The following is a 115,343-nucleotide window of genomic DNA, read 5'->3' as shown; positions in this document are numbered from 1 at the left end:
TCGAACAGCGCGCCGACCTCCAGTACCTGAGCCAGGATGTCACCGAACTGCTCAGCGAATCCAACGAAGGCTTGCAGCGGGTCAAGAACATCGTGCAATCACTCAAGGATTTCTCGCGCACCGGCGAGAGCAACTGGCAGATGGCCGACCTGCATCGTGGCCTGGAGAGCACACTCAACATCGCCAACAACGAGTTGAAGTACAAGGTGACCGTGGTCAAGCAATACGGCGAGCTGCCCATGGTCAGGTGCCTGGCCTCGGAACTGAACCAGGTCTTCATGAACCTGCTGGTCAACGCGGCCCAGGCCATCAGCGACAAGGGCGTGGTCACCCTGCGCACCGAGCGCTGCGGCGATCGCGTGGCCATCAGCATCAGCGATACCGGCCATGGCATCGCGCCGGAACACATCAACCGCATCTTCGAACCCTTCTTCACCACCAAGCCGGTCGGCAGCGGGACCGGCCTGGGCCTGTCGCTGTCCTACGGCATCATCAGGAAGCATGGCGGCGACATCCGCGTCAGCAGCGCGCCGGGCAGAGGTACCACCTTCCGGATCGAGATTCCCATTGATCCCGCCAGCGTCATGGATAAGGCAGGAATAACAGGAGCAACAGCAAAAAGAGGAGAAGCATCATGAGCGCCATCCACAGCCAGGAATTCCAGACCGTGCAGCAAGCGGATCCCTTCGCCCTGCCACCGCCCTGCATCCTGCTGGTGGATGACGAGCAAAGCATCCTGTCGGCCTTGAAGCGCAGCTTCCGGCCGCAGGGCTACCAGTTGCTCACCGCCACCAGCGCCGAGGCCGCGCTGGAAATGATGGCCGCGGCCGAGGTCGACCTGGTCATCTCCGACATGCGCATGCCCGGCATGAGCGGTGCCCAGTTCCTGGCACAGGTGCGCCGCCAATGGCCGGCCACCACGCGCATCCTGCTGACCGGCTATTCCGAGATCGGCAGCACCATTTCAGCCATCAACGATGGTGGCATCCACCATTACCTGTCCAAGCCCTGGGACGATCGCGAACTGCTGATGATCGTGGCGCATGCGCTGCAAGAACAGCAATTGCGCAAGCAGAAGATGACGCTGGAACGCAAGGTCCACGAGCAGAACCTGCAACTGGCCGACTTCAACCGCCAACTGGAGCGGCAGGTCCAGGCACGCACCGAGGAACTGCGGCAGACCGTGATGTTTCTGGAAAGCGCGCAGGAGGAGGAGCACAAGTCCTTCCTGTCCATGTTGCATGTCTTCTCCGACATCAGCGAACTGCGCGCCGGCCTGGCCAGCGGCCAGTCAGCCAGGGTCGCGCGTTGGTGCGAGCAGCTTGCGCTGCGCATGGGCATGACCACGCACCACGCCCGCGACACCATGATGGCCGGCATGCTGCATGGCATCGGCAAGCTGGGGCTGTCCGAGGAACTGGTACGCAAGCCGATCGAGAAGATGAGCAGCGAGGAATTGCAACGCTTCCTGTGGCATCCGGTGAAAGGGCAAATGCTATTGACGCCCATTCCCAGCCTGACCGAGACCGGCGAGATCATCCGTCATCAACACGAGCGCCATGACGGACGTGGCGTACCGGAAAGCCTCTCGGGGGATGCCATCCCCCTGGGCTCGCGCATCCTGGCCGTGGTACGCGACTTCGAGGGGCTGTGCAATGGGGGCATTACCAGCCACAACGTGACGCCGGAGAAGGCCCTGTCCATCCTGCGTACGCATGCCGGTCATCGCTATGACCCGCTGGTAGTGGAGACCTTCGTCGCCATGATCGAGGAACAACGGCTCATGCTGGAACAGCAGACCCGACTGCTGGCACCACAGGAACTGCGGGTCGGCATGCGGCTGGCAGAGGACCTGCGCACCCGCTCCGGCGTGTTGCTGCTGAACAAGGAACATGTACTCGACGAGGCCATCCTGGCCAGGCTGCGGCGCTTCCAGGAGATCGACGAGATGCCGCTGAAAGCGAGGATCCTCTTGCACTGAGCCGCACATCCAGACCACACAGACTGATCCTGCCCGGCCCGCATGGCCGGACCGGGAATTTCCTGATTGTCCGCCGGTCCGGTTGCTGGTGGAATCGGCCATACCGGGCGCACTGCGCCGGCTCGCGTGGGGGTTCGCGAGCTTGTTCTATTGATGACAATGAGTGCCAACAAGAAAGACCTGTCGACGATGACCAGAGTCACCCGCAATACCTGGCTGTTCCTGCTGATTGCCCTGGGCCTGCTGCTGGCCGGGGTGGCCGGCCTGTCCCATCTGAATCATCAGGAGGTACGCAGCAACCTGGCCATGGATAGCCGCTGGATCAGGGACGACATCGAGTCGCTGCTGCGCCGCTATGAACACGGCCTGCGCGGCACGCGTGGCGCCATCCTTGCGATCGGCCCGGACGAACTGAATCGCGAGCGGCTGCTGCGCTACATGGACAGCCGCGACCTGGCCCAGGAATTCCCGTGGGCCGGTGGCTTTGGCTTCATCCGGTATGTGCCGCTGGAGCAGCGCAGGGACTACGAAAAGAAGGTCGCTGAGCACCATCAGCTGTTTTCCTCCATCACCCAGTTGAGCAACACCACCGGCGAGCTCTACGTCATCGAACAGATCGAACCGATCGGCCCCAATCGCGAGGCCCTGGGCCTGGACATCGCCTCCTCTCAGGAGCGTCGCTCGGCAGCCGACCACGCCATGCTGACCGGCCGCGCCGAACTGACCACGCCGATCCAGCTGGTACAACAGCAGGATTCCGCGGCCAACGCCTACCTGTTCCTGCTGCCGATCTATGCCGGCTCGGTCACGCCGGCGACCATGGAACAGCGCCGCCAGCAGATCATCGGCTGGGCCTATGCACCACTGTCGGTGCACGACATCCTGTCCGAACTGAGCCGGCGCTGGAACATGCATTCACTGGAAATCCTGATCGAGGATGTGGCCAGCGATCAGCCGCCGGTGGAACTGTTCCGCAGCGCCGGTTTCGCCCAGCTCGATGGCGTGGTCAGCCTGGACACGGCGGTGCCGCTCTACGGCCGAGCCTGGAAACTGGTGATCCGCGCCTCGCCCGAATACAGCCAGACGCACCAGTTCATCAGCGACCGCGCCATGCTGCTCTCCTGCGGCACGCTGCTGGCCCTGATCGTGGCCATCGCCCTGGCCTACCAGGTCTTTTCCAGCCGCGAACAGAAACTGCAGGAAGCCCGCGCACTGCTGGCTGCCGTGGTCGACAGTTCGCCCGATGCCATCGTGACCACCGATGCCCGCGGCGTGATCAGTTCCTGGAACAAGGGGGCGACGAATTACCTGAACCTGCCGGAAAGCCGTGCACTGGGAAGCTGCCTGTCCGACCATGCCGCCCTGTGCGAACTGGACCAACGCGCCGGCGCGTCGGAAGCCGCTGTGGTGTCCGAGCAGGCGCAGACGGCACGGGTCATCAGCTTGCCGGGCGATCCGCTCCGCTATGCCTCGGCCGTGTTGTTTCCGCTGCGCGACCGCGCGGGACGGCCAATCGGCAAGGCCTTCATGCTGCGCGACATCACCCGCGAGAAACGCATCGAACGCCAGCTGCATCGCATCAACGAAGAACTGGAACTGACCGTCCAGCAGCGCACCCACGCACTGCACCAGGCCAAGACCATGCTGCAGACGGTGCTCAATGTCATGCCTTCGCTGGTGGGCTACTGGGACAAGCACCTGATCAACCGTTTCGCCAATGCCTCCTACGAACGGGTGTTCCATCGCTCGCCGGGCGAGATCAATGGCATGTACATGCCCGACCTGCTGGGCAACGACCTGTTCGAAAAGGCCCTGCCCCATATCGAGGCAGTGCTCGCCGGAGAAAAACAGACCTTCGAGCGTACCTTCGATGATCCCTCACTGGGGATGAAGCATGTACTGACCACCTATATCCCCGACATCTCGGATCAGGGCGAGGTGATCGGCTTCTATGTGGTGGCGCACGACGTCACCGAGATCACCCATAACCGCAACCAGCTATGGGAGGCACTGGAACAGAACCAGTCGCTGCTGGACCAGGTGCAGGAAACCAATGCCCTGCTCAACAACGTGCTGGGGTCCGCCACCGGGGTGGCGATCATCGCGACTGCGCCGGACGGCATGATCACCCTGTTCAACCGCGGTGCCGAGCAGATGCTGGGCTACCGTGCCGAAGAAGTGATCGGCCAGTTGAAGGAAGAGGCCTTCTCCGGCCAGCGTGTGGCGCCCCCCGCCTCGCCGCAGAAAGGAGAGACCGAGCAGGCCATCGCCGACCTGCCCTACCGCCGCAAGGATGGCGCAACGCTACCGGTGGCGCGCCAGCAGACCGCGATGCTGGATCATCGCCAGCGTCATCTCGGCTATCTCTACATCGCCATGGACATGCGCCTGCAACGCAAGCAGGAGGCCGAACTGGCAGCCGCCCGCGACCAGTTGATGCTGGCTGCGGAAGTGGCCAAGCTGGGGGTATGGGTGTGGGACATGCAGAGCGACACCTTCGAATTCAATCGCCGGATTGCCGAGATCTACGGCATCGGCGACGGCGTCGGCGCCCAGACCACCACCTATGAGGCCTGGCGCCGACGCGTGCACCCGGACGACGTGGCCTATGTGGAAAATGCCCTGCAGGCAGCCCTGGCCGGCAGCGGGGAATTCGAACCGGTGTTCCGGGTGGTACGCGAGGATGGCGGCATCCGCTACGTACAGGCGCGCGCCCACGTGGACCGCAATGGCATGGGCGCGGCGGTGCGGATGATCGGCATCAACCTGGACATCACGCAACGTATCGAATTCGAGAACAACCTGGTCGATGCACGCCTGAAGGCGGAGCAGGCCAACTCGGCCAAGAGCCTGTTCCTGGCCAGCGTGAGCCACGAGATCCGCACGCCCATGAACGGGGTGCTGGGGATGATCCAGCTGCTGCAGCGAACCCAGCCGCTGCCAGGTCAGCGCGACTACCTGGAGAAGGCCGAAATCTCTGCCAAGTCGCTGCTGAACCTGCTCAACGACCTGCTCGATTTTTCCAAGATGGATGTGCAGCAATTGCAGCTGGAACTGCAGGCCTTCGACCTTGATCATTTCCGCCACGACCTCGTCGCGGTACTGGCTGGCTCAGCGCCCCAGGAGGGAGTCCGCCTGAATATCGAACTCGATCCCGAATTGCCGCAACGCGTGGTGGGCGATGCCTATCGCCTGCATCAAGTGCTGGTCAATCTGGTCGGCAATGCGCTCAAGTTCACGCACCTGGGCTGCATCGACGTACGCCTGCAGAGACTGGTTCCGCAGAGCGCACAGCATGTGAGCCTGAGGGTGGAGGTCCGGGATACCGGCATCGGCATCGCCGCCGAGCGGCTGGATGACATCTTCGATGCCTTCACCCAGGCCGAGGCCTCCACCACAAGGCGCTACGGCGGCACCGGTCTCGGGCTGGCCATCAGTCGCCATCTGGTACAACTGATGGGTGGCCAGCTGCAGGTCAGCAGCGAGCCGGGACGGGGTAGCCGCTTCTGGTTTGATCTGCAATTGCCGGTGGAAGACGAGACGCCGCTGTCGGAGGCGCGCTTGCGCGATGCCGGCGCGATACCGGAAGGTCGCGACCAGGCACCTCGGCCATCGCGGGAACTGGAGGGAGTGCAGATCCTGCTGGTGGAAGACAATGCCGTCAATCGTCAGGTCGCCAGCGGCCTGCTGGCACTCTCCGGCGCGCAGGTCACCTGCGCCGACAACGGCAGCACGGGCGTGGCCCTCGCCAGCGACCCGGCGCGCCACTTCGACCTGATCCTGATGGACCTGCAGATGCCCGGCATTGACGGCATGGAAGCCACGCGACGCATCCGCCGCCAGCATGAGCTGCGCGGCCTACCCATCCTGGCCATGACCGCCAATGCATCGCCGGAAGACAAGCGGCGTTGCATCGAAGCAGGCATGGCCGGGCATATCGCCAAGCCCATTGATGTCACCACGTTGATCCCGACCCTGCTGTCACACCTGAGCCACGACCGGCCGCCGGCCGTCGCCGCAGTGACACCGGAAGCGATCGCCGAACCGCACTGCTCACGCCAGAGCGTGGACAGCTACCAGACGGTGATGCGGCGCTTCCGCCAGGCCAGTGACATCTACCGCTTCACACTGGACGCCGCCGGCCCCGAACTGGAGCGCCTCCTGGCGCACTACCAGCACGCGCTGGCAGAGGGCGCGCTGCCCGCCATCGGCGCTGCCAGCCACGCCATCAAGGGAATGAGCGCCACCATCGGGGCCTGCGGCCTGGCCACTTATTTCGGGGCGATAGAAATGCGCAGCGCGGCGGCGACGCCAGAGCAGGCCGCCGGGCTGCTGGAGCGCTGGCGCCGGGAACTCGGCGAGAGCCGGCGCGATGCCACACTGGCGCTGCAACAGCTTCTCATGCAGGCCATGCAGGGTACGCCTAGCACCGACGCGATAGCGGACTCAGCGGCCGCGCCTGCGCCACAGGCTTCTGATTTTCCTGATAGGCAGCGTCTGCGCGACTTGCTATCGTCGAGCAACCTGGAGGCGCTCGACCTGGCGGAGGCCCTCAGCAAACGGCATGGACTGACGCAACACGTTCGGTATCAGCAATTGTGGGACCTGATCGAACGACTCGACTTCCCGTCGGCGCTCATCCATCTCGACCAACATTTTGGAGAAGCGAGTTGAAACGCATCCTGGAAGAACTCTCCTCACTGCGCGGCAGTCGGCCGCGCGTGCTGCTGTGTGACGACCAGCCGATCAATATCCGTCTGGCCAATGCCCTGCTCAAGGGCGACTACGACATCTACATGGCCACCAGCGGCATGCAGGCCATCGAACAGTGCGAGAAGGTGCAGCCGGACCTGATCCTGATGGACGTCAACATGCCCGGCCTGAATGGTTACGAAACCTGCGAGCGGCTCAAGCAGAACACCGCCACGCTGGGGATTCCGGTGATCTTCCTGACCGGACTCAAGAGCGAGGAGGACGAAGCCCGTGGCTTCGATGTCGGCGGCGTCGACTTCATCAGCAAGCCGATCCACGGCACCGTACTGAAAGCACGCGTGCTGACGCACCTGACCCTGAAGCTGCAATCCGATTTCTATCGCAACATCGCCGTGACCGATTCACTCACGGGGCTGTTCAACCGCCGCAAGTTCGACAGCGAACTGGCCGAGAAATGGGAACTCTGCAAACGCTCCGGCCAGGCGATCTCTCTGCTGATGATCGACATCGATTACTTCAAGCGCTACAACGATCACTACGGCCACCAGGCCGGCGATCACTGCCTGGCCGAAGTGGCGCACGCCATCCGCAGCAACTTCCATCGTAGCTATGACTGCGTGGCGCGCTATGGCGGCGAGGAGTTCGCCTGCATCCTGCCGATGGCCGGGCTGGAACAGGCCATCAAGCTGGCCCAGGATGTCTGCATGTCGGTGGCGCGCCTGAAGCTGCCGCATGCGCGCTCCGAGCTGGGGCCGCATGTCACCCTCAGTATCGGCGTGGCGTCGATCGCTGCGCCCGAGCCCGGCAGCTCGCCGGTCGGGCTGATCACCCTGGCTGACCAGAACCTTTACCAGGCCAAGGCGCACGGTCGGGGGCGGGTTTATGCAGAGTCGGAAATCGCAGAAGGGACAAGCGCCTGAAAGTGTCAATTAGCCACGCCGGCAAGTCTCTTATATGCCACGCTATGTGGTCTCTTGTCGAAAAAAATTGAGATTCTTCTCGAAGAAATTCGAAGTATTACGCCAGAAATTTTCCATCCTATCGACTAAATTCAACGGCACGGTGAAACTGCAGTTTTTCTTCCCGCATGTCCTCGTTCAGTGGCGCAAGCGTTGCCGCGGCGAGGAAATCGGTGAAGCCCTTTATCCCGTTCGATGCGTCCATATCGGTCAAGGAAGAAAAACATGGCAAATACAAATCTTGCTCATATCGTCGGTGGTGACGATTCCCTCGGTGGCCCGCTGGGCCGCATGCTGGAGGCCGCCGGCTTCCACGTGGCACACCATCCCTCCGCAGACGAATTCCTGCAGGAGCCGACAGCACCCCCTGGCGGCACGGTGCTGGAAGTCCACATGCAGGATGTCGATGCACCGCAGTTGCGTTCGCTGCTGGGTGAACGCCAGTTGGGCATGCCCCTGATCGTGATCACCTCCCAGGCCCAGCGCGCGGCCGAAGGCAGTGAACCGCGATCCATCGCCCCCCGCGATACCAGAGGTACACCGCAGCCAGAAGACACGCGCACCCAGCCGATGCTGCACCAGCAGCTGGTGGCCGCCTTCCGCGGTGCGCTGATGCCCTTCGACGAATCCGGCCCGCAGATGCAGCAGCGGCAGGAACACCATCAGCGCCTCAAGACGCTCACGCGCCGGGAACGCGAAGTGCTGGAACGCCTGGTCAAGGGTCGACTGAACAAGCAGATCGCCGCCGATCTGGGCACCTCCGAGCGCACGGTGAAGGCCCACCGGCAACAGGTGATGCGCAAGATGCACGCCGGTTCGCTGGCCGAACTGGTGACCGCGATGACCCGCTACTGAAACCGTGCACGGCGCCTGACGAAGCGTCTGACGAAGCGGCTGACTCAGCCGGTGACGGTATCCTCGGATTCCACCCGGTTGCGTCCGCCACGCTTGGCCTGATACAGCGCCTGATCGGCGCGTGCATAGGCCTCTTCGAAATCACTGCCGGCAGCCGCCCAGGCAACGCCAAAACTGGACGTCACCGCACGAGCCGGCAGACACTGGAAACGGTCCCCCGCGATCGCCTGCCGGATTTTTCCGGCCAGTATCACCGCCTGGTCCAGCGCCATTCCGTCCAGCAGGATGGTGAATTCCTCCCCTCCAACCCGTCCGATCACACCGGTCCCCGCCAGCGTGCTACGCAGGCGGCTGACCAGTTCCCGGATCACGGCGTCACCGGTCGGATGCCCGAATTCGTCATTGATGCGCTTGAAGAAATCGATATCCAGCACCACCAGCGACATCGCCGATTTCTCCAGGATCTGATGTGCGCGCTCGAAGACCGCCCCGCGATTGAGTGCGCCGGTCAGATTGTCGTGCCGTGCCTTGTAGTCGAGCTCGTCGCTCAGATGCTTCAGGCGCGCATTGAGCTGGTTCAATTCACGCTCGGTGCGATCACTGCGCGAGATCAGCCGACGACTCTGGCGCATCAACTGACCATAATGCTGAACCAGTTCTTCCAGTGCCGCCCGATGGACTGCCGGCTCGGCGCCGGCGTCGGCCAGCACGGCATTGGCGCGACGCAGGGCCTGGGCTTCCGCTTCGAAAAGATCGACCTCGTCCATCAGCTCTGCACCGCGTGATCGTGAAAGACCAGCGCGGAAAAGTCTTCCTGCAATTCCTGGCCGAACTCGAAAATGGTGTCGTCTTCCTCATCGTGGTACCAGTTGAGGACCACCTCGGTGCCGGTCTCGGCCTTCTCGTTCAGGGCATCGAACAGAGAAAACAACATCTTGGTACTGGAACTGTTGAAGTAGGCCAGGGCCACGTTGACGGTGATGGTGCCGCCGTCCTGGTCATCGGCGAGGAAGCGACGTAGCGTGGTGATGATCTCGCCCCAGAACTGGGCGGCATTCTCGGGATAGGATTCGCCCTTCAGCGAAAGCATGCGCTGGTCGAAGCGGAAGTCCACTTCGGGAGAGCTGGCGCTGGCGGCGATGAATAAATTGTCCATGATGTCGTGTGTCCGGATACCGGCGGGCCTGGATCAGGCTCGCCTCAGATGGTGGCCCTCAGGTAGAAGGTCTGGTCGCCATTGGCCTCGGGCGCAGAGAATTCGAAGTCCAGCGGCGCGCTGGCATCGCGCGCTACCGTCAGGAAACCCAGACCCGCGCCCTTGCTGTCGGGCGGTGTTTCAGAACGCAGCGTTTCCTTGTAGGCCAGCTTGATCTCGTCGTTGGTCAGCGAGCGCAGGTGCTCCAGCTTGGTACGCAGCTTGCCGGCCATGTCGGCATCGACCGGATTGGCGCAATGCAGGAAGTAGCGGCCATCGGTCTGGGTGATGAAGACCGCACCATGGCGCATTGGCGGATCGGTGACCTTGCCTTCCTTCTCATGCAGGTCAGCCGAGTAGTGGACGATGTTCTGCGCCATCTCGATGAAGGACGAAAACAGCTTGCGGCGTGTCTGCGCCAGGGCACCGGTATGCTCGGCGCGCAATTTCACGGCCTCGGCCATGGCGGCGATGATGGTCTGGGAAAAATAGCCGACGTAGTAAAAGACGATGTCGCGTCGCGCGACATCGCTGTGGAACTCCGCCCACTCCTGCTGGATACCGTTCATGCGTGTGTTCCGTGTTGACTGTCTTGAGTGAAGGAGGCGCCCAGACGAGCGCCGAAGAAACTGATGTCGTCGCGGCGCCGTTGCGCACCCTGATAATGCGCGTGGATATCCATCACCACCCGCGCCAGTTCCAGCATCGGCAGGCTGCCGTGTTCCAGCAGCGTGCGCCGCAGGCGCTGCTTGCCGAAGGCGATGTGCTTGGGGCCACCGATCTGGTCGATCACGCCATCGGTGCAGACGAACACCATCGCCCCCGCTTCGACCCGCAGGCTATGGTTATCCCATTGCATGTCATCGGGCGTATCGACATAACCCAGGCCGACACGCTTGCCCTCCACCGTGGTCACGTCGGTACCATCGGCGGACAGGACGAACAGCGGCATCTTGGCATGGGCACTGGTCAAGGTGCGGCTGGCGCGCTCGAACCAGAAGAAGCACGCATCCATGCCGTCGTCGGACTCCGATGGTTTTCCCGAATCGCCATGCTGGCCCAGCACCCGCTTCATGCTGCGGTTGACCTCACGCATCAGGCGCGCCGGGTCGTGCGGGCCGTGCAGTTCCAGCGCCTGTTTCAACGAGGAGGAGGCGATCAGGGTCAGGAAGGCACCCGGCACGCCATGCCCGGTGCAATCGGCCACGGCGGCAAACCAGCCATCCGCATGGCTTTCGAAATGGTAGAAGTCGCCGCCGACCACATCGCGTGGTTCCCACACCAGGCAGGCGTCGTCCAGCGCGTCGGTCATGGCCGCACGCGAAGCGCTGAGCATGGCGCGCTGGATCACGCTGGCATAGTCGATGCTCTGCATCACCTGGCGGTTTTTTTCTTCCTGCATGGCCACCAGTTCGCGCATCAGCGCCAGACCGGCACCCAAGCCAGCCAGACGCCCCTGATCGACGATCAGGAAGCCATCGGCCAGGGTCTTGTCGCCCGAGGCCACGGCCAGTGCACCGAGGGTTTCGATAGGGGTGTCAGCCTCGACAATGAGGGGGTCCTTGTCCATGAACGCGATGCAGCTCTTGCGCTCGTACAGCTCGCGGTGATACGGCTTGGACATCTGGGACATGAAGATATGCCGGCTGATGAGACCGATCGGCCGCTGCTGCTCCACAACGGGCAGGCTCACCAGCTCCTTGTGCTGGCCGAAGATGTCCAGCACGGCTGCATTGTTCTCATCGAACTGGACGACCGGCACCTGTACCGCCAGCGCTCCCGCTGTCGGTTGGAACAACTTGCTCCCCATGGCCGGAGTCAGACTGAAATGGCTTTCCACCGTACACGCCCGCGTAGTGATTTCTGGATTGACCGCGGATCATATTTCATTCCTGTGACAACAATGTGACTGCGTCGCCGATGGGCGACATCTAATCGATCAAGCGAGACGCTTTGTATCACTTGAATTGCAATCTCAGATGGATAAGTGGCGAATACAGACCTTTATGGCTTGCGCTGGAGGCAGGAGGTCACTGTTTCCCAGGACGCATGCCAGTCAGCGACATCCAGGCTGCTCCAACGGATCAGCGACAGGATGCTCTGCTGAAGCTGCGGCAGTGGATCAGTCAGCACGGGTTCATGATGCGCAATGCGATTGCGAAACCGTCGCAAGATCTCCAGCTCGGCATGAATGACCTGACGAGCCTGTGCGGGTCCCGAAGGAAAGCCCGATTTGGGTAAATTGGGGAAGCATCGGTGCATTTGTCCGCGCCATAGACGTTCCTGATAACGGGCGGTGAACATGTGGCACCAGAACGCAAACTTGAGTTCGGCGATGACTTTGCCGGTGGCACCAACCCGCATCTTGTCACGAGCGCGCAGCAGCTCGGCTTGAGGTTGGAAATGAGAACCGAGAGGATTTGGCAAGCTGCGTTCGAAGTTCCGATTCCAGGGCCAGTCGCCACCATAGGTGGCCGCCAATGCACTGTCCACGGCATTTCTCACACTGACTTCGCAGACATGCAGCGAAGCGAAGAACGCGGCCGACATCAAGGCGTGCCAGCTGTATCTGTCCAGAACGTGAGCGTCGGGGGAAAATCCTGGAACTGTTTGAAAAGTCACCAGCCGTGCTGCCGACAGCGCGCTGGTGATGTTGTCGATCTGCGATAGCGTCAGGCCTTTGTTCATATTCCACTTACCTATCCTTTGGCGCGTGTGCTACCATTTTTCGGTGAGCTTGTGGACACGCGGGCGTCAGCCTCCCCCACAGGACAGATGATATGGAACACGGCCCACCTCGGTGGGCCGTTTTTCATTTCCAGCGCCAGCAATCAAATTCATTTCGCACCGGACTCCGGGTCAGATCACAAAAAACCCGTGCGTCCCATCCCGCCCCAACTGCTCCACCAGCCCGAACTCCCAATCGAGATAGGCCTGCATGGCACTGGCCGGATTGCCGGTGCCCTCGTAGGGACGGCGATAGCGGTCGATGCGGGGCGACAGCAGATGCTGCTCGCCACTCTCCAGAGGCAGGCCGGCCTGGGCCCATGCAGCATTGCCGCCCTCCAGCAGATACACCGGCTGCGACACCAGCGCCTGCAGATCGGCAACGGCAAACTGCGCCAGCAAGGCGCTGCCGCAGGTGAGCACGAAGCGTGTCGCTGACGGGAAGCGACGCGCCACGGCAGCAATCTCAGAACGCAACACGAACCATGCACCCGGAATATGCCCTGCCACGTAACGGGCGCTCAGAGCGACATCGATGACCACGGTGCCATGGACGGTACTATCGGCCTCCAACCAGCTCTTCAACTGCTGCGCACCGATACGCTGCTGCGGCGTATCAGCCAACACCGGCAGCGCGCGTGGCGCCTCGCCGCTGACAACGAAGTCAGCCGGCGTCGCGCCCTCCACCACATACACGTCCCACCCCATCTGGGCCAGCCAGGAAGCGCTCATGTCGGCACGTACGCCGTCATCGTCGGCCAGCACGATGCGCGCTCCACGAACCGGCGCGTTCATCTCGGTCTCCTGCACCAGCTGGCCACCGGGTGCCGAGAGGAAACCCGGCAGATGCCCCTCCCGGTACTGCTCGGGCGTGCGGACATCGAATCGGTAGACGGTACGCCCCGGCAACTCCAGTGTATCCAGCGCAGCGAACGCGATGCGCTTCACCCCGGCCCGGTCCGCTACGCTGCGGGCCTGGCGACGTGACTGTTGCTGCTGGCTGGTCTCCACCTGTTGCGGGAAACGACGCGCCTGCCCGTGCTCCAGCTGCTGCCCGGCCAGGGTCCAGCCGATGGTGCCGTTACGCAGCGCATGCACGCGATTGGGAATGCCCGCATTGACCAGCGACTGGGTCCCGATGATGCTGCGCGTGCGACCGGCGCAATTGACGATGACACGCGTCTTCGGGTCCGGGGCGATGGCCGGCAGGCGCAGCACCAGTTCGGCGCCGGGTACGCTGATGGAGCCGGGGATGTTCATGTTCTGGTACTCATCGAAGCGGCGGGCATCGACCACCACCACGTCCTCCCCACTGTCGAGCAGGGCCTTGACTTCCTCGGCCGACAGGGATGGCGTATGGCGCTGCGATTCCACCAGTTCGCCGAAGGCCTTGCTGGGCACGTTCACGTCCTGGAACAGCTCGCCCCCGGCCTCGCGCCATCCGCGCACGCCACCGGCCAGCACGCCCACGCAGGTGTAGCCCAGCGTGCGCAAGCGCAGCGCAGCACGCACGGCCAGGCCTTCGCCATCATCCAGCGTGACGATGCGCACATCGCGACGCGGCAAGCGGCTGTAGGCATTGAGCTCCAGATGGGAGTAAGGAAAATTGGCGGCAAACAACGGATGCGATTGCGCATGCGGTGCTTCTTCGCGCACGTCGAGCAAGGCAATCTCCTCGCGTGCCAGTAGCGCGGCACGCACCTCGGCATAGCTGATGACAGGGATGGAAGCAGCGGCGTGGTCTTGAGTCATGAGGATGCTTGTTCGATGGAGAGGTCCCAGATATTGGGCAAGGTGGAATTGGAATAGCCGGAGATGAACGGCACGCGCCGTCCATCGGGGTGATACACGGAACGCCGGACCGCACCGATGTTGGCGCCATAGACATGGATACTGATCGACGCCTGGTCGTCGAAGGCATTGCTGACCTGGTGCACGTCGTGCAATGCGTGATGATGGGGTGCCACCGCCTCGACCTGTCCCGCCTGCAGCAGCGCGCGTTCGCCCACCGGCTGCAACTGCTCACGCTGCCAGCCAAAGGACTGCGCATGTTCGGCCCCGCGCAGCACGCCGATCAGCCCCCATACGGTGTGGTCATGTATCGGCGTGCGCTGTCCGGGGCCCCAGACGAAGCTGACGACCGAGAAGCGTTGCGCCGAATCGGCATGCAAGAGGAATTGCTGGTAACGCTCGGGATGCGGCTGGGCGTAGGCATCGGGCAACCAGTCATCGTGCGCGACCAACTGCCGCAGCAAGGCGCCGCCTTCCTCCAGAAGGAGGGCTTGTCCAGGCTTGCCATCGAGCAGGCCGGCAAACCCGGTGATGAACTCGCGCAAACGCCACAGCTGCTTGCCGGATGGATGGGGTGTTGTCATGTGTCCCTCTCTGCTTTGTCTCAGTGCTCGGTCTGCGCCGGCTCAGAATCGCACTATAAATCATTTATTTCGCCATTGTCTGGCCGGCGCAGAGCACTTCAGGCGATGACGTTTTCTGCACCATGACCGTCTCTGGGGGCGTCGGCCGCCTCGGTCTGGCGATGACGCAGCTCGGCACGGATCTGCTGCGGGTTCTTCAACAGGTTGAGGATGGGGCAAGTCGCTTCCACTGCCTCGAACAACGCTTGCACATCGGCCGCCGGAGCGGGTGATTCCAGATGGACCACGTAGCCGATGTCGTGTGGCCAGATCGGAATGTCTTCATGGCCAGGACGCCCACCACGCGGATCGATACGGCCACTGACCTCGACCTCCAACGCATCGACCGGCACCTGCCGATGCGCCGCCTGGATCAGGAAGATGTGGGTCACGCAGGAACCCAGCACGCCCAATTGCAATTCCGGGGAGCTCGGTCCCAGGTTGTAGCCGGCAAAATCGGGCGGACTGTCGCTGATGACCTGGTGATCGCGGATGCGGATACGGCGCACACCGCTGCGGCCTTCGGCCGTGACGCGCGCGGCCAGTTGGGTGGGGCCGGCATTGCCGGCGTCGATCAAGGCCTCTCGGGCCAACACTGCGCTACGTTTTTCGCTCAGGTAATGGTTCAGGGATGTCATGGAGTCCTCGCGCGGCTGGGGTGGATGATGCGGAATCGGGGAGCAAGTGTCCCGCCATGGCCTGGCAGCGACAAGGAAGCAATCCGCATATCGATAAGCACTTCCTGTCGCATATCCATCATCGAACTTGTTCGTTTGCGATGACGAAAGGCTATTGCATATTGGCGCTCTGCACATGCTGGGGGGCTCTGCCTGCGCCAGTCATGCGCCATCCTTTCCACCTGCGGAGCCCACCATCATGACCCAAGACCTGCTTCTGTCCGAACAAGAACAACAACCCAGCCGCGTGCGCCGCTCCCTGCTGCGTGCCGGCGGCGCTGCTGCCCTGGCCGGCCTCGGCGGCACGCTGGCCGCCCGCCAGGCCTGGTCGGCGGGGCCGCCACAGAAGGTCACCTTCGCCTGGAGCCAGGTCGCCTTCTGCCTCTCGCCGGTGGTGGTGGCACAGGAAAAGGGCTTTTTCGAACAGAACAATCTGCAGGTCGAACTGCTCAACTGGGGTGGATCCACCGACCAGTTGCTGGAAGCCTTGGCCACCGGCAAGGCCGATGTCGGTGTCGGCCTGATCCACCGCTGGCTCAAGCCGCTCGAATCCGGTTTCGACGTCAAGGTGATCGGCTCGGCCCACGGCGGCTGCCTGCGCATGCTGGGGGTGAAGGAAGCCGGTGTGTCGGACTGGAAGCAACTCAAGGGCAAGACCATCGGGGTGTCCGACATCAACAGCCCGGCCAAGAACTTCTTTGCCATCCACCTGGCCAAGCGCGGCGTGAACGTGGAGAAGGATGTGGAATGGCGCGTCTACCCTGCCGATCTGCTGGACGTGGCGGTCAAGAAAGGCGAGATCCAGGCCATCGCCGATGGCGACCCCAATCTCTATCTGATCGAAAAGCGCAACCGCGGCGTCTTTGCGGAGATCGGCAACAATGCCACGGGCGAATACAAGGACAAGATCTGCTGCATCACCGGCGCCCGCGGCGAATTCGTGCGCAACAACCGTCCCGCCGCTGCGGCCGTGGTGCGTTCCATCATCCAGGCCTCCGAATACGTGGCCGAAAATCCCAATGAGGCCGCCAAGCTGTACGCCAAATATTCACCCAAGATTCCGGTGGAGGACCTGCGCGCCCTGCTGACCGACCTGACCTATCACAACCATCCGACCGGCTCGGTGCTGCGCTCCGAAGTGGAATATTTCGCACGCGACTTCCACACCGCCGGCGTGCTCAAGAAGAGCACCGACCCGGCGCGCTTCGCCAGTCACGTGACGGTGGATGTGCTGGCCTGAACGTCTTCCATCCATTCCAACCGGAGCATGACATGACCACCACCACCGACAGCCTGCCGCACCAGGCCGGATCTGCCTCCCAATCCGCATCGCCACCATCGTCACCCGTACGGCAATCGGCTACACCACGGGCCGCCCTGTGGCGCAGCGGCCTGCTGGCTGCCGTGACCTGGCTGGCACTGGGCGCACTGGTATTGCAATGGCCGAACAAGGAAGTGGGATTTTCCGACTGGGCCTACACCGATGAATTCGGCTACGTGGCCCTGGTGATCGCCGGCGTGCTGGCGCTGCTGACGGCGGGCGGCAGCTTTACCGCGCGTCTGGTGCATCTGCTGCGTCCCGCCGGCCAATGGCTGGTGGCCCTGCCGTTGCTGCTGCTGGTGTGGGAGATCCTCACGGCCAAGCTGGGCCTGCTGCCGACGCCCTTCTTCGCACCTCCCCAGGCACTCATCGAAGTCTATGGTGAGGATTGGCCCCGTCTGGGGCTCTCCACCGCCCATTCGCTGCGACTGCTGGCCCATGGATTCGCCAGCGGTGCACTGGTCGGTTTTCTGGTCGGGGTGTGGATAGGATGGTCGCGCATCGCCGGCTACTGGGTGCATCCGGTGCTGCGTTTCCTGGGACCGGTGCCGGCCTCGGCGCTGCTTCCGCTGGCCTTCTTCTTCGCACCGTCCAGCTATGCTGCGGCGGTGTTCCTGATCGCGCTGGCCAGCTTCTTCCCGATTGCAGTGCTGACCTGGTCGGGCGTGGCCGCCGTCAACAAGAGCTATTACGACGTGGCCCGCACGCTGGGTGCGTCGGAAAGCTTCCTGGTGCTGCGGGTGGCCATACCGGCAGCACTGCCGCAGGTCTTCGTCGGACTGTTCATGGGCCTGGGCGCGTCCTTCTCGGTGCTGGTGACCGCCGAGATGATGGGCGTGAAAGCCGGTCTGGGATGGTACCTGCAATGGGCGCAAGGCTGGGCCGCCTACAGCAACATGTATGCGGCACTGTTCGTGATGGCTGTGTTGTGCTCGGGCCTGATCACACTCCTGTTCAAGGTACGTGACCACGCCCTGTCATGGCAGAAAGGAACCGTCAAATGGTAAGCACCCCATCCACCGTGGCCACCGCCGGCACCACCGCCGCCGAGATCGAGGCCGGTGCTGCCGGCGCCCACATTGACATCACCCAGGTCAGTCACTGGTTCGAGCGCAAGGGCGGGCAAGGCCTGCTGCAGGTGCTGGACGATATCTCGCTGACCGTCGCGCCAGGAGAATTCGTGGCCCTGCTCGGTCCCAGCGGCTGCGGCAAGTCCACCCTGCTGCGCCTGGTGGCCGGGCTGGAACCAGCCACCACCGGCCACATCCTGCAGGACGGACAGCCGATCACCCGACCCGATCCCTCGCGCATCGTGGTGTTCCAGGACCCGACGCTCTACCCCTGGCGCACGGTGTGGGACAACGTCGCCCTGGGCCTGCAGGCACGCGGGCTGTTGAAACAGCAGCGTCATCGCGTGGACGATGCGTTGGCGCTGGTGGGGCTGGATGAATTCGCCGACGCCTTCCCGCATCAGCTCTCCGGCGGCATGGCCCAGCGCGTGGCCCTGGCGCGGGCGCTGGTCAATGATCCACAACTGCTGGTACTGGACGAACCGTTGGGCAAGCTAGATTCGCTCACCCGCCTGGCCATGCAGAGCGAACTGGTGGCGCTATGGCAACGTCGCCGCTTCTCGGCGCTGCTGGTCACGCATGACGTGGAAGAGGCGCTGTTCCTGGCCCAGCGCGTGATCATTTTCGGCCAGCGGCCGGCCGCCATCCATGCCGAGATCAAGGTCGATCTGCCCTATCCGCGCCATCGCGGAGATCCGCTGCTGGCACAGTTGCGACACGAGGCCTTGCGCCACCTGGGGCTGGATGACAGCTGGTAGGACACCGCGATGAGTCGCCTGCAGTTCGACTGGGACGCCTGCCTGAACCTCATGCTGCAAGCCATGCAGGTGCTGCAGCAAGGCTTGCTGCAGGTGCTCGCCTGGCTGCATCTGGTCCCGCAACTCGATGGCCAGCCCGCCTGGCCGTTTGCACTGCGTCTGTCGGGCGAGGTGATGCTGATCGACCGCAGCGTGGCGCGTGCCGTGCTGCTGGCCCTGGCCTGGCTGGGTGGCGCGCTGCTATTGCTTTGCCTGGCGCTGTTCTGGCGCCGTCGCCGCTGGCTGCTGTTGGCGCTGGCCATCGTCCTGACCTGGTTTGCGCCCTGGCCCGATACCAGCCTGGTCACCACCGCAGCCACCCCGACCAGCTTCCAGAGCGCTCCCCAGGCCTTTACGGCCACCAGCATCGTGCGCGGCGAACAGCTCTATCGCGGTCAATGCCAGGCCTGCCACGGTGCGGACGGGCGCGGCAATACCCCGCTCGCCTTGTCGCTGCCGGTGGCGCCGCCCAATCTGTCCAGCGGTCTGCTGTGGCGGCGTTTCGACGGCGATCTCTACTGGAGCCTGCGCCATGGCAAGGGGCAGATGCCGGGCTTTGCCGACCGCACCAGCGTGGAAGAACGCTGGGCACTGATCGATTACATGAAAGCCAATGCTGCCGGTGTCGCCCTACGCGACACCGGCAGTTGGCCGCGCCCGGTCGCCTTGCCCGACCTGGCAGTGGACTGCCGGCGCTCAACGGCGACCCACCTGCGCCAATGGCAAGGGCAACGCATCCGCCTGGTGGTGGGGACCGTGGGAGCGACCGATCTCCCGGGCGAGGACCCGCGCCTGCAATCGGTACTGCTGGGCGCGGCCACCGGCGGGGCTGCCGGAGCAGTCGGTGCCATCGATTGCAGCAGCATCGATACCAGCGCCCTGCGCGCCATTGCCATCCTCACCGGAATGGCCGAAGAACGCCTGCCCGGCACCGAATTGATCGCCGACCGGGATGGCTGGCTGCGTGCCCGCAGCAGTAGCGGAGCCTGGTCGCAAAGCGACATGCTGTGCCGCTCGCCCCTGGCTGGCGCAGCGACGGTGGCTGGCGCGGAGCCAGTCGATGCCGGTGGCATCGACCAGTTGATCGCCGCCATGGACGCCGAGCCGGTCCGCTTCATCAAGGGCGGCTTCGTGCATTGAGCGCCGCTTCAGCGGCTGCGGCGTCGTGATGAGGGAATGTGAACCGGCCCCAGGGCTCAGGAAAAACCCGATGGCGGCCATGTTGCCATCGGGGCATGATGAGCTTGTCCAACGACCATCGCGAGAGCCCCTCATGCACAAGACCGCCCTGATCGCCACTTCCCAACCCGAAGTCAGCCGCGCGCTGACCGAATGGCTGGCCATCAACGACATCGACATCCAGATCGCCGGCAGCGGCAATGACGCCATCGAGCACATTGCCCTGGACCGGCCCGACCTGGTGCTGGCCCAGCTGGCCATGGAAGGCATGAGTGGCCTGCGCCTGGCGCACTACCTCAAGGCACAGGACACGCTGGCCGATGTGCCGGTGATCCTGCTGTGTCGCGATGAGCGGGAGATGGACCTGGTGAAGGGGCAGTGGCCGGCCTTTCTGTGCGCAGGGCCGCTGAATCCAGCCCTCATTTCCGAACTCAAGCGCGAACTGGTCAACTAGCCACAGCGTTCCCGGCGCGGCGGCGACGACGCCACTGCGCCACGCTCCATCCACCACCAACCACGATGGCCAGCAACAGCGCCGCGCCGAGCGCACGATGCTGGCTCACCCATTGCCGTGTACTGCGCCAGGCCTGTTGATAGGGGAAGCGCGCCGCCGCGGCAAAGTTCGGCTCCACGCAGTGTTGCCCGAAGTCCGCCGAGAACGGCACGGCCGCACCCTGCCGCACGTAGCGCAGGTAAAGCTGCTCGGCACGCGGCGGGTCGTCATACACGAAATTCACACCCTGGCACAGCACCGCCGCGAAGGCTTGCGAGCGCGCCGGCAGTTCGTCGGCCGCCTTCATGGCATAACCAGCGGCGACGTCGCGGTAGTGGAAGCGCTTGTAGGGCTGGGCTTCGCTGGCGGCATAGCGCCGGCGCTCGCCCTCGGTCACCAGTGGCCCGGGCAGATCGGCCTGGGCACGCGCCTGGGGCGTCGGCGGAAGCGGTTTGTTCTCGTCGCCATACGGGGCTGCAGCACGTCCGGCACCCCATGGATAGCTGCCGCCATAGACGGCGAAGTCCGGTCCCTGTTCATATCCCATGATCTCCATGCCCTGGCGCCGCGCAATCACGGCCGCCTCGTACCAGCCCTGGGCGCGACTGTTGGCGCGCCAGGCATGCTGCCCCCGCTCAAGCGCCTGGCCATAGTCGCGTGCCTTGGCGCGTACCCGCCAGGTCACCGGCAGTTCCTTGCCATTGTCGTCGTAGCTGCTGTCGACGAAACGCTCGTCGCGTTCATCGGGGAAGTAGGCCAGTGATGCTTCCACCCTGCCCTCGCGCACCAGACGGCGCGCCAACAGTTGGCGCAGACGGTCTTCCACCGTGACCGCCGACAGGCCCACCGCCACCCAGCGCAGGGACTGCCGGCCGGGTTCCTGCTGCGCCGCTGCCTTGGCGACGGCTTCCGGTGAGGGCATGGGCGAAGCCGGGGCGTGGGCATCCACGTAGGTCTTCAATTCGTCGGTGGTCAGCACGCGTTCTGCGACGTAGGCCAGGTCGTTGTAGTAGCCGCCGTAGCCGTCGAAACCATTACCGCCGGCCTGGGCACTCTGGCGGGCGGCGCGGTGGAATTGCGCCAGCGCTTCCACGTACTGCCCGCGCGAGAGCGTCAGCACGCCCTGCTCGCCGACCAGCAGATTGGCATTGCCTGGTTCCACGCTGGCATCGTTGCGCGGGAATCCCTGCGCGGCACGGGCATAGGCTTGCGCTGCGCCGTCATGGTCGCCCTGGCGCAGCGCCAGCTTGGCGCGCACCCACCAGGACAGCGCCGACTCCTGCCGGCCGGCCAGCGAGGCTGCCAGGTCATACCGACCGGTGCGATAGGCCAGTGCGGCCACGCGATCGGCCCCGGCGATCTTTTCCAGACCACGCCGGCGCAGGGCATCAACCAGGTTCACCAGCACCGGATTGGGCTGGATGCGGCTGCCGCGGGCGGCATCGGCATAACCGGAGGAGCCGCTACCGGCTGCGCCCGGGTCGTAGTCGCCACCGGCCACCTGCGGGCCTTCGCTGACATCGCCCACGCGCGCCAGCGCATAGGCCACCAGCAGCTTCTGGGCGACCGCATCATCGATGAGGGCCATGGTGATGGCCGGGCGCGCCAGGCTCCACGCGGCCAGCGCCTGCAGCGAGGAGAGCGCGCTGTAGGAGCCGCGTGCGGCCTGCTCCGCGTACAGCCGGATGGCCTGCTTCAGGTCGGCCGGCGGGATGCTCTCGCCACAGTCGCGGCCCTCGTTGAAATCGGACCAGTTGCAGGCGCCCGTCGCGCCCACCAGCAACAGCCTTGCCTCTTCGCCATAGCTGGCCACCGCCAGCCCCAGCGGATCGGGCGCGCCCGCTACCGCCAAGGTACGGGCCTGGTCGAAACTGGCGATGGCCTGCGCCCGCTGGCCTTGCATGGCGTGCAGGCGACCCAGCATGTAGGCCGCCCACACGGCACGCTCGCTGGCCTGCGCCGGCGGCAGGGCCAGCACGGCCTGGAAGCGCTGACGTGCCGGCGCCAGTGCGTTGCGACGGAAGTCCTGGGCGCCGGCAGTGTAGAGCCGGATCGCAGGCGGCAGCGCAGCACCGGCGGCATAGGCAGCCTCACCGTCGGAAGCGGCACGCATGGCCTGCAGCGCGGCCCATTGCGCGGCATCCAGCTGGCCCTTCTCCAGCATGCGCAGCGAACGCGGATCCTCAGGACCGCCACTGGCCTGCTCATAGCCACTGCCCTCGTCGGCCTGCAGCCGGTCGGTCACAGTCACCAGATGAGCGGTCTCCCAGGTGAAGGAATTGGCGGGTGTATTGCGCAGAGTGCCGGTGCGGTCGTCCAGCAGTTGCAGCGGGAAGTCCGGGCCACAGGCCACTACCGTGGCCGCGCCCAGGACCAGCAGGCCGCTCAGCGCGCAGGCGATGCTCACGGCCGGTTTCATTCGTTTCATCAGGATCCCATTTCCAGTGTGATGTCCGGGGTGGCCGTGTCGTCGCAGCGCAACCAGCCGATGGTGCGGCTGGCACCGGCACGCAGCAGGCCAGCCTGGCTCAGGCGCAGGTAACGTCCCTGTGCATCGTTTTCCAGCGTGTAGCCATTGATGCCGTCGGCGGTGCAAGTGTTCCCGACCGGTCCGGCCGGTGAGGAATGTCCCTGTCGCACCCGTATGCGCAGCGGCAAGGGCGCGTCGGCATTGCCGGCATTGTCCAGGCGGATGTCGCGTGCGGGCTGGCCCGGCTGACCGGCCACCAGCTGCACGACCAGGCCCTCCTTGAGCGGCTGGCGCTGCAGGACGGCGATCCAGGTCGACAGACTCCAGGCGCGACGATCGTCCCCGGTCGGCAGGCGGAACCAGACGATGCCGGCCAGGCCTGCCGGTGGCGCTGTTTCCAGCTGTGTCACGAAGCGCGCCATGGTGCGTGGCTCGGCCAGCAGCTCCTGCGCCAGGCCACCCGCCAGCAGCGCCGTCTCGCTCTCGACAGCAGCGATCCTGCCCTGCCCGTTCCAGACCACCCGTGATCCGTAGGCCGGCAAGGCCACGTGCCAGGGGCGACGGGTGCGCTGGGCATATTGCTGCATCCAGTCCTGGGCGCGCTCGCCATCGAACAGGCCCAGGCGCGGGTCCAGCACCGCGTGCACCTGCAGGGTGGATGCGTCGGCCACGGCCAGCAGATCGGCCAGGCGCGGGCTGGCCAGCCAGGTCGGCAAAGCGGTCACGGTCAGGTCCAGCGGGGCGATGCGCGTCTTGAAACTGCGCAGGAAGGCGGTGTATTCGGGCAGGCGTGCCGTGGCGCAGTCGTAGTCGATTTCCAGCGCGGCCGGCTGCAATCCACGCTGGCGCCAGGCCGCGATCAATTCCAGCAGGTGGGCCTGGATGGCGGCGCCATCGAAACGTGCCAGTTGGCCATTGATGCGCACGGTCATCAGCAGCGGCCGGCCAGTAGCGGCCAGCACGGCAGCATCGGGCTGGATGTCGATCCAGCCGCCGGAGGCGCCCAGCTCGGCGGCCAGCACATGCCAGCGCGCCACATGTGGATTGGAGAGCGACAGGGCATTGCGCAGCGAGGGTGTCCACTGGCGCTGCCAGACATAGACATCCTGCGCCAACCCGGCCTCGGACGCCGGACGGCGTGAACAGGACACCAGCAGCATGGCCAGCACGAGCCAGGTGAACAGGCAGGTGAGCAGGCGCCAGCCGGCGCAGCGGAGCATAGGAGGCATGGTCGACGGATCGGGGACGGCCAGAGGTGCCGGCATTGTACGCGAGCCGTCCGCAAAAACGATCAGGCCCGGTGCCTTGCGGTCACCGGGCCTGGTGGCGTGGGGAAGCGGGAATGCGGATCAGGCGCGGTAGCCCTTGCTGCTCATCGGCACGAAGGCCAGCAGCACGCCCAGGATCGACAAGCCGATCACGTACAGCGCCGGCCCCTGCGGGTCTGCCTTGATCCACAGCGAGATCAGCACCGGGGTCAGGCCGCCGAAGATGGCATAGGCCATGTTGTAGGCGAAGGACAGGCCGGTGAAGCGCACCGCCGGCGGAAAGGCGCGGGTCGAGACGATCGGGGTCAGCGAGATGCTGCCCACGAACAGGCCCACCAGCGCGTAGCCCCACACCAGCGATTCCGGCGAGCCCGGCAACTGGCCGTAGAACCACCAGGTGGACAAACCCAGCCCGCCCCAGCCGATGATCATGCTGGCGCGGGTGCCGATGCGGTCGCACAGCCAGCCGATGGTCAGGCAGCCGATGGTCAGCATCAGGGTGCCGGCGCAGTTGGCCTGCATCACCAGCTTGGCCGGCAGGTGATGCACGGTCTGCAGATAGGACGGGGTCATCAGGATCACCACCACCACGGCGCCCGAGAGGCACCAGGTCATGCCGGCAGTCAGTACGCTGGCGGCACGGTGCTCGCGCAGCACGGTCTTGAGCGGCAGTTCGTTGGATTGCTTGCGGCGCGCCGCCAGTTCGCGGAACACCGGTGTCTCTTCCAAGTAGCGACGCAGGTACACCGATACCAGGCCGAAAATGCCGCCCAGGATGAAGGGGATGCGCCAGGCGTAGGCAGCCACCTCGGCCGGGGCATAGGCGCTGTTGATGAAGATGCCCATCAGCGAACCCAGCAGGATGCCGCCGGTGATGCCGGCAGTCAGCGAGCCGACGCCGAAGCTGTAGCGGTTGGCCGGCACGTGCTCGGCCACGAACACCCAGGCGCCGGGCATCTCGCCGCCGATGGCCGCACCTTGCAGGGTGCGCATCAACAGCAGCAGGATGGGTGCGGCCACGCCGATACTGGCATAGGTCGGCAAGAGGCCGATCACCAGCGTGGGCACCGCCATCAGGAAGATCGACAGCGTGAACATGCGCTTGCGGCCGATCACATCGCCATAGTGCGCGATGATGATGCCGCCCACCGGACGCGCCAGGTAGCCCGCCGCGAAGATGCCGAAGGTCTGCAGCATGCGCAGCCATTCCGGCATGTCGGCCGGGAAGAACAGCTTGCCGACGACGGCGGCAAAGAACACGTAGATCACGAAGTCGTAGAACTCCAGCGTACCGCCCAGGGCCGACAGGCCCAGCGTGCGATAGTCGGAGGAAGTGAGGGGGCGATGCTGGGACTCGTTCAAGGCCCCGGTAAATTCAGCGGAAGTGGTCATGATGGTTCACTAACGGCAAAGCAGACATCCGGCCTGACTGCGCCGCTGCGCAAGGCGCATGGAAACGGCACAGCGGGCCGGATGGCCTGCTTCATCTTTTCGGTCGGGTGGCCGCAGACGGCATGTCTGCGCAGGACAGATTCAGCGGAAAACGTAGAGCAGAGATATACGATTTAGCGTCGAAACTGGCTTAATGATACCCGAAAGCGGCAAAACTTTCGCGGCGCAGCATTTCGTGCCGTGACTGGAAAGGTGCGCAGCATTGGCGGCGGTAGCACGTTGGGAGTGCTGCAGAAGGCAAAAAGCCCGCATTGCAATATATTCGCAATGCGAGCTTCAAATATGAACGGACTGGCAGGCAGTTCGCCCGCAAAAGCAGGTGGTACGGGCAGGGTTGCGAGCCGGCCGCCAATAAGCGGGTCAGGACTCCAGCACGATATCGACCGACGAACTGCGACGCAGCATCAGGAAGCCTTCGCCGTAGATGTTGCGAATCTGCATGGGAGACTCCGGCAGGGAGCGCAATTTCTGCCGTACCCGATAGATCAGTGCGTCGATGCGGTGGGCGTCGTACTCTTCCCCGCCGGACCGCAACAGGTCGAACAACTGGCCATGCGACACCGGATAATTCGGGCTTTGCAGCAAGGCCGCCAGGGCGGTGCTCTCCTTGTCGGTGAACTGCAGGGCCACCGACCCGTTGCTGGAAAGGCGTCCCGACCGGCGATGGAAGGCCCATTGCTCCGACTGCGCTGAACTCTGGTGCGGTGCCGTTTTCATGCGACGCGCCAGAGCGGTCAGGGTGGCCGAGACTTCGTCGAGCTTGACCGGCTTGGCCAGGTAATAGTCGGCGCCGTCGCTCATGCAGCGCACCCGATCTTCGCTGCGGGTCGCAGCGGTCAGCACGATGATGCCCATGGACGGGAAATGCTGACGCAGCGAAGCCAGTTCGGGCATCAGGCTGCCATCGGGCAAACCGACGTCGGATAACAGGATGTCGGGCTGGCGGCTCTTCAGGATATCCCGCGCCTGTGCCAATGCGGAACAGACCGAAATCTCATACCCCAACTCCCCCACATGCGCGCTCAGCGAATTGCGCCACTCGAGATCGCTTTCAACAATTAATACTTTCATACTCTAGCGTTCCGGATGAAAACTGTTTTTATGACTTCCGGAGCATCCCCCGCGTACTGTTCCGTACGTGCATCCGGGCCCACCTGCAGGCAGGGAGATGCTTTCCATAATCACAACGTTATACAGAAAATATCTGCGCATAAAATCATAAAAACTCGCAGATTCCTTAGCCCTGAAAACTCCGCTGCGCCTGGCTTTGCGCGCTTTGGCGCAGTAGCCCGGTGACCGTGCCCAGGAGGTGGTCGACCGAACAAGGCTTGAGAAGAAATGCGGCGATGGTGGGTATGCGGGCACTGGCCGCCGGCAGGTGTGCGCTGATCAATACCACCGGAATATGCCCGTAGCGTTCATGCGATTTGATATAGCGCGCCAGCTCCATACCATCCATGCGCGGCATGCGCAGATCGGTCAGCACCAGCGCCGGTATATCGGACTGCAGCATGGCGATGGCATCGACCCCGTCAGCCGCCGCCATGACCTTCAGCCCCCCCTGCCGCAGCAGCTCGCACAGCATCTCGCGCGAATCCGCGTGATCTTCGACGACCAGTACGGTCGTTTCCTTGTCGCTCGTTGCCACCACATCCCTCCTGTCATTCATCCCGTACGCGATGTCACGGTGACTTGTTGTGACTGATGGTGATGGTTGGCGAAGAATCGGGATATCAGGAAATTCCTGAAACTCTCGACAACATTGCTCCCTGGCTATGCACCGGGCAGACAAAGGCGCTGACCGGATGCGGTACGAAGGGGGTGGGCAGGTGGATAAAACGGGCTGCCAGCCCGCGCCCGGTCAAGCTCGACCGTACGACGGGTAGCGCGTGGGGGATCAGGAACGAAGAGGCAGCAGGCGCTGGATCTCTTCCAGCAGGCGGTCGAAGAAGACCGGCTTGCGCAGGAACAGGTTGTGACTGGATTGCGACAGATCGTGACGCTCCGGCGCCCCGCTGCACAGGATGACCGGCAGGGTCTGTCCCCCCGGCAAGGCGCGCAGCGCGGCGCACAGTTCCAGGCCGTTCATGACCGGCATCATGCAGTCCGAGATGACCAGGTCTGGCCACTCCTGCTGCGCCTTGGCCAGCGCATCGGCGCCGTGGATGGCCGTTACCACCCGAAAACCATGCAACTCCAGGAGCATGGAATAGGTATCGGTGATATCGATCTCATCGTCGACGATGAGCAGCAGCGGCAATGCCGCCATCGATGCGGATGACACGCCGGACATGGTCAACGTCCATCCGCAACCGGCGCGGGAGAGGGGGAAGCCAGGCCGTCGATCTCGATGCCGGCATCCGAAATGTTCATCAGGCGGCTGGCGCCGTCGTAACCGTTTTCGCGCAGTTTCATCACCGAAATCTGACGGCGGCTGACGTCGTGCTGGACCACATACTCCAGCAACATCATGTTTTCGTACAGTTGCGAAGAACTGGGATCAACCTGTGGGCGCGATTCGCGGAAATACGGCAACTGTTCGGTGATGAACGTGGTCACGCCGCGTGCCCGCAGTTCATTGGTCAGCGCCACCAGGAAAGGCCGCACACGCTGCTGCTGCACCACGATGCTGCGCAGGCCATCGACGCCATCGATCAGCAGGCGCGTCACGCCGCGGCTGGAAATGTTGTCCAGCATGCGCTTGGCCAGGTCGTCGCACAGCATTTCCAGCGGCAGCTGCCACATCATCTGCAAGGCGCCGCTGTCGATGTGCGCGTCCATCGGCATGCCTGCCTTGCGGGCTTTGGCCAGCAGGCGCTCGGGCGATTCGTAGAAACCCAGGATCAGGCACTGCTGGTCATCCTTCAAACCCTGTTCGATGAAATGCAGGCCCATCAGAGTCTTGCCCACGCCTGGGCTGCCCAGCAGGCAGGTCAGCGAACCGCTGACCACGCCGCCGCCGATGCATTTGTCCCAGGACGGGATGCCGACGCTGACATAACGGTCCGAGGTGCCCGGCACCTTGCCGGCGCGGGTGGCCGTGGCCTCGAAGCGGGGGAAGATCTCGACCCCGCTCTGATTGATCTCGAAGACGTGCTTGCCCAGCAGGTGATTGGCACCACGCAGCTTGAACACCTTGATCTCGCGCACCAGCTGCATGCCGGACTCGTGCTGGCTCAATTCGATGACGCCGTCCACCAGGGTATTTTCCGACTCGGGCATGTTGCCTTCCACCGGCGAGAGCAGGATAGTGGTGCAATTCATCGTAAAGACCAGCGCATTGAGCGAATGCATGAATTCCGACAGGTTCAGGTCCGACGGACCGGAATCGCGCACCGATCGGAAGCCATCGATGATCAGCATGGCCGGACGATGACGGTTCAGTTCGGCACTGATCAGCCGCAACAGGCCGCGCAAGCCTTCACTGGCCAATGCACCGTAACCGCTGAGCATCTGCATCTGCTCGCCAACCAGGCTTTCATCGAAGAAATCGAAATTGCTCACATGATTGAGCATCTTGGCGTGCGATTCGGCGATCAGCGTGAGCAGCATCACCTTGTTGCCACCGCGCGACTGCGCAAAGCCCACCTGGGAGGCCAGCGTGGTCTTGCCACTGCCGGCCAGCCCCTGGATCAGGTACAGGCTGCCCGCTGGCAGCCCGCCACCCAGAATCTCGTCGAAGCCGGCAATGCCCGTGCTGAGCAGAGGGATGCGACTGGGACGGTGGGGCGTGCCTGCGGCGGATGGATGGGGCTGTTGGTGATCGCTCATGTGGATGAATGCTCGAATTTTTATTGTGCGAAGAATTAATGAGTTTTCACGCATTATACGTTCGCCCACGATATGACTAAGGTTGTCATACAGCCCAAAAGTTGCACCTTTGGGCAGGTAAACTTCCTGACATCGGCTTCAGCGGGACGATTGGCCGCCGATAATACTGGAATCCATTTCCTGGCAAAGCGACCATGCAGATCACAAGGACAACAACGACGAACACCGAACAGCTCGCCTTACCGACGGCCAGCGATCAGGCCGCGACCAGCGCCGGGGCGCCGGCAACGGTGGCACCGAGTGTCGCCTCGACCGTGGTCAACCTGTCCGGGGAAGCCAGGCAGCGCCTGGCGGAGGAGTTGCAGAACAGCCTTGCCAGCCAGCCCGGGACGGACTCGTCCCAAGCCCAGGTGCAGGCCAGGCAGCGCAAGCTGATGGAAAAGCTGCTCAAGCGCACCGCGCTGCTGGAGATGGATGTCTTCAGCGAGATGCGCGAAAAAGTGAAGGCGCAACTGCAAAGGAAAGTGACGCTGCCACCCGCGCAACGGCAGGCAGCTGATGATCAGTTGCTACAGCGACAACAGGACGCCAGGCCGTCCGTCCCCACCTGATCTGGCAAGATCAGCCAGGCAGCGCGCGCGGCGCAGCTTGAACACGCTGACCGTGGCCACCACCGCAAAACCCCGGCCCTGCACGGCAGCCCCTGGCGCACCGCCGCTGACGTGTGGACGGCCGGATGCCAACGAAAAAAACGCTGTTCCCGGCAAGGAACAGCGTTTCCGTTGATGCCACGACCCGCCGATGCCGCTCAGGACTTGGCGTAGCGCCCCTCCAGCTCCGACTGGGCGCGCAGACGATCGTACTCGTTGCGTGGCAGCGGCTGGGCATCGACCTCGCCCAGCTTGTCCAGCGGAATGCGATAGGTCTCGCGTGCCGACCATGCCGCCAGGGCCGCCACCACCGTGATGCCGAAGGCAATGCAGCCGACCGTCAGCCAGATGTTGTTCGATCCTGGTGGCGCCACGGCGGTGAACAGGGCCGGCAACATGGCGGTGATCGCGGTCCCCACATTCTGGGCAATCGCCATGGCCGAGACACGCGCGCGGGCCGGGAACAGTTCGGGATAGAAACTCGGGAAGACCGCGTTATATCCCTGGTACACCACACCCCACATCAGGATCGACATGACGAAGGCAAGCTGGACATTGCGGATGCTGATCGCATACAGGTAGGCAAAGGCGAACAGACCCGCCAGCAGCGAGCCGACGATGATCGGCGGGCGACGACCGATGCGGTCCGACAGCTTGCCCACATAGGGAATCACCAGCACCGCCACGATGTTGCCCACGACGGGAATCCACAAATAGACATCCTTGGCGAAACCGATGCCATAGGCCGGCTGTACCGCATAGGCTGCGCCGAAGATGGTGGCCACCACCGGAATCACGTTCATCAACGCCATGCAGACCACGCGCAGCATGTTGGGCGTGCAATCACGGAAGGCCTCCACCACCGGCGAACGGCGCTTGGCCTGTTGCTGGTCGGCCGCCTTGAAGACCGGCGTTTCCTCGACCGTGCGACGGATGATCCAGCCGGCAATGATGACCAGGAAACTCAACAGGAAGGGAATGCGCCAGCCCCAGGCATTGAACTGCTCGGCCGGCATGTAGTGCGCCAGTGGCAGGAAGACCGCCGCCGCCAGGATCTGGCCGGCCTGCACCCCCTGCAGGGTAAAGCTGGAGAAATAGCCGCGCCGGCCGAAGGGGGAGTGCTCCAGGATCATGGAACTGGCACCGGAAATCTCGCCGGCCACCGCAAAGCCTTGTGCCAGCCGCATGATCACCAGCAGCGCGGGCGCCCACAGACCGACCTGGTCATAGGTGGGCAGCAGGCCGACGCCGATGGTGGAAAATCCCATCAGGAACATGCACCACAGCAGCACGTTCTTGCGGCCATGGGTATCGCCCAGGTGGCCGAGCACGAAGGCACCGATCGGGCGCGCCACGTAGCCCACGCCATAGGTCGCCAGCGAGGCGATGATGGCGGTGGTCGGATCGCCCTTGGGGAAAAACAGTTGCGGGAAGATCAGCGAGGCCGCCGTCGCATAGATGAAGAAGTCGTAGTACTCCAGCGCCGAGCCGATCCAGCCGCTGGCGGCGGCCTTCTTGCTCTGATGGGTAGAATCGTTGGTATGTGAGGATTGCATGGTGTCTCCGTCTGGTGAAGTCAGGGCCTGCCCCCCACCCAGGCTGCGCATGTGCAGACTCGGTGTGGGCAGGCCCCAGGCAAGCCGTCCTCGATGGAGCGGGCCGGCTTGCCTGGATGATGTCAGAAGCGATGCAGGATGCCCATCTGCAGGCCGACCAGGCTCTTGCCGTTGATATCGGCCCCGGCCAGGTTGCTGCCCGGCCCGGCCGAACCACTGAAGCGCCAGCCGGCATTGGACTGGTTCTTCATGTAGTTGGCGAATCCGTACAGGGTGGTACGTTTGGAAAGGTCGTAGTAGGCCCCGACGTTGCCACCCTGTGCGCCGCCCTGCTGGTGCGAGGTATCCACCATCACGCCATACAAGGCCCCGATGCGCAGCTGCGGGGTGAGGCGATAATCCGCCGAGACCTGGTAGACGTTATAGAAACGCTGGATGTTCGGATCATTGCCGGCGAAGAAATTATTGGGATTGCTGACATTGTTGAGAATGGTTGCGGCATTGTTGCCGTTGGCATTGGCGGTCGTGTTGTTGCTGCGAACGTAGGCCAGGTAAAACTTGCCGGCGCCATAGTCATAGTCGGCATAGACATTGTGGTATTGCACCGCGTTGTCGTAGCGACCGCCGGCATTGGGTTTTGCCAGCAGGCCGGCATAACCCGCGCGGTAAGGGCCGTTAGTGTAATCCACACCGAACTGGTAGACCCCGCGCCGCCCCAGGCCCTCGCCGGCAGTCTCCGGCATGGCGTAGTGGATGTCGAACTGGAAGCCGGCCCAGCGCGGCGACTTCCAGGACAGGTCATTGTCGAAGCGTGAAGGCACGCCAAAGGTATTGATGATGGAACCGTAGGTGGTGCGTTCGGTGTAGTCGATTGCACCACCGATGAAGAAGGGCACACTGTTCTGGCGGCCGATGCGGAATTCACCGGCCTCGGGGGTCTTGATGCCGACCCAGGACTGGCGATCGAACAGCCGGTTGCTGTCGGCCAGACCGCCGGTATCGCCGGCAAAACCATTTTCCAGCGTGAAGGTGGCCGCATAGCCGCCCCCCAGGTCTTCGCTGCCCTTGATGCCGATGCGACTGCGCAGGATCGCGCCGTCGTTGAGCGCCCACAGGCTCTTGCCACTGCTGCTGCGCATATAGCCCAGGTACTGGTCAACGGTGCCGTAGAGGGTGACGTTGCTGGTACTCTGTGCCAGCGCGCCTCCCGACGCGGCCAGCAGCAAGCCCATGGCGACGGGTGTCCGCAAGGTTCTGATGTTCATGTCTCGGTAATCTCTATTGTCGTTGTGGTGGGTAGAACAGCCCTGGCTGCGGGCGCAGGCATCCCCTGCCGACGCCGGGGCGACATGCGCGATGCAAGAAAGGGAATCGGAGCGTGCCGGCGCGCCGGCGGATGCTCAGGATGAAGGGCGCTGCGTTGTCATGTCGTCTCCTCTAGGGTGTGGATGTGGCCGTCGTCCGGACCGACATCGGAAAACCTGCCCGCTCTTGTATTTGTGTTGGGCGAGCTGGCCTGCATCTATGTGCGTCTATGTACCTCTATCGTTGGCAGATCAGGCCGGCCTCACGCGACCATCGCTTCGCGCACGCGCAAGCCGCGCCGCAGCACCTGATCGGTGACCCACTTGGCCGAACGGTGCGCGCGTCCCGCCACCACCGTCGGCGACATCTGCAGGTAATCATCGTTGAACACTTCGAAGCTGTAGTCGCCGCGATAACCGCCACGATGCAGGCGTCGCACCATGTCCGACAGTTCGGCCGAGTGCTCGCCCTCGCCGGGGAATACGCGCAGGTGGCGCGCCGTCTCCAGCCGCTCCTCGGGACTGCGGATGTCGCGCCACATGAAGTCCGACAATTGCACCATCACGATGCGGCGACCGGGAATGGCATCCAGGTCTTCCAGCGCACCGCGATTGGCGAGGATGTGGAAGGAATCGATGACCACGCCCAGGTTGGCGTGATCGGCCATCTCCACCACTTCCCAGGCCTGCATGTACTGGTTGATGTGGCGGCCCCAGGACAGTGCCTCGAAACCCACGCGTATGCCCAGCGGCACGGCCAGGTTGGCCAGCTTGGCCAGGTCGCGCGCGATATGGCGGGTGTCTCCGCTGGCGTGCTGCGAGGTCGAGGAACAGACCAGCAACAGCGGCGCACCGACCGCCTTGCAGATCTGCAGCAGGTTCTTGGCCACGTCCACCTTGTAGTCATGCAGCGTCCCCTGCAAGCCCTCATAGTCACGCATCACCTGGATGCCGGTGACGCGCACTCCACTCTCGCGCACCAGCTTCACGGCCGCCTCCAGCCCGCCGGGATAAGCCACCAGGTCCCTGGACCAGAGCATGATCTGCGTGAAGCCGGCCGCACGCGATGCCTGCAACTTGGACTCCAGTCCCCCCGGCAAGGTAATCGTATCCATGCCGAAATTATCGAGATTCATAATGCCTCCAGGTGACGGAAGTCGTCGGACGAAACATCCGGCCAGCCAAACAGTTCGAGATACAGCGGCGCCTGCTCGATCAACATCTCCTTGCCCTTCTGGATGCGGCAGCCCTTGGCCTGGGCCTGCAACAGCAACTGGCTCATCTCGATCTTCATGCCGCAATCGGCAACGACCGCATGCGGGTTCACGCCCTCCAGCGCAAACGGCATGGGGTCGCCGGCATGCATGCCCAGCGGCGTGCAGTTCACCAGCAGGTCCATGCCGCTGGCGTCCGGCTGGGCGAAGCGCACCCGGGTCGCGGGATAGGCTGCCTCGACCCGTGCCAGCAGGGCCTCGGCGCCCGCCCGGTTGGTATCGAACACACTGATCTCGGCCACCCCCTGGGCGGCCAGCGAGGCCACGATGGCACAACCGACCCCACCGGTACCCACCACCAGCGCCCGCGAGCTGTTCCATTGCAGCGCTCGATCGGCCGTCGTGCGGGCCAGGGCGCGGATGAAGCCTTCGCCATCGATCAGGTCGCCCCAGACCACGCCCTCGGCATCCCGATAGACGGCGTTGCAGGCGCCGGCCACGCGCGCGCGCAGCGTGGCCTGCTCGACCGCCTCCAGCGTCATCGGCTTGTGCGGGATGGAGACGAAGATACCGCCCACATTGGCCGTCTTCATGAACATGCGCACCGCTTCGCAGTAGCGCTCCGGTTCGATCTTGAAGGGAATGACCCGGGCATCCAGGTCGTGGCGCTTGAAATAGGCGTTGAACAGCGTCGGCGCCTTCACCTGTTCCACCGGCCAGCCGATGACGGGGAAGATGCGGGTGGTGCCTGTGATTTCCTTCATGATCCTAGTTCTGTTCTTTCCGGCTGCGCACCAGTTCGAAACTGACGCCGCCCTTGTAAAGCTGGGTGAGCGCACCGCGCTCGCTGATCTGGGTGGGCGCGCGATCGACGAAGACCACGCCACGTTCCTGCAATTGCCGCACCGCCTGCGGCACGTCCGGCGTACCCAGGCCCAGGCGCAGCAATTCCTCTTCCCAATGAATATCCTCGGTGCCCTCCGGGGGCTCGACCAACTGGATGTAGAACTGGCGACAAGGACTGGCCAGCAGCGTCCCCTTGGGCAGGATGCCGAAGAACTGCCCTTCCGGCAGCACCGTGAACCCCATCAGGGTGGAATAGAAGTCGTTCCACTCACGGGTGCGCTCCGGCCGCACCGCCTGCACCACGCCGAAGAAATGCAGCCCGGCCAGTGCGCTGGTCTTGCGCCGCTCCTGGCTGGAGGGCTTGAAGTCCACGTCATAGATGGAAAAGTCGCGATAGCGATCGACGAAATAGAGGATGGTGTCGCCGCAGCCATGGACGCCGGGGATGTTCAGTTCCATCGCCCCGGCCCGGGTCGGGATGGCCCAGGCCCCCAGTTCGGTGACGCGCCGATAGGCCTCGTTGGCGTCACGCACCCGCAGCGCGATGGCGCTCAGGTTGGTAGCCTGCACCTCGTGATCGAAGCCGGACCAGGCCGACACATCGGCATTGACGATCACGTTCATCTCGCCCTGCGAATACAGCACCACTTCGCGCGAGCGATGCCGCCCGACCTGCTCGAACCCCATGCGCTCCAGCACGGCGCCCAGCGCCAGCGGCTCGGTGGTGGCGTATTCGATGAACTCGATGCCGTCGATGCCAAGCGCATTGGTGGGGACAGGATTGTTTTCTATGGTGTTCATCTTGATCCCGATGATTTGTCTCGGAGCCGAGTATAGCCAAGCACCACCCCCACAGACAGCCCGATTTGACGTTAAACGTGCGATAATCGCGCAACTTGTTCGCCAATCACTCATTTTTGGATTTTTTTTACGATGATCGACCAAAACCCGGTGGACCTGGACATCCAGAAGCGTGATCTGATCGAGGGATTGATGAAGGGATTCGATGTCATCACCGCCTTCACCAGCGACGCCCCCCAACTGAGCGCCAGCGAAGTGGCCGAGCGTGTCGGCCTGACCCGCAGCGCCGCCCGACGCTACCTGCTCACGCTGGTGCACACCGGCATGGCGGCCTCGGACGGCAAGAAGTTCTGGCTCATGCCGCGCCTGTTGAACCTGGGGCAGTCCTACCTGGAGTCGGCGCGGGTGCCGCGCGCGGTGGTGCCGTTCCTGCAGCGGCTGACGCAGCAGTTGCAGGAATCGACCAATTTTTCGCTGCTCGATGGCGATGAGATCGTCTATGTGACGCGGGTCACGGCGGCGCAACTGGTCAACGCCGGCTTCGAACCTGGCACCCGCCTGCCGGCCTATACCACCACCGCCGGCCGGGTGCTGCTGGGTACGCGTGAGGATGCCGAGATCCAGGCCTATCTGGAGCGCATCACCCTGATCCCCCACACCCATATGGCCGTGACCGACAAGGCCGCGCTGTTCCAGGAGATCGTCACCATGCGCAAGCAGGGCTATGGCATCACGGAAAACCAGTTCGAGATGGGCATGCGCGGCATCGCCATCCCGGTCAAGAACCGCAATGGCCGCGTGATCGGCGCCCTCAGCGTGACCTCCAACCTGGCCGCCTGCTCGCGCGAGGATGCCATTGCACGCGGCGTGCCGGCGCTGCAGACCACGGCCAATACGTTGATGATGTGGGTGTAAGGAAGACCCGATGACCGAGCCTGATCAACCCGCATCGATGGACGCCGACCCGGGCGGCCTGTCGCGCCGCGACTGGATCGCCGGGCTGGAAAAGGGATTGCTGATCCTGGAAGCGTTCGACTACGACAACCAGCGCATGACCTCAGCCCAGGTGGCTGCCCGCACCGGCCTGTCGCGCACAGCCGCACGCCGCTATCTGCTGACCCTGGAACACCTGGGCTACCTGCACAGTGAAGGCAAGACCTTCGCGCTGACGCCCCGGGTGCTCAAGGTGGGCTGGTCGTATTTCGATTCGGCGCCGCTGCCGCGCATCCTGCAGCCGCACCTGCAACAGATCACCGGCCACACCGGCGAAGCGGTCTATGCCAGCGTGCTCGACGACTGGGAACTGGTCTTCATCGCCCGCAACGGCGCCACCCGCGTCATGACCACCGGCTTCGTGCTGGGCGCGCGGGTCCCGGCGCAACTGGCTTCACCGGGCATCGTGATGCTGGGCGCGCTGCAGGAAGAACAGGTGCGGGCCTGGCTGGCCACCTGCGCGATGACACCCTTCACCCCGCACACCATCACCGATCCCGAGCGCCTGTACGAGCTCATCGCCCAGGCCAGGGAACTCGGTTATGCGGTGGTCGAACAGCAATTGCAGACCGGCGTGCGCGGCATCGCGGTGCCGCTGAAGAACCGCCATGCCAGGGTGATCGGTGCCTTGAGCCTGAGCATCCCGATGGCCGCCGAAAACCGCGAACAGGCGCTGGAGCGCATCCTGCCTGCCCTGCAGCAGGCCGCCAACGCCCTGATCAACCAGGTCTGAGGATCAGGGCGAGACGGCTCAGAGTTCGGTGAAGACCGTCTCCACTGCCAGACGCGACTTCGGCAGCCTGGCATTGAAGTCATCGGCTCCGCTATAGCCCAGGCCGACCAGTACCACGCTGGTGAAGCCCTGCTCGCGCAGTCCCAGTTCCTCATCCAGCACCTTGGCATTGAAGCCTTCCATCGGCACCGCATCCACTTCCAGTTCGGCCGCGCCCAGCAGCAGCGTGCCCAGGGCCAGGTAGACCTGCTTTTCCATCCAGTGCTGGGCATCCTTCAATTCGTAGCGATGCAGGTTGCTGTACAACAGGCGCGAACCGCGCTGGCCGGCACGCGCCTCGTCGTTGACGAAGCGGCCATCGGCCTGTTCCTTTTCCAGCAAGGCATCGAGGTGGGCTTCGCTGATGGCGGTACGGGCGCACAGTACCAGCACGTGCGAGGCGTTGAGAATCTTGGGCAGGTTGTACGGATAGCCGGCCTCGGCCGCCTTGCCGATGCGCGCCTTGGCGGCGTCGGTCGACGCCAGTACGAAATGCCAGGGTTGGGAATTCACCGACGACGGCGCCAGGCGCAGCAGTTCGCGCAGTTCGGCGATGATGGTCTCGGGAATCTTGCGGCTGGGATCGAAGGCCTTGGTGGAATGGCGCTTGCGGGCGGCGTGGAGCAGGCTCATGGGATTTCCTTGCGTGAAAAGGTTGGCGATGGTGTTGAAGAATGCGGAGGCATGCCAGTGGGACGGCTGCTTGCATGACATCATCGGGCAGGAAACGCTTTCAAAACAGTACGGCGCGGCAAAAACATTTTCAAAAAAAAATTGAAAGTAGAATAGCCGCCTGATCTCACCTCTGCCTTGAAGCCCACCCATGATCCGCCTGGACGACCTCGCCATCTTCGTCTGCGCTGCCGACAATGGCAGCCTCTCCGCTGCTGCCCGCCAGCATGACGTCACGCCTGCCGTCGCCAGCGCCGCCATGAAGCGGCTGGAAGCCGAACTGGGCGCGCGCCTGCTGACCCGCTCCACCCGCAGCCTGCGCCTCACCCCCGATGGCGAGCGCTATCTGCAATACGCCCGCAATGCCCTGGCCGAAGTCAACGCCGGGCGTGACGCGGTGGCCCATGGCCGGCGCATGGTCGGTGGCAATCTCTCGCTGTCGGTACCCTCCGATTTCGGCCGCAACCTGATGTGCCGCTGGCTCGACGAATTCCAGGCCCTGCATCCGGCGGTCAGCCTGCAGGTACGCATCAGCGATCGTGTGGCCGACATGTTCCGGCAACCGGTGGAGGTGGCCATCCGCTACAGTCCGCCCGACGATTCCAGCCTGGTCGCCCTGCCACTGGCCCCGGAAAACCGGCGCGTGCTGTGCGCCTCGCCCGACTACCTGGCACGCCATGGACGCCCGCGCACGCCGGCTGACCTGCGCCAGCACAATTGCCTGCGCTACCTGCTGTCGGACATGCTGCATTCGCAGTGGACCTTCTTCAAGGACGGCACACCGATCCAGGTACAGGTCAGCGGCGACCGCGTCTGCGACGACGGCGAGCTGGTCCACCGCTGGGCGGTCGATGGCCGTGGCCTGGCCTACAAGTCGCGCCTGGACGTGCTGGCCGACCTGCGCAGCGGCAAGCTGGAAGCGGTGATGGAAGATTATCTCGGCGAACCCTCGCCACTGGATCTGGTGTGTACCCATCGCATGAGTCTGTCACCGACGGTACGGGCCCTGCGCGAACTGCTCGGCGAGCGCATCGCGCGTTATCTCGCCGACCGCTGAGGCGGGCATTGGGACCAGCGTTAACGCTGAAAGACAGCGCGACGTTCAGCCCCTGATCCAGCCCGGGCTCAAGCCTTCGTGGCCAGGCGGCGCCAGCCCATGGCGGGCAGCGCCGGCAGCAACAGGCCCAGGCACAGCAGGCCCATGCCCAGCAGCAGATCGGGCGAGAGACGCTCCCCGAAGATGAGCGACGACAGCGTCAGGCCCACCACCGGCACGCCCAGCATGCACACCGACACCGTCACCGGCGACAGGCGCTGGGTCATCTGCAACACGATCAGGAAGGTCAGCGCGGTGGCCAGCGGACCGGTATAGGCGATCACGCCCCAAGAATGCGGATCGGCCAGGAAGGTCGGCGCGCCATCGACCAGCATCGCCAGCACGCACAACGGCACCGCCGCCACCAGCGTCTGCCAGGGCAGCAGGTCGAAGTCCAGCTTCACGCCCGGGGTCAGCTTGATCTGCAGGATATTCATGGCCCACGACAGCGAAGCCGCGCCCAGCATCAGGTAGCCGATCATGCTGTGCAGGTCGGCATGCAACAGTGCCGGCAGCACGATCACGGCGATCCCCACATAGCTGCAGACGGTGGCCAGCGATTGCCGGCCGTTCAGTTTGTGCTTCAACACCAGCGCGGCGCCCGGCACCACCCAGATCGACGTGGCATAGGCGATCAGCGAAGCACGGCCCGGCATGACGAAATGCAAGGCACCGGTCACCAGTGCCGTGAACAAGCCCATCTGCAGCACCCCCACCCCGATCACCACCGGCCACTCCTGGCGAGTGGGCAGGCGCAGCTTGCCGATCACGACCGCGATCGCAAAGCTGAGCAGCGCCGCCGACAGGAAACGGCTGGCCGCAAACCACAGCGGCGGGATGAACTGGCTACCGAATTTCATCACCGGCCAGTTGCCGCCCCAGATGCAGATCGCTACCACCACGCAGACCAGGAACAGCCGGCTCATGGCCGGTTGCCGGGCAGGCGCGGATCGGGTGGCATGGCGGGTGGCAATGGCGGTGGACATCTCGGACTCCAGGGTGGGCAACAGGAGCGCCCCCATGTCCGATGGCCCATAAAAAGAAGGCCGCCGGATGCATGTTGCAGCGCATCCAAACGGCCTTCATGGTAGAGAACCGACGGCAAAAAGTGCTGCCGTATTTGATCTGCAGAAACAGCACTGACAGCATTTCCTGCTGCCATTTCCTGATTTTCAGATTATTTATTCGAACAAACCAAATTGGCGCAGCATGCACCACTTCGAACTGCATTGCTCCGGTTTGGCCACCAGGCCGCTGCGATGCCGCAGCAGCCACAATCATCATCCTCAGCGGGCGACCACCAGCGAGGACGAAGAAGACGGCATCGCCGGATGGGCATGGCGATCCAGCGTGAACACCCCGACCAGTCGCACCAGCTTGTCGGCCTGCTCCTGCAGGGACTGGGCGGCAGCGGCGGCCTGTTCCACCAGGGCCGCGTTCTGCTGGGTGGTCTCGTCCATCTGGGTGATGGCCTCGCCCACCTGCTCGATGCCGGAACTCTGCTCATGGCTGGCGGTAGCGATCTCGCTGACCACGGTTGACACCCCCTGGATGCTGGACACCACCTCCTGCATGGTCTGCCCGGCCTGCTGCACCAGATGTGTCCCGGCATCGACCTTGCCCACCGAGTCGTCGATCAGTTGCTTGATTTCCTTGGCCGCAGCCGCCGAGCGTTGCGCCAGCGAACGCACCTCGGAGGCTACCACCGCGAAGCCGCGTCCCTGCTCACCGGCGCGCGCTGCTTCCACGGCGGCGTTCAGTGCCAGGATATTGGTCTGGAAGGCGATGCCATCGATCACGCTGATGATGTCCACGATCTTGCGCGACGACGCATTGATGGAGGCCATGGTCTGCACCACCTGCCCCACCACCTCGCCGCCCTGGATCGCCACCTTGGCCGCACCGGACGCCAGTTCGTTGGCATGCTGGGCATTGGCCGCATTCTGCTTGACGGTGGAGGTCAGTTCTTCCATGGCCGAGGCGGTTTCTTCCAGCGAGCCGGCCTGCTGTTCGGTGCGGTTGGACAGGTCCATGTTGCCGTTGGCGATTTCATCGACCGAGGTCTTGATGGACTCGGTCGCGCCCTTGATACCGTGCACGGTATCGACCAGGCGGTCGCGCGTGTAGGCCACGGCCGCCACCAGGCTGCGCTCGTCGCCGCCCACGGTACGGATGGTACCGGTGAGGTCACCGGCGGCGATCTTGCGCGCCATTTCCACCGCCTCGCTGGGTTCGCCGCCGATGGAGCGGAAGATATTGCGCGAGACCAGGCCCGCGATCAGCGACAGGATCACGCCCAGCACCACCAGCACCACCACCGCCTGGATCAGGGCACGACGGAAATCGGCCTCGATATCGTCGGAATAGACGCTACAGATCAGGTCCCAGTTCCAGGGCTTGAAGCGCTTGACGAAGCCCAGCTTGGGACTGGGCTTGTCGCTGCCGGGTCGCGGCCACCAGTATTCGAGGTAGCCCTTGGCGTCTGCGGACGAACCGGTCGCGGCAATCATCTTGTAGAGCGCATTGCCCTTGGCATCCTTGAAATCGATCATGTTGCGGCCATCGAGCTTGCTATTGATCGGGTGCATCACGATGACCGAATCGGCGGCCACGATGGTGGCGTAGCCATCACCGGTATAGCGCTGGTCGCGCACGCGTGCAATGGCCCCCTTCTGTGCTTCTTCGCGAGACAGCTTGCCGTCCGCTTCCAGCTTGGCGTAGCCGGCGATGGTGCTATAGGCCATCTCGGTGACGTCTTCCAGTCCGCGTTGCCGCTCGGCAATCTGCAGGTCGCGGGTCTGGTAGGCATGCCAGACCGAGAGCACCAGCAGGGCGATCCAGGAGAACACCAGCGGAAGCCAGAGTTTTTTCTTCAGGGAGAGATTGTTCATGATCGGAAAGAGGTGGCCGTGGTTGCACTGCGTGTTTGAGGTGATCGGGAAAGCCGAATGCCCACGCCACCCGCTGCCGGGACCCCGGCGCGACGCTCACTCCCCCATCCTCGTTTACGGCCGGCAACGCCTTCGGCTAAAGGGTGATTTCGCCGAAAGTCTGTATTTTTCGCGACTATTTTTCAGTCCGGGCACATCAATTCCCAGGTAGCAGGAGCCCCCTACCACTGGATGACACGACGCGGCCGCCCCGCCCTTCAATGACGCGCTACCATCCCACAACAATGCTCAAGGAGACCCACGCATGACCGCTCACGAATCGATCCTGCTGCGCCAGGACCAGGATGGCATCACCACCCTCACCCTGAACCGCCCGCAGCAATTCAACGCCCTTTCCGAAGCCATGCTGGAGGCGCTGCAGGCACAACTTGACCAGCTCGCACAGGATGAGAATCTGCGCTGCGTGATCCTGGCCGCGCAGGGCCGCGCCTTTTGCGCCGGCCATGACCTGCGCGAAATGCGGGCCACGCCCGAGCAGGCCTACTACCAACAGCTGTTCGACCGTTGCAGCCGGCTGATGCAATCGCTGCGCGCGCTCCCCGTGCCGGTCATCGCCAAGGTGCAAGGCCTGGCCACTGCTGCCGGTTGCCAACTGGTAGCCAGCTGTGACCTGGCGGTCGCGGCCGAGAGCGCCCGCTTCGCGGTATCGGGTATCAACGTCGGGCTGTTCTGTTCCACCCCGGCAGTGGCGCTCACGCGCAACCTGCCCATCAAGCGCGCTTTCGAAATGCTGGTCACCGGCAAGTTCATCGATGCGGCCACCGCGGCTCAGTGGGACTTGATCAACCAGGCCGTTCCCGATACCGGACTGGACGCCGCCGTGCTGGCGCTGGCGCACGAGATCTGCAGCAAGCCCGGCATCTCGATCCGACGCGGCAAGGCCATGCTGTACCGGCAGCAGATGATGGCCCTGCCGGACGCCTACGCGCACGCAGCCGAGGTCATGGCCTGCAACATCATGGATGCCGAGGCGATGGAAGGGATCGACGCGTTCCTGGAAAAGCGGGTGCCGCGCTGGCATGCCGGACCGGACTGATGAGCGAGCGTAGCGGGCGGCATTTACCTGACGTTTACGATGCCCACGCAAAGTTTTACCGGGATTAAACGCTCCCCCACCTAAGCTGCGTGCTCCTCAACCCGTGGAGCACCCAGCATGATTCGCCGTCACCAAGAACAACATCAACCACCCCAACCGGAATTGGTCCCGCTGGGCCAGCGTCGCCTGCGCCGCGCCCAACTGGCCGGCGTGGCCGGCCTGGCGACCCTGGCCGCCAGCGTGCTGCTGGCCATCGCCGTCGTCACCCCGGCGCAGGCCGAGGAAAGCGCCAATGCCACAGCTGCCAGCGAAACTTCTGCGTTGCACCTGGCCGGCAACATCGGCGTCGTCAGCCAGTATGTCTTCCGTGGCACCACGCAGACCAATCAGAAGCCGGCCCTGCAGGGCGGCTTCGATCTCACGCATGACAACGGTCTCTACGCCGGCGTATGGCTGTCCAACATCAGCTGGATTTCGGATACGAACCCGGCCGCCTCGGCCAGCCTGGAAGCGGATATCTATGGTGGCTGGAAGCCAGTCCTGAGCGACTGGCTCAACGGCGACATCGGCGTGCTGCACTATGCCTATCCGGGCAGCTATCCCGATGGCATGACCCATCCTGACACCACCGAGCTCTATCTCGGGCTGGATGCCAAATGGATCGCCTTCAAGTATTCGTACAGCACCGGCAACACCTTCGGCAACGCCGACACCCGCGGCAGCAGCTACGCCGACCTGTCGCTCACGCATGAACTCTTCGCCGGCATCACCGGGCTGGCCCACATCGGCCGCCAGCACTACACCGGCCCCAATGCCGCCAACCTGTCCTACACCGACTGGAAGCTGGGTGTGAGCCGCGACTTCTCCGGCTATGTGCTGGGCCTGGCCTATACCGGCAGCAACGCGCCCGACGCCGGCTACACCCTGCGCGGCAAGAACATCGGCCGCAACCAGTGGATCGCGTCGTTCAACAAGAGCTTCTGATCCCCAACCACGCGCAAGGAGGAAGTCCATCATGCGTAGCCGTCTGCACTGGAAACGGGGCGAGGACCGCCTCCATCCGCTCTCACCGCGCCACCTGTTCCTGCGTACTGCGCAGCGGCGGCGCTACCGCTGTATGTTGGTGGCGCTGCTGATCTTCCTGGTATGCGCCGGCATGGCGCCACTGACCCAGGCAGTGGCCCCTTATCGCGCTGAAGACGACTACGGCCCCTCGCCGCAGGCCCTGCAGCACCGCGAGGACTGTCGTCGCCAGATCGGCCAGGTAATGGCGGGGAAGATAGAAAGCGAGGATTTCGTGGCACGCAGCGATCGCGAATATTTCCGCTACGTGGTCCGCAAGGACCTGCGCGAAGTGATGTTCATCTGCGATGCGCGCAGCGGCGAAATCCGGCGCCAGATCGACATCTGGGGGGACCTTTAGGTTCACTTCCCGTCCCTGAGCGTGCGATGGACTGGACAAGCGGCGGGGCTGACGGCAAGATGCCGCATCCCCGCCGCTACTCATTTCATCAGACTGCTCATGCAAGCCGATTACGCCACCATCCTGCAATGGATCTACCTGTTCAATTCACTGGCCCTGGCCCAGCTGGCCCTGAAGCAGTTGGGGCGACGCCGCAAGGCGAGGCAGCTGGAACAGGGGTTTCGTGCTGCACAGACCAGCGATTGGCGTGCTACCGCGCCTGATTTCCTGTTCACCCGACTCGGCAAGCCGCATGCGCAAGTGGAACAGGATGACGGCAGCACCCTGCAGCGCTGGCGTGGCGAGCGCCACTGGCTGGATGCGGTATACCGTGACGGGCAGTGCCAGAGCGTAGAGATTTCCGCGCATCAGGAAGAGAGCTTCCCCACCGTCAATACCTATTTCAACTGCGCCGTGCTGGCAGCGCTGGCCTGCGCCTGGAAATTCTCGGGCCTGGCCGATGCACCGGAGCTGCCGGTGGCCGCAGCGGCCAAGCAGTATCTGTCCAACTTCATCGTCTTCGTGGCGGGGGCCTGGCTGCTGTCCTTCGTGCTCAAGCGCCAGCGCATGCTGCTCAATCTCGGCTGCATCGCCATGGTGGTGCTGGCGCTGCCCTTGCTGAACTGGCCTTGATCGCGCTGGCCGCAACGACTATTCGGCCACCACATCGGCCAGCCGATAGCCCACGCCGATCTCGGTGAGGATGTGCACCGGCTGGGCGGCATCGCGCTCCAGCTTCTGGCGCAGGCGCTGCATGTAGATGCGCAGGTAATGTCCATCTTCCACGTGCGACGGTCCCCAGCCGGCCACCAGCAATTGCCGGTGCGTGATGACGCGCCCGGCATCGCGCAGCAGCGTGGCCAGCAGGCGATATTCGATCTGGGTCAGATGCAGTGCCTCGCCATTGCGCATGACGCTGCGCGCCGGCAGGTCCACCGCCACCTCCCCCATGCGGTAACGACCGCTGGCCTGTCCCGTACCGGAAGCACGCGCATGACGGCGCAATTGTGCGCGCATACGGGCCAGCAACTCGGGCATGCCGAAGGGCTTGACCAGATAATCGTCGGCCCCGGCGTCGAGCGCCTCCACCTTTTCGGACTCCTGGGTGCGGGCCGAGAGGATCACGATCGGCACGCTGCTCCAGTTGCGGATTTCGCTGATCACCTGCTTGCCGTCGCCATCGGGTAGGCCAAGATCGACGATGATCAGGTCGGGCTTGCGGGTCCCGGCCTCGGTGATGCCTTCGCGGGCGGTGCGGGCTTCGTGGACGATGAAGCCTTCCTGCTCCAGCGCGCCCTTGACCAGCTTGCGGATGTGCGGATCATCTTCGATGAAGACGATATTGCCAGCGTGTTCTTGCATGGTGTTCCTCATTCTTCAGGCAGGGCCGGCTGCGTTTCCACCGGCAGGGTAAAGCAGACGGTAGCCCCCTGCCCGGCTTCCTGCGGGGCGATCCAGATGCGGCCCTGATGCGCCTCGATGATGGCGCGACAGATCGCCAGTCCCAGGCCCACGCCGGGGGTGCTGGACTCGTTGTCGCCACGGGTGAATTTCTCGAAGGCGTGCTGCGTCATGGCCGGCGGGAAGCCGCGCCCCTGGTCGCTCACGCTGACCTTGACCTGGCGGCTGCCATCGCTCTGCTCGACATGGGCCGCGATGGTGATGGGACTGCCGGCGGGTGAATACTTGATGGCGTTCTCCACCAGGTTGGCCAGTACCCGCTCCAGCAAGACCGCGTCCACCCGCAACAAGGGCAGGTCGGCGGCGATGCGGGTTTCCACCGACCGCCCTTCCAGCGCCTTGGACAGCAGACGCAGGGCCGAGCCGGCCAGTTCTTCCAGCGCATTCCATTGCCGGTTCAGCGTGACCACGCCGGCTTGCAGCCGTGCCATGTCCAGCAGGTTGTTCATCAGGCCGACCATCTTCTGCGACTGTTCACTGATGGTGCGGGCCATGGCGCGGGCGTCGTCGTCCAGGCGCGCATTGGCGGCCAGCACGTCGGCGCTGCCCACCAGCGAAGTCAACGGCGTACGCAGGTCGTGCGAGATGGCCGACAGCAGCGAGTTGCGCAGGCGCTCCGATTCCATCGTCACCAGCGCATCCTGGGCCACCTCGGCGTAGTGCAGGCGTTCGATAGCCATGGCGATCTGGGAACAGAAGATTTCCAGCATCTGGCGATTCTCGGGCAGCGCCAGCTGCGCGGCCGCCAACTGGCCCTCTTCCTCGCTGGCGGCATCGATGGCAAAAGCCAGCACGCCACGAGTCCGCATGGTGGCCGTCAGCGGCAGGTACAGGGCTGCGGCCGAGGGCAAGGTGGCCGTGCCCTTGCCGGCCGCCTGCCCGTTGTCATAGACCCACTGCGCCACCCCCGCATCCACGCTGTGCAACACATGTGCGCCGCTGCCGTCCTGTTCCGGTACGGTCAGGCGCAACTGGTCGGCGCTATCGGGCAGGAAGAAGGCGATGCGCGCCCCGAACACGGCGGCCAGGTGACGACGGCCGATTTCCAGTATCTGGTCCAGGGTGAGCAGGGCCGACAGTTCCTTGCCCAGCATGTAGAGATTGGCGGCCCGCGTCTCGCGCTGCATGGCCACGCTGGCCTGGCGCCGCAGGCGTGCCGTGAGCGAACTGATGAACAGCGACACCGCCAGCATCACCGCCAGGGTCAGCAGGTACTGGGCATCGGACACCGTGATCGAAAAACGCGGATCGACGAAGAAGAAATCGAAGGAGATCACCGACAGCACCGACACCAGCACCGACGCTGCCCGGCCATGGCGCATCGCCACCAGCATCACGCCCACCAGGTAGAGCATGATGACGTTGGCCGGATGCAGCTTGCCGTCCAAGAGGAAGGCCAGCGTCGTGGTGGCGGCGCAGCTGGCCACGGCCCACAAGGTGCCACGCGTGCGACGCCGCCGCGTGAGCAGGGCCTCGGCCGCGCTGGCCGCACTGTCGGTACCGTCACCGCCACGTCCCTCGGGCTGCTCGCGGGTACGGCTGCGGGCGATGGTGTAGAGATCGATCTCGCCACCGGCCGCGGCGATGCGTTGCGCCAGCGAGCCGCGCGGCCACTGCAGCAGGTGACGCAGACCGCGGCTCTGCTGGCCGATCACCAGCTTGCCGGCATTGCGGCTGCGGGCGAACTGCAGCAGCGCCGCCGCCAGCTCCTCACCACTGATGCTGGCCGTTTCCGCGCCCAGCGATTGCGCCAGTTTCAGATAGGCCACCACCCGCTCGCGGCTGGCCATGGCCTGGCGCTGGCGCGGCAGATCCACGTGCACCGCCAGCCACTCGGCCTGCAGCTTGGCGGCCAGCCGGGCGCCTTCGCGGATCAGGCGTTCTTCACCGACGCCGCTGCCGATGGCCACCACGATGCGCTCACGCGCCTGCCACAGCTGGGCGATGGAGCGGTCGGCGCGGTACTGGCGCATGTCGGCATCGACGCGATCGGCGGTACGGCGCAGGGCGATCTCGCGCAGCGCGATGAGATTACCCTTGCGGAAGAAGTGACGACCGGCCTTCTCGGCCTGTTGCGGCAGATAGACCTTGCCCTGCTGCAGCCGCGCCAGCAGTTCGTCGGGCGGGATATCGACCAGCTTGACGTCGTCGGCTTCGTCGAAGACATGGTCGGGCACGGTCTCGAAGACGCGGATGCCGGTGATCTGGCCCACCACGTCATTGAGGCTTTCGATGTGCTGTACGTTGAGGGTGGTGTAGACATCGACGCCGGCGCGCAGCAGTTCATCGATGTCCTGCCAGCGCTTGGCATGGCGTGAACCGGGGACGTTGGAGTGCGCCAGTTCGTCCACCAGGATCACACCGGGCCGGCGTTCCAGCGCGGCATCCAGATCGAACTCGGGCAACTCGCGATTGCGGTAGGCCACCCTACGCATGGGCAGGCGCGCGATGCCGGCCAGTTGCGCCTCGGTCTCGGCGCGGCCGTGGGTTTCGACCACGCCGGCGACCACGTCCACGTCCTGGCCAGCCAGCGCCTGGGCTGCTTCCAGCATGGCGAAGGTCTTGCCGACACCGGCCGAGAATCCGAAGAATATCTTCAGGCGGCCGCGTGCCTGGCGCTCTTCGTCGCGCATCACGCGTTCCAGCAGGTCGTCGGGGTCGGGGCGTTGGTCCATGGCGGGTATTCGGGTTGCTGGCATTGTAGTGGCAAAAGGCCGGGGGCACGGCAAACGCGTGCCCCCGGCCTGGCTTGCGCGGACGTCTGACCTACTTGGGATCGGCCTGGGCGCGCATTGGCGCGGCCACATCCAGGGCCAGGTTCAGCTTGAGCACATTGACGCGTGGTTCACCGAACAGGCCCCATTGCGGCGTCTCGCTGTTGCCACGGATCAGCGCCCGCACCTGCTCTACGCTCACGCCACGCGCACGGGCCACGCGAGCGGCCTGGTAGTCGGCGGCGGCCGGGCTGATGTGCGGGTCCAGGCCGCTGGCCGAGGCCGTCAGCAGGTCGATGGGGATGGCGCCGGTGTTACCGGGATCGGCCTCCTGCAGGGCCTTGGCGCGGTCTTCGGCGGCCTGCTTCAGGGCCGGATTGGTCGGCCCCAGGTTGCTGCCACCGGAGGCCATGCCGTTGTTGGGGAAGCTGCCCGAGGCCGAGGGGCGGCCCCAGAAATAGGCCGGGCTGCTGAAGTTCTGGCCGATCAGTTCCGAGCCGACCGGCTGTCCCTGACGTTCGATCAGGCTGCCATTGGCCTGATGCGGGAAGAAGGCCTGCGCCAGGCCGGTCACCAGCAGCGGATAGAGGCCGCCCAGCAGCACGCCCAGCAGGATGAACAGCGTGATGGCCGGACGCAAAGGATGGGGAGTGGAAGTTTTCATGAGGCTTTCCTTGAGGCTAGAAGACAAGTTCATACCAGGCCGAAAGCGGCCAGCAGCATATCGATCAGCTTGATGCCCACGAACGGCACCAACAGACCACCCAGACCGTAGATCAGCAGGTTGCGACGCAGCAGCACGGCCGCGCCCAGCGCGCGATAGCGCACTCCGCGCAGGGCCAGCGGGATCAGGCCGACAATCACCAGCGCATTGAAGATCACGGCCGACATGATGGCCGAGTCGGGGCTGGCCAGATGCATCACGTTCAGCGCGCCCAGCTGCGGATAGGTCGCCACGAACATGGCGGGAATGATGGCGAAATACTTGGCCACGTCATTGGCGATGCTGAAGGTGGTCAGGCTGCCGCGCGTCATCAGCATCTGCTTGCCGATCTCGACGATCTCGATCAGCTTGGTCGGATTGGAATCCAGATCGACCATGTTGCCGGCTTCCTTGGCAGCCTGGGTGCCACTGTTCATGGCCACGGCGACGTCGGCCTGGGCCAGCGCCGGGGCGTCGTTGGTACCGTCACCGGTCATCGCCACCAGCTTGCCTTCGGCCTGGTGCTGGCGGATCAGCGCCAGCTTCTGCTCCGGCGTGGCCTCGGCCAGGAAATCGTCGACACCCGCTTCGGCAGCGATGGCAGCGGCGGTCAGGCGGTTGTCGCCGGTGATCATGATGGTCTTGATGCCCATGCGGCGCAGTTCGCCGAAGCGTTCCTTGATGCCGCCCTTGACGATGTCCTTCAACTCCACCGTGCCGAGGATGCGGATCGGCGCACCCTGGTGGACCACGGCCGCCTCGGCGTGCCATTCGATGACCACCAGCGGCGTACCGCCACGACGGGCGATGGCTTCCACATCGCTCTCCACCTGCGCCGGCAGCCGCTGGTCGGCCGAGCGCACCAGCTTGCGGATGGCGTCGGCGGCGCCCTTGCGGATGCGACGGCTGCCGATGTCGATGCCGGAGACGCGGGTCTGCGCCGAGAACGGGATGAATGCCGCGCCCAGGCCGGCCATTTCGCGTTCGCGCAGGTTGAAGCGGTTCTTGGCCAGTACCACGATGCTGCGGCCTTCCGGCGTTTCATCGGCCAGCGAAGCCAGCTGGGCGACATCGGCCAGTTCGCGCTCGGCCACGCCCGGTGCCGGCATGAAGGCGGCCGCCTGGCGGTTGCCGAGGGTGATGGTGCCGGTCTTGTCCAGCAGCAGCACGTCGACGTCACCGGCGGCTTCCACGGCACGGCCGGAGGTGGCGATCACGTTGGCCTGCATCATGCGGCTCATGCCGGCCACGCCGATGGCCGAGAGCAGGCCGCCGATGGTGGTCGGGATCAGGCACACCAGCAGCGCCACCAGGGCCGTCACCGACACCGGCGCACCGGCGCCGGCGGCGGTCACGGAAAAGATCGAGAACGGCAGCAGGGTCACCGTCACCAACAGGAACACCAGGGTCAGCGCCACCAGCAACAACGTCAGCGCCAGTTCATTGGGAGTCTTCTTGCGGCTGGCGCCCTCGACCATGGCAATCATGCGATCCAGGAAGGCTTCGCCCGGATTGACCGAGACCCGCACCACGATCCAGTCCGACAGCACCCGGGTGCCCCCGGTGACGGCGGAAAAATCGCCGCCGGATTCGCGGATCACCGGTGCCGATTCACCGGTGATGGCGCTCTCATCCACGGTGGCCACGCCCTCGACGACGTCGCCGTCGGCCGGCACGGTATCGCCGGCTTCGATGAGGATCAGGTCCCCCTTGCGCAGGCTCTCGCCTTCCACCACTTCACACTGGCGGGCGGCGATGGCAGTGCCTGGCGCTGACGCACCATTGCGCAGCTTCTTGGCCGTCACGCTCTTCTTGACCCCGCGCAGGGCTGCGGCCTGGGCCTTGCTGCGGCCCTCGGCCAGGGCTTCGGCGAAGTTGGCGAAGAGGACCGTGAACCACAGCCAGGCGGCCACGGCGCCGATGAAGCCGGCCGGTGCCTCACCCTTGCCGAGCAGGGCCTGGAGGAACAGCAGCGTAGTCAAGATGCTGCCGAGATAGACCACGAACATCACCGGATTGCGCCACTGCACGCGCGGCGACAGCTTGCGCACGGCGTCGGCCAGGGCCGGCTTGACGATCTTCGGATCGAACATCCAGCGCGCGGTCTGCGCGGCGGACGGAATGGCATCGGCCTGCAGCTTGCTGGCAGCGGCCGGAGTATTGCTGGAAGGGGTAGTCATAGGTTTTCCGTTGCGGGTTGGTGCGCGGCGCGGGCCATCTCCGCCCTTGCCGCGCAAGCCATCGAATCAATTACATCGCCATCATCTGCAGGTGTTCCACCACCGGCCCCAGCGCCAGTGCCGGCACATAGGTCAGTGCACCCACCAGGATCACCGCGCCGATCAGCAGGGCCACGAACAGCGGGCCGTGCGTGGGCAAGGTGCCGGACGTGGCCGCCAGGCGCTTCTTGCCGGCCAGCGAACCGGCCATGGCCAGCACCGGCACGATGATGCCGAAGCGGCCCAGCCAGGTGCACAGGCCGGTCGTGATGTTGTAGTACGGCGTATTGGCCGAGAGCCCGGCAAAGGCGCTGCCGTTGTTGTTGGCCGCCGAGCTGAAGGCGTACAGGATTTCCGAGAAACCATGCGCACCGGGGTTGGCGATGCCGGCCAGGCCGCCCTCCACCATCACCGACAGGGCGGTGAAGATCAGCACCAGGGCCGGGGTCATCAGGATGGCGATCGACATCATCTTCATGTCGAACACGCCGATCTTCTTGCCCAGGTATTCCGGCGTGCGACCGATCATCAGGCCGGCGATGAACACCGCCAGCACCGCGAAGATGAGCATGCCGTACAGGCCCGAGCCGACCCCGCCGAACACCACCTCGCCCAGCTGCATCTGCAGCATCGGCACCAGTCCGCCCAATGGCGAGAGCGAGTCGTGCATGGCATTGACCGCACCGCAGGAGGCCGCCGTGGTGATGGAAGCGAACAGTGCCGAGGCCGGGATGCCGAAGCGGGTCTCCTTGCCTTCCATCATGCCGGGGCCGGAGGCGTGCAGCGACGCCAGCATGGGATTGGCCTGCGATTCGCTGTACATCAGTACCAGCGTGAGTACCACGAACAGCAAGGTCATCGAGGCCAGGATGGCCCAGCCCTGGCGCCGGTCGCCGACCAGCACGCCGAAGCTGGTACAGAGCGCGGCCGGGATGATGAGGATGGCCAGCATCTGCAGGAAGTTGGAGAGCGGTGTCGGATTCTCGTAGGGGTGCGCCGAGTTGGCATTGAAGAAGCCACCGCCATTGGTGCCGATCATCTTGATGGCTTCCTGCGAGGCCACCGGTCCCATCGGCAGGGTCTGGCGGTCGGTGCTCTGGGCATCGACCAGCGGTTCGCCCTTGGCATCCTTCAGGGGCTGGCCGGCGGCATCCAGTTTTGGCACGGTGTAGTGGGTCACTTCCAGCGTCTTCACTTCCTGGTAGGAGCGGAAGTTCTGGATGCTGCCCTGCTGCACCAGCACCAGGGCCAGCACCACCGACAGCGGCAGCAGCACATAGAACGTGCTGCGGGTCAGGTCCACCCAGAAGTTGCCGATGCCCTTGCTGCTGTGGCGGGCAAAGCCGCGAATGAGCGCGAAGGCAATCGCGATACCGGTGGCCGCCGAGAGGAAGTTCTGCACCGCCAGCGCCGCCATCTGGGTCAGGTAGCTCATGGTGGATTCGCCCACATAGCCCTGCCAGTTGGTATTGGTGACGAAGCTCAGCGCGGTGTTGAAGGACGAGTCGGGACTCACCGTGGGCAGTGCCTGCGGGTTCAACGGCAGCCATTGCTGAAGGCGCTGCAGCAGATACACCACGATCAACCCGAGGAAGTTGAACAGCACCACGGCGATGGCGTACTGCTTCCAGTCCATGTCTTGCTCGCGGCTGATGCCGCAGAGGCGATAGAAGACACGTTCGACACCACCGAAGAGCCGGTTCACGCGTGACTTGCCCTCCATCACGCGGGCCATGTACCAGCCCAGTGGCAAGGAGAGAATCAGCAGCACGACCAGGTAGAGGCCGAGCTGGAGGTAGTTGTTGCTATCCATGTCAGAAGTCCTCCGGCTTGATCAGCGCATAGACCAGGTACAGCAACAGGGCGATGGAAACGACCAGCCCCAGCAGATACATGAGGTTCATTTCTTCTCGCCTTCCTGCCGTTCCAGACGGCTGCACAGGGCGATGAATGCCCACATCGAGATGCCGCAGACCAGCAGCATGCCCACGTAGAGAAAATCCGTTTGCCACATTTCCCACTCCATTGTTGACGTTGTGTCCCGCCGCTCCGGGAACCGGAATCAGCGACAGTGGAACGATAGGGAAAGCGGCATTAAATCCGGGTAAATGTTTGGGGCGAGGGTGTAAACAAGAAGTAAACGTGGGCAGGCAAGGTGATGACGTGCGGGCGGAGCGAGGTGGGGTCGGGCGAGAAGAGGTGGCTTGCAGGACGGGTGGTTTCTCTGACGTCCGCGTGCGGACTACAGGTCGCCAACACCATCGACATTGCGCGCAACGTGCCGCGCCTGGAGTTCTCTCTGCGTCTTCTCCAGTTCTGCTTCCAGCAGCTTTACGTCAGGCAGCACGGTTTGGTATTGGGCCGCCATGATTTTGTTGGGCAGACCTTCCAGGGCGTAGCGGGCTAGCGCCGATCTGGCACGGGCGCACAGGATCAGGCCGACGGGCGGATTTTCATCCGGCAACGTCCAATGCTCGCGGGCATAGTTGCAATACATATGCATCTGCCCGACATCGGCATGACTGAGTTCACCCAGTTTCAGATCGATGATGACCAGGCAACGCAGGCGGCGGTGAAAAAACAGCAGATCCACGCGGAACCAGCTTTCGTCGATGCGCAGTCTTCGCTGGCGGCCGACAAAGGTGAAGTCGCTACCCAGTTCAAGCAGGAAATCTTCTAGGCGTCGGATGAGTGCCTCCTCCAGATTGGATTCGGAATACTCATCCTTGAGGTCGAGGAACTCCAGCACGTAGGGATCTTTGATCACCTCATCTGGCGTGACGACATCCTGGGGCTGCTGCTGGCTCCCTTCTTCAAGCATGGTGCGCTTGTTCTTCGACAGCAAGGCGCGGGTGTGAAACTGGGAACTGATCTGGCGGTCGAGCTGGCGTACACTCCACCCGCCACGCAGGGCTTCGGCTTCGTAGAATGCCCGCTCTTCCGCTGAACGTGTACGGCGCATCAGGTGGATATAGTGGGTCCAGGACAGCGGGAATACTTGCGCCATCTGACGGATGTCGAAATGTCTGGTCAACGACCTTGGGGGCAGCGCCAGGCTGCCTGCTGGCGATATCCGAATCGGTGATTCGGATATCGCCGAAGGCGGATAGGTCTGGTAGAACAAGCGCATGGATTCCAGTGAGTCTACGCCGAACCCTCGCCCGAAGCGGGCAGACAGGTCTGCCGACAGACGCTTGAGCAAAGCCTGTCCGTATCCTGCCCGCTCCCTGCCACCCTGCTCCAGCTCGACGATGCGCCGCCCGATCTCCCAATAGCTGGCCGTCATGAAGGCATTGACGCTGCGTGCGGCAGCGCGTCGGGCCGTCTCGATCAGGTCCACGATTTCGGTGTGGGCGGCGGCGTAGTCGGCATGATCCGACGAATCGGATTCGGGACAATTGACCATGTGTATAGGTAGCTACGCAATACGGGAGCCGGACGCGATGGTCGATTCTCCGTCGGATTGTCGGAATTCAACATCTGGTGGGGCGGCGAGAGCTGTTTTCACGATCGTCGAGTCCGTAGTAGCGAATGAAGAGATGACTGAAACGTAGATATCGCAGAGTCCGGGATTATCTGCGACCAGCATGGCGCGATAAGAAGCCGCGTCGAAGAAAGCGTAATAAATCGAAGAATGTCTTTTGAGTGTCTTTGAATGCAAGGTCTGGATCGCGTCCGGATTCAGATTGGCAGGGCATCACGCCGAGAAGACGCTGGAATACCTGACAACCGCAAGACACCATGGCGGCGCTACGGTAATAACGAGGGGAGAAACGGGAAGAGAAAACAATAGCGGCCGGCAGCGCCGGCCAATCAGACGTCGGACACCTTGCCCAGTTCGACGCGGTTCTTGCCCAGACGCTTGGCGGCGTACATGGCCTTGTCGGCCATGGCCAGGAGTTCTTCGGGGCCGACTTCGCCGTCCAGGTCGGGGTGGTAGACCGCCACCCCGATACTGCTGGAGATGTTGACCGTGGAGTGGGTCAGCTGGAAGGGTTCGCGGATGGTGTGGAGGACCTTCTCGGCCACCATCAGGGCGTCTTCCTGGGATTGCAGGTTTTCCAGGATCACCACGAACTCGTCGCCGGCCAGGCGCGCCACGGTATCGACGTCGCGCACCGATTGTTGCAGACGACGCGCAAACTCGACCAGCAGTTCATCGCCGGCTTCGTGACCGTAGCGGTCGTTGATGCCCTTGAATCCGTCCAGATCCATGAAGAACAGGGCCAGCAGCTGATGGGCGCGGCGCGCGCGCATCATGCCCTCGGGCAGGCGGTCGCTGAAGGCGCGGCGATTGGGCAGGCTGGTCAGTACGTCGGTGAGGGCCAGCTCACGCATCTGGTCACGGAAGGCCAGGCGTTCGGTGATGTCATGCAGGAAGGCGATGAACAGGTGGCCGCTCTGCCGCTTGACATGCCCGACCGTGATCTCGATGGGCAATTCATGTCCATCGTAATGCAGGGCCTGCAGTTCGATGCGGTTGTTGATGACCACGCTGGTGCCATCCTCGAGGAACTGCGCCATGCCACGATTGTGCGCAGCCCGCATGTCCGGCGGGATGATCAGTTCAGCCATGTCGCGTCCCATGGCCTGGTCACGCGGCCAACCCAGCAACAGTTCGGCCTGGCGGTTCCATTCGACCACCCGCCCCTGTTCGTCGGCGGCGATGAAGGCGTCCTGGGCATTTTCCAGGATGGCGCGCAATTCGGCGGCGCTTTCTTCGAGCTGGATCTGGTTGGCCTGCTGCTGGTCCAGCGCCTGCTGCAGGGCCGTGGCGGTCTCGTGCAGGCGGCTGGTGCGTTCGGCGACACGCTGTTCCAGGCCTTCGTTGAGAGAACGCACTTCGCGCAGATAGCTTTCTTCGCGTGCCACCATGTTGACCAGGGTGGAAGACAGCAAATGGATTTCGCGATAGCTGTCCACGCGCGGGATGGAGACATCCGAGCGCCCTGCGGCACGCTGTTCCAGTGCGGCTGACAACGCATTGATGGGTGCCACCAGGCGCCGCGTCAGGACATAGGCCAGCACCACCAGCACCACCCCGGAGAGCGTGCCGACCAGGATCACGCGGCGCTCCAGATCGCGGAAGGCAGCCAGCGCCACCGACTCGGGCTGGCGTACCAGCACGCTCCAGTTCAGCTTCATGCCACCCTTCTGTCCGGTACGGGCGTAACCGGTGACATAACGCTGACCATCTGGCCAGGTCTCCAGCAGCGAGCCGCCGTTGCGCGAGGTCCGCGCTGCGCGCACGCTGGCGGTATCGATCTTGGTTTCTTCCAGGTTGCGGGGACCGAGGATGACCGTGTCGTCATCGCGCACGATGATCACGTCCACGTCGTAGCGATTGCCGGTGGGATCGAGCAGCTTGGCGGCGATATCGCGGGCCCAGCTCCAGGACAGATGCATGCCCAGCACGCCCACCAGATGGCCGTCAGCATCCTGTACGGGCGCAGCGAGGTCGACGAAACGCCAGGGATCGGACTGCGGCTGCAGCTTTTTGCTCAAGAGGAGTGCGGGATGGTAGTCGCCCGTATATTCGCTTTTCTGGCCTTCCTGGAACCAGGGGCGCTCGGCCACGCTGACACCTTCAAGCAAGCCATTGGTGGCCGCCAGCACGGCGCCGTCGGGTTGCGCCAGGCCGATCCAGGCATAGTGCGGCACATTGGACTGCAGTTCGTTGAGCACCCGGCGCACGCGCGTCACGTCGGTCGCGGTGCGGATGGAAGGACGTTGCACCAGCAGGCGCAGATCGATTTCGCGTTCGCTCATGCCGCGCTCGAGCGCGTCCTGCATCTGCCAGGCCAGCTGCTTCATGCGCGTTTCGGATTCCGAACGCGCGTAGCCGCGCGTGAACTGATCCACCAGAATCAGCACTGACACGGTCGTGATGAGCACAGTTATAACCACCCCCAGCGTAATCAGCGACGACAGATTCGGCGGAGATGGGGCGTTTTTCTTGTTCAATTCAGACAAAATGCTGCGATACGACTGGATGCATGACGGCTCCCCTGTGAACCGCTTGGGTATTTCGGCATCTTGCCAGAACAACTATGGTTTTTCATCGCATTTCCCGAAAAACTTCGAGAAAATTTTTACACAGGAAAATACTCACCAATACTCCGCAACGCTTTCCCCTCAAAGCGACATGACTGCAGGCAAAAGCGCGCAATAGACAGCATTTCCCGACAGACGGGAAATGCAAAAAGACAACGGATGGCGACGATCTGTGAGGATCGCGGCCATCCGTCGCGGGGTGGGAAATGGAGATTTACAGGCCGGCGCACACGCCATCGGCGCGGGGATCGGTGGCGCCTTCGATGACGCCATCCGGATGCACGCAGACTGCGCCGGCGTGTCCCATCATGTCGGTGTATTCCTCCACCACCTGCACTTCGTGACCTGCCTGGCGCAGGGCCTCGATAGTGGTGGCCGGCACCCGGCCTTCGACCTTCAGGTTGGTGGAGACATCGCCCCAGGTCCGTCCCAGCAGCCAGCGCGGCGCGCTGACGGCGGCCTGCAGGTTCTGGCCGAAGAGCACATGACGGGTGAATACGGCGGCCTGGGTCTGCGGCTGCCCTTCCCCACCCATGGTGCCGTAGGCCAGGGTACGGCCATCCTCCAGACGCGCCAGCGAGGGATTGAGGGTATGGAACGGCAGCTTGCCCGGCTGCAGCTGGTTGGCGCCATCGTCCAGGGTGAAACTGGCGCCACGGTTCTGCCAGACGATGCCGGTATCGGCCGGCACCACGCCACTGCCGAATTCCCAGAAGATGCTCTGGATGTAGCTGACCACGCGGCCCTGCGCATCGGCCGCGCCCATCCAGATGGTGTCGCCGGGCTTGGCCGGATGCGGCCAGGGCGCGGCCTGCTGCAGGTGGATCTGGCGCGCCTCCTGGTCCAGTGCCTCGGCCAGCAGCCAGTGCGCCGCGTCCACGCTCATGTGGGCCGGGTCGGTGACATGCTTGTTACGCAGGATGAAGGCGCGCTTGGTGGCTTCCACCAGGCCGTGGATATGGGCGAAGCCATCGGCCTCGGTGATGCCCAGCCGATCGAACAGGCCGATGATCATCAGCGCGGAGACGCCCTGCGTCGGCGGCGGCAGATTGTAGACGCGGCCTGAGCGCAATTGCACCATCAGCGGCTGCACGATCTGGGCGCGGAAGGCTTCCAGGTCGGCACGACGCACCGGGCTGCCGGCCGCTTCCAGGCCGGCTGCCAGGGTGGCGGCGAGGTCGCCGCGATAGAAGTCGTCCAGTCCGGCTTCGGCCAGGCGCGACAGGCTCGCGGCCAGGGCTGGCTGTTTCAGCACCGCACCCTGGGCCGGAATGCCGGCGGCCGCATAGGTGGCGGCAAAGCCGGGCTGGTCCTTGAGTTCGCCCCACTTGTCGCGGGTGAGTTCATGTTGCGAACGGGTGATGGGGACCCCGGCCTGGGCGTGACGGATGGCGTCGGCCAAGAGCACCGGCAGCGGCAGAGCGCGGCCGAAGCGTTGCGCGTAATCGAGTGCGGCCGACCAGCCTCCCACGGCGCCGGCCACCGTCAGCGCCGCATGCGCGCCACGGGTGGGTACCGCGCTGTAGCCATGCCCGGCATAGAACGCCTTGGTCGCCAGGGCCGCCGACGGTCCGCAGGCGCGGATCGCCACCGGCTCGCGACCGGGCTCGCTGATCAGCCAGAAGCCGTCGCCGCCGATGCCGTTCATGTGCGGATAGACCACCGCGATGGCGGCAGCCGCAGCCACCATGGCTTCGACCGCATTGCCGCCTTCGCGCAGGATCTGCGCGCCGGCTTGCGCGGCCAGGTGATGGGGAGCGGTGACCATACCGCCCAGACAGGTCTTGCTATACAACATGGCTGACTCCTGAGGTATTTATATTGGATGGGAAGGCAATGCGACGATGATAACCGGGGACGGCGCAGCGTTCAGGCCGGCATCGATTTCGGTGCATCCATCCAGGAAACATGCGCGGCGACGATGCGCCAGCCCTGCGGCAGGCGCAGCCAGGTATGGCTCTGGCGGCCGATGCGCGTTTCCCCCTCGCGGCTGAACTCGGTATTGGCGACGGCATAGTCCTGACCGTAGGTGGTGATGACGGTCTGGCGCAGGGTGCGCATCAGGTTCTTCGGCGAGCGCCCCTGGCGGAAGGCGCGGATGGCATCGGTACCGACCAGGTTCTCGGTGGCGCCGTAGCGTACGGTATGCGGTCCATCGAGGAAGAGCTCATCCAGCACCTCGACCTGGTTGGTGGTCAGCGCCACTTCATAACGCTGGAAGGCATGGCGCACTTCGGCCACGACCTCCGGCAGGTTGATCTCGAACGGTTGTGTCGATTCCATGCTGATTCCTCAGTGTCCTCAGTGGGCGCCCAGATAGGCCTTGGCCAGGGCGTCGTTGGCGGCAATCTCGGCGGCCGTGCCCTGCGCCACCACGCGCCCGCCTTCGATCACGTAGGCGCGGTCGGCCAGCGACAGCGCCAGGGCCGCCATCTGGTCCACCAGCACGATGGTCATGTTTTCGCGGCGCAACTGGTCCAGCGCCGCGAACAGTTCGGCGATCACCTTCGGCGCCAGACCCAGCGATGGTTCATCCAGCAGCAGCACACGCGGGCGCGACATCAGGCCACGGGCGATGGCCAGCATCTGCTGCTCGCCGCCGGAGAGCAGGCCGGCGCGCTGATGCAGGCGTTCACGCAGACGCGGGAAGCGTCCCAGCATTTCCTCTACCCGCGCTTCCACGTCCTGCGGATAGAGGAAGGCGCCGAGGCGGATATTGTCCAGTACCGACAGTTCGGGGAACACCTGCCGGCCCTCCGGCACCAGCACCACGCCATGGCGCACGATCTGCTCGGCACGCAGGTGCATCAGGTTAACGCCGCCGACGTGGATACCGCCCTGTACCGGTCGGTGCAAGCCGGCCAGCGCGCGCATCAGGGTGGACTTGCCGGCGCCATTGGCGCCCAGCAGCGCAATCATCTCGCCCTGCCTGACCTGCAGGTTGATGCCATGCAGGACCGGTTCGGCGCCATAGCCTGTGACCAGCTCGCCGACGCCCAGCAATTCGCTGGCACCGGCCACTGCTGCGCGTGCCACCGCCACCGGCTGCTGGCCGCCCTCGCCCAGGTAGGCCTTGCGCACGGCGGGATCGTTCTGTACTTCCTGCGGGCTGCCGATGGCCAGGCGCTGCCCGGCGTCCAGTACCACGATGCGGCGTGAAATCTGCATCACCAGTTCCATGTCGTGCTCGACCACCACCACGCTGATGCCGGCCGCGGCGATGCGGGTCAACAGTTGCGCCAGCAAGGTCTTGTCTTCGCGCGACAGGCCGGCAGCTGGTTCATCGAGCAACAGTACGTCGGGATCGGCGGCCAGCGCCCGGGCGATTTCCACCAGACGGCGATCGACGTGAGCCAGGTCGGCGCTGGCGATGTCGAGTGCACCGCGATAGCCGCAGAAGTCCAGCAGGCGTTGGCTGTGTTCGCGCACCGCGCCGTCCAGGAAGCCGCGTGAGGACAGCAGGCCGCCCAGGCGACCGCGTGCGCAGGCCAGCGCCACATTGTCGGCCACCGACAGGCTGCCGAACAGTTGCGAAGTCTGGTAGGTACGGGCCACGCCATGGCGGGCGATGCGGAAGGCCGGTAGTCCGGCCAGTTCGGTGTCGCCCAGCATGAAGCGACCGGCACTGGGGCGATAGAAGCCGGAGAGCATGTTCAGCGCCGTGGTCTTGCCCGCACCGTTGGGGCCGATCAGGCTGGTGACGGCGGCACCGGGCACCTCGAAGCCAAGATCGCTGACGGCGCGCACGCCACCGAAGACCATGGTGAGTCCGTCCGCGGACAAGGTGCGGCGCGTCCTTGACGGCAGTGCCGGCTGGGCAATGTCATCGTCCTGCGTAGCGGTGACGGAAGGTGGGAAAGCGGCCGGCTTGCGCAGGCGCGCAGCGAGCTTGCCCAGCAGACCCGTCACGCCATCGGGTGCGACCCACAGCACCAACAACAGCAAGGCGCCGAAGAACAGGAGACGGTAGTCTTCCAGGCTGGACAGCAGTTCCGGCAGTGCACCCACGATCACGGCACCGATCACCGGGCCGAGGGTGGAACCGGAACCACCCAGCACCACCACCAGCACGAAGAGGATGGACTGCATGAAGCTGAAGGTGTCCGGCGTGACGAAGGTGGACAACGGCGCGAACAGGCCACCGGCCAGTCCAGCCAGCGCGGCCGACACCGCAAAGGCGACGGTCTTGATCACCAGCGGATTGAGACCGATGGATTCGGCCGCCGTCTCGCTGTCGCGCACGGCGCGCATGGCCGCGCCCCAGCTGCCGCGCGAGAGCCAGCAGTAGGCGGCCAATACCACCGCCGCCGTCACCAGACCCAGCACGGCAATCGCGCGCTCGGCCTGCAAACCCATGAAGGACGGTGCGACCAGCCCCATGATGCCGTTCTGGCCACCGGTGAGATCGCGCAGTTCGATGATGGCGTGCTGGATGATGAAGCTGAAGGCGATCGTGATCATGGCCAGATAGGGCCCCTTCACGCGCAGCGCCGGCAGCGCCAGCAAGATGCCCAGTGCACCGGCCACCAGCGCCGCCAGTGGCCAGGCCAGCCAGAACGACAACCCGGCCTTGGTGGTGAGGATGGCCACCGTATAGGCGCCCACCGCATAGAAGCCGACATGGCCGAAGGAGACCTGCCCGGTCAGGCCGATCAGGACATTCAGGCCGATACCGACGATGGCCACCAGCGCAATGCCGGCCAGCACGAAGACGTAGTAGCTGTTGATCGAGAGCGCCAGCGTGATGGCAGCGATCAGGCCCATTGCCGAGAACATCAGTGCGGCGGGGCTACCCAGACCGAGCTTGACAGGGGATGAAACTGCAGGCACAGCCGATGCTGCCGGTGCTGCCGACGTGGAGCCTTTCGCCTGCAGGCTGCGGGCAATGGAAGGGGGAAGACGATTCATACCTTTTTCACCTGTGCGCGACCGAACAGGCCGTTGGGACGAATGGCCAGCACCACGATCACCAGAGCGAAGGTGATGATCTGGGTATAACCGGAACCGAGGGTGGCCGTGATGAGCGCCTCGGCCATGCCGAACAGCAGGCCGGCGATCATCACGCCCCAGGCGCTGGTGATGCCACCGAGGATGGCCACCGCGAAGGCCTTCAGGCCGAACAGCGTGCCCATGTCGGCATTGACGTTGAACAGCGGCGCGATCAGCACCCCGGCCACGCCGGCCAGCAGGGTCGAAAGCGCGAAGGCCACCGCAATCGCACGGGTGATGGGAATGCCCATCAGGCGCGCCGCATCGCGGTTCTGTACTACCGCCAGCAGGGCCGTCCCCCAGCGGGTGCGACGCGAGACGGTATGCAGCAAGGCGGCGAGTGCCAGGCCGATGGCCGGGATCAACAGGTGCAGCGGGTACACGCCCAAGCCCACGCCGCCCAGTTCGATGGACGACAGCGCCAGCGGCGAAGGCAGGCTGCGCGGCTCCTTGCCGAAGGTGTGCATGACCAGGTTATCGAGCACGATACCCAGCGCCACGGTGGACATCAGCCAGGCATTGGAACCCTGGCGCGCGAAGGGACGCACCGCCAGTATCTCCACCAGCAAACCGTACAGCGCACAGGCTGCCAGGGCCAGCAGGATGGCCAGCCACATCGGCCAGCCCAGCGTCTGGGCGAAGGTGAAACACAGCACGGCGCCCAGCATCATGGAGCTGCCCTGTGCAAAATTGACGGTGCCGGAAACGGCATACGTCATATAGAAGCCGAGCGCCATCAGACCGTACATGCTCCCCAGTCCGAATCCGCTGATCAGTGCCGACAACAGCAACATCGTGTTCTCCTGGCGCCGCCTGTCGTCCCTGCTGGGGCGAAAGACGACGCGTTTCTTTCCAAGTTTGCGTTACTGGCTCAGGCCGACCGGCAGGATGCGGTTGTCGATGAACTGCGCCCAGACATAGTCGTCGGCCTGCAGGGCGTCATGCACACCGGGGCTGAACGGCTTGACGTAGGTCTTGATCAGGCCTTCGTAACGATCGATCTTGTAGAAGCCCTCGCGCACCGCATCGCCATTGGTGGAGCCGGCCTTGGCAATGGCCAGTGCCGCCAGCTGCATGCCGTCATAGGCATTGGCCACGCCGACGGCGGGGGTGATGTCGTCCGGCCCCTTGATGGCGGGATACTTGGCCTTGAGCTCGGCGACCACCTTCTCGCCCACCGGGGAGAGCTTGCCGAAGAAGCTGAAGGTCTGGATGAAGTGGACGTTTTTGGCATTCGGTCCGGCCAGTTCGGTGAAGCGGCCGCCGGCCGGTCCCCAGTGCGACACCACCGGCACCTTCCAGCCCATGCGATCAAGCGACTTGACCACCTGCGCCGAAGGACCGACGTTACCCACCAGGTACAGGGTATCGGCACCGGCGGCCTTGAGGCGGCTCAGTTGCGGCACCACGTCGACATCGCTGGCTTCGAACTTCTCGATGCCGGCCGGCTTCAGGCCCTTCTCCGCCAGCGCAGCGACGATGCCCTTCTCGTTGGACTCACCCCAGGGATTGTTGACCAGGATCAGGCCGGCCTTGCTGCTCTTGAAGGTCTTTTGCGCATAGTTGAGCATGGCCTTGTCCACCAGCTCATCCACGGCCGAGACGCGGAAGGCGTAGTTGGGATTGGCGCCGTTCCTGGTCACACCGGTGCCCGCCGCCCAGGGACCGACGAAGGGGACTTTTTCCTGGTTGATGATGGGGACGATGGCCATCGACACCGGCGTATCGAGGCCGCCGAAGAGCACTGCCACCTTTTCCTTGAAGATCAGTTCGCGTGCCGCCACCACGCCCTTGGCGGGGTTGCCTTCGTCATCGCGGCGCACCAGTTCCAGCTTGCGGCCACCGAGCAGTCCGCCCTTGGCGTTGATCTCGTCGATGGCAATGCTCATGCCACGGGTCAAGGCTTCGCCGGCCTGCGCGGACTGGCCCGACAGGGCGGTGACCAGACCGATCTTGATGGTGTCGGCGGCCAGCGCCAGCGGCGACAGTGCGGTGGCGACGGTCGCTGCGGCGGCAGCGATCAGGGTGCGGCGCGTGAAACGGATCATGTGAATCCCTCCAGTAGGTTCCAGTAATTGATTGAGTGCTCTGCCCGGCATGACTTATGCAAGGGCTATGCCAAGCAGCACTGCATCGCCTAATTATTGCCGACAATATTTATCTAATAGTTTCAGCATTTATTTAGCTTTATTGCCGCTGATAATCAATATTAATTGCAGTCAATAACGCACAAGCATTGTGCAGACCCTGGAGAAAATGATGCACGCCGCACTATCATCAAGCAGCCCCCTGCCCTACGATCCCGCCGCGCTGGTAGACGAATACCTGCGCGTGCTGATGATCCCCGATCCGGTGGCGGCGCGCCGCTTCGTCTCATCGGAACTAAAAATACGTTTTACCGGCGGCCGCGAAATGATCGATCCGGCGCAATGCGCGGCCTTCAATGCCGGCCGCTACGGCTGGGTCAAGAAGCGTTTTGAAGCGACCGAAGTGGTGGCCGGTGCCACGCTGGAACAGGCCATCGTGTACAACCGCGGCACGCTGGTTGGCGTATGGCCCGATGGCGAGGCTTTCGAGGGCAACCGTTACGTCGACCGCTACGTGGTGCGCCATGGGCTGATCGTGCAGATGGATGTCTGGAACGACAGCGCCGAACGCATGCTGGTGCGCGCCGGCCTGGCCGAGCTCTGAGGGAGGACGCATGCAGACCACGATCCTGCCGCCGGGCGCCGACGCTGCGCTGGGACAAGACTCCGGCCGCGAAACCTATACAGCCCTGCCCTCGCATGGGCGCTTCGGCTATTCGGCCATCCATCGCCGACCGCACTATCGCTGGCCCAATGGCGCCCGCCTGGCGGTCTATCTGGGCTTCAACATCGAGCACTTTGCCTTCGGCGAGGGGCTGGGGGCCAAGTTGGGACCGGTTTGTCCCGAACCGGATGTGCTCAACTATGCCTGGCGGGAATACGGCAACCGGGTCGGCGCCTGGCGCTGTCTCGAACTCTTTGAGCAATTGGGCTTGCCGGCCGGGGTGTTGATCAATACCGCGCTCTACGACCATTGCCCGGAACTGGTGGCGGCCTTTGTGGCGCGAGGCGACGAACTGATCGGCCACGGCCATACCAATGCCCACCAGCAAGGCAGGCTGGAGGAAGCGGCGGAGGCGGCGCTGCTGCGCCACTGCCGCGAGCGCATCGCCGCCGAGAGCGGGGTTGCGCCCACCGGCTGGCTCTCACCCTGGATTTCGGAAAGCCTGGTCACGCCGGACCTGCTGCAGGAAACCGGCTATCGCTACACCCTGAACTGGGCACATGACGACCAACCGGTGCACATGCTCACGCGCAGCGGGGAGACGCTGTGGTCGATTCCCTATCCGCAGGAGTTGAACGACATCCCCATGATCGTGGCACGTCAGATGGATGGGCGCGATTTCGCCCGCATGATCGTCGACAACGTCGACGAGATGCTGGAGCAGTCGGTGCAGCAGCCGCTGGTGATGGGCATCGCCCTGCACCCCTACCTGGTGGGCCAGCCCTATCGCCTGCGCCATCTGCGCAGCGCCCTGCAACACCTGGCGGCCGCCCGCGACCGGGGCGAGATCTGGTTCACCACCCCCGGTGCCATCTGCGACCACGTCGCGTCGCTGGAACAATTGCGCCAGCCTTTCTGAGGCCGGCATCCGTCTCTGGAGAATGAGTTGAACACTGCATCAGGCATGCCCCCTGCCATCACCAACAGCATCACCGCCTTCGACATCGATGACCACGTTGGCGCCTTCGTCGCGCATGGACGCTTCACCCTGGCCGGCACCGCCAGCGGTCCACTGGCCGGGCTGCGCTTCGCGGCCAAGGACCTGTTCGACGTAGCCGGCCACCCCACCGGCGCCGGCAACCCCGACTGGCTGCGCACGCACCCTATCCCCCAGCGCAGCAATGCGCTGATCGATCACTTGCTGCAAGCCGGTGCCACGTTGGTGGGCAAGACCCTCACCGACGAACTGGCCTACAGCATCCATGGCGACAACCACCACTACGGCACGCCGGTCAACAGCGCCGCCCCGGACCGCGTACCGGGCGGCTCTTCCAGCGGCTCGGCGGCTGCTGTGGCGGCGCGCTTGTGCGACTTTGCGCTGGGCACCGATACCGGCGGCTCGACCCGGGTGCCGGCCAGCTATTGCGGCGTGTGGGGATTGCGCACCAGCTTTGGCCTGCTATCCACGGCCAGCATGGCACCGCTGTGCCCCAGCTTCGACACCGCCACCTGGCTGGCGCACGATCCCGAGGTCTTCGAACGCGTCGGCCGGGCGCTGCTGCCGGGTACCGCCGATACGCCCCTGCGCAAGGTGCTGCTGCCGTTCGACATGCTGGAGCTGGCCGATCCCGAATTCCATCCGGTCCTGCATCGGGTGTACGAGTGCCTGCGCAACACCATGCCGGGCGAGCACATGCGCCTGTCGGGTGCGGAGGGGGAACTGGAAAGATGGCGCCAGGCCTACATCAGTGCCTCCGCCTACGATGCCTGGCAATGCCACGGTGACTGGATCAGCCAGACCCGACCGGTGTTCGGCCCGGCCGTGCAGGCGCGCTGGGACATGGCACGTGACACCAGCGCCGAGACCGCCCGCGCTGCGCGGGAAAAACAGGACCTGGTACGCCACCGGGTGCGCACGTTGCTGGGGGCAGACGGGGTAGCGGTGATTCCCTCCGCATCCAGCGTGGCGCCGCTGCGCGATGCCAGCGCGGCCGAGATCGATCAGCTGCGCGCACGTACCTTCCGCCTGACCTGCGTGGCCGGACTGGCTGGGCTGCCGCAGGTGAGCCTGCCCTTTACCAGCCCCGCCGGGCTGCCGATCGGCGTATCATTGCTGGGCCCGGCCGGCAGCGACCTGGCCCTGATCGGGCTGGCGACCCGCATCTGGCGCACGCTGCAAGGCGGCGCCGGCTAGCTCCGGACGCGAACCACCACTCGACAAGACGATGAGCGATACCTCTCCCCGCAAGACTGCCAAGCCTTCTTCCCGTACCCGCAAGCATCCGGAGGTGACACCGGCGCCGGCCCGACAGAGCCGCGCCGGTCGCCCCCGCGTGCGGCACGACGCGCTCACCGATGCCCCCGCACTGGTGCTGGACGGTGAAGCGGGCGAAGACATCATCGCCCGCATCTACCAGACCGTTTTCGACAGCGTGATGGGCCAGCGCCTGACACCGGGGACCAAGCTGCCGGAAGCGGCCCTGTGCGAACTGTTCGGCGTGGGTCGTACGGTGGTACAGAAGGCCTTGCAGAAACTGGCGCATGAACACATCGTGGAGTTGCGGCCCAATCGTGGGGCGGTGGTGGCCATGCCGACACCGGAAGAGACCCGTGAAATCTTCCAGGCACGACGTGCACTCGAAGGCGCCATCATGCGCCTGGCGGTGCAGAACGCCACCCGCGCCGACCTCGCCAAGCTGCGCCGGCAACTGAAGGAAGAACACGAGGTCATGCACAGCTATGCGCAGACGCACTGGGCGCGGCTGGCATCGTCCTTCCACATGCGGGTGGCCGAGCTGTCGCGCAATGCCACGTTGCAGCGCTACCTGAGCGAGCTGGTATCACGCTGCTCGCTGATCGTGGCGCTGCACGAACCGGCGGGCTATGCCGCCTGCGAGCACGACGAACACACCCTTATCGTGGACCTGATCGAACGGGGTGATGCCGAGGGCGCGGTGGCGGCCATGGAAGCCCATCTGCTGTCGCTGGAAGAGCATATCCACCTGGTCAGCGAGAAGAGCGGCAACAGCCTGGCACGGATGCTGGGGATGGAATAAGCCTTAGGGTGATGCTGTGACGCAGTGACGGCAGAAGAAAAGGCGCCAGGGAAATCATCCCTCGCGCCTTTTTTTAACGCCCCTTGCCGCCGGACTAGATCGTCACTCTCTCCTGCAGGGCCGCACGTGCCTCGGCAGCCATCTCGAAGGAATGCAGGCGCGCCGCATGATCGAAGATCTGCGCGGTGATGATCAACTCATCAGGCGCATGTTCGTCGATGAAGGCTTGCAGGCCTTCCTGCACGGTGTCGCGGTCACCCACCACGGCACAGGCCAGCGAGCGCTCGACGTGGGCCTGCTCGCCCGGCTGCCAGAGGGCGTCGATGTCGTCCACCGGTGGCCGCAACTGACCGGGCGTGCCACGGATCAGGTTCAGGAACTGCTGCTGGAGCGAAGTGAACAGGCGCTCGGCTTCGCGCTGGGTATCGGCGGCGAAGACGTTCAGGGCCAGCATCACATAAGGTTTCTTGAGGGTGGCCGAGGGCTTGAAGCGCTCGCGATAGATCTGGATCGCCGACTTCATGAAGCCGGGGGCGAAGTGCGAGGCGAAGGCAAACGGCAAACCCAGTTCGGCCGCCAGCTGGGCGCTGAACATGCTGGAACCGAGCAACCAGATCGGTACCTTGAGACCGGCACCGGGGACGGCGCGCAGGGACTGATAGTCAGACGGGTCGTCGAAATATTCCTGCAGTTCCTGCACGTCCTGCGGGAAGTTGTCGGCGGTATCCCCGCCCATGTGGCGGCGCAGGGCGCGCGCAGTACGCTGGTCGGAACCGGGAGCGCGTCCCAGGCCGAGGTCGATGCGGCCGGGATAGAGCGACTCCAGGGTCCCGAACTGTTCGGCGATGACCAGCGGCGAGTGATTGGGCAGCATGATGCCACCGGAGCCGACACGGATACTGCGGGTGTGAGCAGCAACATGCGAGATCACCAGCGCGGTGGCGGCGCTGGCGATGCCGGGCATGTTGTGGTGCTCGGCCAGCCAGTAGCGCTTGTAGCCCAGCGCTTCGGCGCGCTGCGCCAGTTCCTTGCTGTTGTTGAAGGCCAGGGCCGCGCTGCTGCCCTGGTTGATCGGGGACAGATCGAGGACGGAAAACGGAATCATGAATGGATCCTTGTGGGCGCAACGGGATCACCGCCACACCGGTTGCCGGGGCCTGGCCCCGGAATCAGCGAATGAGCAGAGGTCTCAGTCCAGCTTGACCACCAGCTTGCCGAAGTTCTTGCCTTGCAGCAGGCCCATGAAGGCTGCCGGCGCGTTCTCCAGGCCTTGCACCACGTCTTCGCGATAGTGCAGCTTGCCTTCCTTGAGCCAGGTGCCGACTTCCTTCTGGAAGGCGGCATACAGATCGGGCCGGTTGACGTAGTAGTCGAAGATGATGAAGCCCTGCACGCGAATGCGCTGGGTCAGCACGCGACGCAGGAAGGCGGCGCTCTCGGTGGCCAGGGTGGCACCGTTGTAGTGGGCGATCAGGCCGCACACCGGCACGCGGGCGTGGATGTTGAGCAGTGGGAAGACGGCGTCCAGCACGGCGCCGCCGACGTTTTCGAAGTACACGTCGATGCCACGCGGGCAGGCGGCCTGCAACTGCTGCGCGAAGTCGGCGGCGCGGTGGTCGATGCAGGCGTCGAAGCCCAGTTCCTTGACCGCCGATTCACATTTCTGCGCACCGCCGGCGATACCGACCACGTGACAACCGCGCCGCTTGGCGATCTGCCCCACCAGCGAGCCGACGGCACCGGTGGCAGCCGCGACCACCACGGTTTCACCTGCACGCGGCTGGCCGATATCGATCAGGCCGGCATAGGCGGTGTAACCCGGCATGCCCAGCACACCCAGTGCATGCGAGGGATGGGCGAAATCGGCCGGCAGCTTGTTGACGCCGCTACCATCGGAGATGGCGTACTCCTGCCAGCCGGTATAGGCCATCACGCGCTCACCTTCCTTGAAATCGGCGTGACGGGAGGCCACCACGCTGGACACGACGCCGCCGGTCATGACACCGTCAATGTCCACCGGTGGCGCATAGGAAGGGGCATCGCTCATGCGGCCGCGCATGTAGGGGTCCAGCGACAGCCACTCCCCGCGCAGCAGGATCTGCCCTTCCTGCAGTTCCGGGATGGCGACTTCTTCCAGGCGGAAGTTGTCGGGGCCAGGGGCGCCGGTCGGACGCGAGGCGAGGACGATGCGGCGGTTGGTCTTGGCAGTCTGGGTCATGGGTATTCCTTTCGGTGTTCTGTTCAATCAGAGTGAGAGCACGACGTTCCTGTTGCGCTATTGCGGCGGCACCAGTACGCGGCGGGTCACCAGCATGGCGGCTTCCATCGGTGTGCGGTCGCGGCTGAGCTTGGAGAGCAGGCTGGCGCCCAGCCATTGCTGATAGAGCATGGTGGCGGTGGCCAGCGGTTCCAGCACGGTGTGCAGGGACCCTTCGGCGATACCCTCTTCGATGCAGGCCGCAATGCGTTCGATGAAGCGCTGCGTGCCGGCGTGCAGGACCTGGCGCATGTCTTCGGAGAGATCGGCCACCTCGGCAGAGAGCTTGACCACCAGGCAGCGTTGCTCCACTTCATGGCAGCACTGGCTTTCCAGCCAGTAGCCCCAGTAGGTCAGCAGGCGCTCGCGGGCGCTGCTGTCATGGCCGGATTGACCGAGGACCTGTTCCAGCCGATCCAGGTAACCGGCCACATAGTGCTCGATCAGTTCGCGGCCGTATTGTTCCTTGGAACCAAAGTAGTGATAGAAGGAGCCCTTGGGAATATCGGCAGCGGCCAGGATTTCGGACAGGCCGACGCCGGAGAAGCCTTTTTGCGCAATGATTGCGCGGCCGGCCAGGAGGATGTTGCGTTTGTTTTCACCATAGTTTTCTCGCATGGCGACCATTCTAACGAAAAATTAGACCGGTCGTCTAAGACCGGTCTTTTTCGGTGATTCAGGCGGATCGCGTGGACGAGGAAAGCGGCGGCGGGAACAAGAACCACACCAGTAGCGCCACCCCTGCCGTACCCAGCCACACTGCCGGCCAGCCATGCCACTGCAGCAGCAGCGGCACGGCCTGGGCGCAGAGGAAGAAGACCAGGAACACGCAACTGTTGCCCAGCCCCAGGGCGGTGCCGACCTGGGCCGGACCGGCCACCACGGCCAGCTCGGTATAGGCCACGCCATGCCAGGCCGACACCACCACACCGGCCACCACCAGCACCAGCGCAAGCCAGGACAGCGACATCGGCATGGCATGGGAAGCGATCACGCCCAGCAGGGCGAACAGCGCGGCGCTGGCCAGCGCACAGGTCCGCAGGTAAGCACGGCGGCGGCCGCGGCGATCAGTCCAGCGGCCGCTGGCAATGCGGGCCACCGCCGCGCCCACTTGCACCAGGGTCAGCAGCACGCTGATGGCCAGCAGTCCGGCCCGGCCAGCCTCGTGCAGGAAAATACCGCCAAAGCTGATCAGCGCCACCTGCGGTGCGCACAGCAAGCCGATACCCAGGGCCAGCCGCCATACCAGCGGACTACGCAGGGCGGGCGCCGCTGGTGTGGCCGACGCGACCACCTGCGGCATGACGGGCGGCTCGCGCAGCCACAGCAGAACCAGGCCGACACTGCCCAGGCAGGCCGCCATCAATGCGCCATAGACTGCGCCGAAGCCGGCGTGGGCCGCCAGCGACGGCAGCACCAGTGCGCCAGCGCCGCCGCCCAGCGGCACGGCCGTCTGGCGGATGCTCATGGCCAGACCGCGCTCGCCATCGCCGAACCAGCCCATGATGGCGCGGCCGCTGGCGCCGTTGACACTGCCGCCCAGCAGGCCGGCCAGCATCAGGCCACCGCACAGCCAGCCATAGGCCGCCGTGCCGTGACCGGGCAAGGCAAGCAGGATCAACAGGCCGAGCGCGACACTACAGCCCAGCAGGCCCGCCAGCAGCACCTTGCGGTCGCCCAGGCGGTCGGTCAGCAGACCCCAGGGCAATTCGCCCAGGGCCACGCCCAGGCTCAACAGGCCCAACACCCAGCCCAGTTGCGGATTGCTGAGCTGGTAATCGTTGCGCAGCACCAGCGAGGTCACCGGAATGCCCGAAAACACGGCGGCGAAGCTGGCATTGGCCGCCACTCCAGCAGCCAGTACCTTCCAGCGATGCGGGGCAGCCACCTGGAGCGCAGGGGCCGGGGACGAAGATGGAACGGCAGGAGGGATTTTCATGATGGCTGGCACGGGTGGAGATGCGCTGCAGTGTGACGTGCACGGCCATGGCTTGAATGTCATAATTCCGGCACTTCAGGCCATTTGAGGTTTTCTGCACCATGCCTACGCGTGATACCGCCTTCCTGATCTTCGCCGATTGCAGCATGCTCGACTTCACCGGTCCCCTGTCGGCCTTCGATGCGGCCAACCGCGTGGCGGGCCGCTCGCTGTATCGGCTCACGCTCCATTCCGAGGCGGGCGGACTGATCCGTAGTTCGGCCGGGGCCATGATCCAGACCGAACGCATTGGCCGTACCAGCTTCGATACGCTGGTGGTGGCTGGCGGTGGCGCTCCCCGCGAAGGCCTGGTGTCGCCGGAGCTGCGGCGCTACATCGTGCGGGCGGCAGCGCGCTCGCGGCGCATCGCCGGGGTCTGCACCGGCGCCTTCGTGCTGGCGGCGGCGGGAGTACTGGATGGCAAGCGGGCCACCACACACTGGCGCATGGCGGCCAAGCTGCAACAGATGCATCCGCAGGTGATGGTCGACAGTGACCGCATCTATTCACGCGATGGCAGCGTGTGGACCTCGGCCGGCATTTCTGCCGGGATCGACCTGGCACTGGCCCTCATCGAAGACGATCACGGGGCCGAACTGGCACGCTCGGTGGCGCGCGAGCTGGTGGTGTATTACCGCCGTCCGGGCGGACAGTCCCAGTTCTCGGCGCTGCAGGAAATCGACGGCGGTTCCGAGCGCATCCGTCGCGCCCTGACCTATGCCCGCGAACACCTGCAGCACGAGTTGACGGTGGATGTGCTGGCCGAGGTGGCTTGCCTGAGCCGCCGCCAGTTCGATCGCAGCTTCGCGGCCGAGACCGGCCAGACGCCGGCACGCGCCATCGAGCAGATGCGGGCCGAGGCCGCGCGCCTGCGTATCGAACAGTCACAGGACACCTTGGAGAGCATCGCCCGCGCCACCGGTTTCGGCGACGCGGACCGCATGCGCCGCGTCTGCCTGCGCCTGTTCGGTCAGCCGCCGCAGGCCATGCGACGGCTGGCGCGACAGGAAGATGCCGGGGCGGAGCTCAACGTGCCGTCAGCCGTACCCGGGTGATTTCGGAAGGCGCCAGCAGACGCTTGGGCGGGCCCCAGTAGCCGGTACCGCGACTGACGTAGATCCACAGGCCCTGCAGGCGTTTGAGACCGGCCACGTAGGGCTGCTGCAGCGGGACGAAGAGATTCCAGGGGAAGAACTGGCCGCCATGGGTGTGGCCCGACAGCTGCAGGTCGTAGCCCGCTGCGGCCGCCGCCGTGGCGCTGCGCGGCTGGTGCGCCAGCAGGATGCGCGGATGATGGGCGGGAGCATCGGCAATGGCCGCCTGCGGGTCGCTGCGGTGGGCCGGATCGAAGTGATGGGCGGTGTAGTCGGTGACCCCGGCCAGGACCAGCCCGGCGTCCTCGTGGCGCAGTACCACGTGTTCGTTCATCAGCACGGTCACGCCCAGGCGGCGCACCTCGTCTATCCATTCATGGGCATTGGAGTAGTACTCGTGGTTACCCGTGACGAAATAGGCCCCATGACGGGCGCGCAACTGTGCCAGCGGCGCGGTATGCGGTGCCAATTGGCGCACGCTGCCATCGACCAGATCACCGGTGATGGCCACCACGTCCGGCTGCAAGGCATTGACTTTGTCGACGATGGCCTGCAGGTAGGGCGCCTTGATGGTCGGGCCGACATGGATGTCGCTGATCTGGACGATGGTGAAGCCCTCCAGCGCGGGCGGCAGGTTGGCGATGGGGACATTCACCTCGACCACGGCGGCGGTGCGGCGGGCATTGAGATAGCCGATGACGGTGGCTGAGGCGGTCAGGGCCAGCACCAGCCAGGCGGTCAGCTCCACCATTTCCTGCCGCTGGAGGGGGGACAGTGAGGCCGCCAGCCAGGGCAGCAGTGCCAGCGCGATGGTGCGCAGCAAGGTCAGCAGCAGGGCCGAGGAAAACGCGCCCATGGCCAGCATGCCGGCCCAGGCCAGACGGTCGGACCAGGTTTCGGAAAGCCCGCGTCGCTTCAGGTAGGGCGCCGCCAGCGCCACCGGCATCAGCAGAAAGGACAGCACCAGCACCGCCGCGCCCAGCCCGATCCAACCGGGGTGGATGCTCAGGGCCGGAAGCAGTTGCCAGCCTATCCAGGCATGCAGGGCGGCCAGCAAGCCGAGGATGACGAAGACGGAGGTAAGGCTACGGCGCATGAGGGGCCTTTGGGAATAAAAGCGGGGGCAGCGATTATTGCTATAAAGCAAATAGATGGCGATGAGAGGCATGCTTTTCAAGCAATTTCTGCGAAAAGCGGCGTAAATTCTTTGGAAAACTACTCAAAATTCATTGACCGACCATTCAAGTGAAGAAAAAGTCAGCTTCGGTCATGCAAGAAGACGTGTGGAGGAGGATAATATTGCTTCGATCCCCCCGTTTTTAATTCGCGCGACCTTGGCGGCTCCGGCCGCATCGATGCAAGACATCGACCGGAGGCCGCGCCTGCATCATTGGAAGAGTTATTTTGAGTTCAAGCAAAACCAAACGCTGGCATGGCAACGTTGAGGCGATCAAAGCCGAATTCCTCAACGGCGTGATTACCCAGATGACTTCCTACGGCGACCGTGTCCATTTCAGCATGTTCGGTTCGGCGCAAAAGCCCCACTACGAAGTGATCAACAGCTTCGACAAGAAGATGGCCTTCGATGGCAATCACCACGTGCACCGCGCCGAAGAAACCGAATTCGGCCCCGGCAACGTGACCCCCATCTTCACGCTGGATCAGATCAAACGCATCGTCGCCACCGGTGGCAGCGGCACCCGCAGCACGCCGCGCGCAGCGCGTGCGGCCTCGGCCCGCAGCGCCGCCGGCACTGCACGTCCGACCACCGCCGCAGCCCGCGCCCGGGAAGCGGTGGATGGCGAAAAGTACGCCTATTTCAAGGCCAACCGCCACATGCTGCCGGAAGAAATCAACCAGCACTCCGATGAGATCAGCAAGCTGATGCTCAACGGCATGTCGGCCGAACAGGCCTTTGGCGAAGTCATTTCCAAGTACTTCGACTAGCGTCTCGCCGCGATCGGGCAGCACCAAGGAAAATGGCCGGAGAAACATCTCCGGCCATTTTTCATGCGGGTTTCGTGCGCAGAGTCTTCAATAGAAATCGGGCACGATCATCGAATTCGGTACCGGGTGGCGCTCGTAGTCTTCATGGCGTTCGCGCTCGGGCAACTGGATCGACGCATGCGGCACTTCGGCATAGGGCATCTGCTGCAGCAGGTGCTGGATGCAGTTCAGGCGCGCCTTCTTCTTGTCCACCGCCTGCACCACCCACCACGGGGCTTCCGGAATGTGGGTGCGTTCCAGCATCACTTCCTTGGCCTTGGTGTACTCCTCCCAGCGGCGGCGCGACTCCAGGTCCATCGGACTGAGCTTCCACTGCTTGAGCGGATCGTGGATGCGCGAGAGGAAGCGCAGGTGCTGCTCTTCATCGGTGATGGAGAACCAGTACTTGATGACCTGGATGCCGGCGCGCGTGAGCATGCGCTCGAACTCCGGCACCGAGCGGAAGAATTCCTCGTACTGCTCGTCGGTGCAGAAGCCCATCACCCGTTCCACGCCAGCGCGGTTGTACCAGCTGCGATCAAACAGCACGATCTCGCCTGCGGCCGGCAGGTGCGAGACATAGCGCTGGAAATACCACTGCGTGCGTTCGCGGTCGTTGGGCGCCGGCAGCGCGGCCACGCGTGCCACGCGAGGGTTGAGGCGCTGGGTGATGCGCTTGATCACGCCGCCCTTGCCGGCCGCATCCCGGCCTTCGAACACGATCACCACCTTGTGACCGGTCTGCACCACCCAGTCCTGCAGCTTGACCAGTTCCCCCTGGAGGCGGAACAGTTCGCGGAAATACAGGCGGCGGTATTCCTTTTCTTCTTCGCCATGGGCGCTGGAGAACTCGCCGGTGACCGGGTCCACGGTACGGTCTTCCAGTTCCAGTTCCATTTCTTCGTCGTAGCTGTCGGCCAGTTCGCGGTGGACGCGCTTGACCATTTCTTCCTTATCCATTGTTTCCTCGTGTGCAAGATAAAGCGGCGAACGCGGCACTCCCTTCGCCGGAAAAGTGCGTGACAACATACCTGTCCATTGTGACCAAGCCGTGACAGGACGATAACATCGGCCCGAAGCGGCGCCAAATACCACTTCCATCCTGCGCCAAGGGACAACGGCGCGCCTTGCGCCGGCGCAGGTGGCCCATGCGAAAATACGCTATAGTCCCCAAAACGATTCGGCATAACAGCATGACACTTACAGAACTCAAATACATCGTGGCCGTCGCGCGCGAAAAGCATTTCGGCCATGCAGCAGAAGCTTGTTTCGTCGCCCAGCCCACGCTGTCGGTGGCCATCAAGAAGCTGGAAGACGAACTTGGGGTCGTGATCTTCGAGCGCGGGGGCACCGAGGTCTCGGTCACGCCGCTGGGTGCGCAGATCGTGGCACAGGCCGAGCGCGTACTGGAACAGACGGCGGCCATCAAGGAGATCGCCAACCAGAACAAGGACCCGCTGTCAGGCCCGCTGCGCCTGGGCATCATCTATACCATCGGCCCCTACCTGCTGCCATCACTGGTCAAGACCATGATAGAGCGGGTGCCGCAGATGCCGCTGATCCTGCAGGAGAATTTCACCACCCGCCTGATCGAACTGCTGCGCCAGGGCGAGCTCGATGCGGCCATCATGGCTCTGCCCTTCCCTGAGCACGGTCTGAACGTGCTACCGCTGTACGACGAGGAATTCATGGTCGCCCTGCCGCGCCAGCACAAGTGGGCCGAGCGCAAGGAAATCGACGCCCGCGAACTCAAGACCGAGACCATGCTGCTGCTGGGCAATGGGCACTGCTTCCGCGACCAGGTACTGGAAGTCTGTCCCGAGATGTCGCGCTTCTCCACCAACGGCGATGGCATCGCCCGCACCTTCGAGGGCTCGTCGCTGGAAACGATCCGCCACATGGTGTCCTCCGGCATCGGCGTGACCGTGTTGCCGCGCGCTTCCATCCCCGACGCCAACACCCGCGAGGGCATGGTCCGCTATGTCCCCTTCGTGGCGCCGGCCCCCTCGCGCCGCGTAGTGATTGCCTGGCGCAAGAGCTTCACCCGGCAGGCCGCCATCGATGCCGTGCATCAGGCGGTGCTGGCATGCAATCTCAATGGGGTGCAGATGCTGACCGATGAGACGGCCACCACGGCGTGATGCTGGATACCGCGCAACGCAAAGAAAAACGGGCCTCGCGGCCCGTTTTCATTTTCAGCATCACAACTGCAGTGTCGTTCAATCGATGCGACGCGTACTCTGCACATCAAACCAATGCACGTCCGTCGCGCCGAACGATGCACCGATATGCTGACCAGTGCTGACCGGCACATTGGCGGGACAACGCAGCACCAGTGCCTGCCCGCCGCAGCGCGCATGCACCAGCAGTTCCGCACCCAGCGCTTCCACCAGTTCCACTTCCAGCGAAAGCTGCGCGGCCGAGCCGTCGAGGATGGGCAGCAAGTGCTCCGGACGTACGCCGAGGATGCGTTCCTGCCCCGCCGCCGCGCTTGCCGGCTGCGGCAGGCGGATGGTATCGGCCTCACTACCCTTGCTGACCTCGAAGCCAGAACCATCCGCACCGACCCGCCCCTGCAGCAGGTTCATCGGCGGCGAACCGATGAAGCTGGCCACGAAGGTGGTGGCCGGACGCGCATAGACCTCGGCCGGCGTGCCGATCTGCTCGGCCACGCCGCGGTTCATGACGATCATGCGCTGGCCCAGCGTCATCGCTTCCACCTGATCGTGGGTGACGTACAGGCTGGTGGTACGCAGGCTGGCGTGCAGCTTCTGGATTTCCAGACGCATCTGTACGCGCAGCTTGGCGTCCAGGTTGGACAGGGGTTCGTCAAAGAGGAATACCGCAGGCTTGCGCACGATGGCGCGCCCCATGGCCACCCGCTGACGCTGGCCGCCGGAGAGCTGGCGCGGAGTCCGCTCCAACAGCGCGCCCAGTTCGAGGATGGTGGCAGCACGCTGCACGCGCTCATCGATCTCGGCTTTGGACAGGCCCTGGATCTTCAGGCCGTAGGCCATGTTCTGGTACACCGTCATGTGCGGATAGAGCGCATAGTTCTGGAACACCATGGCAATGTCGCGCTCCTTGGGTTCCAGGTCATTGACCACGCGTTGGCCGATGACGATCTGTCCGCTGCTGATCTCTTCCAGGCCCGCGACCATGCGCAGCAGTGTTGACTTGCCGCAGCCGGACGGGCCGACCATGACGATGAATTCGCCATCGGCGATCTCGGCATCGATACCGTGGATCACGTCGACTGCCTTGGGGCCATTGCCATAGGTCTTGCGGACTTGCTTGAGATGGATTGCTGCCATGATGGTAAGCGCCGTAAATGAGCGTCGTAAATGAGTTGAATTATTTCTCGGAATCGACCAGGCCCTTGACGAACCATTTCTGCATCACCACCACCACCAGGCCGGGCGGCAGCATGGCCAGGATCATGGTGGCCATCACGAGGTTCCATTCCACGGCCGAATCGCCGCCGGAAATCAGGGTCTTGATGCCGATGCCGATCGGATACATGCCGGGGTCCGTGGCGATGATCAACGGCCACAGGTACTGGTTCCAGCCATAGATGAACATGATCACGAAGAGTGCGATCACGTTGGTGCGCGACAGGGGCCACAGCACATCCTTGAGGAAACGCAAGGGGCCGGCGCCATCGATGCGCGCCGCCTCGGCCAGTTCGTCCGGCACCGTCAGGAAGAACTGCCGGAACAGGAAGGTCGCCGTGGCCGACGCAATGAGCGGAACGCTCAGGCCGGCGTAGCTGTTGAGCATGCCCAGATCGGATACCACCTGGTAGGTCGGCGTGATGCGCACCTCCACCGGCAACATCAGGGTGACGAAGATCATCCAGAAGAAGATACCTCGACCGGGAAAGCGGAAGTAGACGATGGCAAAGGCCGACAGCATGGAAATGGAAATCTTGCCGATGGCGATGATGAGCGCGGTCGCCAGGCTCACCCACAGCATGTGCAGGACCGGCGGCGCCGTGACCTGCCCGGACGCGCCCTTGAACAGCACAGCACTGTAGTTGTTGACCAGTTCCCCGCCCGGCACCAGCGACAGCGGCGACAGGGCCGACTGCTCGGCGGTCTGGGTGCTGGCCACGAAGGCCACGTAGAGCGGGAAGAACACAATCAACACGCCCAGCACCAGTACCACGTGGCTGAGGAAATCGAGGATGGGACGACGTTCGATCATGCTGCCACCTCCTGGCGGACAATCTTCATGGTGTTCATGGTGGTGACGGTGTTCATGCGTATTGGACCTTCTTCTCGACGTACTTGAACTGCACCACCGTCAGCAGGATCACCAGGGCCATCAGCACTACCGACTGTGCTGCCGAACTGCCCAGGTCGCCGCCCTTGAAGCCATCGGAAAACACCTTGTAGACCAGGATCTCGGTGTCCTTGCCGGGGCCGCCGTGGGTGGTGGCATCGACGATGACGAACGTATCGAAGAAGGCATAGACCACGTTGACCACGAACAGGAAGAAGGTGGTCGGCGAGATCAGCGGGAAGACGATGGTGAAGAAGCGCTTGACCGGACCGGCGCCATCGATGGCGGCCGCTTCGATAAGTGATTTCGGAATCGACTGCAGGCCAGCCAGGAAGAACAGGAAGTTGTAGCTGATCTGCTTCCAGATGGCGGCAATCACGATCAGGATCATCGCGTGCGTGCCGTTGATCATGTAGTCCCAGGGCAGGCCCAGCCAGCTCAGTACGTGCGAGAGGATGCCCAGCGAAGGACTGAGCAGGAACATCCACAGCACGCCCACCACCACCGGCGAGACCGCATAGGGCCAGATCAGGAAGGTCTTGTAGATCGAGGCGCCGCGCCGCACACGGTCGGCGAAGACCGCCAGCAACAGCGATACCGCCAGGCCGAAGAAGGCCACCAGCGCCGAGAAGACCGCCGTGGTCCGGAACGATTCGAGGTAGGTCGGATCGCCGAAGAGGGTCTTGAAGTTGTCGAGCCAGACGAATTCGGAATAGCCGCCGAAGGCATCCTGCAACAGCATGGACTGGTACAGTGCCTGCGCAGCGGGCCAGAAAAAGAACAGCAAGGTGATCACGATCTGCGGCGCCACCAGCAGATAGGGCAAGCACTTAGAGGTGAATCGCGCGCGTTTTTCCACGATCGTTCCTGCCGGGGTTCCCCGGCGTCAAAGAAGTTTGAATGACTGGAAATGGAAACCGGCGATGGGCCCCGTTGCCGGAGCGCCATCGCCGCTTCCGGCCCCTTCATGCCGGTGGGCATGCGGGGGCGGGACTGACGGAATTACTGGTTACCCTTGTTGGCCTTTTCGAAGCGGACCAACAGTTCGTCGCCACGCTTGACGGCCGAATCCAGGGCTTCCTTCGGACTCTTCTTGCCGGTCCAGACGTTTTCCAGTTCCTCATCGAACACGGTACGGACCTGGGCGTAGTTGCCCAGGCGCAGGCCGCGCGACTTGTCGGTGGTCTTGACGATCATCTGCTTGACGGCCACGTCGGTACCCGGATTGCGCTCATAGAAACCGGACTTCTTGGTCAACTCGTAGGCGGCCTTGGTGACCGGCAGGTAACCGGTATCCTGGTGCCACTTGGCGGCCACTTCCGGCTTGGACAGGTAGCTGAAGAACTTGGCCACGCCCTTGTATTCGTCACCCTTCTTGCCATTCATCACCCACAGCGAAGCACCGCCGATGACGGTGTTCTGCGGTGCGCCCTGCACATCGTTGTAGTACGGCAGGGTGGCCACGCCGAACTTGAACTTGGCGTTCTTGCGGATATCGGCGTAGGCCGAGGAGGAACCGGTGATGATGGCGCACTCGCCGGCGTTGAACTTGGCGTTGGCCTCGTCCTTGCGGCCGGCGTAGGTGAAGTAGCCCTGCTTGGCCCAGTTCGACAGGTTCTCGATATGGCGCACATGCAGCGGGCTATTCATCTTCAGGCGCGCATCCAGGCCGCCGAAGCCGTTGTTCTTGGACGCCAGCTCGACGTTATGCCAGGTTGAAAACGATTCCAAATGCACCCAGGATTGCCAGGTCGTGGTGTAGGCACAGGAGGCGCCGCTGGCCTTGATCTTGGCGGCCATGCCGACGAATTCCTGCCAGGTCACGGGTGGCTTTTCGGGGTCCAGGCCAGCCTTGGCGAACATGTCCTTGTTGTAGAACATGATGGTGGTGGAGCTGTTGAAGGGGAAGGACATCATGCCCTTGGCGGTCGAGTAGTAACCCGCCACGGCCGGCACGTAGTCGTTCTGGTCAAACTTCTCGCCGGCCTGGTGCATCACCTCGTACACCGGCTTGACCGCACCCTTGGCGTAGATCATGGTAGCGGTGCCCACTTCGAATACCTGCAGGATGTCCGGTGCATTGCCGGCGCGGTAGGCGGCGATCGCGGCCGACATCGATTCGTCGTAGGTCCCCTTGTAGACGGGCACGACCTTGTAGTCGCTCTGGCTCTTGTTGAAGTCGTCGGCCAGGGCATTGACACGCTCGCCCAGGGCGCCGGTCATGGAATGCCACCAGCTGATCTCGGTGGCAGCGAAGGCGGAAGAAGTGATCGTCGCCAGGACACCGGTCGCGATCAGTGTTTTCATCATGTTCATCAGAGGGGACCTCTCAAAAAAGGGGTTTTGATGCTAACAACTCTCCATGACAGCGGCGTTACATTAGCGGCCCTTGCCGGCCACGGCAAAGGAAAAATCTGCGGCTATGCAGCACAAAACCAGGAAATGTCTCAAAAAAGATATGTCGTTTTTATAAAATTTACGCATTGGCGCAGCGCGGCCCAAATAAAAGCACGACGGTGCGGAAACGGCGAGGCGAATTATAATGCGGACTTTCGTTTTTGCGGACATCGAATGGACAGGTTAAGGCTCTACGCGCTGCTGGTACGCGCCCACAAACCCATCGGCATCCTGCTCTTGCTGTGGCCCACGCTGATCGCCCTGTGGCTGGCGGCAGGCGGCCCGCCGGACTGGCGCATCCTGCTGATCTACGTACTGGGCACCGCGCTGATGCGTTCGGCCGGCTGCGCCATCAACGACTACGCCGACCGCGACTTCGATCGCCACGTCAAGCGCACCGAGCAGCGACCGTTGACGTCCGGCAAGATCAGGTCGTGGGAAGCCCTGATGGTGGCAGGCGTGCTGGCGCTGCTGTCCTTCCTGCTGATCCTGCCGCTCAACGCACTGACCCTGCAACTGTCAGTGGCAGCGGTGATCATTGCCGCCACCTATCCCTACTTCAAGCGCTTCTTCGCCATTCCCCAGGCCTACCTGGGCATTGCCTTCGGCTTCGGTATCCCGATGGGCTTTGCTACGGTCACCGGCACGGTTCCCCTGGCGGCCTGGGTGCTGCTGATAGCCAACGTCTTCTGGGCAGTGGCGTATGACACCGAATATGCGATGGTGGACCGCGACGACGACCTGAAGATCGGCATCAAGACCTCGGCCATCACCTTCGGCCGCCACGATGTGCTGGCCGTGATGCTGTGCTACGCCGTGGCGCTGGCGCTGGTGTGGATGGTTGGCCTGCAATACGGACTGGGCCTGTGGTTCTCGGCCGGCATGCTGGTGGCCTGCGGCTTCGCGCTGTATCACTACACCCTGATCCGCGAACGTGACCGCATGCGCTGCTTCGCGGCCTTCAACAACAACAACTGGCTGGGCGCGGCGATCTTTGCCGGCGTCGCGCTGGACTACCTGATGCGCTGAAGCGGCATCGGGCGCCGATACGGGAACAGGAGACGACATGGAAGCGCAATTCTGGCTGGAACGCTGGCGCGAGGGCCGTACGCATTTTCATCAGGAACGGGTCACGCCGTTGCTGCAGAAATACTGGCCGCAACTGGCGCTGCCGGCCGGTAGTACGGTGCTGGTGCCGCTGTGCGGGAAGTCGCTGGACATGCTGTGGCTGGCCCAGCAGGGACACCGGGTGCTGGGCGTGGAACTGTCGGAACTGGCCATCACCCAGTTCTTCAGCCAGAACCAGCTCACGCCGGCGATCCATGAAAGCGCACAGGGCCGGCACTACGTGGCCGGTAACATCGAACTGGTGTGCGGCGATATCTTCCTGCTGGAAGACGCCACCCTGGCGGCCTGTGCCGGCGCCTACGACCGTGCCGCCCTGATCGCCCTACCGCCGGACATGCGGGCGCGTTATGTCGCCGAGATCTATGGCCGACTGCCCCCACAGGCCCGCAGCCTGCTGATCACACTGGAATACGACCAGCAGAAGATGGATGGCCCGCCCTTCTCGGTGGCAGAAGAAGAAGTACAACGGCTCTACGCGCCACACAGCGAAACCGTGGCAATCGACCGCCGGGATATCCTGGAGAAGGAACCGAAGTTCCTGGAGCGCGGATTGACGGCGCTGGATACGGTGGTCTATCGCTTGCAGCGCAAGGGTTGACGCCGCGCGGGCCTGTTTACACCTCAGCAGTGGTCCGCACCACCGTCACCCGACTGATGAGGAATTCGTCATCCACCACCACGCGGAACGGTACGCCGGTCACGTTGAAGCCGGGGCCGCCGTCGTCGTCCCAGGCCTGGGCAATGGCGTCGAAGTCGCGTGGACTCATCTGCAGCATCTGCGCGCTGATGACGAAGGTCGCACCGGTCTTCTGTTTCCTGACGATGTCTTCGAGCTTGGCCATGGGGTTTCCTGATTTTTCCTGAATCTGTGGTGAGGTGCAGCACGCCGGTCAACGTGCCGGCAGCAAGGCCATCACGTTGACCGGCTTGCCGTTGCGACGGATTTCGAAATACAGCTTGACCTTGTTGGTGTCGCTGTTGCCCATGGTGGCGATCTGCTGGCCGCGCGTGACCATCTGGCCTTCCTTGACGGTGATGCCCTTGTTGTGGGCATACACCGACAGCAGTTGCGGCGTGTGCTTGATGATCACCATGTTGCCGTAGCCACGGATGCCATGACCGGCATAGGTGACCTTGCCGGCGGCCGCGGCCACCACTGATTGTCCATCGCTGCCGACGATGTCGATGCCCTTCTTGTAGCTGTCCGCGCTGGGAGCGGATTTGCCCTGGGTGGGCCACATCCAGTCCAGCTTGGCGTCGGCCGGAGCAGGGGCATCGTCGTCGTCCTGTCCCTTGGCAGCAGGCTTGGTGGCCGGTCTGGCCGCCGGCTTGCGGGTAGCGGTCGAGGATGCCCCTGGACGGCTGCTCTGACCCGCTCCGGTGCGCGCCACCACGCCGGCCGGCGGGCGCACCAGGATGCGTTGACCGACCTCAAGATCGTCCGGATTACGCAACTTGTTCCAGGCACGCAGGTTGCCTGGGTTCTGGTCGAAGTCACGACCGATGCTGTAGAGGGTGTCGCCGCGCTTGACGGTGTAATAGCCGTCGCTGTCGGCCGTGGATGCGCAGCCGCCCAGCAACAGGATTCCCGCCAGCAGGGCCGGCAGCGCCCCGGAAGAAACTGCCCGTCTCATCAGGCCTTTCCGAATTCGTCGCCCAGCTCCTTGCTGCGCGTGGCCGCTGCCTGCAGGGCCTGGACGATGGCACCTTTCACGCCGGATTGCTCCAGGCTGGTCAGCGCCGCATAGGTGGTGCCGCCTTTGGAGGTCACGCGCTCGCGCAGGGTCGCCACCGATTCATCGGAACGACGCGCCAGTTCGGTGGCGCCGGCGAACGTGGCCTTGGCCAGTTGCAGGCCGTCTTCACGCGACAGGCCCAATTGGGCGGCGGCCTGCTCCATTGCCTCGAGAAAGTAGAACACATAGGCCGGGCCGCTGCCCGATACGGCGGTGACGGCATCGAGCTGTTCTTCGCTACCCAGCCACAGGGTTTCGCCCACCGCCTTGAGGATGGAATCGGCCTGTGCGCGCTGCAGCGTGGATACCTGGGCATGCGGCACCACGCCGGAGATGCCCTGGCCGATCAGCGCCGGGGTATTGGGCATGGCGCGTACGATGGCCTGGTGGCCATCCAGCCAGCGCACCATGTCGACAATGCGGATGCCAGCGGCAATCGAGACGATCAGTTGTGCGCCGATGAAGGGCTTGAGCGTGGCGACCACCTCGCGCATCTGCTGCGGCTTGACCGCCAGCACCACCACATCCACACCAGTGATGGCGCCATCGATGGCCTGCGCGGTGGAGACGCCGAACTTTTCCGCCAGCGACTTGAGCGCATCGGCATTGAGATCGACCACGTGGATGTCTTCTGCCGCCGCGACCTTGCCGACCAGTCCGCCGATCAAGGCCGCTGCCATATTGCCGCCGCCGATAAACGCTATCTTCACTTCCGCTCCTTGTGTCTTGTAGATGGTGTATCCGGTGTATCGCCGGGATGGATATTGCTGCAATGGCCGCGGCCTGGCCCGCTCATGCGTAATGCCGTGCGCCGAAGATGGCGCTGCCGATGCGCACGATGCTGGCCCCTTCGGCCACGGCGGCATCGAGATCGGCCGACATGCCCATGGACAGCGTGTCCAGCGCCAGGCCGTCGGCGCGCAACTGCTCGAACAGCCGGCGCACGGCGGCGAAAGCGGCCCGCTGTGCGGCCTCGTCCTCGCTCGGTGCCGGGATCGCCATCAGGCCGCGCAGGCGCAAGCCGGGCAAGCGCGCCACTTCGGCTGCGACCGCGGGCAATTCCTCTGGCGTCAGGCCGCTCTTGCTCTGTTCTCTGCTGATATTGACCTGCAGACAGATGTCCAGCGGCGGCAGTTCCGCAGGCCGTTGCTCAGACAGACGCTGCGCGATCTTCAGCCGGTCCACCGAATGCACCCAGTCGAAATGCTCGGCGATGGGCCGCGTCTTGTTGCTCTGGATGGGGCCGATGAAGTGCCACTCCAGCGCCATCCCGGGTGCCAGGCCCGGCATGGCGGCCATCTTGTCCAGCGCTTCCTGCAAATAGTTTTCGCCGAAAGCACGCTGCCCGGCCTGCACGGCTTCCAGCACCGCTTCCGGGCCGAAGGTCTTGGACACCGCCAACAATCGTACCGAAGCCGGGTCACGTCCCGCCTTTTCGACGGCGTGGGCGATCTGTTGTTGCACCTGTTGCAAGTGTTGAGCGATTGACGACATAATCCGGGGCCGGAAGGGGCGAGCCTGCGGGGAAAATAAACAGATTGATAGTGTGATCCTTGCCGGGATTATAAATGGACATTGCCACGCTACTGGCATTTGCCGTCAGAAATCAGGCCTCCGACCTGCATCTTTGTGCGGGCCTTCCGCCTGCGCTGCGAGTGCATGGGGCCATCCGTCGCATCAATCTCCAGCCCCTGAATACAGCACGGCTGCGGCAGTTGCTGCTGGATCTGATGCCGTCGCCCTGCCAGCAGCGCTATGCCGACGGTGGCGAATGCGACTTCGCCCTCGATCTTCCGACGCTGGGACGTTTCCGCGTCCACGCCTTCCATCAGCAGCGCGGCCCGGCCGCCGCCATCCGCCATCTCGGGCGCGAGCCCCCTACCCTGTCTGCGCTGGCCGCGCCACCGCTGTGTGCCGACCTGGCGCTGCGTCCGCATGGCCTGGTGCTGGTGACGGGCGCCACCGGCGCAGGCAAGAGCACAACGCTGGCGGCCATGCTGCGCCATATCAACGAGGAGCGGGCGGTCCATATCCTGACCATCGAAGACCCCATCGAGTTCGTGCATGAACCCCGCCGCGCACTGGTCAGCCAGCGCGAAATCGGCATCCATACCGCTGATGTCGCGCAGGCGCTGCGCGCCGCCCTGCGCGAAGACCCGGACGTGCTGCTGGTCGGCGAACTGCGCGACGCCGACACCATCCGCCTGGCCCTGTGCGCCGCCGAGACCGGTCATCTGGTGCTGGGGACGCTGCACACCGCCTCAGCGGCGCGGACCATGGATCGCATGATCGATGCCTTTCCCGCCGTCGAACAGGAATCAATCCGCAGCATGCTGGCCGAATCGCTGCAGGGCGTGATCGCACAGACCCTGTTACCCACCGCCGATGGCAACGGCCGGGTGGCCGCCCATGAACTGCTGGTCGCCACCCCGGCCGTGCGTAACCTGATCCGCGAAGGACGCAGTGCGCAACTGCTATCGGCGATGCAGTCCGGTGCGGCGCACGGTATGCAGACACTGCAGACCAGCCTGGCGCAACTGCTCCAGCAGGGCCGCATCAGCGAAAACACCGTGCGCGAGCATATGCCCTAGCCGCAAGCGGCCAGCGATCGGGAGGTTTAGAATGGCGGCGACAAAATCACGGGAAATCCAAAGGACCAGCACATGACCACTCTCTACGATTTCCAGCCCCGGCTGGCCGACCAGACCACCTTCCCACTGGAGCAACTGCGCGGCAAGGTGCTGCTCATCGTCAATACCGCCAGCAAATGCGGCTTCACACCGCAATACAACGGCCTGGAAGCGATCCACCGCCAGTTCCATGCCCGCGGCCTGGAGGTGATGGCCTTCCCCTGCAACCAGTTTGGCGCCCAGGAGCCCGGCAATGCCGAGGAAATCGGCGCTTTCTGCGAAAAGAACTATGGGGTCAGCTTCCCCCTGTTCGCCAAGATCGATGTCAATGGCGAGCAGGCCGATCCGCTGTTCCAGTATCTCAAGAAGGAAGCGCCGGGCCTCCTGGGCAGCAAGGCCATCAAGTGGAATTTCACCAAGTTCCTGGTGCGCCGCGACGGCAGCGTCTTCAAACGCTATGCGCCACAGACGCGCCCGGAGGAAATCGTCTCCGATATCGAGGGCTTGCTGGCCGAGTAAGTCGCAATCACGACAGATCAGGGCAACTCAAGGTCGTTCAAGGTAGTTCACGAATGATGCGGTAATCGGCGTCGTGCACGGGCACGAAGTGCGTGGCCCGCAGGCCGTCCAGCGTGAGCTTGACCCGTAGCGAATTCTTGTCCAGGAATACCGCGCGAATCTTGTTGCGGATATCGGCGCACAGCTGCCCGCGATAGACGAAGGGATCGAAGGGAATCGGCGCCGAGCGCCACAGCACGCGCAGGTCGCTCTTCTTGAGCCTGCCGTCGCTGATCATCCGCGAGAGATTGGTGCTGGCCACGAAAGCCGCGTCGGCATGGTGATTCAGCACCGCCATCACCGATTGCTCATGATTGCCGGCATAACCGACGCGGGAAAAATACCGGTCCAGCTGCAGCTTGTATTGGCGTGCAAAGATGTGGCGAGGAATCAGCGCACCCGAGGTGCTGTCCGGATCGGCCAGCGCCAGCACCTTGCCCGCCAGCGAGGCCACGCTGTCATACGGCCCCTGCGTACGCGTGACCAGCAGCGCGTAATACACCGCCGACACGCCGCGCTGCGCGGCAAAATTGGGTTCCACCTGCTCCATCGATGCGAATGGCGTGATCTGTGGATCACCCTTGTGCGCGGTCACGTACGAGGCCGGCCCCAGCCGTGCCACATCGACTGCGCCGGCGATAAGGCCTTCGATCACACCGCCATAGGAGGTCGGGATCACCACGTCCACCGGCATCTTCAATTTTTCCCGTAGTTCGTCGATCAATGGATTGAGCGCGGTCTGCTGCTCGCTGTCACGCCCCTGCGGCACGAAGGAAAAACGCAAACGTTGCGGCCGCTCGCAGGCGCCCCTGGCAGCGGCCATCGCAGGCGCCGTGACCAGGAAGGCAAGCGCACCCAGCAAGCCCAGCATGGCACAGTCCAGTGCAATCGGCCGTGCTAAGCGCAGGCCTGACAGTAACGTCTTCATGTGAGTTCGAACCTGCCTTTCTGCAAGAGTGGCACCAGCTGCGCCGCCGACACCGGGCGCTGCAGGTAGAAGCCCTGCACCTCATCGCAGCCCATCAGTTTCAGGTGCATCAGTTGCTCCTTGGTTTCCACGCCCTCGGCGACCACCTTCAGTCCCAGGTTGCGTGCCAGCGTGACGGTAGAGGCCACGATCATGCCGTCGCTGTTATCGTTGCGGATGTCGCGCACGAAAGAGCGATCTATCTTCAACGCATAGACCGGCAGCGCCTTGATGTGGCTGAGGCTGGAGTAGCCGGTGCCATAGTCGTCCAGGTAGATCTTCAAGCCCTCGTCACGCAGCTTTTCCAGGGTCTGGCGTGCCTGCTCCAGATCGGTGATGAAGCAGCTCTCGGTGACCTCGATCTCCAGCAGCTCGGCACTCAGGCCATGGCGGCGCAAGGCATCGCGGACGGTCTCGATCAATTTTTCGTCGTTCAACTGCTTGGCCGAGACATTGATCGCCACCGGTACCAGCGGCAGGCCGTCGGCCCGCCATTGCGCCAGCTGTCGGCACACTGCCTCGATGATCCAGTGGCCCAATGGCTGCACCAGATCGTGGGTCTCGGCCAGGCCGATGAATTCCCCAGGATAGATCAGGCCATGCTCGGGATGTTGCCAGCGGATCAGAGCTTCCATGCCGACCACCCGATAATCCTGCAGCGCCACCTTGGGCTGGTAGTGCAGGCAAAACTCGTTATCCCGAAGCGCCTGGCGGAAGCGCCCCAGCAGTTCCAGCCCACGTACGGCGATGGCATTGAGCGAGGCATCGTAGAAACGATATAGTCCGCTGCCGGCACTCTTGGCGGTGTACATGGCAGAATCGGCATTGGTCATCAGGGTCTCGATACTCTGACCATCGCGCGGATAGAGTGCGATGCCGATACTGGGCGCCGTCTCGACATCGCAGCCCAACAGATCAAGATAGGGTGCACGCAGGGTTTCCACCAGCTTGTCGGCAATCTCGGCCACGATTTCCTCGTCGCGGATTTCCGAGACCAGCACCACGAATTCATCTCCCCCCAGGCGCGCCACCAGATCGTATTCGCGCACGGCCGCGCGCAGCCGCCGCGCCACCTCCTGCAGCAACGCATCGCCCACGGCGTGGCCCAGGGTATCGTTGATCAGCTTGAACTTGTCGAGGTCGAGGAAGAACAGTGCATACAGATTGCGACTGCGCCGGGCCCGCGACAATTCGGTCGCCGCCAGTTCATAGAACAGCATGCGATTGGGAATGCCAGTCAGGTAATCGTGCGAGGCCAGTTGGTAGGCGCGGCTCTTTTCCTGCTCCAGTTGATGGATCAGGCCGCTCTTCTCGCGCTCCGAATAGAGCAGCTTGTCGTAGAGATAGCGGCGCCGGTGCGCCATGCTGATCAGCCCACCCGACAGGGCCACCACCAGCAGCGAAATCAGGATCGCCTGCACGTAGTATTGCCGATGGGCCGGCCACAGCTTGCCCAGCAACACCTGCGGGTCGCGGCTCACCACCACCGCCAGCGGGTAATGCGCCAGTCGCCGCTGCACGCCCACATACTGCACCTGATCGCCTGGACGCAAGGCGTGGATCAGGCCATCGCCCTTGCCGCCAAGCAGAAAGGTGGCATATTCCTGCCCGGCGAAATCGGACCCGCCAGAGAGAATGCCCCCCGATAGCTCGGCCAGTTGCAATCCGGCCGAGTTGATGATTTCGATGCGGCTGGCACCATCCACGCTCACCTCCTGATAGGTCTTCAGGAAATAGCCCAGATCGAGAATCGCGGCGAAGAAACCCTGCAGCGCACCCTTGCCGTCCGCCAGGGGAATGAGTAGCGGCACACGCCAGCTATAGCCCTCGCGATCCATGGGAGGCTTGATGATCATGGGACTCTGCTCGGCCGAAGCGGTCAGGGAACTCATATAGCCGGCATTGATGAGCCGGCTCAGTTCGGGCTCGCTCTTCTGGCGCGACGACGAATAGACCAGCCGACCGCGGGCATCGAACATGGCCACGCGCAGATAGGCCGAATCGCCATTGAACAGCGGATTGAAATAGGCCGACGAGGATTGCTCGCCATTGAGCATCGATTGTCCGATGCGCGAATACAGCAGGGTCTTGCCCAGCACCTCATCCAGGTTGGCCGAGACGATGGCGGCAACGTTACGGCTATCGGCGATGGAACCGGCGATGGCCAGCTGTTTTTCGTTCTCGATGCGAAGGAGGGTGAAATACCACACCAGCGACAGCACGCCGGCGGCAAGCAGCACCAGCCCCGCCGACACTCCTCTGCCCGCGAGCAGTCTGGTCAGCAGCCCTTTCGGCTCGAACGATAACGGCTTACGCAATCCCCACCCACTTGAACATGGCGCCGACCCGGCGGCGCTTGGCTAAACCCTTTTTGACTGGGTGAGGGTAATGGGGATTTATGTCAAGTTGATGACAAGCATCATTACCACCTCGACACCGAAATTCAAATAGACATTGCATTTCTGATTAACCTGACTAAGCTGTCCTTGGGGATAAAACACGAACAAAAACCATTGGGGGGAACAATGCGCAACCTGTCACGTTACGGGCGCCTGGGGGGCCTGCTTTGCCTGTCTAGCCTGAGTGCCTGCACACATCTCTATCAGCCGTATTCGGCCCATTCGCTGAGTTCGCTTGAGTTGAGCAAGACCTACGAAAACCTCAAAAGCAAGACCGGTACGTTGATTACCGAGCAAAAATGTTATGCCCCTCTGAGTGCAGCCGATCAAGCCACGCTAGGTAGCCTGTGCACGCAGCAGCGTAATCTGGCCGTCTCGGCACTGGTGATGACTTCCGCCGAGGAATGCCTGCGCTACCGACGTGGACTATACGGCACGGAAGCATCGTGGAATATTGCGCTGGGAACTACCACCAGCCTGTTTGCCGGTGCAGCCGCAGTCGCCGGCAGTACCCAGGGCAAGTCCATCCTCGGCGCGCTGGCGCTGTTCAGCAATTCCGAACGTTCATTGATCAACGAGACGATCTACAAGCAGATGCTCGTGACCGCGGTCGATAAGAAAATCGTTGAGATGCGCGATACTAAAATGCTGGCGATCTATGGCTCCATGCAGGGTGATGTGAACGTCTATCCCATCTATCGTGCATTCGGGGATGTCATCGATCTCCATAACACCTGCTCCTTCGTGGATGGATTGCAGAAGGCACTGGAAGAAGGTACACAGGGGACATCCGCACAACGCATCACGCGACTCAAGCAGACCCTGCAAGGCTTGGTGGCCGAGCGAGATGCCACTGTCGCCGCCGGCAAGACCGAGGATGCGGAAGCGATCAAGAAGCGGATAGAAGGTGTCAGGACTGAGTTGTCCGTGGAAGAGAAAAAATGAGATGGAGAGTAGTGAACAAGAGCTTCCTCCTGCCCGAAAGAAAAACGCCACGGCGAACCGTGGCGGTTGTCGTGCAAGCGGCAGATCAGTTCTTGCTTTGATCGACCAGCTTGTTGGCCTTGATCCAGGGCATCATGGCGCGCAGCTTCTCGCCCACGATTTCGATCTGGTGTTCGGCGTTGATGCGACGACGCGACATCAGGGTCGGTGCACCGGCCTTGTTTTCCAGGATGAAGCTCTTGGCGTATTCGCCGGTCTGGATGTCTTCCAGCACCTTCTTCATGGCGGCCTTGCTCTCGGCGTTGATCACGCGCGGGCCGGTCACGTACTCGCCGTATTCGGCGTTGTTGGAGATCGAGTAGTTCATGTTGGCGATACCGCCTTCATAGATCAGGTCGACGATCAGCTTCAGTTCGTGCAGGCACTCGAAGTAGGCCATTTCCGGGGCGTAGCCAGCTTCCACCAGGGTTTCGAAACCGGCCTTGATCAGTTCCACGGTACCGCCACACAGCACGGCCTGTTCGCCGAACAGGTCGGTTTCGGTTTCTTCGCGGAAGTTGGTTTCGATGATGCCAGCCCGGCCGCCGCCATTGGCGGTGGCATACGACAGGGCCAGGTCACGGGCCGAGCCGGACTTGTCCTGGTGCACGGCGATCAGGTGCGGCACGCCGCCACCCTGGCTGTAGGTCGAACGCACGGTGTGGCCCGGAGCCTTGGGGGCGATCATGATGATGTCCAGGTCAGCGCGCGGCACGACCTGGCCATAGTGGATGTTGAAGCCGTGCGCGAAGGCGACGGTTGCACCTTGCTTGGCGAACGGTGCGACGTTCTCGGCATAGACTTCGCCGATGTTTTCGTCGGGCAGCAGGATCATGATGACGTCGGCGTCCTTGACGGCGTCGTTCACTTCAGCGACCTTCAGGCCGGCCTTCTCGGCCTTGGACCAGGAAGCGCCCCCCTTACGCAGGCCGACGGTCACCTTCACGCCCGAATCCTTCAGGTTCAGGGCGTGGGCATGACCTTGCGAACCGTAACCGATGATGGTCACGTTCTTGTTCTTGATCAGGGACAGGTCTGCGTCTTTGTCGTAGAAGACTTTCATGAATTTCCTAAAGAAGTTGGGCAGGGACCGCACTCGCGGTCCGCATATCGTTTATATGATTTAAACCGTTTCAGGCCACGGCATAAGCCGGCATGGCCTGGTCACGTACGTGCGGGATGTCCAGTTGTCGCAGCTTGCGATAAAGCGAAGCACGGCACATTCCCAGTTGCCGCGAAGCGGCAGAGATGTTCCAGCGACTGCCATTCAAGGCAGCGATGACGCGCGTGCGCTCATCCCGGTACGGATCGCCGGTAAGCACAACGGACGTAGCGTCCCCTTCGGCTCGTGACGCGAAGGGGCGGATCTGGGCAGCGCGGCCGATGGGATGGATCTGGGCCAGTGGCAGCGCCTGGAATTGCATCAATTCTTCGGGCAGGTCGCGCAACTCGATGCGACCGCCGTTCATCACCGCGCAGCTGTAGCGAATTACCGCATGCATCTGACGCAGGTTGCCCGGCCACGGATAGGCCAGCAGCTGCTGCAGGGCCGCCGGGGCGATGACGTTCTCGTCGGCAGCCTCCCCCAGCTCGTCGGCGATCATCTGCATCACCAGTCGACGGCGGTCGGTGCGTTCGCGCAGCGCCGGCAGTCGCAGCACGCCACCGGCGACGCGGTAATACAGGTCTTCGCGGAAGCGTCCCTCGCCGATCAGTGTCTTCAAATCCTGATGGGTGGCGCAGATCAGTTGCAGATCGACCGGCACCGGCCGCATCGCTCCCAGCGGGATCACCTCGCGCTCGGACAGCACCCGCAGCAGGCGCGTTTGCAGCGCGAAGGGCATGTCGCCGATTTCATCGAGGAACAGCGTGCCGCCATCGGCCTGCTGGACCTTGCCCTTCATGCCGCCCGGCAGCGCACCCGAGAAAGCACCCTTGCAGTAGCCGAACAGTTCACTCTCGGCCAGACTTTCCGGGATGGAGGCGCAATTGACCGCCACCCAAGCGGCCTGGCGGCGCGCGCTGTAGTCATGCAACGCTCGCGACAGGTATTCCTTGCCGGTACCGGTCTCGCCCAGGATCAGCACCGGAATGCCGCGATCGATCAGGCGCTTGCCGCGCTCCATCAGCTCGCGCATGAGTTCATCACCGGCGGCCAGCTGGTCGATATCGCGATAGCGGGGCGCGGTGCGGGAAGCAGCGCAGCGGTGGCTGCGGGCAGTATGGGCAGTATCGGCGGTGCGGACGTCACTCTCAGCCATGGGCTGTTCTACCGGGGGTGTCGGCATGATTGTCGGCATGATGGTCTCCTGTCTTGAACTGCTTTTTTATCGAACCGTCTTCCCTTGGAGCGGCTCTTTATGCGCGGGGTCTGGCTTGTGGCCGGCCCGGAGAAGTGTCGCAATGGCACGTCTGCGGCAAAGAATAGCCAGACAATCCGATGACTTCCAATACAATGTACAGACAGAATCAATACCTTAAAGGTATCAAATGATCGAATTGAGACACCTCACCTATTTCCGCACCGTAGCAGAAACCTTGCATTTCGGACGTGCAGCGGAACTGCTGCACATCTCGCAACCGCCGCTCACACGCCAGATTGCGGCCCTGGAGCGAGAGCTGGGCGCGCAATTGTTCGATCGCAGCAAACGGGCCGTCCAGTTGACCTCGGCCGGCAAATATTTTTATCGCGACACCACAGAAATTTTCAAGGCACTGGAGCGGGCCAAGCGCAATGTCTCGTCATCGAGCACCGGCAAGAGCGGTGCGTTGAAGGTGGGGTTCATGATGTCCTCGGCCTACAACATCCTGCCCTCGGTGACGCGCCACTATTCGGCCGCCTATCCCGAGGTGGACATGCGCCTGACCGAATATGTCCCCAACCTGTTGGCCACCGACATCGAGGACGAGAAGGTGGACGTGGGCATCATGTACCGCCCGGAAGACTGCAGCCGCCTGGACAGTCACACCATCTATGCCGAGCCCCTGCTGGCGGTGCTGCCCCGTGAACATCGCCTGGCCGGCAAGGAAGCCATCTCCGCCGCCGAACTGGCGGACGACCCTTTCGTCAGCATCCCCCGCACGATTGCGCCGGTGGTATTCGACCTCATCATCAAGCACTGCCAGGCGCGAGGTTTCCGCCCGCGCATCGTGCTGGAAGCCAATCTGCAGCAGACCATCGTCAACCTGGTCGGCGAAGGCCTGGGCGTAGCCCTGGTACCGACTTCGATGCAGGCCATGCACCTGGACACCACCGTCTTCAAACCCCTGGTCGATGCGCCACTGGTCGAAGTCGCCGTGATCTGGAACAAGGAGAATACCAATCCCTGTATCCGTACCTTTGCCGATACGGCGGTGGAGGTGTGGCGGAAGATGCAGCCAACGGCGCCATAAAAAAACCCGGACGCTCTTGGACGCCCGGGTTCAAACCACGGCGGGTCGGCTTCAACGCCCGCCCACCTGCGGCCAACAAACAAACCTGCTCAACTAGGGCCTGTTCACACTCATCCGGCGCAGCGCAGCGACAATCCCCCATCCACGATCAGGTCCAGTCCCGTGATGTAGCGCGCGTTATCAGATGCCAGGAACAGCGAGGCATGCGCCACGTCCCAGGCGTCGCCCATGAAGCCCATCGGGCATTGCGCGTTGCGCTTGGCGCGCATCTCTTCGATATCACCCCCATAGGCGGCCTTGAGCGGCTCGCGGATCATGGGCGTATCCATCATGCCCGGCAGCACGCAGTTGGCGCGGATGCCCATGGGCGCGTACTGCATTGCCACGTTCTTGGTAAATGCCAGGATGGCGGCCTTGGTCGCGGTATAGCCGAGGTAGGGAAAACCGATCCAGCGCAGTGCCGCCAGCGAGGAAATGTTGACGATGGCCCCTTTCTTCTGCTTTTCCATGATCGGCAGTACGTGCTTATGGGTCAGGAACAGGCTGGTCTGGTTGACCGCCACGAGGCGGTTCCAGCTCTCTTCGCTGGTCTCCACCGGTCCACCGGTTTCGGCGATGCCGACATTGTTGTGCAGCACATCCACCCGGCCGAAGTGGTCCATCGCGGCATCGGCGATGGCCTTCACGTCGGCGCTTTTTGAGACATCGGCCGCCAACACTTCACAGACCCCGCCCTCGCTGCGGATGATTTCGCGGGTCTGCAACGCGGCTTCGATGCTGCGATCCACCGCCAGCACCCGCCCGCCTTCACGGGCATACAGCGCGGCGGCGGCCTTGCCGTTGCCCCAGCCTTCGCCCACCGAACCGGCGCCGGTCACGATGATGACCTTGCCTTCCATCAGCTTGTCCATGGTAGCGCTCCTCAGATCTCAAGCACGCCGCCGGCGACGAAGCCGCCATCCACGGGTACCACGTGGCCGGTGATGTAGGAGGATTCTTCCGAGGCCAGGAAACTCACGGCCGAGGCGATTTCGTCGGTGGTGCCGTAGCGCCGCATGGGCACCAGGCGGTAGTAGCTCTCGCGGGTCTGCTCGGAATGCATGGCCTGGGTCATGGGGGTATCGACCGGACCGGGGGCAACGCTGTTGACGGTGATGCCGTATTGCGCCAGTTCGATGGCCATCTGGCGCGTCAGGCCGATGACGGCGGCCTTGGAGGTGCCGTAGGCAGTGCGGCCGGCCCCGGCGCGGATGCCCGAGATGGACGAGATATTGACGATGCGGCCCCACTGCTGCCTGACCATCAGACGCGCCGCATGCTGGCCTGCCAGCAGTACGCCGGTGACATTGACGTTCATGGTCTGCAGCCAGTTGTCGAGCGGGTAATCGAGGAAGGAATAGGTACGTGCCACGCCGGCATTGTTGACCAGCACGTCGCAGCGACCATAGTCCTTCTCGATGTGGGCGAAGGCGGCGGCGATGGATTCCGGATTGCCGAGGTCCATCTGCAGCGCGGCCGCCCGGTGGCCGGAGGCCACCAGCGCGTCGGCGGTCTGCTGGGCCGCCTCCAGGTTGATGTCGGCCACCAGTACAGTGTGGCCCTTGGCCGCCAGTTGCTGGCAAATGCTGGCGCCGATGCCCATGGCTCCGCCCGTCACGAGCGCCACGCGGGCGCCGCTATCATTGCGATTCATATTGTCTCCGTGGATGTTGGCGGCCCCGGGAAGGAGGATGGGGCCGCCGTTTTCTAAGTCGTCGTTGGCAAATCAATCATGGACATTCCCTGATCGCTCGCATGACCGGTGAGTGGATCAGAGGAAGCCGATGGAAATCCAGGGCACGAAGGCCACCACCAGCAGCGCCACCACGAGCGCGGCCAGATAGCCCCAGACCCGGTTGAAGACGCCGTCCGGCGAGACCTTGCCGATGGCGCAGGCGGCATAGAAGCCGACGCCGAAGGGCGGAGCGAACAGGCCGATGCCCATCGCCAGGATCACCACCATCGCATAGTGCACGTCATGCACGCCCAGTGAACGCGCCACCGGGAACAGCAGCGGTCCGAACAACACGATGGCAGGGATGCCTTCCAGCAGGCTGCCCAGCACGATGAAGATGACGATGGTGATCAGCAGGAAGCCGGTGCCACCGCCGGGCACCCCTTGCATCAAGGCGACCAACTTGGAGGAGAAGCCCGATTGCGTCAGTGCCCAGGCCATCGCAGTGGCCATGCCGATGATCAGCAGGATGGCGCCGGACAGCGCAGCCGATTCGATCAGCATCGGATAGAGGCGCTTGAAGTTCAGGTGCTTCATGAACAGGTGCATGATCAGGCCGACCACCACCGTATAGGCCACGCCGATGGTGGCGACCTCGGTGGCCGTGGCCACACCCTCGATGACGGCCACGCGGATCAGCATGGGCAGCGCCAGCGCGGGAATGGCGGCGATCAGGGTCTTCATGATCAGCGACAGGGGTGCACGCGGCACGTCCGGCATCGGTTCGCGGCGGGCGCGCATCCAGCACACCACGGCGATGGCGATGGTGGCGATGGCCGCCGGCATCAGGCCACCGATGAACAGCGCCGTGATCGAGACGCTGCAGACCGCGCCGATGGTGATCAACACCAGGCTGGGCGGGATGGTCTCGGTCATCGCGCCGGAGGATGACAGCAGAGCCACCAGTTCTTCCGGCTTGGAGCCGCGTTTCTTCATCTCGGGGAACAGCGCCGGTGCGATGGCCGCCATGTCGGCCGCCTTGGAACCGGAGATGCCGGAGACCAGGAACATCGCACCCAGCAGCACGTATTGCAGGCCGCCGCGCACGTGGCCCAGCAGGGCCGCCATGAAATCGATCAGGGTCTTGGCCAGGCCCGACATTTCCAGCAGTGAGCCCAGCAGCACGAACAGCGGCACCGACAGCAGGATCAGGCTGGACATGCCCTCGTCCATGCGGCTGACCACGATCATCAGCGGCGCCGTGGTGGCCAGTGCGAGATAGGCCATGGTGGCGGTGCCGAAGGCGAAGGCGATGGGGATGCCGCCAGCCACGCACACGCCAATCAGCAGCACGAAGAACACGATCAGGTTGTAGTTGCCCATGGCCATCAGGGCAGGCTGCGCCAGCCACAGCGCCCCCGCGATCACGGCCACCACCGCCAGCGCCGAGAGCAGCAGACGCATGGTGGTCAGGGCGGCCATGCGCGAGACGGCCGCCAGCAGCATCAGGATGGCGCCCACCGGCAAGGCGGCAGCGCGCAGACCATCAGGAATTTCCAGGGCCGGGGTGGTGATGGGCATCTGTTCGACCGCATGGTCCAGTGCCGGGTGGATCACCATCAATACGAAGATGCAGACCACCAGCGCCGCCACCGTTTCCAGCCAGATGCGGCCTTTCTCGGAACACTTGTTGATGATGGCGGTGAGCCGCATGTGCTCGCCACGGTCCAGGGCCAGCACGGCGCCCAGCATGGACAGCCAGATGAAGAGGATCGAGGCCAGTTCATCGGACCAGACCAGGGGGTCATGCAGTGCATATCGGTAGATCACGCCGGTCAGCAGCACGATCGTCTCGGCCAGTACCAGGCAGGCGGCCAGCGCGCCCACCACATGCATGACCATGCGGTTCAGGCCCACCAGTGCGCGCGCGAACGGATTCATGTTGACCGGGGCGCGGTAAGTCATTGCAGCTTCCATCATCAAGCTCCAGCGAAAAAAGTCGGGGCGGACGGCGCCACGGCCCGAAGCGGGCGGTGGCGTCCTCCGTTCAGGCCGGACGGGGCGTCAGGCCAGCTTGCCGGTGTACTTCTCCAGCAGCGCCCAAGGCTCGTCGCCGAACTTCTTCTTCCATTCGGCGTAGAAGCCGGCGCTGCGCAGCTTGGCGCGGAAGGAATCGGCGTCGGCATTGTTGAAGGCCAGACCCTTGCCCTTCATTTCCTCGACCAGCGAGTCGTTGAGCTTGCGCACGTCGGCGCGCTGGTTCATGCCGGCTTCGTTGATGGCACGGGTGACGATGTCCTGCAGGTCCTTGGGCAGGCGTTCGAAGGACTTCTTGTTGCCCAGGAACCAGAAACCGTCCCACATGTGGTTGGTGATGGAGCAGTACTTCTGCACTTCATACAGCTTGGCCGTGGAGATGATGGCCATGGGGTTTTCCTGGCCTTCGACGATCTTGGTCTGCAGGGCCGAATACACTTCGGCGAAGTTGATCGAGGTCGGCGCCGCATCGAAGGCCTTGAACATCGAGGTCCACAGCGGGCTCGGCGGCACGCGCAGCTTCATGCCCTTGAGGTCGTCAGCGGTCTTGATGGGACGGGTGCTGTTGGTGATCTGGCGATAGCCGTTGTCCCAGATCTTCTCGAAGGCGAACAGGGTGGACTTGGCTTCGATCTGCTTGCGCACATGGGCGCCGAGTTCACCGTCCATGGCCGGCCAGACCTGGCTGTAATCCTTGAAGGCGAAGCCGATGCCGGAAATCTGTGCGGCCGGCACCAGGGTGCCCAGGATCAGCGGCGAGAGGGTGAAGAAATCGATGGCGCCGGCACGCACCTGCGAGAGCATGTCGGTATCGGTACCCAGCTGGTTGTTGGGATAGAGCTGCAGCTCGATGCGCCCCTTGGACTGCTCGGCGATGGCAGCGGCCATTTCCTTGGCGCGCGCATTCATCGGGTGGGTCACCGGCAGGTTGTTGGCGTACTTGAAGGTGAACTCGGCCGCATGGGCGGAGGTGCTCACCATGCCGGTCGCGGCGGCGGCCGAGGCCACCGAGGCGGTCTTCAGAAAATGACGGCGCGTGAATTTACCAGTGGATTGATCCATCTGTCTTGTCTCCTGTTTGTCTGTCTGTTTGTATTTGTGAATCTGCTGATTCCGGTGCCACTCAGCTGCCGCGAAACCCTGGCGTGCAGCCCCCTGTATCCGGGTTGTCAACACTGCCCATGCATCGATAGAGCAATTAGGATGCCAAGCCGTCAGAGCGGGCCGACGCGATGGCGATGTCCCTCATGATCATCAGCATTGCGCCTGTATTCTCTGCGATAAAGGCTGCGCAGGACAAGGGCGCGGGCAGCGCCACCTGCAATTTATTTGATGCCGTCCTGCTGCGACACCTGTCGCATCTGCTGTCGCCAACCTGTCGCTTGGGTGTCGCAGGTGTCGACACCCACAAGGCGCTGCTACCGGGCAATTGTTTGTGTTGCAGCGCAATGATTTACGTTAACGTAAAGTCCGTGCTATCTTCATCCGGTCGGCCGCTGGCGTGGTTGTCTCCTGCCTGGCAGGATTGAGCTCCGACCCGTGGTCGATCTTATTGACGACGCAACACCGCATCAGAATCAACAACAAAGCGAGAGCCGGCGCGCCTTTGCGTCGAGCTTTCAGGAGACGGGCAAGATGCCGGCCCGGGCAGGGGCACACCCCGCCTGTGGCCGTCGGCGACCAATGGCGCCCTGCCCTTGTGGCGATCGCATCGCGATGGCGACGAGGTCGCTGCACGTGGCAATCGCATTGGCACTGCAGTGGAAAACATTGGCACCGATTTTGCATATTGCCCCCGTGTGAACCGGAGCGACCAGGCTCCACCGACCAAGTCTTACAAGGACACACCATGACTGCTTCTGCATCCTCACCCTGCATCACCGGCTGGCACCATTCCCAATTCGGCAAGCTCGACGGCATCGATCCGGAAGTGCTGATCGGCCAGGTCGCCAAGGCCGCCATCGAACACGCCGGGCTGCAACCGGAAGACATCGATTCCATCCACGTCGGCACCTTCAATGCCGGCTTCCTGTATCAGGACTTCCCTTCGTCGCTGGTCATGAACGCGCTGCCGCAGTTGCGTTTCAAGCCGGCCACGCGCCTGGAGAATGCCTGCGCCACCGGCTCGGCGGCAATCCACTCGGGCCTGCAATCGATCAAGGCGGGTGAATCGAAACATGTGCTGGTGATCGGCTTCGAGAAGATGACCGAACTGGCGACGCCACAGGTCGGCGAAGTGCTGCTCAAGGCCTGCTACGCCAAGGAAGAGGCCGGCATCCCGGGCGGTTTCGCGGGCGTGTTCGGCAAGATCGCGCAGAGTTACTTCGACCGCTTTGGCGACCAGTCCGACGCGCTGGCCATGATCGCCGCCAAGAACCACAAGAACGGCCTGTCCAATCCTTATGCCCACATGCGCAAGGACTTCGGCTTCGATTTCTGCCGCACCGTTTCCGAGAAGAACCCGTTCGTGGCAGGCCCGCTCAAGCGCACCGACTGCTCGCTGATCTCGGATGGCGCCGCCGCCCTGGTGATCAGTGCCGCCGACGTGGCCAAGTCCATGCCGCGTGCCGTGCAGTTCCGCGCAGCGGTGCATGTGAACGACTACCTGCCGCTGTCGCGCCGCGACCCGACCCGCTTCGAAGCCGCCGAACTGGCGTGGAAGGATGCGCTGGGCCAGGCCCGACTGTCGCTCAATGATCTGTCGCTGGTGGAAACCCATGACTGCTTCACCGTGGCCGAGCTGCTGGAATACGAAGCCATGGGCCTGGCCCCGCACGGCCAGGGCGCGCGCGTGATCGCCGACGGCATCACTGCCAAGGACGGCAAGCTGCCGGTCAATCCGTCGGGCGGTCTGAAGTCGAAGGGCCATCCGGTGGGTGCCACCGGTGTCTCGATGCACGTGATGGCGGCCATGCAGGCGGCCCATGATGCCGGCGACATGCAGATCGCCAATGCGCGCTATGCGGGCGTGTTCAACATGGGCGGCGCGGCCGTGGCCAACTATGTGAGCATCCTGGAACGCGTGAACTGATTGCAGCTGCAAATTGCAAGCTGAAGGTTGCAGCACGGCGTCGTTCGCTGCAGAAGCGAACGACGCGCAGGAACATGAAGTATCAAGAAAAACAAGAACGAAGCGCTACGCCAATTTCCATTAGAACGAATCGGGACGAGTGAGACGATGTTAACGAAAGTGATGAACCTGGGCCGCCTGTTGTCGGACGTGGCGCGCCGTTTTCCGGATGAGCCGGGTCTGATCCTGTCGCAGGGCAATGCCGATGGCAGCGACAGGCTCATCTCCTGGAAGCAGATCAACGACCGCGTCGATGCACTGGCCCACGCCCTCACCCGCCGGGGTGTGAAGAAGGGCGACAAGATGCTGGTCCATTCGCGCAACAATCAGCAGATCTTCGAGAGCGCCTGGGCGGCCTTCAAGATGGGCATGGTCTGGGTGCCGACCAACTTCCGCATCACCCCGCCCGAAGCAGCCTACCTGGGCCAGTCCAGCGGCGCTTGCGTGATGCTCTACGATCGTGGTTTCGCCAATTACGTGGATGCCGTCAAGGCGGCCTCGCCGGCGCTGGAACACGTGATCGCCCTGGCCGATGCCCGCCCCGGCGAACTGGATTTCGAGGCACTGGTGACCGAGGGCGGTCATGAGAGCTTCCGCGAAGTGGAAGTCGATTACGAAGATCCGATGTGGTTCTTCTATACCTCCGGCACCACCGGTCATCCCAAGGCTGGCGTGCTCTCGCACGGCCAGATGGCCTTCGTGGTGACCAACCACCTGGCCGACCTGATGCCGGGTCTGAACCATCAATCGCGTTCACTGGTGGTGGCGCCGCTGTCGCACGGTGCCGGTATCCACGCCGTCATCAACACCGCGCGTGGCGCGGCCAGCATCCTGCTGTCGTCGGAACGGCTGGTGGTCGAGGAAGCCTGGCAGCTGGTGGAAAAGTACAAGGTGGACAATCTCTTCACGGTCCCCACCATCGTCAAGATTCTGGTCGAGGATGCATCGGTGGACCGCTACGACCACTCGTCCTTGAAGCACGTCATCTACGCCGGCGCCCCCATGTACCGCGCCGATCAGGTGTATGCGCTGAAAAAACTGGGCAAGGTGCTGGTGCAATATTACGGCCTGGGCGAAGTGACCGGCAACATCACCTTCCTGCCGCCCTACCTGCACTTCGAGGACGATGCCCATCCGCAGGCGCGGGTCGGCACCTGCGGCATGCCGCGTACCGGCATGCAGATCGCCATCCTCAACGACGACGGCCAGGAACTGGCGCCCTTCGAGACCGGTGAAATCTGCGTGCGCGGACCGGCCGTCTTCATGGGATACCACAACAATCCGGACGCCAATGCCAAGGCCTTCAAGCATGACTGGTTCCATACCGGCGACCTCGGTCATGTGGACAAGGATGGTTTCCTCTACATCACCGGGCGCTCTTCGGACATGTATATCTCGGGCGGCTCCAATGTCTATCCACGCGAGATCGAAGAGGCCCTGCTCACGCACGCGGCCGTGTCGGAGGTGGCCGTGCTGGGCGTGCCCGACCCCAAGTGGGGCGAGAGCGGGCTGGCGGTAATCGTCTGCAAGGCCGGCCAGCAAGTCGATAGCGCCGCCTTGCTGGCACACCTGGAAGAGCGCATCGGCAAGTACAAGTGGCCGCGCCGCTTCGTCTACTGGGACAACATGCCCAAGTCCGGCTACGGCAAGATCGTCAAGAAACAGATCAAGGCGCTGCTGGAAGAACAGGGGGAATACCGCCTATGAAGCTGACGAACAAGACCGCCCAGGCCGCAGCCGGCGCCGGTTTCGTCGAGGTACGCAAGTTCCTGCACGCCGGCCAGCAAAGCTATCCGCGCACGCTGGACCTGGAGGCCGACCCGGCCGAGGAACTGCGCATCACGCTGCAACCGGGCAGCTCCGTGGGCGAGTCGCTGCGAAGCGTGCTGGCGCGCTATGGCCAGCGCGGCGGGGTGGGCCGCATGTGCGGTGGCACGGCGCGGCGGCTGCACTATCACCGCATCGAACATACCGGGGACGCCAGCCGTCCCTATGACTACGGCCCGCCGCATGTGCTCGAAGGGGTGATCACTTTCATCACCGGCGCCATCACGGTGGGCCAGAACCAGGACGGAAAGGTTTTACTGCATTGCCATTCAGGATTCATCGACGGTGACGGCGCCCTCCACGGCGGCCATCTCCTGCTCGATACGGTGGAAGTGGGCGACGATCCGCTCATCATCCGCCTTTGCTTGTTCTCCCGGGGCGCCTTCGTCGTCAACAGCGATGAAGAGACGCACTTCAGTCTATTGCATCCGACACCCATGGAATGATGATGACTCTCCACGCCAACGACACCACGACACGCGACGACCATATCCCCCCTATCCACGTAGAAGAAGGCCGCCTCGGCAAGCTCGTGATGGCCCGCCTCAAACCCAACCAGGACCTGACCGAAAGCGTGGAAGCGCTGTGCCGCCAGCACGGCATGAAGACCGCCATCGTACGCGGCGCCATCGGCAGCCTGATCGATGCCCACCTGCAATACGCCTCCCCGAACGGCCCGCGCGAGATGGAGATCAACGGACCGGGCGTGGAAATCCTCAATGTCTTTGGCGAGATCGGATTTTCCGATGGCCGGACCAATCCCCATCCGCTGCAGGGCGTGGTGGCCGACACCGACGGCAAGATCTTCGCCGGCCGCTTCGTGCGCGGTGCCAACCTGTCCTTCATCACCATCGAGATCACTCTGCAGGAGTGGGTCGCGATCAAGCAGCAGGAAGCCGTGCCGGCCTGAAATGCACAATGCCGCCCAGCGACGGACTGGACGGCATCGCATTCACATCACCAGGGCCTGTTCACATTTAATCTGCGAGATTAAATGTGAACAGGCCCTAAACCGCGGGTGATCAGGCTTCGTTGTGCAGCGTGGCTTCGGCTTCCTGTTCGATCTCGGCTTCGGCGCGCGCCGCTTCTTCTTCGCTCAGCAGTCCACCTTCCCACTTGGCGACCACGGCCGACGCAATCGAGTTGCCCACGGCGTTGGTGGCCGAGCGTCCCATATCGAGGAAGGTATCGATACCCAGGATCACCAGCAGGCCCGCTTCGGGGATGTTGAACTGGTGCAGGGTGGCGGCGATCACCACCAGCGAGGCACGCGGCACGCCGGCGATGCCCTTGGAGGTCAGCATGAGCACCAGCATCATGGTGATCTGGGTTGATATCGGCAGGTGGATGCCGTAGGCCTGGGCGATGAAGAGCGTGGCGAAGGTGCAGTAGATCATCGAGCCATCGAGGTTGAAGGAATACCCCATCGGCATGACGAAGCTGGAAATCTTGCGCTTGACGCCAAAGCGGTCCAGCGCATCGAGCAGCTTGGGATAGGCAGCTTCCGAGCTGGCCGTGGCGAAGGCCAGCAGGAAGGCTTCCTTGATCAGCGCCAGCAGATGGAAGATGCGCTTCTTCAGGAACACGAAGCCGGCCGCGATCAGGATCAGCCACAACAACACCAGCGAGAAATAGAAATCGCGCATGAAGACGGCGAAGCTGACCAGGATGTCCAGGCCGTTCACCGCCACGGTAGCCGCCATCGCCGCGAACACCGCCACCGGGGCGAATTTCATCACATAGACGGTGATCTTGAGCATGGTGTGCGAGAGGTCGTCGATCACCGCCAGCAGGTGCTTGCCGCGCTCGCCCAGGGACGCCAGGGCAATGCCGAAGAACATCGAGAACACCACCACCTGCAGCACTTCGTTCTGCGCCATGGCCTCGACGATGGACTTGGGGACCAGGTGGTTGAAGAATTCCTTGATCGTGAACTTGCCGGTGGCCAGGCCGGCGCCAGCCGCGTCAGGCGGTGGCAGCGCCACGCCCGCGCCCGGTTGCAGCAGGTTGGCCATGATCATGCCCAGTGCCAGCGAGACCAGCGAGGCGATGAAGAACCAGGCCAGCGACTTGCCGAAGATGCGGCCGACCGACTTGGCGTCACCCATGTGGGCGATGCCCACCACCAGGGTGGAAAACACCAAGGGCGCGATGACCATCTTGATCAGGCGCAGGAACAGGTCGGAAGCAATCGAGATGTAGCCGGCCAGCTCCTTGGCCTGGGCCTTGTCCAGATGACTGAAGATCAGGTAACCGACCAGGATGCCCAACAGCATCGCAATGAAGATGAAGATGGCCGGCGGAATGCGTTTTTTCATGGGTTCTCCTGCCCCTCGATCGCAAGTGGCATGGCGCCGGTGCGAGGACGATGATGGTGGGGGCTGATTGTCTGGGCGCGGGGCCGTGGCGGGACGCTGCGCCGATCGTCGGGATTGTCGGAAATCACCTGTTTCCGATGAGAAACGGGGACCGGTTTTTTCCCGCTGTGCGGAAAAAAGGACGAAGCTTATTGACTTATGCCCCCTGCCGTCAAGCCGGTTTGGATAAATGGGGTCAAATTGCCCGGCTCATGATCAAAATGGCCACAAAAAAGCCCCGCAGAGCGGGGCTTTGGTTGTTTCCAGAGAAACTCGCGAGACATCCCGAGTTGGCCGGCGATGCCTCAGCAGGCCGTCAGCGAATCGTCAGGAAGCCGCCACCAGCGCGGCGTCCAGCAATTCGATCCAGTGCCGTACCGGGGTCTCGGTGCCGGATTGCAGATGGGTGACGCAGCCGATATTGCCGGTGACGATCATGTCGGGATCGGTGGCCTGGAGCTTGCCGATCTTGTCATCGCGCAGGCGATAGGAGAGCTCCGGTTGCAGGATCGAATAGGTGCCGGCCGACCCGCAGCACAGATGACTGTCGGCGCACAACTGCACATCCACTCCGGCGGCGCGCAGGATGGTCTCGACCTTGCCGCGTATCTTCTGGCCGTGTTGCAGGGTGCAGGGCGGATGGTAGGCCACGCGCTTGCCGTTGAAGTCCTTGAGCCTGTGTTTCAACTGGTCTTCGAACTCGGGCAGGATTTCGCTGATGTCGCGGGTCATGTGCGAGATGCGGCGCGCCTTTTCGGCATAGACCGGATCGTGCTGCAGCAGATGGCCGTATTCCTTGACGGTGACGCCGCAGCCGGAGGCATTCATGACGATGGTGTCGGCCTGGATGCCATCCCGGCCTTCGATGTAGGGCCACCAGGCGTCGATGTTGCGACGCATGTCGTCCAGGCCGCCGTCCTGGTCATTCATGTGATAGCGGATGGCACCGCAGCAGCCGGCCTTGGGGGGCGCGAACAACTGCACGCCGAGGGCATCAAGTACGCGGGCGGTGGCGCTGTTGATGTTGGGCGACATCGAGGGCTGTACACAACCTTCGAGATAGAGCATCTGGCGCGCATGGGTGCGCGTGGGCCAGGTGCCGGCGTCCTGCGGCAGCGGTACCTTGTTCTGCAACAGCTTGGGCAACAGCGGGCGCACCAGCTGGCCGGCCTTCATGGCAGGACGAAAAATCCACTTGCGCGGCACCAGCTCCTTCAAGGCGGTGCGCATCACGCGCTGTGACAGGGGGCGTGGTACCTGCTGCTCCACCACCTTGCGGCCGATATCGACCAGGCGACCATACTGCACGCCGGATGGGCAGGTCGATTCGCAGTTGCGGCAGGTCAGGCAGCGGTCCAGGTGCGACTGCGTGGCGGCGGTGGCGGGCTTGCCTTCCAGCACCTGCTTGATGAGATAGATGCGGCCACGCGGGCCGTCCAGTTCATCCCCCAGCAACTGGTAGGTGGGACAGGTGGCGGTACAGAAACCGCAATGCACGCAGGAACGCAGGATGCTGTCGGCTTCCTCGCCGGCCTGGGTGTTGCGGATGAAATCGGCTAAGTTGGTCTGCATGGAGGGTCGCTGGCTAAGTAGTTCGCTTACAGGCTGGCGTACAGGCGGCCGGGATTGAAGATGCCGCTTGGGTCGAATTGCTGCTTGAGCCTGCGATGGATCTTTTCCACTGCCGGTTGCAGAGGGTGGAATACGCCGATGGCCTTGTCGCCACCGCGATGCAGGCTGGCATGCCCGCCCACCGCCAGGGCGGCGGCGCGGACGGCGACCGCATCCACATTGCCTTGCGGGCGCAACCAGCGCTGCGCCCCGCCCCACTCGATCAACTGGGTACCGGGCAGGTCAATCGGCGGCGCCACCGACGGTACTGACAGGCGCCACAGCGGCGCTTCCGGCTGGGCGAAGAAGGGATGGGTCTGCTCGCGCAGATCGGTCCAGTAATCATCCGGATTGCTCAATTCGGTGCCACCCAGCTTCTTGATCGCTGAATCCACCGCAGCCTGCGCACCCGCCAGACGCAATGTCAGCACATTGCCGACCCAGGCGCTGGCCACCAGCGGCAGCGGCTGGCCGGCGCTCTGGTTCAACAGGCGCAAGGCGCCTTCCTGGTTGATCTCGAACACCCGGGTGCTGCTGGCGAAGGGGCGCGGCAAGACCTTCAGCGAGACCTGCAGGATCAGGCCCAGCGTGCCCAGCGAGCCCGCCAGCAGGCGCGAGATGTCATAGCCGGCGACGTTCTTCATGACCTGGCCGCCGAAATGCAGTTGCTCGCCCTGGGCGTCCATCAATACCGCACCCAGCACGAAGTCGCGTACCGCACCGGCGGCTGCGCGTGAGGGACCGGAAAGTCCGGCGGCCACCATGCCGCCGACGGTCGCCGCGCCGCCGAATCGCGGTGGCTCCCAGGCCAGCATCTGGTTGTGCTCGGCCAGGGCGGCGTCGATCTCGGAGAGCGGCGTGCCGCAGCGGGCGGTGATGACCAGTTCGGTCGGTTCGTAATCGATGATGCCGCTGTAGGGACGGGTATCAAGCAGGTCGCCGCTTGGCACCTGCCCATACCAGTCCTTGGTGCCTCCGCCGCGAATCTGCAAGGCGCGGCCGGAGAGGATGCGTTCACGGAAGGATGCCAGCACGGCATCGACGTCGGGTTGGGCTTGCTCTTGCATGATCAGAATCTCGGCAGGTCGGGGAAGCGCAGCTGGCCGCGCTGCACATGCATCTTGCCGTACTCGGCACAGCGATGCAGGGTGGGAATGGCCTTGTCCGGATTGAGCAGGAAGGCGGTGTCGAAGGCGCGCTTCAACTTGAAGAAGGCCTCGCGCTCGGCGGGCGAGAACTGCACGCACATGGAGTTGATCTTCTCGATGCCCACGCCGTGTTCGCCGGTGATGGTGCCACCGACTTCCACGCACAGCTCCAGGATCTCGGCGCCGAACAGTTCGGCGCGGTCGAATTCATCGGCCAGGTTGGCATCGAACAGGATCAGCGGATGCAGGTTGCCGTCGCCCGCGTGGAACACGTTGGCACAGCGCAGGCCGTACTTCTTTTCCATCTCGGCGATGCCCAGCAGCACCTGCGCCAGTTTCTTGCGCGGGATGGTGCCATCCATGCAGTAGTAGTCGGGCGAGATGCGGCCGGCGGCCGGGAAGGCGTTCTTGCGACCGGACCAGAAGCGCAGGCGTTCCGCTTCCGAGGCCGAGCAGGCGATGGCAGTGGCGCCGCTGGCATTGAGCACGGCGGTCATGCGGCCGATCTCTTCTTCCACCTCTTCCACGGTGCCGTCGGACTCGCACAGGAGGATGGCTTCGGCATCGATGTCGTAACCGGCCTTGACGAAGGGTTCCACCATGCGCGAGCTGGTCTTGTCCATCATCTCCAGGCCGGCCGGGATGATGCCTGCGGCGATCACGTTGGCGACTGCATTGCCGCCCTTCACCACGTCATCGAAGGACGCCATGATCACCCGCGCGGCCTGCGGCTTGGGCACGAGCTTGACAGTCACCTCCGTGACCACGCCCAGCATGCCTTCGGAACCGATGAACACCGCCAGCAGGTCCAGGCCCGGGGCGTCCAGCGCGCCACTGCCCAGTTCCACCACGTCGCCCTCGATGGTGACCATGCGCACGCGCAGGACATTGTGTACCGTGAGGCCATATTTGAGGCAGTGCACGCCGCCGGAATTCTCGGCCACGTTGCCGCCGATGGTGCAGGCGATCTGCGAGGACGGGTCCGGCGCGTAATAGAGGCCATGCGGCGCGGCCGCTTCCGAGATGGCCAGGTTGCGCACGCCCGGTTGGACCACGGCGGTGCGCGAATACTTGTCCAGCTTGATGATCTTGTTGAACTTGGCGGTGGAGACCACCACCCCGTCGGCGATCGGCATGGCTCCGCCCGACAGGCCGGTGCCGGCACCACGCGGGACGATCTGTACCTGCAGCGCGTGGCAGGTCTGCATGATGGCCACTACCTGGGCCTCGGTCTCGGGCAATACCACTACCATCGGCAACTGGCGGTAGGCAGCCAGGCCGTCGCATTCGTAGGGGCGGGTGTCTTCCTCGTCGAACAGCACACAGTGGCCAGGCAGGACCCGGCGCAGGGCATCGACGACTTCGCGCTGGCGCGCCGGCGCGAAGGACGGTTGGACGGGAGCATTCATGCTGGACCTCGGCGTTGGGCTAGGCAGGCGTGTGGGTGTGGACGTCCCTCTTTGCGTCCGGCGGCACGGCGCACGCTGTCTCGTTTGTTGTCAGCCCGCATGGGTCGGGCTTTTTCAGTCCGACAAGTGTAACGAATTTTGCCCGGCCGTACGGCGCGATATTGCCCGGTGCCCCACTGAAAAGAATTACCGGCCGCCGTGAATTATTTTCAGGGCGGCCGGTGCTGGCGCAGGGGGGATGGGCTCAGATGTTGCGGAAGGCGTTCTGCATCCAGCTGATGAAGGTATCCACTTCGGGCCGTTCGCGCACGGCGCGCTCGTAGACCACATAGTAGGCATGCGGCGGGGTGCGCAGGCGCACGTCGAACAATTCGACGATCTCGCCCCGCGCCAGCAGTTCTTCGGCGAAATGCTGGCGGGTCAGGCCGACGCCGTAGCCATGGCGCACTGCTTCGAGCAGCAGGCCGAGGTCGTCCACGCGCAGGCCGGCGGAAGGTTCCACCCAGTCCTTGAGACCGGCGGCCTCGAACCACGGCTGCCAGGGCTCCAGCGCCGAGCGCAGCAGGGTTGCATGCTGCAGGTCGGCGGGCGACTTCATCGGCGGCAGCGTCTTCAGGTAGCCGGGGCTGGCCACGGCGAAGGCCGGTTCCTCGAACAGCTTTTCGGTGATGATGTTGGGATAGTTGCCGGCGCCGAAGCGGATCTCGACATCGCTTTCCGACAGCGACAGGTCGTACAGCGGTACCGAGAGATACAGCTCCACCACGATCTCGGGATGGCGTTGGGTGAAGTCGGCGATGCGCGGCATGAGCAGGTGGCGCGCGAAGGTCGGCGGCAGCATCACCTTGATCTTGGGTTGCACGGCGGCATTGCGGTGCGGCATGGGGAAATCGGTCAGCGTGCGCAGCGCCGAGCGCACCACGTCGAGATAGCGGCGACCGAATTCGGAGAGCCCGATGGAGCGGCCATCGCGATAGAACAGGCGCTCGCCGACGAATTCTTCCAGCAGGCGGATGCGGTGCGACAGTGCCGATGGCGTGATGCAAAGCTCCTCGGCCGCGATGGCGAAGGAGTTGTGACGGGCTGCCGCCTCGAAGGCGGACAGCGCATGGACGGGGGGTAGGCGGGTGGCCATGGGTGATAGGTTCCTGCTGCTCTGACGCGACGCGGTCATGGCCGTGGCGCGCACTGTCTAACCAACAAACTGATGAAAACTGACATCGCAATGCCGAGACTCTGCCCGGCCAGGATCAAGCGAACAGGTCTTTTGGTCCTGGCGGTCGAGGCTGTGCGGTGCTTCACTGTTCCCAGCGCAAGATCTTGCCGGGGTTCATGATGTTCTTCGGGTCCAGTGCATGCTTGATGGCACGCATGACGGCAATGGCGCCGTCGCCGTGCTCCTGGATCAGGAAGTCCATCTTGTGCAGGCCCACCCCGTGTTCGCCGGTGCAGGTGCCGTCCATGGACAGGGCACGCGCCACCATGCGTTCATTGACGCCCTCGGCGCGGGCGATGTCGGCCGGGTCATTGGGGTCCACCATCATCTGCACGTGGAAATTGCCGTCGCCGACGTGACCGATGATGGCGTGGATCAGGCCCTGCTCTTCGCAGTCGACCTTGGTGGCCAGCACGCATTCGGCCAGGCGCGAGATCGGCACGCAGCAGTCGGTGGAAATGGCACGCGCGCCGGGACGCAGTTGCAGCAGGGCAAAGTAGGCGTTGTGACGGGCGGTCCACAGGCGGGTGCGGTCTTCGGGGCGGGTCGCCCATTCGAAGTCGAGCGCATGATTTTCGTTGGCGATGTCCTGTACCAGCTCGGCCTGTTCCTTGACGCCGTTTTCGCTGCCATGGAATTCGAACAGCAGCAGCGGATTGACCGGCAGGGTCAGCTTGTCGTGGGCATTGATGGCCCGCACACCGTTTTCATCGAGCAACTCCACGCGCGCCAGCGGCACGCCCATCTGGATGGTCTGGATCACCGTATTGACCGCATCGGCCACGCTGGGGAAGGAGCAGATGGCGGCGGAAATGGCCTCGGGCTGCGGATAGAGGCGTACGGTGACTTCAGTGATGATACCCAGCGTGCCTTCGCTGCCGACATAGACGCGGGTCAGGTCGTAGCCGGCCGAGGATTTCTTGGCGCGGGTACCAGTCTTGATGATCTCGCCCTGGGCCGTGACCACGGTCAGGGTCAGGGTGTTTTCCTTCATGGTGCCGTAGCGCACGGCATTGGTGCCGGAGGCGCGGGTCGAGGCCATCCCGCCCAGCGAGGCGTCGGCGCCCGGGTCGATGGGGAAGAACAGGCCCGTGTCCTTGATCTCCAGGTTCAGTTGCTTGCGGGTGACGCCGGCTTGGACGGTGGCGGTCAGGTCTTCGCCGTTGACTGCGAGCACCCGGTTCATCTGCGACAGGTCCACCGTCACACCGCCCTGCAGGGCCAGCACGTGGCCTTCCAGCGAGGTACCGGCGCCGTAGGGGATGATAGGGGTGTCGTACTGGCTGCAGAGCTTGACGAAGGCGGCGACTTCCTCGGTGCTGTGGGCGAACACGACGGCGTCGGGCAGCATCGGGTCATACGAGGATTCGTCGCGGCCGTGGTGCTCGCGCATGGCCAGGGTGGTGGAGCAACGCTCACCGAAGAGGGTCTTGAGCTCGTCGAGCAAGGCCTGCGGCACGGGGCGTTTCAGTTTGCGGGCGTCAACTAGATGGTTCATGCGATTTCTCGGTTTCTCTCTGGAGTCTTGTGTCTCGGTCGTTGTTCTAGGTCTTGTTGGGGAGGATGCAGGGCCGTTGCAGTAGCCACCCCGGCCGCTGCAGTGGACTGACCACTGATCCAATCGATGAATTTTACTCTCTTGCGGGTGGGAGATCGGGCAAATCTCCCATGCCGTCGTGGCAAGGCGGGCAAATCAAGTGAATTATTTACGTGATTCTTGCATCGCTGGCGCGACCGCTCGCATCCGGCGGGACGCTTGCCTTGCGCCGGGCTTGCGCTTAAGCTGGCCCGCATTATCAAGGAGCAACGATGGGCAACCGACTGAGCAAGATCGCCACCCGGACCGGAGATGACGGCAGCACCGGCCTGGGCGATGGCAGCCGCGTGGGCAAGGACAACCTGCGCATCCAGGCGCTGGGCGATGTGGATGAACTCAATTCGCAGCTGGGCCTGCTGTTGTGCGAGACACTGCCGAACGCCTTGCGGGAGGAACTGGTCTCGATCCAGCACGACCTGTTCGACCTGGGCGGCGAACTCTGCATCCCCGGTTACACGGTGCTGGCCGAGGCCCACCTGGCGCGGCTGGATACCCTGCTGGAGAAATACAACGCCACGCTGCCGCCGCTGAAGGAATTCATCCTGCCGGGTGGCTCGCGTACAGCGGCGCTGGCGCATGTCTGCCGCACGGTATGCCGGCGCGCCGAGCGCAGTGTGGTCCTGCTGGAGAAGGCCGAGTCGGGCGTGAATGCGCCCGCCCGGCAATATCTGAACCGGCTGTCCGACCTGTGCTTCGTGCTGGCCCGGGTGCTCAACCGCGAGGCCGGCGGCCAGGATGTGTTGTGGCAGAAGGGGCGGGAGCGCTAGTTTGCCCCGCTAGCAGGAAACGAAACGCCTCGCTGGAGAATTCCAGCGAGGCGTTTTATCTGCCCCCCCCCCGGTTTCGGGAAGGTGAAATCAGCCGTTGTTGACCACCAGCTTGGGCTGGTCCTTGCCGAAACGCTGCACGATGGACTGGGCGATG

At 63.8% G+C, this 115,343-nt stretch carries 103 protein-coding genes (2 of these 103 cut by a window edge); 38 read left to right on the top strand and 65 right to left on the bottom strand.

All coding sequences use genetic code 11. The features are described from left to right. The 5 genes from I5R65_RS18195 to I5R65_RS18175 form a co-directional block, all read left to right on the top strand. A protein-coding gene (locus tag I5R65_RS18195) for an ATP-binding protein (protein WP_180666580.1) crosses the window boundary here: on the top strand, positions 1-638 show its final stretch. The gene continues 745 nt to the left of window position 1, outside the view; the window shows 638 of its 1,383 coding nt (coding positions 746-1,383); its start codon lies beyond the left edge, outside the window; the stop codon is at positions 636-638. Then, positions 635-1,981 carry an HD domain-containing phosphohydrolase gene (locus I5R65_RS18190; RefSeq protein ID WP_180666578.1) on the top strand — a complete coding sequence of 449 codons (1,347 nt, stop codon included), beginning with the start codon at positions 635-637 and terminating at the stop codon, positions 1,979-1,981. Before I5R65_RS18195 ends, I5R65_RS18190 begins: the two co-directional genes overlap by 4 nt. A 189-nt stretch (positions 1,982-2,170) precedes the next feature. Beyond that, positions 2,171-6,655: a CHASE domain-containing protein gene (locus I5R65_RS18185; protein WP_231395228.1), complete on the top strand. Its 4,485-nt coding sequence runs from the start codon at positions 2,171-2,173 to the stop codon at positions 6,653-6,655. Then, on the top strand, positions 6,652-7,614 hold the full coding sequence (locus I5R65_RS18180) for a diguanylate cyclase (RefSeq protein WP_180666574.1): 963 nt from the start codon (positions 6,652-6,654) through the stop codon (positions 7,612-7,614). Before I5R65_RS18185 ends, I5R65_RS18180 begins: the two co-directional genes overlap by 4 nt. Positions 7,615-7,878: 264 nt before the next feature. Further along, on the top strand, positions 7,879-8,508 hold the full coding sequence (locus tag I5R65_RS18175; protein ID WP_180666572.1) for a response regulator transcription factor: 630 nt from the start codon (positions 7,879-7,881) through the stop codon (positions 8,506-8,508). 44 nt (positions 8,509-8,552) lie between these two features. On the opposite strand, the gene I5R65_RS18170 is transcribed toward I5R65_RS18175, so the two are convergent. The 8 genes from I5R65_RS18170 to I5R65_RS18135 all read right to left on the bottom strand — a co-directional run bounded on the left by I5R65_RS18170 (position 8,553) and on the right by I5R65_RS18135 (position 15,482). After that, positions 8,553-9,275, bottom strand: coding sequence for a GGDEF domain-containing protein (locus tag I5R65_RS18170; protein WP_180666570.1), 723 nt, complete (start codon positions 9,273-9,275; stop codon positions 8,553-8,555). Continuing rightward, positions 9,275-9,664, bottom strand: a complete 390-nt coding sequence (locus I5R65_RS18165) for a DUF1987 domain-containing protein (RefSeq protein WP_180666568.1) — start codon at positions 9,662-9,664, stop codon at positions 9,275-9,277. Before I5R65_RS18165 ends, I5R65_RS18170 begins: the two co-directional genes overlap by 1 nt. A 44-nt stretch (positions 9,665-9,708) precedes the next feature. After that, positions 9,709-10,272, bottom strand: a complete 564-nt coding sequence (locus I5R65_RS18160; RefSeq protein WP_180666566.1) for a SiaB family protein kinase — start codon at positions 10,270-10,272, stop codon at positions 9,709-9,711. Further along, entirely contained in the window at positions 10,269-11,543 is a 1,275-nt protein-coding gene (locus tag I5R65_RS18155) for a SpoIIE family protein phosphatase (protein ID WP_180666564.1), read from the bottom strand. Before I5R65_RS18155 ends, I5R65_RS18160 begins: the two co-directional genes overlap by 4 nt. Before the next feature lie 164 nt (positions 11,544-11,707). Next, positions 11,708-12,391, bottom strand: a complete 684-nt coding sequence (locus I5R65_RS18150) for a hypothetical protein (protein WP_180666562.1) — start codon at positions 12,389-12,391, stop codon at positions 11,708-11,710. Between the two features lie 171 nt (positions 12,392-12,562). Then, positions 12,563-14,182: a rhodanese homology domain-containing protein gene (locus tag I5R65_RS18145; protein WP_180666560.1), complete on the bottom strand. Its 1,620-nt coding sequence runs from the start codon at positions 14,180-14,182 to the stop codon at positions 12,563-12,565. Beyond that, positions 14,179-14,805, bottom strand: coding sequence for a cysteine dioxygenase (locus I5R65_RS18140; protein ID WP_180666558.1), 627 nt, complete (start codon positions 14,803-14,805; stop codon positions 14,179-14,181). The genes I5R65_RS18145 and I5R65_RS18140 overlap by 4 nt, the downstream gene beginning before the upstream one ends. A gap of 98 nt (positions 14,806-14,903) precedes the next feature. Then, positions 14,904-15,482: an OsmC family protein gene (locus I5R65_RS18135; protein ID WP_180666556.1), complete on the bottom strand. Its 579-nt coding sequence runs from the start codon at positions 15,480-15,482 to the stop codon at positions 14,904-14,906. A 238-nt stretch (positions 15,483-15,720) separates the two neighbouring features. On the opposite strand from I5R65_RS18135, the gene I5R65_RS18130 reads away from it, so the two are divergent. The 5 genes from I5R65_RS18130 to I5R65_RS18110 all read left to right on the top strand — a co-directional run bounded on the left by I5R65_RS18130 (position 15,721) and on the right by I5R65_RS18110 (position 20,342). After that, complete coding sequence (locus tag I5R65_RS18130) at positions 15,721-16,761, top strand: ABC transporter substrate-binding protein (protein ID WP_180666554.1); 1,041 nt, start codon at positions 15,721-15,723, stop codon at positions 16,759-16,761. Positions 16,762-16,793: 32 nt separating this feature from the next. After that, positions 16,794-17,849, top strand: coding sequence for an ABC transporter permease (locus I5R65_RS18125; RefSeq protein WP_180666552.1), 1,056 nt, complete (start codon positions 16,794-16,796; stop codon positions 17,847-17,849). Next, positions 17,843-18,670: an ABC transporter ATP-binding protein gene (locus I5R65_RS18120; protein ID WP_219341758.1), complete on the top strand. Its 828-nt coding sequence runs from the start codon at positions 17,843-17,845 to the stop codon at positions 18,668-18,670. Before I5R65_RS18125 ends, I5R65_RS18120 begins: the two co-directional genes overlap by 7 nt. A gap of 9 nt (positions 18,671-18,679) precedes the next feature. Beyond that, a complete protein-coding gene (locus I5R65_RS18115; protein ID WP_180666550.1) occupies positions 18,680-19,849 on the top strand; it encodes a cytochrome c in 1,170 nt (389 codons plus the stop codon). 133 nt (positions 19,850-19,982) lie between these two features. Further along, positions 19,983-20,342: a PleD family two-component system response regulator gene (locus tag I5R65_RS18110; protein WP_102662216.1), complete on the top strand. Its 360-nt coding sequence runs from the start codon at positions 19,983-19,985 to the stop codon at positions 20,340-20,342. Here I5R65_RS18110 and I5R65_RS18105 read toward each other — a convergent pair. The 7 genes from I5R65_RS18105 to I5R65_RS18075 form a co-directional block, all read right to left on the bottom strand. Next, positions 20,335-22,809: a hypothetical protein gene (locus I5R65_RS18105; protein WP_180666548.1), complete on the bottom strand. Its 2,475-nt coding sequence runs from the start codon at positions 22,807-22,809 to the stop codon at positions 20,335-20,337. The two genes, I5R65_RS18110 and I5R65_RS18105, sit on opposite strands and share 8 nt — an antisense overlap. Continuing rightward, positions 22,809-24,080, bottom strand: coding sequence for a DUF3142 domain-containing protein (locus tag I5R65_RS18100; protein ID WP_231395227.1), 1,272 nt, complete (start codon positions 24,078-24,080; stop codon positions 22,809-22,811). The genes I5R65_RS18105 and I5R65_RS18100 overlap by 1 nt, the downstream gene beginning before the upstream one ends. A 120-nt stretch (positions 24,081-24,200) precedes the next feature. Then, positions 24,201-25,511 carry an MFS transporter gene (locus I5R65_RS18095; RefSeq protein WP_180666546.1) on the bottom strand — a complete coding sequence of 437 codons (1,311 nt, stop codon included), beginning with the start codon at positions 25,509-25,511 and terminating at the stop codon, positions 24,201-24,203. Between the two features lie 420 nt (positions 25,512-25,931). Beyond that, complete coding sequence (locus tag I5R65_RS18090) at positions 25,932-26,642, bottom strand: response regulator transcription factor (protein ID WP_180666544.1); 711 nt, start codon at positions 26,640-26,642, stop codon at positions 25,932-25,934. Positions 26,643-26,808: 166 nt separating this feature from the next. Next, on the bottom strand, positions 26,809-27,219 hold the full coding sequence (locus tag I5R65_RS18085) for a response regulator (protein ID WP_180666542.1): 411 nt from the start codon (positions 27,217-27,219) through the stop codon (positions 26,809-26,811). Positions 27,220-27,468: 249 nt separating this feature from the next. Next, complete coding sequence (locus tag I5R65_RS18080; protein ID WP_180666540.1) at positions 27,469-27,864, bottom strand: response regulator; 396 nt, start codon at positions 27,862-27,864, stop codon at positions 27,469-27,471. Between the two features lie 2 nt (positions 27,865-27,866). After that, a complete protein-coding gene (locus I5R65_RS18075; RefSeq protein WP_180666538.1) occupies positions 27,867-29,342 on the bottom strand; it encodes an ATPase domain-containing protein in 1,476 nt (491 codons plus the stop codon). Between the two features lie 194 nt (positions 29,343-29,536). On the opposite strand from I5R65_RS18075, the gene I5R65_RS18070 reads away from it, so the two are divergent. After that, positions 29,537-29,953 (top strand): hypothetical protein, encoded by a 417-nt coding sequence (locus I5R65_RS18070; RefSeq protein ID WP_180666536.1) that lies wholly within the window; start codon positions 29,537-29,539, stop codon positions 29,951-29,953. A 197-nt stretch (positions 29,954-30,150) separates the two neighbouring features. On the opposite strand, the gene I5R65_RS18065 is transcribed toward I5R65_RS18070, so the two are convergent. From I5R65_RS18065 to I5R65_RS18045, 5 genes are all read right to left on the bottom strand, one after another. Further along, positions 30,151-31,548, bottom strand: coding sequence for an MFS transporter (locus I5R65_RS18065; protein WP_180666534.1), 1,398 nt, complete (start codon positions 31,546-31,548; stop codon positions 30,151-30,153). A 122-nt stretch (positions 31,549-31,670) separates the two neighbouring features. Next, a complete protein-coding gene (locus I5R65_RS18060; RefSeq protein WP_180666531.1) occupies positions 31,671-32,813 on the bottom strand; it encodes a porin in 1,143 nt (380 codons plus the stop codon). A gap of 302 nt (positions 32,814-33,115) precedes the next feature. Next, positions 33,116-33,988: a sugar phosphate isomerase/epimerase gene (locus I5R65_RS18055; protein WP_180666529.1), complete on the bottom strand. Its 873-nt coding sequence runs from the start codon at positions 33,986-33,988 to the stop codon at positions 33,116-33,118. Continuing rightward, complete coding sequence (locus I5R65_RS18050; protein WP_180666527.1) at positions 33,985-34,830, bottom strand: shikimate dehydrogenase; 846 nt, start codon at positions 34,828-34,830, stop codon at positions 33,985-33,987. Before I5R65_RS18050 ends, I5R65_RS18055 begins: the two co-directional genes overlap by 4 nt. Before the next feature lie 4 nt (positions 34,831-34,834). Then, positions 34,835-35,713 (bottom strand): 4-hydroxyphenylpyruvate dioxygenase, encoded by an 879-nt coding sequence (locus I5R65_RS18045; protein WP_180666525.1) that lies wholly within the window; start codon positions 35,711-35,713, stop codon positions 34,835-34,837. A 132-nt stretch (positions 35,714-35,845) separates the two neighbouring features. Between I5R65_RS18045 and I5R65_RS18040 the strand changes: the two genes are divergently transcribed. Together I5R65_RS18040 and I5R65_RS18035 are read left to right on the top strand one after the other, a co-directional pair. Next, positions 35,846-36,628: an IclR family transcriptional regulator C-terminal domain-containing protein gene (locus I5R65_RS18040; RefSeq protein ID WP_180666524.1), complete on the top strand. Its 783-nt coding sequence runs from the start codon at positions 35,846-35,848 to the stop codon at positions 36,626-36,628. Positions 36,629-36,638: 10 nt separating this feature from the next. Then, positions 36,639-37,439, top strand: a complete 801-nt coding sequence (locus I5R65_RS18035) for an IclR family transcriptional regulator C-terminal domain-containing protein (RefSeq protein WP_231395226.1) — start codon at positions 36,639-36,641, stop codon at positions 37,437-37,439. 18 nt (positions 37,440-37,457) lie between these two features. On the opposite strand, the gene nfsB is transcribed toward I5R65_RS18035, so the two are convergent. Further along, complete coding sequence (gene nfsB, locus I5R65_RS18030; protein ID WP_180666522.1) at positions 37,458-38,111, bottom strand: oxygen-insensitive NAD(P)H nitroreductase; 654 nt, start codon at positions 38,109-38,111, stop codon at positions 37,458-37,460. Between the two features lie 190 nt (positions 38,112-38,301). Here nfsB and I5R65_RS18025 point away from each other — a divergent pair, with 190 nt between their 5' ends. After that, on the top strand, positions 38,302-39,207 hold the full coding sequence (locus I5R65_RS18025; protein WP_180666520.1) for a LysR family transcriptional regulator: 906 nt from the start codon (positions 38,302-38,304) through the stop codon (positions 39,205-39,207). 68 nt (positions 39,208-39,275) lie between these two features. Here the strand turns inward: I5R65_RS18025 and I5R65_RS18020 are convergent, their stop codons facing one another. Both I5R65_RS18020 and I5R65_RS18015 read right to left on the bottom strand, forming a co-directional pair. Further along, complete coding sequence (locus I5R65_RS18020) at positions 39,276-40,232, bottom strand: DMT family transporter (RefSeq protein ID WP_180667024.1); 957 nt, start codon at positions 40,230-40,232, stop codon at positions 39,276-39,278. A 300-nt stretch (positions 40,233-40,532) separates the two neighbouring features. Next, positions 40,533-42,137: a methyl-accepting chemotaxis protein gene (locus tag I5R65_RS18015; RefSeq protein ID WP_180666518.1), complete on the bottom strand. Its 1,605-nt coding sequence runs from the start codon at positions 42,135-42,137 to the stop codon at positions 40,533-40,535. Positions 42,138-42,441: 304 nt separating this feature from the next. Between I5R65_RS18015 and I5R65_RS18010 the strand changes: the two genes are divergently transcribed. The 4 genes from I5R65_RS18010 to I5R65_RS17995 all read left to right on the top strand — a co-directional run bounded on the left by I5R65_RS18010 (position 42,442) and on the right by I5R65_RS17995 (position 45,328). Next, positions 42,442-43,233 (top strand): enoyl-CoA hydratase, encoded by a 792-nt coding sequence (locus I5R65_RS18010; RefSeq protein ID WP_180666515.1) that lies wholly within the window; start codon positions 42,442-42,444, stop codon positions 43,231-43,233. Between the two features lie 117 nt (positions 43,234-43,350). Continuing rightward, on the top strand, positions 43,351-44,217 hold the full coding sequence (locus I5R65_RS18005) for a TorF family putative porin (RefSeq protein WP_180666514.1): 867 nt from the start codon (positions 43,351-43,353) through the stop codon (positions 44,215-44,217). Between the two features lie 31 nt (positions 44,218-44,248). Then, positions 44,249-44,656, top strand: a complete 408-nt coding sequence (locus I5R65_RS18000) for a hypothetical protein (RefSeq protein WP_180666512.1) — start codon at positions 44,249-44,251, stop codon at positions 44,654-44,656. A gap of 99 nt (positions 44,657-44,755) precedes the next feature. Further along, positions 44,756-45,328, top strand: coding sequence for a hypothetical protein (locus I5R65_RS17995; protein ID WP_180666510.1), 573 nt, complete (start codon positions 44,756-44,758; stop codon positions 45,326-45,328). A gap of 18 nt (positions 45,329-45,346) precedes the next feature. Here I5R65_RS17995 and I5R65_RS17990 read toward each other — a convergent pair whose 3' ends face one another. The 8 genes from I5R65_RS17990 to I5R65_RS17955 all read right to left on the bottom strand — a co-directional run bounded on the left by I5R65_RS17990 (position 45,347) and on the right by I5R65_RS17955 (position 57,666). Beyond that, the gene (locus I5R65_RS17990; RefSeq protein WP_180666509.1) at positions 45,347-46,057 is read right to left on the bottom strand and encodes a response regulator; all 711 of its coding nucleotides are present in this window, start codon (positions 46,055-46,057) and stop codon (positions 45,347-45,349) included. A gap of 8 nt (positions 46,058-46,065) precedes the next feature. Continuing rightward, complete coding sequence (locus I5R65_RS17985; protein WP_180666507.1) at positions 46,066-48,831, bottom strand: sensor histidine kinase KdpD; 2,766 nt, start codon at positions 48,829-48,831, stop codon at positions 46,066-46,068. 91 nt (positions 48,832-48,922) lie between these two features. Then, positions 48,923-49,534 (bottom strand): potassium-transporting ATPase subunit KdpC, encoded by a 612-nt coding sequence (gene kdpC, locus I5R65_RS17980; RefSeq protein WP_180666505.1) that lies wholly within the window; start codon positions 49,532-49,534, stop codon positions 48,923-48,925. Between the two features lie 29 nt (positions 49,535-49,563). After that, positions 49,564-51,753, bottom strand: a complete 2,190-nt coding sequence (kdpB, locus tag I5R65_RS17975) for a potassium-transporting ATPase subunit KdpB (RefSeq protein ID WP_180666503.1) — start codon at positions 51,751-51,753, stop codon at positions 49,564-49,566. A 70-nt stretch (positions 51,754-51,823) separates the two neighbouring features. Further along, a complete protein-coding gene (gene kdpA / locus I5R65_RS17970; RefSeq protein WP_180666501.1) occupies positions 51,824-53,605 on the bottom strand; it encodes a potassium-transporting ATPase subunit KdpA in 1,782 nt (593 codons plus the stop codon). Position 53,606: 1 nt separating this feature from the next. After that, positions 53,607-53,696, bottom strand: a complete 90-nt coding sequence (gene kdpF, locus I5R65_RS17965) for a K(+)-transporting ATPase subunit F (RefSeq protein WP_017452361.1) — start codon at positions 53,694-53,696, stop codon at positions 53,607-53,609. Between the two features lie 338 nt (positions 53,697-54,034). Then, the gene (locus I5R65_RS17960; RefSeq protein WP_180666499.1) at positions 54,035-55,198 is read right to left on the bottom strand and encodes a YhcG family protein; all 1,164 of its coding nucleotides are present in this window, start codon (positions 55,196-55,198) and stop codon (positions 54,035-54,037) included. 407 nt (positions 55,199-55,605) lie between these two features. Continuing rightward, on the bottom strand, positions 55,606-57,666 hold the full coding sequence (locus I5R65_RS17955; RefSeq protein WP_180667022.1) for a diguanylate cyclase domain-containing protein: 2,061 nt from the start codon (positions 57,664-57,666) through the stop codon (positions 55,606-55,608). A 13-nt stretch (positions 57,667-57,679) separates the two neighbouring features. On the opposite strand from I5R65_RS17955, the gene I5R65_RS17950 reads away from it, so the two are divergent. Beyond that, a complete protein-coding gene (locus I5R65_RS17950; RefSeq protein ID WP_180666498.1) occupies positions 57,680-57,964 on the top strand; it encodes a hypothetical protein in 285 nt (94 codons plus the stop codon). Positions 57,965-58,060: 96 nt separating this feature from the next. On the opposite strand, the gene I5R65_RS17945 is transcribed toward I5R65_RS17950, so the two are convergent. The 5 genes from I5R65_RS17945 to I5R65_RS17925 form a co-directional block, all read right to left on the bottom strand. Next, positions 58,061-59,644, bottom strand: coding sequence for a gamma-glutamyltransferase family protein (locus tag I5R65_RS17945; protein WP_180666496.1), 1,584 nt, complete (start codon positions 59,642-59,644; stop codon positions 58,061-58,063). Positions 59,645-59,715: 71 nt separating this feature from the next. Further along, positions 59,716-60,129 (bottom strand): oxalurate catabolism protein HpxZ, encoded by a 414-nt coding sequence (hpxZ, locus tag I5R65_RS17940; protein ID WP_180666494.1) that lies wholly within the window; start codon positions 60,127-60,129, stop codon positions 59,716-59,718. An 18-nt stretch (positions 60,130-60,147) separates the two neighbouring features. Further along, the gene (locus I5R65_RS17935) at positions 60,148-62,754 is read right to left on the bottom strand and encodes a branched-chain amino acid ABC transporter ATP-binding protein/permease (RefSeq protein ID WP_180666492.1); all 2,607 of its coding nucleotides are present in this window, start codon (positions 62,752-62,754) and stop codon (positions 60,148-60,150) included. Continuing rightward, the gene (locus I5R65_RS17930) at positions 62,751-63,629 is read right to left on the bottom strand and encodes a branched-chain amino acid ABC transporter permease (RefSeq protein WP_039874353.1); all 879 of its coding nucleotides are present in this window, start codon (positions 63,627-63,629) and stop codon (positions 62,751-62,753) included. Before I5R65_RS17930 ends, I5R65_RS17935 begins: the two co-directional genes overlap by 4 nt. Before the next feature lie 69 nt (positions 63,630-63,698). Further along, positions 63,699-64,883, bottom strand: a complete 1,185-nt coding sequence (locus I5R65_RS17925; RefSeq protein ID WP_180666491.1) for an ABC transporter substrate-binding protein — start codon at positions 64,881-64,883, stop codon at positions 63,699-63,701. A gap of 211 nt (positions 64,884-65,094) precedes the next feature. On the opposite strand from I5R65_RS17925, the gene I5R65_RS17920 reads away from it, so the two are divergent. From I5R65_RS17920 to I5R65_RS17905, 4 genes are read left to right on the top strand one after another with little or no spacing between them, the layout of a single operon-like run. Continuing rightward, the gene (locus I5R65_RS17920; protein WP_180666489.1) at positions 65,095-65,526 is read left to right on the top strand and encodes a nuclear transport factor 2 family protein; all 432 of its coding nucleotides are present in this window, start codon (positions 65,095-65,097) and stop codon (positions 65,524-65,526) included. 10 nt (positions 65,527-65,536) lie between these two features. Next, complete coding sequence (locus I5R65_RS17915; protein ID WP_180666487.1) at positions 65,537-66,505, top strand: polysaccharide deacetylase family protein; 969 nt, start codon at positions 65,537-65,539, stop codon at positions 66,503-66,505. Positions 66,506-66,532: 27 nt separating this feature from the next. After that, positions 66,533-67,780 (top strand): amidase, encoded by a 1,248-nt coding sequence (locus I5R65_RS17910; protein ID WP_180666485.1) that lies wholly within the window; start codon positions 66,533-66,535, stop codon positions 67,778-67,780. Positions 67,781-67,811: 31 nt separating this feature from the next. Next, the gene (locus I5R65_RS17905) at positions 67,812-68,642 is read left to right on the top strand and encodes a GntR family transcriptional regulator (RefSeq protein ID WP_180666483.1); all 831 of its coding nucleotides are present in this window, start codon (positions 67,812-67,814) and stop codon (positions 68,640-68,642) included. A 94-nt stretch (positions 68,643-68,736) separates the two neighbouring features. Here the strand turns inward: I5R65_RS17905 and I5R65_RS17900 are convergent, their stop codons facing one another. The 4 genes from I5R65_RS17900 to I5R65_RS17885 all read right to left on the bottom strand — a co-directional run bounded on the left by I5R65_RS17900 (position 68,737) and on the right by I5R65_RS17885 (position 72,838). Further along, complete coding sequence (locus tag I5R65_RS17900) at positions 68,737-69,747, bottom strand: LLM class flavin-dependent oxidoreductase (protein WP_180666481.1); 1,011 nt, start codon at positions 69,745-69,747, stop codon at positions 68,737-68,739. An 84-nt stretch (positions 69,748-69,831) separates the two neighbouring features. Further along, positions 69,832-70,860, bottom strand: a complete 1,029-nt coding sequence (locus tag I5R65_RS17895) for an NADP-dependent oxidoreductase (protein ID WP_180666479.1) — start codon at positions 70,858-70,860, stop codon at positions 69,832-69,834. 57 nt (positions 70,861-70,917) lie between these two features. Continuing rightward, a complete protein-coding gene (locus tag I5R65_RS17890) occupies positions 70,918-71,517 on the bottom strand; it encodes a TetR/AcrR family transcriptional regulator (RefSeq protein ID WP_180666477.1) in 600 nt (199 codons plus the stop codon). A 58-nt stretch (positions 71,518-71,575) separates the two neighbouring features. Further along, positions 71,576-72,838, bottom strand: a complete 1,263-nt coding sequence (locus I5R65_RS17885) for an MFS transporter (protein ID WP_180666475.1) — start codon at positions 72,836-72,838, stop codon at positions 71,576-71,578. Between the two features lie 101 nt (positions 72,839-72,939). Between I5R65_RS17885 and I5R65_RS17880 the strand changes: the two genes are divergently transcribed. Next, on the top strand, positions 72,940-73,932 hold the full coding sequence (locus I5R65_RS17880; RefSeq protein WP_180666473.1) for a GlxA family transcriptional regulator: 993 nt from the start codon (positions 72,940-72,942) through the stop codon (positions 73,930-73,932). Here I5R65_RS17880 and I5R65_RS17875 read toward each other — a convergent pair. Next, entirely contained in the window at positions 73,904-75,067 is a 1,164-nt protein-coding gene (locus I5R65_RS17875) for a metallophosphoesterase (RefSeq protein ID WP_180666471.1), read from the bottom strand. The two genes, I5R65_RS17880 and I5R65_RS17875, sit on opposite strands and share 29 nt — an antisense overlap. Before the next feature lie 308 nt (positions 75,068-75,375). On the opposite strand from I5R65_RS17875, the gene I5R65_RS17870 reads away from it, so the two are divergent. Further along, entirely contained in the window at positions 75,376-75,918 is a 543-nt protein-coding gene (locus I5R65_RS17870) for a hypothetical protein (protein WP_180666469.1), read from the top strand. Positions 75,919-76,005: 87 nt separating this feature from the next. On the opposite strand, the gene ppk2 is transcribed toward I5R65_RS17870, so the two are convergent. Then, positions 76,006-76,917: a polyphosphate kinase 2 gene (gene ppk2 / locus I5R65_RS17865; RefSeq protein WP_180666467.1), complete on the bottom strand. Its 912-nt coding sequence runs from the start codon at positions 76,915-76,917 to the stop codon at positions 76,006-76,008. A 233-nt stretch (positions 76,918-77,150) separates the two neighbouring features. Between ppk2 and I5R65_RS17860 the strand changes: the two genes are divergently transcribed. Then, a complete protein-coding gene (locus I5R65_RS17860) occupies positions 77,151-78,098 on the top strand; it encodes a LysR substrate-binding domain-containing protein (protein WP_180666465.1) in 948 nt (315 codons plus the stop codon). A 78-nt stretch (positions 78,099-78,176) separates the two neighbouring features. Here the strand turns inward: I5R65_RS17860 and I5R65_RS17855 are convergent, their stop codons facing one another. The 4 genes from I5R65_RS17855 to ugpB form a co-directional block, all read right to left on the bottom strand. Beyond that, the gene (locus I5R65_RS17855; protein WP_180666463.1) at positions 78,177-79,271 is read right to left on the bottom strand and encodes a sn-glycerol-3-phosphate import ATP-binding protein UgpC; all 1,095 of its coding nucleotides are present in this window, start codon (positions 79,269-79,271) and stop codon (positions 78,177-78,179) included. Between the two features lie 40 nt (positions 79,272-79,311). After that, positions 79,312-80,163 carry a sn-glycerol-3-phosphate ABC transporter permease UgpE gene (ugpE, locus tag I5R65_RS17850; protein ID WP_180666461.1) on the bottom strand — a complete coding sequence of 284 codons (852 nt, stop codon included), beginning with the start codon at positions 80,161-80,163 and terminating at the stop codon, positions 79,312-79,314. A gap of 52 nt (positions 80,164-80,215) precedes the next feature. Further along, positions 80,216-81,100 (bottom strand): sn-glycerol-3-phosphate ABC transporter permease UgpA, encoded by an 885-nt coding sequence (gene ugpA / locus I5R65_RS17845; protein WP_180666459.1) that lies wholly within the window; start codon positions 81,098-81,100, stop codon positions 80,216-80,218. Between the two features lie 143 nt (positions 81,101-81,243). Next, on the bottom strand, positions 81,244-82,557 hold the full coding sequence (ugpB, locus tag I5R65_RS17840) for a sn-glycerol-3-phosphate ABC transporter substrate-binding protein UgpB (protein ID WP_180666457.1): 1,314 nt from the start codon (positions 82,555-82,557) through the stop codon (positions 81,244-81,246). A gap of 255 nt (positions 82,558-82,812) precedes the next feature. Between ugpB and ubiA the strand changes: the two genes are divergently transcribed. Together ubiA and I5R65_RS17830 are read left to right on the top strand one after the other, a co-directional pair. Continuing rightward, a complete protein-coding gene (gene ubiA, locus I5R65_RS17835; protein ID WP_180666455.1) occupies positions 82,813-83,667 on the top strand; it encodes a 4-hydroxybenzoate octaprenyltransferase in 855 nt (284 codons plus the stop codon). Between the two features lie 37 nt (positions 83,668-83,704). Then, positions 83,705-84,364, top strand: a complete 660-nt coding sequence (locus I5R65_RS17830) for a thiopurine S-methyltransferase (RefSeq protein WP_180666453.1) — start codon at positions 83,705-83,707, stop codon at positions 84,362-84,364. A gap of 16 nt (positions 84,365-84,380) precedes the next feature. Here the strand turns inward: I5R65_RS17830 and I5R65_RS17825 are convergent, their stop codons facing one another. The 4 genes from I5R65_RS17825 to I5R65_RS17810 all read right to left on the bottom strand — a co-directional run bounded on the left by I5R65_RS17825 (position 84,381) and on the right by I5R65_RS17810 (position 86,996). Next, positions 84,381-84,608 (bottom strand): hypothetical protein, encoded by a 228-nt coding sequence (locus I5R65_RS17825; protein ID WP_180666451.1) that lies wholly within the window; start codon positions 84,606-84,608, stop codon positions 84,381-84,383. A 48-nt stretch (positions 84,609-84,656) separates the two neighbouring features. Next, complete coding sequence (locus I5R65_RS17820; RefSeq protein ID WP_180666449.1) at positions 84,657-85,400, bottom strand: peptidoglycan DD-metalloendopeptidase family protein; 744 nt, start codon at positions 85,398-85,400, stop codon at positions 84,657-84,659. After that, complete coding sequence (gene proC / locus I5R65_RS17815) at positions 85,400-86,212, bottom strand: pyrroline-5-carboxylate reductase (RefSeq protein WP_180666447.1); 813 nt, start codon at positions 86,210-86,212, stop codon at positions 85,400-85,402. Before proC ends, I5R65_RS17820 begins: the two co-directional genes overlap by 1 nt. A gap of 82 nt (positions 86,213-86,294) precedes the next feature. Further along, a complete protein-coding gene (locus I5R65_RS17810) occupies positions 86,295-86,996 on the bottom strand; it encodes a YggS family pyridoxal phosphate-dependent enzyme (protein ID WP_180666445.1) in 702 nt (233 codons plus the stop codon). A gap of 74 nt (positions 86,997-87,070) precedes the next feature. Here I5R65_RS17810 and I5R65_RS17805 point away from each other — a divergent pair, with 74 nt between their 5' ends. Further along, on the top strand, positions 87,071-88,093 hold the full coding sequence (locus I5R65_RS17805; protein WP_180666443.1) for a type IV pilus twitching motility protein PilT: 1,023 nt from the start codon (positions 87,071-87,073) through the stop codon (positions 88,091-88,093). Positions 88,094-88,165: 72 nt separating this feature from the next. Further along, entirely contained in the window at positions 88,166-88,651 is a 486-nt protein-coding gene (locus I5R65_RS17800) for a glutathione peroxidase (RefSeq protein WP_180666441.1), read from the top strand. A 37-nt stretch (positions 88,652-88,688) separates the two neighbouring features. Here the strand turns inward: I5R65_RS17800 and I5R65_RS17795 are convergent, their stop codons facing one another. Then, complete coding sequence (locus I5R65_RS17795; protein ID WP_180667020.1) at positions 88,689-89,561, bottom strand: phosphate/phosphite/phosphonate ABC transporter substrate-binding protein; 873 nt, start codon at positions 89,559-89,561, stop codon at positions 88,689-88,691. A 53-nt stretch (positions 89,562-89,614) separates the two neighbouring features. Further along, positions 89,615-91,900 (bottom strand): bifunctional diguanylate cyclase/phosphodiesterase, encoded by a 2,286-nt coding sequence (locus tag I5R65_RS17790; protein WP_180667018.1) that lies wholly within the window; start codon positions 91,898-91,900, stop codon positions 89,615-89,617. 282 nt (positions 91,901-92,182) lie between these two features. Between I5R65_RS17790 and I5R65_RS17785 the strand changes: the two genes are divergently transcribed. Next, positions 92,183-93,001 carry a hypothetical protein gene (locus I5R65_RS17785; protein WP_180666439.1) on the top strand — a complete coding sequence of 273 codons (819 nt, stop codon included), beginning with the start codon at positions 92,183-92,185 and terminating at the stop codon, positions 92,999-93,001. An 85-nt stretch (positions 93,002-93,086) separates the two neighbouring features. Here I5R65_RS17785 and ilvC read toward each other — a convergent pair whose 3' ends face one another. Both ilvC and I5R65_RS17775 read right to left on the bottom strand, forming a co-directional pair. Further along, on the bottom strand, positions 93,087-94,103 hold the full coding sequence (gene ilvC, locus I5R65_RS17780; RefSeq protein WP_180666437.1) for a ketol-acid reductoisomerase: 1,017 nt from the start codon (positions 94,101-94,103) through the stop codon (positions 93,087-93,089). Positions 94,104-94,173: 70 nt separating this feature from the next. Further along, the gene (locus tag I5R65_RS17775; RefSeq protein WP_180667016.1) at positions 94,174-95,328 is read right to left on the bottom strand and encodes a sigma-54-dependent Fis family transcriptional regulator; all 1,155 of its coding nucleotides are present in this window, start codon (positions 95,326-95,328) and stop codon (positions 94,174-94,176) included. 202 nt (positions 95,329-95,530) lie between these two features. Between I5R65_RS17775 and I5R65_RS17770 the strand changes: the two genes are divergently transcribed. After that, a complete protein-coding gene (locus I5R65_RS17770) occupies positions 95,531-96,433 on the top strand; it encodes a LysR family transcriptional regulator (protein WP_180666435.1) in 903 nt (300 codons plus the stop codon). Positions 96,434-96,543: 110 nt separating this feature from the next. Here the strand turns inward: I5R65_RS17770 and I5R65_RS17765 are convergent, their stop codons facing one another. The 4 genes from I5R65_RS17765 to I5R65_RS17750 form a co-directional block, all read right to left on the bottom strand. Continuing rightward, on the bottom strand, positions 96,544-97,344 hold the full coding sequence (locus I5R65_RS17765; RefSeq protein WP_006462001.1) for an SDR family NAD(P)-dependent oxidoreductase: 801 nt from the start codon (positions 97,342-97,344) through the stop codon (positions 96,544-96,546). 11 nt (positions 97,345-97,355) lie between these two features. Continuing rightward, entirely contained in the window at positions 97,356-98,126 is a 771-nt protein-coding gene (locus tag I5R65_RS17760; RefSeq protein ID WP_180666433.1) for an SDR family NAD(P)-dependent oxidoreductase, read from the bottom strand. 117 nt (positions 98,127-98,243) lie between these two features. Further along, positions 98,244-100,127: a TRAP transporter large permease subunit gene (locus I5R65_RS17755; protein ID WP_180666431.1), complete on the bottom strand. Its 1,884-nt coding sequence runs from the start codon at positions 100,125-100,127 to the stop codon at positions 98,244-98,246. Positions 100,128-100,211: 84 nt separating this feature from the next. Next, positions 100,212-101,246, bottom strand: coding sequence for a TRAP transporter substrate-binding protein (locus I5R65_RS17750; protein WP_180666429.1), 1,035 nt, complete (start codon positions 101,244-101,246; stop codon positions 100,212-100,214). Between the two features lie 185 nt (positions 101,247-101,431). On the opposite strand from I5R65_RS17750, the gene I5R65_RS17745 reads away from it, so the two are divergent. The 5 genes from I5R65_RS17745 (at position 101,432) to I5R65_RS17725 (ending at position 105,991) form a co-directional block, all read left to right on the top strand. Continuing rightward, positions 101,432-101,713 (top strand): hypothetical protein, encoded by a 282-nt coding sequence (locus tag I5R65_RS17745; protein ID WP_180666427.1) that lies wholly within the window; start codon positions 101,432-101,434, stop codon positions 101,711-101,713. 320 nt (positions 101,714-102,033) lie between these two features. Beyond that, the gene (locus tag I5R65_RS17740) at positions 102,034-103,215 is read left to right on the top strand and encodes an acetyl-CoA acetyltransferase (protein WP_180666426.1); all 1,182 of its coding nucleotides are present in this window, start codon (positions 102,034-102,036) and stop codon (positions 103,213-103,215) included. A 147-nt stretch (positions 103,216-103,362) separates the two neighbouring features. Beyond that, complete coding sequence (locus I5R65_RS17735; protein ID WP_219341754.1) at positions 103,363-104,961, top strand: acyl-CoA synthetase; 1,599 nt, start codon at positions 103,363-103,365, stop codon at positions 104,959-104,961. Further along, on the top strand, positions 104,958-105,527 hold the full coding sequence (locus tag I5R65_RS17730) for a PCC domain-containing protein (RefSeq protein ID WP_180666424.1): 570 nt from the start codon (positions 104,958-104,960) through the stop codon (positions 105,525-105,527). Before I5R65_RS17735 ends, I5R65_RS17730 begins: the two co-directional genes overlap by 4 nt. Before the next feature lie 2 nt (positions 105,528-105,529). Further along, complete coding sequence (locus I5R65_RS17725; protein ID WP_180666422.1) at positions 105,530-105,991, top strand: PPC domain-containing DNA-binding protein; 462 nt, start codon at positions 105,530-105,532, stop codon at positions 105,989-105,991. Between the two features lie 112 nt (positions 105,992-106,103). Here I5R65_RS17725 and I5R65_RS17720 read toward each other — a convergent pair whose 3' ends face one another. From I5R65_RS17720 to I5R65_RS17695, 6 genes are all read right to left on the bottom strand, one after another. Continuing rightward, the gene (locus I5R65_RS17720; protein WP_180666420.1) at positions 106,104-107,399 is read right to left on the bottom strand and encodes a dicarboxylate/amino acid:cation symporter; all 1,296 of its coding nucleotides are present in this window, start codon (positions 107,397-107,399) and stop codon (positions 106,104-106,106) included. 366 nt (positions 107,400-107,765) lie between these two features. After that, a complete protein-coding gene (gene glcF / locus I5R65_RS17715; protein WP_180666418.1) occupies positions 107,766-109,010 on the bottom strand; it encodes a glycolate oxidase subunit GlcF in 1,245 nt (414 codons plus the stop codon). Positions 109,011-109,036: 26 nt separating this feature from the next. Next, positions 109,037-110,116, bottom strand: a complete 1,080-nt coding sequence (gene glcE / locus I5R65_RS17710) for a glycolate oxidase subunit GlcE (protein WP_180666416.1) — start codon at positions 110,114-110,116, stop codon at positions 109,037-109,039. Positions 110,117-110,118: 2 nt separating this feature from the next. After that, positions 110,119-111,606 (bottom strand): FAD-linked oxidase C-terminal domain-containing protein, encoded by a 1,488-nt coding sequence (locus I5R65_RS17705; RefSeq protein WP_077234776.1) that lies wholly within the window; start codon positions 111,604-111,606, stop codon positions 110,119-110,121. Positions 111,607-111,850: 244 nt separating this feature from the next. Further along, positions 111,851-112,741 carry a LysR substrate-binding domain-containing protein gene (locus tag I5R65_RS17700; RefSeq protein WP_006461989.1) on the bottom strand — a complete coding sequence of 297 codons (891 nt, stop codon included), beginning with the start codon at positions 112,739-112,741 and terminating at the stop codon, positions 111,851-111,853. Between the two features lie 163 nt (positions 112,742-112,904). Continuing rightward, positions 112,905-114,320 carry an FAD-binding oxidoreductase gene (locus I5R65_RS17695; protein WP_180666414.1) on the bottom strand — a complete coding sequence of 472 codons (1,416 nt, stop codon included), beginning with the start codon at positions 114,318-114,320 and terminating at the stop codon, positions 112,905-112,907. A 311-nt stretch (positions 114,321-114,631) separates the two neighbouring features. Here I5R65_RS17695 and I5R65_RS17690 point away from each other — a divergent pair, with 311 nt between their 5' ends. Beyond that, entirely contained in the window at positions 114,632-115,186 is a 555-nt protein-coding gene (locus I5R65_RS17690; RefSeq protein WP_180666412.1) for a cob(I)yrinic acid a,c-diamide adenosyltransferase, read from the top strand. A 90-nt stretch (positions 115,187-115,276) separates the two neighbouring features. Here I5R65_RS17690 and dxs read toward each other — a convergent pair whose 3' ends face one another. After that, positions 115,277-115,343, bottom strand: partial view of a 1-deoxy-D-xylulose-5-phosphate synthase gene (gene dxs, locus I5R65_RS17685; RefSeq protein ID WP_180666410.1) — the 3' end only. 1,799 nt of this gene lie beyond the right edge of the window; the window shows 67 of its 1,866 coding nt (coding positions 1,800-1,866); its start codon lies beyond the right edge, outside the window; it ends in the stop codon at positions 115,277-115,279.

The organism is Herbaspirillum sp. AP02, from assembly GCF_015767275.1.
Classification (GTDB): domain Bacteria; phylum Pseudomonadota; class Gammaproteobacteria; order Burkholderiales; family Burkholderiaceae_D; genus Herbaspirillum.
The sequence above is the reverse complement of the archived record's forward strand: the minus strand, read 5'-3'. Positions and strand labels throughout refer to the sequence as shown.

Coding starts and splice junctions, on each gene's coding strand:
- I5R65_RS17855 (WP_180666463.1), bottom strand. CDS start 79,271: ATGGCAGCAATCCATCTCAAGCAAGTCCGCAAGACCTATGGCAATGGC.
- I5R65_RS18055 (WP_180666529.1), bottom strand. CDS start 33,988: ATGAATCTCGATAATTTCGGCATGGATACGATTACCTTGCCGGGGGGA.
- I5R65_RS18035 (WP_231395226.1), top strand. CDS start 36,639: ATGACCGAGCCTGATCAACCCGCATCGATGGACGCCGACCCGGGCGGC.
- I5R65_RS18050 (WP_180666527.1), bottom strand. CDS start 34,830: ATGAAGGAAATCACAGGCACCACCCGCATCTTCCCCGTCATCGGCTGG.
- I5R65_RS17890 (WP_180666477.1), bottom strand. CDS start 71,517: ATGCGAGAAAACTATGGTGAAAACAAACGCAACATCCTCCTGGCCGGC.
- I5R65_RS18110 (WP_102662216.1), top strand. CDS start 19,983: ATGCACAAGACCGCCCTGATCGCCACTTCCCAACCCGAAGTCAGCCGC.
- I5R65_RS18140 (WP_180666558.1), bottom strand. CDS start 14,805: ATGACAACACCCCATCCATCCGGCAAGCAGCTGTGGCGTTTGCGCGAG.
- kdpC (WP_180666505.1), bottom strand. CDS start 49,534: ATGAAAACTTCCACTCCCCATCCTTTGCGTCCGGCCATCACGCTGTTC.
- I5R65_RS17930 (WP_039874353.1), bottom strand. CDS start 63,629: ATGTTGCTGTTGTCGGCACTGATCAGCGGATTCGGACTGGGGAGCATG.
- I5R65_RS18060 (WP_180666531.1), bottom strand. CDS start 32,813: ATGAACATCAGAACCTTGCGGACACCCGTCGCCATGGGCTTGCTGCTG.
- I5R65_RS17960 (WP_180666499.1), bottom strand. CDS start 55,198: ATGGTCAATTGTCCCGAATCCGATTCGTCGGATCATGCCGACTACGCC.
- I5R65_RS17985 (WP_180666507.1), bottom strand. CDS start 48,831: ATGGACCAACGCCCCGACCCCGACGACCTGCTGGAACGCGTGATGCGC.
- ppk2 (WP_180666467.1), bottom strand. CDS start 76,917: ATGGATAAGGAAGAAATGGTCAAGCGCGTCCACCGCGAACTGGCCGAC.
- I5R65_RS17770 (WP_180666435.1), top strand. CDS start 95,531: ATGATCGAATTGAGACACCTCACCTATTTCCGCACCGTAGCAGAAACC.
- I5R65_RS18100 (WP_231395227.1), bottom strand. CDS start 24,080: ATGCCTCCTATGCTCCGCTGCGCCGGCTGGCGCCTGCTCACCTGCCTG.
- glcE (WP_180666416.1), bottom strand. CDS start 110,116: ATGCAAGAGCAAGCCCAACCCGACGTCGATGCCGTGCTGGCATCCTTC.
- I5R65_RS18000 (WP_180666512.1), top strand. CDS start 44,249: ATGCGTAGCCGTCTGCACTGGAAACGGGGCGAGGACCGCCTCCATCCG.
- I5R65_RS18175 (WP_180666572.1), top strand. CDS start 7,879: ATGGCAAATACAAATCTTGCTCATATCGTCGGTGGTGACGATTCCCTC.
- I5R65_RS17920 (WP_180666489.1), top strand. CDS start 65,095: ATGCACGCCGCACTATCATCAAGCAGCCCCCTGCCCTACGATCCCGCC.
- ilvC (WP_180666437.1), bottom strand. CDS start 94,103: ATGAAAGTCTTCTACGACAAAGACGCAGACCTGTCCCTGATCAAGAAC.
- I5R65_RS17695 (WP_180666414.1), bottom strand. CDS start 114,320: ATGAACCATCTAGTTGACGCCCGCAAACTGAAACGCCCCGTGCCGCAG.
- I5R65_RS18120 (WP_219341758.1), top strand. CDS start 17,843: ATGGTAAGCACCCCATCCACCGTGGCCACCGCCGGCACCACCGCCGCC.
- I5R65_RS18070 (WP_180666536.1), top strand. CDS start 29,537: ATGCAGATCACAAGGACAACAACGACGAACACCGAACAGCTCGCCTTA.
- I5R65_RS17995 (WP_180666510.1), top strand. CDS start 44,756: ATGCAAGCCGATTACGCCACCATCCTGCAATGGATCTACCTGTTCAAT.
- I5R65_RS17700 (WP_006461989.1), bottom strand. CDS start 112,741: ATGGCCACCCGCCTACCCCCCGTCCATGCGCTGTCCGCCTTCGAGGCG.
- glcF (WP_180666418.1), bottom strand. CDS start 109,010: ATGCAGACCAACTTAGCCGATTTCATCCGCAACACCCAGGCCGGCGAG.
- I5R65_RS17800 (WP_180666441.1), top strand. CDS start 88,166: ATGACCACTCTCTACGATTTCCAGCCCCGGCTGGCCGACCAGACCACC.
- I5R65_RS18010 (WP_180666515.1), top strand. CDS start 42,442: ATGACCGCTCACGAATCGATCCTGCTGCGCCAGGACCAGGATGGCATC.
- I5R65_RS17880 (WP_180666473.1), top strand. CDS start 72,940: ATGCCTACGCGTGATACCGCCTTCCTGATCTTCGCCGATTGCAGCATG.
- I5R65_RS17745 (WP_180666427.1), top strand. CDS start 101,432: ATGATCATCAGCATTGCGCCTGTATTCTCTGCGATAAAGGCTGCGCAG.
- I5R65_RS17900 (WP_180666481.1), bottom strand. CDS start 69,747: ATGATTCCGTTTTCCGTCCTCGATCTGTCCCCGATCAACCAGGGCAGC.
- I5R65_RS17735 (WP_219341754.1), top strand. CDS start 103,363: ATGTTAACGAAAGTGATGAACCTGGGCCGCCTGTTGTCGGACGTGGCG.
- I5R65_RS17905 (WP_180666483.1), top strand. CDS start 67,812: ATGAGCGATACCTCTCCCCGCAAGACTGCCAAGCCTTCTTCCCGTACC.
- I5R65_RS18145 (WP_180666560.1), bottom strand. CDS start 14,182: ATGACTCAAGACCACGCCGCTGCTTCCATCCCTGTCATCAGCTATGCC.
- I5R65_RS18135 (WP_180666556.1), bottom strand. CDS start 15,482: ATGACATCCCTGAACCATTACCTGAGCGAAAAACGTAGCGCAGTGTTG.
- I5R65_RS17765 (WP_006462001.1), bottom strand. CDS start 97,344: ATGGACAAGCTGATGGAAGGCAAGGTCATCATCGTGACCGGCGCCGGT.
- I5R65_RS18150 (WP_180666562.1), bottom strand. CDS start 12,391: ATGAACAAAGGCCTGACGCTATCGCAGATCGACAACATCACCAGCGCG.
- I5R65_RS17690 (WP_180666412.1), top strand. CDS start 114,632: ATGGGCAACCGACTGAGCAAGATCGCCACCCGGACCGGAGATGACGGC.
- I5R65_RS17705 (WP_077234776.1), bottom strand. CDS start 111,606: ATGAATGCTCCCGTCCAACCGTCCTTCGCGCCGGCGCGCCAGCGCGAA.
- I5R65_RS18185 (WP_231395228.1), top strand. CDS start 2,171: ATGACCAGAGTCACCCGCAATACCTGGCTGTTCCTGCTGATTGCCCTG.
- I5R65_RS17875 (WP_180666471.1), bottom strand. CDS start 75,067: ATGCGCCGTAGCCTTACCTCCGTCTTCGTCATCCTCGGCTTGCTGGCC.
- I5R65_RS17925 (WP_180666491.1), bottom strand. CDS start 64,883: ATGATCCGTTTCACGCGCCGCACCCTGATCGCTGCCGCCGCAGCGACC.
- I5R65_RS18160 (WP_180666566.1), bottom strand. CDS start 10,272: ATGAACGGTATCCAGCAGGAGTGGGCGGAGTTCCACAGCGATGTCGCG.
- I5R65_RS17760 (WP_180666433.1), bottom strand. CDS start 98,126: ATGAATCGCAATGATAGCGGCGCCCGCGTGGCGCTCGTGACGGGCGGA.
- I5R65_RS18090 (WP_180666544.1), bottom strand. CDS start 26,642: ATGAAAGTATTAATTGTTGAAAGCGATCTCGAGTGGCGCAATTCGCTG.
- kdpB (WP_180666503.1), bottom strand. CDS start 51,753: ATGACTACCCCTTCCAGCAATACTCCGGCCGCTGCCAGCAAGCTGCAG.
- I5R65_RS17945 (WP_180666496.1), bottom strand. CDS start 59,644: ATGTTGTATAGCAAGACCTGTCTGGGCGGTATGGTCACCGCTCCCCAT.
- I5R65_RS18015 (WP_180666518.1), bottom strand. CDS start 42,137: ATGAACAATCTCTCCCTGAAGAAAAAACTCTGGCTTCCGCTGGTGTTC.
- I5R65_RS17935 (WP_180666492.1), bottom strand. CDS start 62,754: ATGAATCGTCTTCCCCCTTCCATTGCCCGCAGCCTGCAGGCGAAAGGC.
- I5R65_RS18045 (WP_180666525.1), bottom strand. CDS start 35,713: ATGAACACCATAGAAAACAATCCTGTCCCCACCAATGCGCTTGGCATC.
- I5R65_RS17885 (WP_180666475.1), bottom strand. CDS start 72,838: ATGAAAATCCCTCCTGCCGTTCCATCTTCGTCCCCGGCCCCTGCGCTC.
- ugpB (WP_180666457.1), bottom strand. CDS start 82,557: ATGAACATGATGAAAACACTGATCGCGACCGGTGTCCTGGCGACGATC.
- I5R65_RS17755 (WP_180666431.1), bottom strand. CDS start 100,127: ATGATGGAAGCTGCAATGACTTACCGCGCCCCGGTCAACATGAATCCG.
- I5R65_RS17860 (WP_180666465.1), top strand. CDS start 77,151: ATGACACTTACAGAACTCAAATACATCGTGGCCGTCGCGCGCGAAAAG.
- I5R65_RS18020 (WP_180667024.1), bottom strand. CDS start 40,232: ATGTCCACCGCCATTGCCACCCGCCATGCCACCCGATCCGCGCCTGCC.
- I5R65_RS17820 (WP_180666449.1), bottom strand. CDS start 85,400: ATGAGACGGGCAGTTTCTTCCGGGGCGCTGCCGGCCCTGCTGGCGGGA.
- kdpA (WP_180666501.1), bottom strand. CDS start 53,605: ATGGATAGCAACAACTACCTCCAGCTCGGCCTCTACCTGGTCGTGCTG.
- I5R65_RS17720 (WP_180666420.1), bottom strand. CDS start 107,399: ATGAAAAAACGCATTCCGCCGGCCATCTTCATCTTCATTGCGATGCTG.
- I5R65_RS17795 (WP_180667020.1), bottom strand. CDS start 89,561: ATGCTGGGCTTGCTGGGTGCGCTTGCCTTCCTGGTCACGGCGCCTGCG.
- I5R65_RS17775 (WP_180667016.1), bottom strand. CDS start 95,328: ATGCCGACACCCCCGGTAGAACAGCCCATGGCTGAGAGTGACGTCCGC.
- I5R65_RS17730 (WP_180666424.1), top strand. CDS start 104,958: ATGAAGCTGACGAACAAGACCGCCCAGGCCGCAGCCGGCGCCGGTTTC.
- I5R65_RS18115 (WP_180666550.1), top strand. CDS start 18,680: ATGAGTCGCCTGCAGTTCGACTGGGACGCCTGCCTGAACCTCATGCTG.
- nfsB (WP_180666522.1), bottom strand. CDS start 38,111: ATGAGCCTGCTCCACGCCGCCCGCAAGCGCCATTCCACCAAGGCCTTC.
- I5R65_RS17825 (WP_180666451.1), bottom strand. CDS start 84,608: ATGGCCAAGCTCGAAGACATCGTCAGGAAACAGAAGACCGGTGCGACC.
- I5R65_RS18105 (WP_180666548.1), bottom strand. CDS start 22,809: ATGAAACGAATGAAACCGGCCGTGAGCATCGCCTGCGCGCTGAGCGGC.
- I5R65_RS17810 (WP_180666445.1), bottom strand. CDS start 86,996: ATGTCGTCAATCGCTCAACACTTGCAACAGGTGCAACAACAGATCGCC.
- I5R65_RS18065 (WP_180666534.1), bottom strand. CDS start 31,548: ATGCAATCCTCACATACCAACGATTCTACCCATCAGAGCAAGAAGGCC.
- I5R65_RS17830 (WP_180666453.1), top strand. CDS start 83,705: ATGGAAGCGCAATTCTGGCTGGAACGCTGGCGCGAGGGCCGTACGCAT.
- ubiA (WP_180666455.1), top strand. CDS start 82,813: ATGGACAGGTTAAGGCTCTACGCGCTGCTGGTACGCGCCCACAAACCC.
- I5R65_RS18040 (WP_180666524.1), top strand. CDS start 35,846: ATGATCGACCAAAACCCGGTGGACCTGGACATCCAGAAGCGTGATCTG.
- I5R65_RS17725 (WP_180666422.1), top strand. CDS start 105,530: ATGACTCTCCACGCCAACGACACCACGACACGCGACGACCATATCCCC.
- I5R65_RS17895 (WP_180666479.1), bottom strand. CDS start 70,860: ATGACCCAGACTGCCAAGACCAACCGCCGCATCGTCCTCGCCTCGCGT.
- I5R65_RS18095 (WP_180666546.1), bottom strand. CDS start 25,511: ATGACCACTTCCGCTGAATTTACCGGGGCCTTGAACGAGTCCCAGCAT.
- ugpE (WP_180666461.1), bottom strand. CDS start 80,163: ATGATCGAACGTCGTCCCATCCTCGATTTCCTCAGCCACGTGGTACTG.
- I5R65_RS17785 (WP_180666439.1), top strand. CDS start 92,183: ATGCGCAACCTGTCACGTTACGGGCGCCTGGGGGGCCTGCTTTGCCTG.
- hpxZ (WP_180666494.1), bottom strand. CDS start 60,129: ATGGAATCGACACAACCGTTCGAGATCAACCTGCCGGAGGTCGTGGCC.
- I5R65_RS17740 (WP_180666426.1), top strand. CDS start 102,034: ATGACTGCTTCTGCATCCTCACCCTGCATCACCGGCTGGCACCATTCC.
- I5R65_RS17915 (WP_180666487.1), top strand. CDS start 65,537: ATGCAGACCACGATCCTGCCGCCGGGCGCCGACGCTGCGCTGGGACAA.
- I5R65_RS18125 (WP_180666552.1), top strand. CDS start 16,794: ATGACCACCACCACCGACAGCCTGCCGCACCAGGCCGGATCTGCCTCC.
- I5R65_RS17950 (WP_180666498.1), top strand. CDS start 57,680: ATGAGCACAGTTATAACCACCCCCAGCGTAATCAGCGACGACAGATTC.
- I5R65_RS18005 (WP_180666514.1), top strand. CDS start 43,351: ATGATTCGCCGTCACCAAGAACAACATCAACCACCCCAACCGGAATTG.
- I5R65_RS17990 (WP_180666509.1), bottom strand. CDS start 46,057: ATGCAAGAACACGCTGGCAATATCGTCTTCATCGAAGATGATCCGCAC.
- I5R65_RS18080 (WP_180666540.1), bottom strand. CDS start 27,864: ATGTCCGGCGTGTCATCCGCATCGATGGCGGCATTGCCGCTGCTGCTC.
- kdpF (WP_017452361.1), bottom strand. CDS start 53,696: ATGAACCTCATGTATCTGCTGGGGCTGGTCGTTTCCATCGCCCTGTTG.
- I5R65_RS18190 (WP_180666578.1), top strand. CDS start 635: ATGAGCGCCATCCACAGCCAGGAATTCCAGACCGTGCAGCAAGCGGAT.
- I5R65_RS17750 (WP_180666429.1), bottom strand. CDS start 101,246: ATGGATCAATCCACTGGTAAATTCACGCGCCGTCATTTTCTGAAGACC.
- I5R65_RS18075 (WP_180666538.1), bottom strand. CDS start 29,342: ATGAGCGATCACCAACAGCCCCATCCATCCGCCGCAGGCACGCCCCAC.
- I5R65_RS18165 (WP_180666568.1), bottom strand. CDS start 9,664: ATGGACAATTTATTCATCGCCGCCAGCGCCAGCTCTCCCGAAGTGGAC.
- I5R65_RS18025 (WP_180666520.1), top strand. CDS start 38,302: ATGATCCGCCTGGACGACCTCGCCATCTTCGTCTGCGCTGCCGACAAT.
- I5R65_RS18130 (WP_180666554.1), top strand. CDS start 15,721: ATGACCCAAGACCTGCTTCTGTCCGAACAAGAACAACAACCCAGCCGC.
- I5R65_RS17805 (WP_180666443.1), top strand. CDS start 87,071: ATGGACATTGCCACGCTACTGGCATTTGCCGTCAGAAATCAGGCCTCC.
- I5R65_RS18170 (WP_180666570.1), bottom strand. CDS start 9,275: ATGGACGAGGTCGATCTTTTCGAAGCGGAAGCCCAGGCCCTGCGTCGC.